Source organism: Streptomyces sp. NPDC047014, assembly GCF_040644195.1.
Classification (GTDB): Bacteria; Actinomycetota; Actinomycetes; order Streptomycetales; family Streptomycetaceae; genus Streptomyces.
On record NZ_JBEYVX010000010.1, the window covers coordinates 1 to 112158 of the forward strand.

General features: G+C 71.8%; 108 protein-coding genes and 2 pseudogenes (1 of these 110 only partly in view). 49 read left to right on the forward strand and 61 right to left on the reverse strand.

Translation table 11 applies throughout. From position 1 onward, the window contains the following. Window positions 1–94 (forward strand): annotated as a pseudogene (locus ABZ873_RS09000) (FAD-dependent monooxygenase); the annotation flags it as partial. A 39-nt stretch (window positions 95–133) separates the two neighbouring features. Here the strand turns inward: ABZ873_RS09000 and ABZ873_RS09005 are convergent. Further along, on the reverse strand, window positions 134–892 hold the full coding sequence (locus ABZ873_RS09005) for a ferritin-like fold-containing protein (protein WP_360867502.1): 759 nt from the start codon (window positions 890–892) through the stop codon (window positions 134–136). Window positions 893–1352: 460 nt separating this feature from the next. On the opposite strand from ABZ873_RS09005, the gene ABZ873_RS09010 reads away from it, so the two are divergent. The 3 genes from ABZ873_RS09010 (at window position 1353) to ABZ873_RS09020 (ending at window position 4577) form a co-directional block, all read left to right on the forward strand. Beyond that, window positions 1353–3350 (forward strand): DEAD/DEAH box helicase, encoded by a 1998-nt coding sequence (locus ABZ873_RS09010; RefSeq protein WP_360867505.1) that lies wholly within the window; start codon window positions 1353–1355, stop codon window positions 3348–3350. 121 nt (window positions 3351–3471) lie between these two features. After that, on the forward strand, window positions 3472–4329 hold the full coding sequence (locus ABZ873_RS09015) for an alpha/beta hydrolase (RefSeq protein ID WP_360867508.1): 858 nt from the start codon (window positions 3472–3474) through the stop codon (window positions 4327–4329). A gap of 95 nt (window positions 4330–4424) precedes the next feature. Further along, complete coding sequence (locus ABZ873_RS09020) at window positions 4425–4577, forward strand: hypothetical protein (RefSeq protein ID WP_360867511.1); 153 nt, start codon at window positions 4425–4427, stop codon at window positions 4575–4577. 86 nt (window positions 4578–4663) lie between these two features. Here ABZ873_RS09020 and ABZ873_RS09025 read toward each other — a convergent pair whose 3' ends face one another. From ABZ873_RS09025 to ABZ873_RS09040, 4 genes are all read right to left on the reverse strand, one after another. Continuing rightward, window positions 4664–5269: a MarC family protein gene (locus ABZ873_RS09025; protein WP_360867513.1), complete on the reverse strand. Its 606-nt coding sequence runs from the start codon at window positions 5267–5269 to the stop codon at window positions 4664–4666. Window positions 5270–5345: 76 nt separating this feature from the next. Next, the gene (locus tag ABZ873_RS09030; protein ID WP_360867515.1) at window positions 5346–6209 is read right to left on the reverse strand and encodes a PHP domain-containing protein; all 864 of its coding nucleotides are present in this window, start codon (window positions 6207–6209) and stop codon (window positions 5346–5348) included. Window positions 6210–6309: 100 nt separating this feature from the next. Beyond that, on the reverse strand, window positions 6310–6954 hold the full coding sequence (locus ABZ873_RS09035; protein ID WP_360867518.1) for a DUF6758 family protein: 645 nt from the start codon (window positions 6952–6954) through the stop codon (window positions 6310–6312). 60 nt (window positions 6955–7014) lie between these two features. Then, a complete protein-coding gene (locus tag ABZ873_RS09040; protein ID WP_360867521.1) occupies window positions 7015–7599 on the reverse strand; it encodes a suppressor of fused domain protein in 585 nt (194 codons plus the stop codon). Between the two features lie 374 nt (window positions 7600–7973). Here ABZ873_RS09040 and ABZ873_RS09045 point away from each other — a divergent pair, with 374 nt between their 5' ends. Next, the gene (locus ABZ873_RS09045) at window positions 7974–9089 is read left to right on the forward strand and encodes a magnesium and cobalt transport protein CorA (protein ID WP_360867524.1); all 1116 of its coding nucleotides are present in this window, start codon (window positions 7974–7976) and stop codon (window positions 9087–9089) included. Window positions 9090–9105: 16 nt separating this feature from the next. Continuing rightward, window positions 9106–9621 (forward strand): hypothetical protein, encoded by a 516-nt coding sequence (locus ABZ873_RS09050; RefSeq protein WP_360867527.1) that lies wholly within the window; start codon window positions 9106–9108, stop codon window positions 9619–9621. Window positions 9622–9643: 22 nt separating this feature from the next. Here the strand turns inward: ABZ873_RS09050 and ABZ873_RS09055 are convergent, their stop codons facing one another. Further along, window positions 9644–10435 carry a hypothetical protein gene (locus ABZ873_RS09055; RefSeq protein WP_360867530.1) on the reverse strand — a complete coding sequence of 264 codons (792 nt, stop codon included), beginning with the start codon at window positions 10433–10435 and terminating at the stop codon, window positions 9644–9646. A 186-nt stretch (window positions 10436–10621) separates the two neighbouring features. Between ABZ873_RS09055 and ABZ873_RS09060 the strand changes: the two genes are divergently transcribed. From ABZ873_RS09060 to ABZ873_RS09070, 3 genes are all read left to right on the forward strand, one after another. Beyond that, the gene (locus ABZ873_RS09060) at window positions 10622–11893 is read left to right on the forward strand and encodes a CBS domain-containing protein (RefSeq protein ID WP_360867533.1); all 1272 of its coding nucleotides are present in this window, start codon (window positions 10622–10624) and stop codon (window positions 11891–11893) included. A gap of 91 nt (window positions 11894–11984) precedes the next feature. Next, the gene (locus tag ABZ873_RS09065; RefSeq protein WP_360867902.1) at window positions 11985–12491 is read left to right on the forward strand and encodes a DUF1003 domain-containing protein; all 507 of its coding nucleotides are present in this window, start codon (window positions 11985–11987) and stop codon (window positions 12489–12491) included. Window positions 12492–12578: 87 nt separating this feature from the next. Then, window positions 12579–13694 (forward strand): P-loop NTPase, encoded by a 1116-nt coding sequence (locus tag ABZ873_RS09070; protein ID WP_360867905.1) that lies wholly within the window; start codon window positions 12579–12581, stop codon window positions 13692–13694. 72 nt (window positions 13695–13766) lie between these two features. Here the strand turns inward: ABZ873_RS09070 and ABZ873_RS09075 are convergent, their stop codons facing one another. The 5 genes from ABZ873_RS09075 to sigE all read right to left on the reverse strand — a co-directional run bounded on the left by ABZ873_RS09075 (window position 13767) and on the right by sigE (window position 18059). Beyond that, complete coding sequence (locus ABZ873_RS09075) at window positions 13767–14516, reverse strand: hypothetical protein (protein WP_360867536.1); 750 nt, start codon at window positions 14514–14516, stop codon at window positions 13767–13769. 136 nt (window positions 14517–14652) lie between these two features. Then, a complete protein-coding gene (locus tag ABZ873_RS09080) occupies window positions 14653–15087 on the reverse strand; it encodes a sec-independent translocase (protein WP_360867539.1) in 435 nt (144 codons plus the stop codon). Window positions 15088–15205: 118 nt separating this feature from the next. After that, on the reverse strand, window positions 15206–16570 hold the full coding sequence (locus ABZ873_RS09085) for a trypsin-like peptidase domain-containing protein (RefSeq protein ID WP_360867541.1): 1365 nt from the start codon (window positions 16568–16570) through the stop codon (window positions 15206–15208). A gap of 53 nt (window positions 16571–16623) precedes the next feature. Continuing rightward, window positions 16624–17283, reverse strand: coding sequence for a zf-HC2 domain-containing protein (locus ABZ873_RS09090; RefSeq protein ID WP_360867544.1), 660 nt, complete (start codon window positions 17281–17283; stop codon window positions 16624–16626). After that, on the reverse strand, window positions 17280–18059 hold the full coding sequence (gene sigE / locus ABZ873_RS09095; RefSeq protein ID WP_360867546.1) for an RNA polymerase sigma factor SigE: 780 nt from the start codon (window positions 18057–18059) through the stop codon (window positions 17280–17282). Before sigE ends, ABZ873_RS09090 begins: the two co-directional genes overlap by 4 nt. Before the next feature lie 177 nt (window positions 18060–18236). On the opposite strand from sigE, the gene ABZ873_RS09100 reads away from it, so the two are divergent. Beyond that, complete coding sequence (locus tag ABZ873_RS09100) at window positions 18237–18899, forward strand: class I SAM-dependent methyltransferase (protein WP_360867549.1); 663 nt, start codon at window positions 18237–18239, stop codon at window positions 18897–18899. Window positions 18900–18924: 25 nt separating this feature from the next. On the opposite strand, the gene ABZ873_RS09105 is transcribed toward ABZ873_RS09100, so the two are convergent. Beyond that, complete coding sequence (locus ABZ873_RS09105; protein WP_360867552.1) at window positions 18925–19542, reverse strand: hypothetical protein; 618 nt, start codon at window positions 19540–19542, stop codon at window positions 18925–18927. Window positions 19543–19697: 155 nt separating this feature from the next. Next, a complete protein-coding gene (locus ABZ873_RS09110; RefSeq protein WP_003966491.1) occupies window positions 19698–19865 on the reverse strand; it encodes a DUF3117 domain-containing protein in 168 nt (55 codons plus the stop codon). A 333-nt stretch (window positions 19866–20198) separates the two neighbouring features. Here ABZ873_RS09110 and ABZ873_RS09115 point away from each other — a divergent pair, with 333 nt between their 5' ends. Continuing rightward, complete coding sequence (locus ABZ873_RS09115; protein ID WP_360867555.1) at window positions 20199–21002, forward strand: enoyl-CoA hydratase-related protein; 804 nt, start codon at window positions 20199–20201, stop codon at window positions 21000–21002. A gap of 31 nt (window positions 21003–21033) precedes the next feature. Here ABZ873_RS09115 and ABZ873_RS09120 read toward each other — a convergent pair whose 3' ends face one another. Together ABZ873_RS09120 and ABZ873_RS09125 are read right to left on the reverse strand one after the other, a co-directional pair. Beyond that, window positions 21034–21642, reverse strand: coding sequence for a DNA-3-methyladenine glycosylase I (locus tag ABZ873_RS09120; protein ID WP_360867558.1), 609 nt, complete (start codon window positions 21640–21642; stop codon window positions 21034–21036). Next, window positions 21639–22007, reverse strand: a complete 369-nt coding sequence (locus ABZ873_RS09125) for a DivIVA domain-containing protein (RefSeq protein ID WP_360867561.1) — start codon at window positions 22005–22007, stop codon at window positions 21639–21641. The genes ABZ873_RS09120 and ABZ873_RS09125 overlap by 4 nt, the downstream gene beginning before the upstream one ends. A gap of 76 nt (window positions 22008–22083) precedes the next feature. Between ABZ873_RS09125 and folP the strand changes: the two genes are divergently transcribed. Continuing rightward, a complete protein-coding gene (gene folP, locus ABZ873_RS09130; protein WP_360867564.1) occupies window positions 22084–22944 on the forward strand; it encodes a dihydropteroate synthase in 861 nt (286 codons plus the stop codon). Window positions 22945–23059: 115 nt separating this feature from the next. Here the strand turns inward: folP and ABZ873_RS09135 are convergent, their stop codons facing one another. Continuing rightward, window positions 23060–23827 (reverse strand): TIGR00730 family Rossman fold protein, encoded by a 768-nt coding sequence (locus ABZ873_RS09135; protein WP_360867567.1) that lies wholly within the window; start codon window positions 23825–23827, stop codon window positions 23060–23062. A 64-nt stretch (window positions 23828–23891) separates the two neighbouring features. Then, window positions 23892–24971, reverse strand: coding sequence for a succinyl-diaminopimelate desuccinylase (dapE, locus tag ABZ873_RS09140; RefSeq protein WP_360867569.1), 1080 nt, complete (start codon window positions 24969–24971; stop codon window positions 23892–23894). 87 nt (window positions 24972–25058) lie between these two features. Here dapE and ABZ873_RS09145 point away from each other — a divergent pair, with 87 nt between their 5' ends. Both ABZ873_RS09145 and ABZ873_RS09150 read left to right on the forward strand, forming a co-directional pair. Next, window positions 25059–26042 (forward strand): hypothetical protein, encoded by a 984-nt coding sequence (locus ABZ873_RS09145; protein WP_360867572.1) that lies wholly within the window; start codon window positions 25059–25061, stop codon window positions 26040–26042. A 260-nt stretch (window positions 26043–26302) separates the two neighbouring features. Continuing rightward, window positions 26303–26695 carry an ATP-binding protein gene (locus tag ABZ873_RS09150; protein ID WP_360867575.1) on the forward strand — a complete coding sequence of 131 codons (393 nt, stop codon included), beginning with the start codon at window positions 26303–26305 and terminating at the stop codon, window positions 26693–26695. Between the two features lie 91 nt (window positions 26696–26786). On the opposite strand, the gene dapC is transcribed toward ABZ873_RS09150, so the two are convergent. Next, window positions 26787–27881 (reverse strand): succinyldiaminopimelate transaminase, encoded by a 1095-nt coding sequence (dapC, locus tag ABZ873_RS09155; protein ID WP_360867577.1) that lies wholly within the window; start codon window positions 27879–27881, stop codon window positions 26787–26789. Between the two features lie 108 nt (window positions 27882–27989). Further along, window positions 27990–28319: a ferredoxin gene (fdxA, locus tag ABZ873_RS09160; protein ID WP_030027294.1), complete on the reverse strand. Its 330-nt coding sequence runs from the start codon at window positions 28317–28319 to the stop codon at window positions 27990–27992. A 117-nt stretch (window positions 28320–28436) separates the two neighbouring features. On the opposite strand from fdxA, the gene ABZ873_RS09165 reads away from it, so the two are divergent. Next, the gene (locus ABZ873_RS09165; RefSeq protein WP_360867581.1) at window positions 28437–29423 is read left to right on the forward strand and encodes a GNAT family N-acetyltransferase; all 987 of its coding nucleotides are present in this window, start codon (window positions 28437–28439) and stop codon (window positions 29421–29423) included. Continuing rightward, window positions 29420–30214 (forward strand): transglutaminase-like domain-containing protein, encoded by a 795-nt coding sequence (locus tag ABZ873_RS09170; RefSeq protein WP_360867584.1) that lies wholly within the window; start codon window positions 29420–29422, stop codon window positions 30212–30214. The genes ABZ873_RS09165 and ABZ873_RS09170 overlap by 4 nt, the downstream gene beginning before the upstream one ends. Window positions 30215–30263: 49 nt before the next feature. Here ABZ873_RS09170 and ABZ873_RS09175 read toward each other — a convergent pair whose 3' ends face one another. From ABZ873_RS09175 to ABZ873_RS09250, 16 genes are all read right to left on the reverse strand, one after another. Continuing rightward, window positions 30264–32153: a hypothetical protein gene (locus ABZ873_RS09175; RefSeq protein ID WP_360867586.1), complete on the reverse strand. Its 1890-nt coding sequence runs from the start codon at window positions 32151–32153 to the stop codon at window positions 30264–30266. 355 nt (window positions 32154–32508) lie between these two features. Continuing rightward, entirely contained in the window at window positions 32509–32892 is a 384-nt protein-coding gene (locus ABZ873_RS09180; protein ID WP_360867588.1) for a DUF6113 family protein, read from the reverse strand. Continuing rightward, entirely contained in the window at window positions 32889–33785 is an 897-nt protein-coding gene (gene mshB, locus ABZ873_RS09185) for an N-acetyl-1-D-myo-inositol-2-amino-2-deoxy-alpha-D-glucopyranoside deacetylase (RefSeq protein ID WP_360867591.1), read from the reverse strand. The genes ABZ873_RS09180 and mshB overlap by 4 nt, the downstream gene beginning before the upstream one ends. Before the next feature lie 84 nt (window positions 33786–33869). Then, on the reverse strand, window positions 33870–34064 hold the full coding sequence (locus ABZ873_RS09190; RefSeq protein ID WP_030012369.1) for a hypothetical protein: 195 nt from the start codon (window positions 34062–34064) through the stop codon (window positions 33870–33872). Between the two features lie 363 nt (window positions 34065–34427). Continuing rightward, window positions 34428–35480 carry a dipeptide ABC transporter ATP-binding protein gene (locus ABZ873_RS09195; protein WP_360867594.1) on the reverse strand — a complete coding sequence of 351 codons (1053 nt, stop codon included), beginning with the start codon at window positions 35478–35480 and terminating at the stop codon, window positions 34428–34430. Then, window positions 35473–36456: an ABC transporter ATP-binding protein gene (locus ABZ873_RS09200; protein ID WP_360867597.1), complete on the reverse strand. Its 984-nt coding sequence runs from the start codon at window positions 36454–36456 to the stop codon at window positions 35473–35475. Before ABZ873_RS09200 ends, ABZ873_RS09195 begins: the two co-directional genes overlap by 8 nt. 12 nt (window positions 36457–36468) lie before the next feature. Further along, window positions 36469–37488 (reverse strand): ABC transporter permease, encoded by a 1020-nt coding sequence (locus ABZ873_RS09205; protein WP_360867600.1) that lies wholly within the window; start codon window positions 37486–37488, stop codon window positions 36469–36471. Next, window positions 37481–38404: an ABC transporter permease gene (locus ABZ873_RS09210; RefSeq protein ID WP_360867602.1), complete on the reverse strand. Its 924-nt coding sequence runs from the start codon at window positions 38402–38404 to the stop codon at window positions 37481–37483. The genes ABZ873_RS09205 and ABZ873_RS09210 overlap by 8 nt, the downstream gene beginning before the upstream one ends. 70 nt (window positions 38405–38474) lie before the next feature. Beyond that, complete coding sequence (locus ABZ873_RS09215) at window positions 38475–40103, reverse strand: ABC transporter substrate-binding protein (protein WP_360867605.1); 1629 nt, start codon at window positions 40101–40103, stop codon at window positions 38475–38477. Between the two features lie 222 nt (window positions 40104–40325). Further along, window positions 40326–41378, reverse strand: a complete 1053-nt coding sequence (locus ABZ873_RS09220) for a dipeptide ABC transporter ATP-binding protein (RefSeq protein WP_360867608.1) — start codon at window positions 41376–41378, stop codon at window positions 40326–40328. After that, on the reverse strand, window positions 41371–42420 hold the full coding sequence (locus ABZ873_RS09225) for an ABC transporter ATP-binding protein (RefSeq protein WP_360867611.1): 1050 nt from the start codon (window positions 42418–42420) through the stop codon (window positions 41371–41373). Before ABZ873_RS09225 ends, ABZ873_RS09220 begins: the two co-directional genes overlap by 8 nt. Before the next feature lie 51 nt (window positions 42421–42471). Beyond that, on the reverse strand, window positions 42472–43395 hold the full coding sequence (locus ABZ873_RS09230; protein WP_360867614.1) for an ABC transporter permease: 924 nt from the start codon (window positions 43393–43395) through the stop codon (window positions 42472–42474). A 23-nt stretch (window positions 43396–43418) separates the two neighbouring features. Then, window positions 43419–44345 carry an ABC transporter permease gene (locus tag ABZ873_RS09235; protein WP_360867617.1) on the reverse strand — a complete coding sequence of 309 codons (927 nt, stop codon included), beginning with the start codon at window positions 44343–44345 and terminating at the stop codon, window positions 43419–43421. A 200-nt stretch (window positions 44346–44545) separates the two neighbouring features. Further along, window positions 44546–46201, reverse strand: a complete 1656-nt coding sequence (locus tag ABZ873_RS09240) for an ABC transporter substrate-binding protein (protein ID WP_360867620.1) — start codon at window positions 46199–46201, stop codon at window positions 44546–44548. Between the two features lie 473 nt (window positions 46202–46674). Beyond that, window positions 46675–48579, reverse strand: a complete 1905-nt coding sequence (gene typA, locus ABZ873_RS09245) for a translational GTPase TypA (protein ID WP_360867623.1) — start codon at window positions 48577–48579, stop codon at window positions 46675–46677. Window positions 48580–48963: 384 nt separating this feature from the next. Then, on the reverse strand, window positions 48964–51201 hold the full coding sequence (locus ABZ873_RS09250) for an ABC transporter family substrate-binding protein (RefSeq protein ID WP_360867625.1): 2238 nt from the start codon (window positions 51199–51201) through the stop codon (window positions 48964–48966). Between the two features lie 299 nt (window positions 51202–51500). Here ABZ873_RS09250 and ABZ873_RS09255 point away from each other — a divergent pair, with 299 nt between their 5' ends. From ABZ873_RS09255 to ABZ873_RS09270, 4 genes are all read left to right on the forward strand, one after another. Continuing rightward, entirely contained in the window at window positions 51501–51722 is a 222-nt protein-coding gene (locus ABZ873_RS09255; RefSeq protein ID WP_360867628.1) for a hypothetical protein, read from the forward strand. Window positions 51723–51799: 77 nt separating this feature from the next. After that, window positions 51800–52624 carry a hypothetical protein gene (locus ABZ873_RS09260; RefSeq protein ID WP_360867631.1) on the forward strand — a complete coding sequence of 275 codons (825 nt, stop codon included), beginning with the start codon at window positions 51800–51802 and terminating at the stop codon, window positions 52622–52624. Window position 52625: 1 nt separating this feature from the next. Next, window positions 52626–54527, forward strand: coding sequence for a fumarate reductase/succinate dehydrogenase flavoprotein subunit (locus tag ABZ873_RS09265; protein ID WP_360867634.1), 1902 nt, complete (start codon window positions 52626–52628; stop codon window positions 54525–54527). After that, window positions 54527–55297, forward strand: coding sequence for a succinate dehydrogenase/fumarate reductase iron-sulfur subunit (locus tag ABZ873_RS09270; RefSeq protein ID WP_360867636.1), 771 nt, complete (start codon window positions 54527–54529; stop codon window positions 55295–55297). The genes ABZ873_RS09265 and ABZ873_RS09270 overlap by 1 nt, the downstream gene beginning before the upstream one ends. Before the next feature lie 69 nt (window positions 55298–55366). On the opposite strand, the gene ABZ873_RS09275 is transcribed toward ABZ873_RS09270, so the two are convergent. Further along, window positions 55367–55606 (reverse strand): hypothetical protein, encoded by a 240-nt coding sequence (locus ABZ873_RS09275; RefSeq protein WP_360867639.1) that lies wholly within the window; start codon window positions 55604–55606, stop codon window positions 55367–55369. Between the two features lie 85 nt (window positions 55607–55691). Here ABZ873_RS09275 and ABZ873_RS09280 point away from each other — a divergent pair, with 85 nt between their 5' ends. Beyond that, window positions 55692–57833 (forward strand): TPM domain-containing protein, encoded by a 2142-nt coding sequence (locus ABZ873_RS09280; RefSeq protein WP_360867908.1) that lies wholly within the window; start codon window positions 55692–55694, stop codon window positions 57831–57833. 53 nt (window positions 57834–57886) lie between these two features. Continuing rightward, window positions 57887–58606 carry a PspA/IM30 family protein gene (locus ABZ873_RS09285; protein WP_360867642.1) on the forward strand — a complete coding sequence of 240 codons (720 nt, stop codon included), beginning with the start codon at window positions 57887–57889 and terminating at the stop codon, window positions 58604–58606. Window positions 58607–58669: 63 nt separating this feature from the next. On the opposite strand, the gene ABZ873_RS09290 is transcribed toward ABZ873_RS09285, so the two are convergent. The 7 genes from ABZ873_RS09290 to ABZ873_RS09320 form a co-directional block, all read right to left on the reverse strand. Next, window positions 58670–61240, reverse strand: a complete 2571-nt coding sequence (locus ABZ873_RS09290; protein WP_360867911.1) for a SpoIIE family protein phosphatase — start codon at window positions 61238–61240, stop codon at window positions 58670–58672. A gap of 261 nt (window positions 61241–61501) precedes the next feature. After that, window positions 61502–61954, reverse strand: a complete 453-nt coding sequence (locus ABZ873_RS09295) for an ATP-binding protein (RefSeq protein WP_360867645.1) — start codon at window positions 61952–61954, stop codon at window positions 61502–61504. A gap of 133 nt (window positions 61955–62087) precedes the next feature. Then, window positions 62088–62498 (reverse strand): (deoxy)nucleoside triphosphate pyrophosphohydrolase, encoded by a 411-nt coding sequence (locus ABZ873_RS09300; RefSeq protein ID WP_360867648.1) that lies wholly within the window; start codon window positions 62496–62498, stop codon window positions 62088–62090. 70 nt (window positions 62499–62568) lie between these two features. Next, window positions 62569–62754, reverse strand: coding sequence for an SPOR domain-containing protein (locus ABZ873_RS09305; protein ID WP_360867651.1), 186 nt, complete (start codon window positions 62752–62754; stop codon window positions 62569–62571). A gap of 407 nt (window positions 62755–63161) precedes the next feature. Further along, window positions 63162–63914, reverse strand: a complete 753-nt coding sequence (locus ABZ873_RS09310) for a GntR family transcriptional regulator (RefSeq protein WP_360867653.1) — start codon at window positions 63912–63914, stop codon at window positions 63162–63164. Window positions 63915–64083: 169 nt separating this feature from the next. Next, window positions 64084–65283: a DUF4190 domain-containing protein gene (locus ABZ873_RS09315; protein ID WP_360867656.1), complete on the reverse strand. Its 1200-nt coding sequence runs from the start codon at window positions 65281–65283 to the stop codon at window positions 64084–64086. 155 nt (window positions 65284–65438) lie between these two features. Beyond that, window positions 65439–67010, reverse strand: a complete 1572-nt coding sequence (locus ABZ873_RS09320) for a S8 family peptidase (protein WP_360867659.1) — start codon at window positions 67008–67010, stop codon at window positions 65439–65441. Between the two features lie 195 nt (window positions 67011–67205). Between ABZ873_RS09320 and ABZ873_RS09325 the strand changes: the two genes are divergently transcribed. Further along, window positions 67206–68318, forward strand: coding sequence for a threonine synthase (locus tag ABZ873_RS09325; protein WP_360867662.1), 1113 nt, complete (start codon window positions 67206–67208; stop codon window positions 68316–68318). A 99-nt stretch (window positions 68319–68417) separates the two neighbouring features. Next, the gene (locus ABZ873_RS09330) at window positions 68418–69236 is read left to right on the forward strand and encodes an isocitrate lyase/phosphoenolpyruvate mutase family protein (RefSeq protein ID WP_360867665.1); all 819 of its coding nucleotides are present in this window, start codon (window positions 68418–68420) and stop codon (window positions 69234–69236) included. 80 nt (window positions 69237–69316) lie between these two features. Here the strand turns inward: ABZ873_RS09330 and ABZ873_RS09335 are convergent, their stop codons facing one another. The 4 genes from ABZ873_RS09335 to ABZ873_RS09350 form a co-directional block, all read right to left on the reverse strand. Continuing rightward, entirely contained in the window at window positions 69317–70108 is a 792-nt protein-coding gene (locus ABZ873_RS09335; protein WP_360867668.1) for a trypsin-like peptidase domain-containing protein, read from the reverse strand. After that, window positions 70105–71187 (reverse strand): alpha/beta hydrolase-fold protein, encoded by a 1083-nt coding sequence (locus ABZ873_RS09340; RefSeq protein WP_360867671.1) that lies wholly within the window; start codon window positions 71185–71187, stop codon window positions 70105–70107. The genes ABZ873_RS09335 and ABZ873_RS09340 overlap by 4 nt, the downstream gene beginning before the upstream one ends. Window positions 71188–71422: 235 nt before the next feature. After that, on the reverse strand, window positions 71423–72457 hold the full coding sequence (locus tag ABZ873_RS09345; RefSeq protein ID WP_360867913.1) for an alpha/beta hydrolase-fold protein: 1035 nt from the start codon (window positions 72455–72457) through the stop codon (window positions 71423–71425). A gap of 585 nt (window positions 72458–73042) precedes the next feature. After that, window positions 73043–73480 carry a MarR family transcriptional regulator gene (locus tag ABZ873_RS09350; protein ID WP_360867674.1) on the reverse strand — a complete coding sequence of 146 codons (438 nt, stop codon included), beginning with the start codon at window positions 73478–73480 and terminating at the stop codon, window positions 73043–73045. 117 nt (window positions 73481–73597) lie between these two features. Between ABZ873_RS09350 and ABZ873_RS09355 the strand changes: the two genes are divergently transcribed. Next, on the forward strand, window positions 73598–74602 hold the full coding sequence (locus tag ABZ873_RS09355; protein WP_360867676.1) for an SMP-30/gluconolactonase/LRE family protein: 1005 nt from the start codon (window positions 73598–73600) through the stop codon (window positions 74600–74602). 23 nt (window positions 74603–74625) lie between these two features. Here ABZ873_RS09355 and ABZ873_RS09360 read toward each other — a convergent pair whose 3' ends face one another. From ABZ873_RS09360 to ABZ873_RS09370, 3 genes are all read right to left on the reverse strand, one after another. Next, the gene (locus ABZ873_RS09360; protein WP_360867679.1) at window positions 74626–74766 is read right to left on the reverse strand and encodes a hypothetical protein; all 141 of its coding nucleotides are present in this window, start codon (window positions 74764–74766) and stop codon (window positions 74626–74628) included. A gap of 76 nt (window positions 74767–74842) precedes the next feature. Then, the gene (locus tag ABZ873_RS09365; RefSeq protein ID WP_360867682.1) at window positions 74843–75184 is read right to left on the reverse strand and encodes a hypothetical protein; all 342 of its coding nucleotides are present in this window, start codon (window positions 75182–75184) and stop codon (window positions 74843–74845) included. 369 nt (window positions 75185–75553) lie between these two features. Continuing rightward, window positions 75554–76198 carry a DUF308 domain-containing protein gene (locus tag ABZ873_RS09370; RefSeq protein ID WP_360867685.1) on the reverse strand — a complete coding sequence of 215 codons (645 nt, stop codon included), beginning with the start codon at window positions 76196–76198 and terminating at the stop codon, window positions 75554–75556. Window positions 76199–76328: 130 nt separating this feature from the next. Between ABZ873_RS09370 and ABZ873_RS09375 the strand changes: the two are divergent. Continuing rightward, window positions 76329–76909 (forward strand): annotated as a pseudogene (locus ABZ873_RS09375) (Uma2 family endonuclease). A gap of 124 nt (window positions 76910–77033) precedes the next feature. Here ABZ873_RS09375 and ABZ873_RS09380 read toward each other — a convergent pair. From ABZ873_RS09380 to ABZ873_RS09390, 3 genes are all read right to left on the reverse strand, one after another. Then, window positions 77034–77288, reverse strand: coding sequence for a Txe/YoeB family addiction module toxin (locus ABZ873_RS09380; RefSeq protein ID WP_192234823.1), 255 nt, complete (start codon window positions 77286–77288; stop codon window positions 77034–77036). After that, complete coding sequence (locus ABZ873_RS09385) at window positions 77285–77566, reverse strand: type II toxin-antitoxin system prevent-host-death family antitoxin (protein ID WP_360867688.1); 282 nt, start codon at window positions 77564–77566, stop codon at window positions 77285–77287. The genes ABZ873_RS09380 and ABZ873_RS09385 overlap by 4 nt, the downstream gene beginning before the upstream one ends. Window positions 77567–77909: 343 nt before the next feature. Beyond that, on the reverse strand, window positions 77910–78233 hold the full coding sequence (locus ABZ873_RS09390; RefSeq protein WP_360867691.1) for a hypothetical protein: 324 nt from the start codon (window positions 78231–78233) through the stop codon (window positions 77910–77912). A gap of 398 nt (window positions 78234–78631) precedes the next feature. Between ABZ873_RS09390 and ABZ873_RS09395 the strand changes: the two genes are divergently transcribed. From ABZ873_RS09395 to ABZ873_RS09410, 4 genes are all read left to right on the forward strand, one after another. Further along, window positions 78632–78898 (forward strand): hypothetical protein, encoded by a 267-nt coding sequence (locus tag ABZ873_RS09395; protein ID WP_360867695.1) that lies wholly within the window; start codon window positions 78632–78634, stop codon window positions 78896–78898. Further along, window positions 78895–79287, forward strand: coding sequence for a PIN domain-containing protein (locus tag ABZ873_RS09400; protein WP_360867698.1), 393 nt, complete (start codon window positions 78895–78897; stop codon window positions 79285–79287). The genes ABZ873_RS09395 and ABZ873_RS09400 overlap by 4 nt, the downstream gene beginning before the upstream one ends. A gap of 338 nt (window positions 79288–79625) precedes the next feature. Then, window positions 79626–80018 carry a HEPN domain-containing protein gene (locus ABZ873_RS09405; RefSeq protein WP_360867701.1) on the forward strand — a complete coding sequence of 131 codons (393 nt, stop codon included), beginning with the start codon at window positions 79626–79628 and terminating at the stop codon, window positions 80016–80018. Next, the gene (locus ABZ873_RS09410) at window positions 80018–81679 is read left to right on the forward strand and encodes an ATP-binding protein (protein ID WP_360867703.1); all 1662 of its coding nucleotides are present in this window, start codon (window positions 80018–80020) and stop codon (window positions 81677–81679) included. The genes ABZ873_RS09405 and ABZ873_RS09410 overlap by 1 nt, the downstream gene beginning before the upstream one ends. A gap of 1155 nt (window positions 81680–82834) precedes the next feature. On the opposite strand, the gene ychF is transcribed toward ABZ873_RS09410, so the two are convergent. After that, window positions 82835–83923, reverse strand: a complete 1089-nt coding sequence (ychF, locus tag ABZ873_RS09415; protein ID WP_360867706.1) for a redox-regulated ATPase YchF — start codon at window positions 83921–83923, stop codon at window positions 82835–82837. Between the two features lie 210 nt (window positions 83924–84133). On the opposite strand from ychF, the gene ABZ873_RS09420 reads away from it, so the two are divergent. Further along, window positions 84134–84574 (forward strand): DUF6542 domain-containing protein, encoded by a 441-nt coding sequence (locus ABZ873_RS09420; RefSeq protein WP_360867916.1) that lies wholly within the window; start codon window positions 84134–84136, stop codon window positions 84572–84574. 63 nt (window positions 84575–84637) lie between these two features. On the opposite strand, the gene ppgK is transcribed toward ABZ873_RS09420, so the two are convergent. After that, window positions 84638–85396, reverse strand: a complete 759-nt coding sequence (ppgK, locus tag ABZ873_RS09425; RefSeq protein ID WP_360867709.1) for a polyphosphate--glucose phosphotransferase — start codon at window positions 85394–85396, stop codon at window positions 84638–84640. Between the two features lie 21 nt (window positions 85397–85417). Beyond that, complete coding sequence (locus ABZ873_RS09430; protein WP_360867711.1) at window positions 85418–86413, reverse strand: 4-hydroxy-3-methylbut-2-enyl diphosphate reductase; 996 nt, start codon at window positions 86411–86413, stop codon at window positions 85418–85420. Between the two features lie 105 nt (window positions 86414–86518). Here ABZ873_RS09430 and ABZ873_RS09435 point away from each other — a divergent pair, with 105 nt between their 5' ends. The 4 genes from ABZ873_RS09435 (at window position 86519) to ABZ873_RS09450 (ending at window position 90263) form a co-directional block, all read left to right on the forward strand. Continuing rightward, entirely contained in the window at window positions 86519–87940 is a 1422-nt protein-coding gene (locus ABZ873_RS09435; protein WP_360867714.1) for an APC family permease, read from the forward strand. A gap of 33 nt (window positions 87941–87973) precedes the next feature. Then, the gene (xseA, locus tag ABZ873_RS09440; protein WP_360867716.1) at window positions 87974–89263 is read left to right on the forward strand and encodes an exodeoxyribonuclease VII large subunit; all 1290 of its coding nucleotides are present in this window, start codon (window positions 87974–87976) and stop codon (window positions 89261–89263) included. Window positions 89264–89316: 53 nt separating this feature from the next. Next, window positions 89317–89535, forward strand: coding sequence for an exodeoxyribonuclease VII small subunit (locus tag ABZ873_RS09445; protein ID WP_360867719.1), 219 nt, complete (start codon window positions 89317–89319; stop codon window positions 89533–89535). A 137-nt stretch (window positions 89536–89672) separates the two neighbouring features. Beyond that, entirely contained in the window at window positions 89673–90263 is a 591-nt protein-coding gene (locus ABZ873_RS09450; protein ID WP_360867722.1) for a malonic semialdehyde reductase, read from the forward strand. 106 nt (window positions 90264–90369) lie between these two features. Here ABZ873_RS09450 and ABZ873_RS09455 read toward each other — a convergent pair whose 3' ends face one another. After that, window positions 90370–90888 carry a DUF4245 domain-containing protein gene (locus ABZ873_RS09455; protein ID WP_360867919.1) on the reverse strand — a complete coding sequence of 173 codons (519 nt, stop codon included), beginning with the start codon at window positions 90886–90888 and terminating at the stop codon, window positions 90370–90372. Window positions 90889–91203: 315 nt separating this feature from the next. On the opposite strand from ABZ873_RS09455, the gene glpX reads away from it, so the two are divergent. Then, complete coding sequence (gene glpX / locus ABZ873_RS09460; RefSeq protein WP_360867725.1) at window positions 91204–92235, forward strand: class II fructose-bisphosphatase; 1032 nt, start codon at window positions 91204–91206, stop codon at window positions 92233–92235. A gap of 925 nt (window positions 92236–93160) precedes the next feature. Here the strand turns inward: glpX and ABZ873_RS09465 are convergent. Together ABZ873_RS09465 and ABZ873_RS09470 are read right to left on the reverse strand one after the other, a co-directional pair. Next, window positions 93161–93529: a WhiB family transcriptional regulator gene (locus ABZ873_RS09465; RefSeq protein WP_360867922.1), complete on the reverse strand. Its 369-nt coding sequence runs from the start codon at window positions 93527–93529 to the stop codon at window positions 93161–93163. 229 nt (window positions 93530–93758) lie between these two features. Then, window positions 93759–94466 carry a DUF1707 domain-containing protein gene (locus tag ABZ873_RS09470; RefSeq protein WP_360867728.1) on the reverse strand — a complete coding sequence of 236 codons (708 nt, stop codon included), beginning with the start codon at window positions 94464–94466 and terminating at the stop codon, window positions 93759–93761. Window positions 94467–94613: 147 nt separating this feature from the next. Between ABZ873_RS09470 and ABZ873_RS09475 the strand changes: the two genes are divergently transcribed. The 5 genes from ABZ873_RS09475 (at window position 94614) to ABZ873_RS09495 (ending at window position 99217) form a co-directional block, all read left to right on the forward strand. Next, the gene (locus ABZ873_RS09475; protein WP_360867731.1) at window positions 94614–96281 is read left to right on the forward strand and encodes a fumarate hydratase; all 1668 of its coding nucleotides are present in this window, start codon (window positions 94614–94616) and stop codon (window positions 96279–96281) included. A 289-nt stretch (window positions 96282–96570) separates the two neighbouring features. Then, on the forward strand, window positions 96571–97401 hold the full coding sequence (locus ABZ873_RS09480) for a helix-turn-helix transcriptional regulator (RefSeq protein ID WP_360867734.1): 831 nt from the start codon (window positions 96571–96573) through the stop codon (window positions 97399–97401). A gap of 67 nt (window positions 97402–97468) precedes the next feature. Then, window positions 97469–97912, forward strand: a complete 444-nt coding sequence (locus tag ABZ873_RS09485) for a hypothetical protein (RefSeq protein ID WP_360867736.1) — start codon at window positions 97469–97471, stop codon at window positions 97910–97912. Further along, on the forward strand, window positions 97909–98376 hold the full coding sequence (locus ABZ873_RS09490; RefSeq protein ID WP_360867739.1) for a hypothetical protein: 468 nt from the start codon (window positions 97909–97911) through the stop codon (window positions 98374–98376). Before ABZ873_RS09485 ends, ABZ873_RS09490 begins: the two co-directional genes overlap by 4 nt. Window positions 98377–98449: 73 nt before the next feature. Further along, window positions 98450–99217 (forward strand): glycerophosphodiester phosphodiesterase, encoded by a 768-nt coding sequence (locus tag ABZ873_RS09495; RefSeq protein ID WP_360867742.1) that lies wholly within the window; start codon window positions 98450–98452, stop codon window positions 99215–99217. A 17-nt stretch (window positions 99218–99234) separates the two neighbouring features. On the opposite strand, the gene ABZ873_RS09500 is transcribed toward ABZ873_RS09495, so the two are convergent. Further along, on the reverse strand, window positions 99235–100764 hold the full coding sequence (locus ABZ873_RS09500) for a ricin-type beta-trefoil lectin domain protein (protein WP_360867745.1): 1530 nt from the start codon (window positions 100762–100764) through the stop codon (window positions 99235–99237). Between the two features lie 108 nt (window positions 100765–100872). Between ABZ873_RS09500 and ABZ873_RS09505 the strand changes: the two genes are divergently transcribed. The 3 genes from ABZ873_RS09505 (at window position 100873) to ABZ873_RS09515 (ending at window position 105975) form a co-directional block, all read left to right on the forward strand. Next, window positions 100873–102360: a class II fumarate hydratase gene (locus tag ABZ873_RS09505; protein ID WP_360867748.1), complete on the forward strand. Its 1488-nt coding sequence runs from the start codon at window positions 100873–100875 to the stop codon at window positions 102358–102360. A gap of 214 nt (window positions 102361–102574) precedes the next feature. Next, complete coding sequence (locus ABZ873_RS09510; protein WP_360867751.1) at window positions 102575–103300, forward strand: DUF402 domain-containing protein; 726 nt, start codon at window positions 102575–102577, stop codon at window positions 103298–103300. A 308-nt stretch (window positions 103301–103608) separates the two neighbouring features. Next, window positions 103609–105975: a SpoIIE family protein phosphatase gene (locus tag ABZ873_RS09515; RefSeq protein ID WP_360867754.1), complete on the forward strand. Its 2367-nt coding sequence runs from the start codon at window positions 103609–103611 to the stop codon at window positions 105973–105975. Window positions 105976–106048: 73 nt separating this feature from the next. On the opposite strand, the gene ABZ873_RS09520 is transcribed toward ABZ873_RS09515, so the two are convergent. Further along, on the reverse strand, window positions 106049–108331 hold the full coding sequence (locus tag ABZ873_RS09520; protein WP_360867757.1) for a transglycosylase domain-containing protein: 2283 nt from the start codon (window positions 108329–108331) through the stop codon (window positions 106049–106051). A 231-nt stretch (window positions 108332–108562) separates the two neighbouring features. Between ABZ873_RS09520 and ABZ873_RS09525 the strand changes: the two genes are divergently transcribed. The 5 genes from ABZ873_RS09525 to ABZ873_RS09545 all read left to right on the forward strand — a co-directional run. Further along, window positions 108563–109471 (forward strand): SPFH domain-containing protein, encoded by a 909-nt coding sequence (locus ABZ873_RS09525; protein WP_360867759.1) that lies wholly within the window; start codon window positions 108563–108565, stop codon window positions 109469–109471. After that, window positions 109468–109701, forward strand: coding sequence for a hypothetical protein (locus ABZ873_RS09530; RefSeq protein WP_360867762.1), 234 nt, complete (start codon window positions 109468–109470; stop codon window positions 109699–109701). The genes ABZ873_RS09525 and ABZ873_RS09530 overlap by 4 nt, the downstream gene beginning before the upstream one ends. Before the next feature lie 143 nt (window positions 109702–109844). Next, window positions 109845–110369 (forward strand): PadR family transcriptional regulator, encoded by a 525-nt coding sequence (locus ABZ873_RS09535; protein WP_360867765.1) that lies wholly within the window; start codon window positions 109845–109847, stop codon window positions 110367–110369. Further along, window positions 110366–111055: an ABC transporter ATP-binding protein gene (locus ABZ873_RS09540; protein ID WP_360867768.1), complete on the forward strand. Its 690-nt coding sequence runs from the start codon at window positions 110366–110368 to the stop codon at window positions 111053–111055. Before ABZ873_RS09535 ends, ABZ873_RS09540 begins: the two co-directional genes overlap by 4 nt. After that, window positions 111052–112158, forward strand: partial view of an FtsX-like permease family protein gene (locus ABZ873_RS09545; protein ID WP_360867771.1) — the 5' portion only. 1263 nt of this gene lie beyond the right edge of the window; the window shows 1107 of its 2370 coding nt (coding positions 1–1107); the start codon lies at window positions 111052–111054; its stop codon lies beyond the right edge, outside the window. Before ABZ873_RS09540 ends, ABZ873_RS09545 begins: the two co-directional genes overlap by 4 nt.

Sequence of the window (112158 nt, forward strand, 5' to 3'; positions counted from 1 at the left end):
CTGGCGCGACGGGCGGGCCTTCCTCGCCGGGGATGCCGCGCACCTGCTGGGCGCGCTCGGCACGCAGGGCGTGGAGGAGGGGCTGAGGGACGTGGCCGGGGCCGGGGTATGCGAGCCGGGGTGTTTCTACGGTTCAGGCGGCGAGGCCGAGGGCCGCCATCCGCTTGGTGTGCGCCTTGGTGATGCGGGTGAACATCTCGCCGACGGCCGCCAGGTCGAAACCGGCCGCCATCCCGTCGACGCCGCCGACGAGCATGGTGGAGAGCGCGTCGCGCTCGGCGACCACGCGCTGGGCCTGCGACAGGGCCTCGCCCATCAGGCGGCGCGCCCACAGCGCGAGCCGGCCGCCGCAGCGCGGGTCCGCCTCGATCGCGGCGCGCACCTTCTCGACGGCGAAGTTGCCGTGACCGGTGTCGTCGAGCACGCCGAGCACCAGGGCGCGGGTGTCGGTGTCCAGGTGGGAGGCGACCTCGCGGTAGAAGTCACTGGCGATGGAATCACCGACGTACGCCTTGACCAGGCCCTCCAGCCAGTCCGAGGGCGCGGTCTGGCGGTGGAAGTCGTCGACGCCCCGGGCGAAGGGCTCCATCGCGGCGGTGGGTTCGGCCTCGATCTTCGCGAGGCGGTCGCGCAGCCGCTCGAAATGGTGGAATTCGGCGGAGGCCATCGCGGCGAGCTCGGCCTTGTCGTCCAGGGTGGGCGCGAGCTTCGCGTCCTCCGCGAGGCGCTCGAAGGCCGCGAGCTCTCCGTACGCGAGCGCACCGAGCAGGTCCACGACGGCGGCCCGGTACTGCGGCGAGGCAGAGGCGGTCGCCCAGTCCTGGGAGGCGATCCCCGCGGCTTCGGCGGGGGTGCTGTCGTCGGCGGGCGAGGCGTTTTCTACGGTCGGCATGCACCGCACAATAGCCCGCCGAATAGGGCCACGAAGCACCTGCCCTGTCCAGCTAAACCCACCTCCCCGGTGAATTCACCCGACACACCTGCGCGATTCCGGGGTACAGTGGTAATGCGCCTGCCGGATACTCGGCGGGCCATCCGAATGAGGATGCCCGGTCGGTGGCCCGATCGGCTCCAACCGACCGCCCTCGGTGTGGTGCGTACGTCCATGCGTACCGCCTCCCACGAGGGGCCCCCTCAGCGGCAGAGCGCTTGAGCGAAGGCCAGTGGTCCCGCGCAGCTTCGTACGTCGTAAGTACTGCAAGCACGGCACGGTAGGACCCCCCTCGCCGCCTCGCGCCGCGTCTCACAGAAGAGGCAGCACCCTGACTACGTTCCGAGACCTCGGGATCTTTCCCGAGACCGCCGAAGCCCTTGAAGCCGTCGGCATCGTGTCCCCCTTCCCCATCCAGGAGATGACCCTTCCCGTCGCCCTCTCCGGCACGGACGTCATCGGCCAGGCCAAGACCGGTACCGGCAAGACGCTCGGTTTCGGCCTTCCCCTGCTGGAGCGGGTCGTCGTCCCCGCGGACGTCGAGGCGGGCCGTGCCACCCCCGGCCAGCTGACCGACGCCCCGCAGGCCCTCGTGGTGGTTCCGACCCGCGAGCTGTGCACCCAGGTCACCAACGACCTGCTGACCGCCGGCAAGGTCCGCAACGTCCGCGTCCTCGCCATATACGGCGGGCGCGCCTACGAGCCCCAGGTCGAGGCCCTGAACAAGGGCGTCGACGTGATCGTCGGCACCCCGGGCCGCCTGCTCGACCTGGCCGGCCAGAAGAAGCTCGACCTGTCGCACGTCAAGGCGCTCGTCCTGGACGAGGCCGACGAGATGCTCGACCTGGGCTTCCTGCCCGACGTCGAGAAGATCATGAACCTGCTGCCCGCGCGGCGTCAGACGATGCTGTTCTCGGCGACCATGCCGGGCGCGGTCATCGGCCTGGCCCGCCGCTACATGACGCAGCCGACGCACATCCGCGCCGTCTCCGAGGACGGCGAGGGCGCGACCGTCGCCAACATCACCCAGCACGTCTTCCGCGCGCACAACATGGACAAGCCGGAGCTGGTCTCCCGCATCCTCCAGGCCGAGGGCCGCGGACTGGCGATGATCTTCTGCCGTACCAAGCGCACGGCGGCCGACATCGCCGAGCAGCTGGAGAAGCGCGGCTTCGCCTCCGGCGCCGTCCACGGCGACCTGGGCCAGGGCGCGCGCGAGCAGGCCCTGCGCGCCTTCCGCAACGGCAAGGTCGACGTGCTGGTGTGCACCGACGTCGCCGCGCGCGGTATCGATGTCGAGGGTGTGACCCACGTCATCAACTACCAGACGCCGGAGGACGAGAAGACCTTCCTGCACCGCGTGGGCCGCACCGGCCGCGCGGGCAACAAGGGCACCGCCGTCACCCTGGTCGACTGGGACGACATCCCGCGCTGGCAGCTGATCAACAAGGCGCTGGAGCTGGACTTCCACGACCCGGCGGAGACGTACTCCACCTCCCCGCACCTGTTCGAGCAGCTGAACATCCCGGCCGGGACCAAGGGCATCCTGCCGCGTGCCGAGCGCACGCGGGCCGGCCTCAGGGCCGAGGAGCTGGAGGACCTGGGCGAGACCGGCGGCCGCGGTGGCCGGGGCGGCCGCTCCGGGCACGCCGCCGCCGTGGTGACCGAGGAGCGTCCGGCCCGGACCCGTACGCCGCGCCAGCGCCGCCGTACGCGTGGTGGCGCCGAGGTGGCCGAGGCGGGTGCCGCCGAGGTGGCCGCCACCGCGGTGGCCGAGGCCCCGGCCGTCGAGGCTCCGCAGGCGCCCGCCGCCGACGAGCCGCGCAAGCCGCGCCGCCGCCGTACCCGTGTGGCCGCCGTTCCGGCCCAGGCCGCGGTGACCCCGGTGGCCGAGGCTGCGGCCGCCGCGCCGGTGGCCGTGGTGGCCCCGGCCGCCGAGGAGGCCCCGGCCGCGCCGCGGCGGGCCCGGGTCCGCAAGCCCGTGCAGAGCGCTCCGGAGCCCGACTTCCAGATGGCGCCGCCGGTGGAGCCCGTCCGGGCCCGCCGTCCGCGCCGGATCGTGCCCGCCACGCCGGAGCCGGACTTCCAGATGGCCCCGCCGGTCGAGCCGGTCCGCGCCCGTCGCCCCCGTCAGGCCGCGGCCGCCCCGGTGACCCCGGTCGCCGAGGCCCCGGCCGTGGCGGAGGAGGCTCCGGCCAAGCCGAAGCGCACCCGTACGCGCAAGGCCGCGGAGGCCGCCCCGGCCGCCGAGGCCGTGGCCACCGCGGTGGCGGAGGAGGCTCCGGCCAAGCCGAAGCGCACCCGTACCCGCAAGGCCGTCGCGGCTCCCGCCGCCGAGGCTCCGGCCGTGGCCGAGGAGGCCCCGGCCAAGCCGAAGCGCACCCGGACCCGCAAGGTCGCGGCCGCGCCGGAGGCGTAGTACCGCAGGCCGACGGCCCCGCTCCCCTCTCCCGAGGGGGCGGGGCCGTCGCCGTTTCCGGGGCGGGTTCCCGGGCCGCGCCCCGCACGCGCCGGGGGCTACGGGCCGGTAACCTCTGGCCATGAGCAAGCCCCCTCGCCTGACCCTGCCGTCCGCCGCCCGCGCGTACACCCTGGCCACCGACCGCGGCCCCTTCGCGGTGCACGAGGCCGGGCAGCCGGTCCGCGGCACCGCCCTGCTGGTCCCCGGCTTCACCGGCAGCAAGGAGGACTTCATCGCCCTCCTGGAGCCCCTGGCCGCCGCCGGCTACCGGGTGGTCGCCGTCGACGGACGCGGGCAGTACGAGACGCCCGGCCCGCGCGAGGAGTCGGCGTACGGGCTGGAGGAGCTGGGGCGGGACGTGCTGGCGCAGGTCCGGGCGCTGGAGGCGGGCCCCGTGCACCTGGTGGGCCACTCGCTCGGCGGGCTGGTCTCGCGCGCGGCCGTGCTGCGCGACGCCTCCCCCTTCGCCTCGCTCACGCTGATGAGCAGCGGCCCCGCCGCCATCGCGGAGGAGCAGCAGGAGCGGACGAAGCTGCTGGTGGCCGCGCTGGAGGTGATGGGCGAGGACATGCCGGGCATCTGGGAGGCGATGCGCGCCCACGATCCGCAGGAGGCGGAGCGGGACTCCCCCGAGCTGACGCGGTTCCTGCGCGGGCGGTGGCTGGCGACGGTGCCGGAGCAGCTGATCGTCACGGGCCGGGCGCTGATCTGCGAGCCCGACCGGGTGGCGGAGCTGGCCCGGCTGGAGCTGCCGAAGCTGGTGCTGTCGGGGGCGGTGGACTACGCCTGGCCGGTGCCGCTGCTGGACGAGATGGCCCGGCGGCTGGGGGCGCGGCGGGTGGTGGTGCCGGGGACGGAGCACTCCCCGAACGCCGAGGACCCGGAGCGGACGGCGGCCGCGCTGGCCGCGTTCTGGGACTCCCCCGGAGCCGTGTAGTTAGTCAGTGAAAAAATTTCCTTAGCGTAGGGAATGATTGCGACCTACACTTCGTTGACACAGTGCAAGGAGAACACTGACGAAGGGAGAAGCCTGTGCGCTTCGAGATTCTGCGCCTGGACGACGTCGACGGGACCGCCGTGGACAGCACCGTCGTGGACGCGGCCTCCGTCAACCGGATCGTGCAGCAGGCCGCGTCGATCGGCCAGCGCATCCTGATCCGACCGGCCGAGAGTGCGTCCTGCTGACACTGAGCAGCGCCCCACGTTCAACGCCCCCGCACCGGAACCGGTGCGGGGGCGTCGTCGTACGGGCGGCGGCGCGGCGGGGGATCTCAGGCCCCCCGGACCACCTGGAGCACGCCGTTGATGATCTGCTGCACGGCGATGGCCGAGAGCATCATGCCGGCGAGCCGCGTCACGAGGACCACACCGCCGTCCTTGATGACCCTGATGATCACCAGCGAGTAGCGCATGGTGATCCACAGCACCACGTGCATGGCGATGATCGCCGCCCAGACGGAGATCTGCCCGACGGCCCCGTCGGCCTTCTGCACGGCGAGGATGACGGACACGATCGCACCGGGCCCGGCCAGCAGCGGCATGCCGAGCGGGACCAGCGCGACGTTCACGTCCTTGGTCTGCTGGGGCTCGTCGGTCTTGCCGGTGAGCAGGTCGAGCGCGATGAGCAGGAGCAGCAGACCACCGGCGATCATCAGCGCCGGGACGGACACGTGCAGGTAGTCCAGGATCTGCTGGCCGCAGATACCGAAGACCGCGATGACACCGAAGGCCACGCACACGGCCTGCCAGGCCATCCGGCGCTGCACCTTGACGGGGCGTCCGGAGGTCAGGGCGAGGAAGATCGGCGTGATCCCCGGGGGGTCCATAATCACAAAAAGGGTGAGAAAGAGGGATCCGAAGACGGCGAAGTCGAACACAGTGATGCCTTGCAGGAGAGAGGGGTGTCGCGAGAAAGGGAGCGGAGACGGGTGGAGCGGGCCGGGCAGGGGCCGGTCAGCGCGCGCTTCCGCCGGCGCCGGGCACGGGGAAGGCCCCCGTCGCGCGGCGCGTGATCTCGCCGTAGATCTCGGGGTCGGTGGTGTACTCCCCGAGGCGGCAGGTCTTGCGGCTGCCGTGGTAGTCGCTGGAGCCGGTGGTCAGCAGGCCGAGGTCCGCCGCCAGGCCGCGCAGGCGCGCGCGGGTCCCGGCGTCGTGGTCCATGTGGTCCACCTCGATGCCGTCCAGGCCCGCGGCCGCCAGCTCGGCTATCGCGGACTCCGGCACGCACCGGCCGCGCTTGACGGCGGCGGGGTGCGCGAGGACGGTGACGCCGCCGGCCGCCTTGACCAGGCGGACGGCGTCGAAGGGGTCGAGCTCGTGCTTCTCGGCGTACGCGCGGCCGCCGTCGGCGAGCCAGTCCGGCGTGAAGGCGTCCGAGACCGTGGGGACGACGCCGAGTTCGACGAGGGCGGTGGCGAGGTGCGGCCGCCCGACGGAGCCGTCCCCGGCGATCCGGGCGACCTGCTCCCAGGTGATGTCCACCCCGAGCTCCCGCAGCCGGCCGACCATGGCACGGGCCCGCGGGACCCGGTCGTCGCGTACGAGTTCCCGCTCGCGCGCCAGCTCCGGCTCCTCGGGGTCGAAGAGGTAGGCGAGCATGTGCACGCCCGTCCCGTCGAGCCGGCAGGACAGTTCGGCCCCGGTCACCAGCGTCAGCCCGGCCGGGAGCGCGGCCAGCGCCTCGGCGTGACCGCCCACGGTGTCGTGGTCGGTGAGGGCGACGACGTCCAGTCCGGCCGCGGCGGCCTCGCGCACGAGCCCGGCGGGGGTGTCCGTACCGTCGGAGGCCGTGGAGTGGGCGTGCAGGTCGATGCGCACAGCCGGCTCCAGGGGTCGTACGGACGGGGGACACCCCAGGATAACCGGGCGGAAGGACCCCCTCCCCCGACCTCTCGGACGGCTGACGGGCGGTGGCGGCTCAGGCCGGGCCGAGGATCCGCGGGCTCAGCGCCCCGCACGGCAGCAGCTCCACCTCGGCCCCCGCGTCGCGCAGGTCGGTCAGGACGAGCTCGTCGTACAGCAGCAGCCCCGACTGCTGCGGCCAGACGATGGCCCACAGCCACAGGCCGCGGGCCTCCCCGGCGAAGACGGCCCGGTCCTCGGGGCCGTCCTTGACATGCCAGAGCGGGGTCGGGCGGCCCGCCGCGACCACCTTGGCGTGCGGCGGGCCGGCCACGTCGATGGACGTGCCGGGGTCCGGTCCGTCGATGCCCGCGTAGCGCGCGCCGAGGCCGACGCCCAGTTCCTCCGCGATGAGCAGCAGTTCCCCGATGCCGCCGAGCGGGCCGGGGCCCGAGCAGGCGACGGCTGTGGCCCGGCCGCCGCTGCGGTCGTCACCCGCGGAGGCCACCCCCGTGAACAGCCAGCCCACCGGCAGCGGCCAGGGCATCCACACCGGGACCCGCGCCCGGTGGACGACCACGCCGAGGCCCTCCACGCTGGGCGGGATGACGGGCTGCAGGGGGTGGACGGTGCCGTGCACCGCGCACTGCCAGGAGTCGGAGAAGAGTCCGGGCGCCCTGACCCGGCCACCGCACTTCGGGCAACTTGGTTCACCCCTCATAGGAAGCCACGCTCCTCCCCGCCCGGCCGCCCGTCAAGGCATGGTCACCCGTCCGGGCTGTCAGTCCAGCGCGACGGCGCTCCGCAGCGGGTCGCGCAGATCCGTCCCGCGCGCGAGCCAGCGCTCCTGGAGGGCGCCCGCGCCGTGCACCCGCTTCCAGGCCGCCTCGTTCGCCGTCATCGGCAGCAGCGGCAGGAAGCGCACCGGGTCCATCGGCTCGTCCAGTTCCAGATCCTCCACCAGCCCGCCCGGTTCGGCCACGAGGACGGAGCTGAACGGGGCCCCCTCCCACAGCGGCTCGCCCACGTCCAGCGAGGCGCCGGGGGCCACGATCAGCCCCTCCACCTGCGGGGACGCGGCGAGCACGGCGAGCGGCCGGAGCAGTTTGCCGGTGTCCGCGAGCCCCGCCCGCACGGTGAGCAGGAGCTCGGCGCGGGGGCCGCGTACGGGGTCGGCGACCACGGCGGTCGGGTCGGTCATGGGGTGCGCGGACATGCCGAGGGTCGCGTACCGCACGAGGTCCGCCCCGGCGAAACGGAGTACTTCGATGCGGTCGGTGCCCAGGAAGGTGACGGCGGCGCGCGCGTCGGGTTCACCGAACGCGGTACGCAGCCGGGCTTCGACGAGGGCCAGAATTTCTGCCATGGAGCGAGCATAGAACTCGTATCAGGCGGGTAAAGGGCGGGTCTTGACCATCCGTCGGCTGATAGTGTTGACAGCTGTTCGGGGCCGCACGCAGAAGCGTTGTTTCGAGGCTCCGAGGACAGGACGTCCCCCACGGGGGACCGGCCGGAGGAGGTGGGGCTGCGATGGACCGAAGTCGATCGTGCAGTACCAATCGCTCTTCCGCTTCTCCGGCGGGCGTTTCCCGCCCTCTGTGATCTTCCGCGATCAGTAGAAGAGCGACGGCAGAACGTTGTCCTCCCGTCCTGTTCCCTCCCGCCCGACCGGGCCCGTCCGTCCGCGGTGGTGAGGGTCTCCCACCCGTGCGGTCAGGCCGTGCGTCGAAGGAGCCTGCCATGTCGATGATGCCCTACCTGCGTGCGGCCGTCCGTCCCTCGCTGCGCAAGTCCACCCCCGTCCAGCCCGGCTACGACGCCACCCGCGACCCCTCGGCCAGCAGCGCGGTGGTCGACTGCGCGGTCTACCGCGACGGCCGCCGGGTGCAGGGGCCCGCGTGCCTGACGCCCCGTGAGGCGATCCGCCGGGTCCGCGAGGACGGCGGCTTCGCCTGGATCGGGCTGCACGAGCCGACGGAGGCGGAGTTCGCGGGGATCGCGGCCACCTTCGGGCTGCACCCGCTGGCCGTGGAGGACGCGGTGCACGCGCACCAGCGGCCGAAGCTGGAGCGCTACGACGACACCCTCTTCACCGTCTTCAAGACCATCCACTACGTGGAGCACGCCGAACTGACCGCCACCAGCGAGGTGGTGGAGACCGGCGAGGTGATGTGTTTCACGGGCCCGGACTTCGTCATCACCGTCCGGCACGGCGGCCAGGGCTCCCTCAAGCGGCTGCGGCACCGCCTCCAGGACGACCCGGACCTGCTCGCCAAGGGCCCCTCCTCCGTCCTGCACTCCCTCGCGGACCACGTCGTCGACGGCTACATCGCGGTGGCCGCGGCGGTGCAGGACGACATCGACGAGGTGGAGAGCGACGTGTTCGCCGCCCCCGCCAAGGGCCGGGCGCGCGGCGGTGACGCGGGCCGCATCTACCAGCTCAAGCGCGAGGTGCTGGAGTTCAAGCGGGCGGTCGCCCCGCTGCTGCGCCCGATGGAGCTGCTGAGCGAGCGGCCCATGCGGCTGGTGGACCCGGACATCCAGAAGTACTTCCGCGACGTCGCCGACCACCTCGCCCGGGTGCACGAGCAGGTGGTGGGCTTCGACGAGCTGCTGAACTCCATCCTCCAGGCCAACCTCGCGCAGGCGACCGTCGCCCAGAACGAGGACATGCGCAAGATCACCTCCTGGGCGGCGATCATCGCCGTCCCGACGATGATCTGCGGGGTGTACGGGATGAACTTCGACCACATGCCCGAGCTCCAGTGGGAGTACGGCTACCCGATGGTGATGGCCACGATCGCCGGCAGCTGCTTCACCATCCACCGGGCCCTGCGCCGGAACGGCTGGCTCTGAGCCCTACCCTGTGCGCATGACTCTCAGCGCGCTCGATCTGGCCCTCGTCGAGGAGGCCACCAAGAAGTCCGGCCTGATCTGGGTCCGCGGCGCCGGGGCCGACCGCGCCCTGTGGCACGCCTGGCTGGACGGCGCCGCGCACGTGCTGGGCGACGGACCGGGCGAGCAGCCGTTCCCCGGGCTCGCGGACGGCTCGGCCGCGGAGGTCACCGTACGCAGCAAGGACAAGGGCGGCCGGATCGTGGCCTGGACCGCGGCGGTGCGCGAGCTCGCGCCCGGCGGCGAGGAGTGGCAGGCGGCGGTGGCCGAGCTCAAGGGCAAGCGGCTGAACGCCCCCGACTCCGAGGCGATGACCGAGCGCTGGGCGCGCGAGTGCCGGCTGCTGCGGCTGGAGCCGCGCGCGGTGAGCCCCGCGCTGCCGGACGGCTCGCTGGCCGCTCCCCCGGCCGGATCCCCCGCGACCACCCGGCGGCCCGTTCCGGCGGGGCTGCCGAAGCTGCTGTTCCGGCGGAAGAAGGCCGCCCGGGGCTGAGCCCGGGCCCGGTCCGCGCGCGCTACGGCCTGGTCGGGTTCGCGCCCTGGCCCGCGCCCTTGGAGGCGGCGGGGGCGGGCTCGCCGCCCTGGCCCTTCGTCGTCGGCAGCTGCGTGCCGTAGTCCACGGTCTGGTCCTGCGCGGGCGGGTCCAGCGGGAACGGCTTGCCCCACTCCGCGAGTTCCACCCGCCCGGCGCCGCCCGCCCGCTCCATGAGCAGCGGGTACGGGGTCCCCTCCAGGGAGACCGAGAGCTTGCCGCCCTTGCCCGCGTCGGCCGTGACCTGCACCGCGCGGGTGTGCCCGACCTTGGTGTAGGTGCCCTTCGCCAGCTTGCCCTCCAGGCCCAGCAGCCCGTCGAGCAGGACGTCCATGTCGGTGAACCCGCGGAACTGCTTGTAGGACGGGTCCGCCTCGGGCACCTTCACGTACTTGTCGCCGAGCTTGCCAGCCGAGTCGGACTGCCCCCAGAAGGCCGCGCTGGCCTTGAGGTACAGCTGCTCCCCCACCCGCAGCAGCTGGAAGGTGTCGTCCTTCGACTTCACCTCGCCGGAGCCGCCCTCCGCCTTCAGCCGCATGTCGACGGTGAAGGACTTGCCGCCGCTCACCAGGGTGCCCGACAGGTGCACCGAGTCGGCCTCCGTCGCGGCCGCCTTCGCCTTCGCCTCGATCTTCTCGGCGGACAGCTTGCCGACCCCGTTCGTCCCCTCGTCGGGGTCCTCCCCGCAGCCCGTACCGGTGACGGCGAGACCCGCGCACAGCACACCGACGAAGGCGGCCCGGCGCAGGCGCGCGGCGGGGAAGTAGGCGGTCACGGGCAGGGCCCTCTCGTCGGTCTTCTGCGGGCAGCAGGCAGCGTACCCGCCCGTAGCGAGCGGCCCGCGACCGCTCCCCGGGGACCGTGCGGCCCCGCCCGGACCTCCCCACCAGGACGCTCCCCGGCGGCACGGGCTAGCCTGAGGGGCGGTACGCGCGTGATCGACACCCTAGGAGGCGCTCGGATGGCTGCAGGCGCCCCGCGGATCTTCGTCTCGCATCTGTCGGGTGTGCCCGTCTTCGATCCCAACGGCGACCAGGTCGGCCGGGTCCGCGACCTCGTCGCGATGCTCCGGGTCGGCGGCCGTCCGCCGCGGCTGCTGGGTCTCGTGGTCGAGGTGGTGAGCCGGCGGCGCGTCTTCCTGCCGATGACCCGGGTGACGGGCGTGGAGTCCGGCCAGGTCATCACCACCGGCGTGATCAACATGCGGCGCTTCGAGCAGCGGCCCACCGAGCGGCTGGTCCTGGGCGAGCTGCTGGACCGGCGGGTGACGCTGGTGGCCACCGAGGAGGAGGTCACCGTCCTGGACGTGGCCATCCAGCAGCTCCCGGCCCGCCGGGACTGGGAGATCGACCGGATCTTCGTACGCAAGGGCAAGTCGGGCGCGCTGCGCCGGCGCGGCGAGGCCCTGACGGTGGAGTGGTCGGCCGTGACGGGCTTCTCGCTGGAGGAGCACGGCCAGGGCGCGGAGAGCCTGGTCGCCACCTTCGAGCAGATGCGCCCGGCGGACGTGGCGAACGTCCTGCACCACCTGACGCCGAAGCGGCGCGCCGAGGTGGCCAACGCCCTCGACGACGACCGGCTCGCGGACGTGCTGGAGGAGCTGCCCGAGGACGAGCAGGTGGAGATCCTGGGCAAGCTCAAGGAGGAGCGCGCCGCCGACGTCCTGGAGGCGATGGACCCCGACGACGCGGCCGACCTGCTCTCCGAGCTGCCCGAGGACGACAAGGAACGGCTGCTGACGCTGATGCGGCCGGACGACGCGGCCGATGTGCGCCGCCTGCTGTCCTACGAGGAGAACACCGCGGGCGGTCTGATGACCACCGAGCCGATCGTGCTGCGGCCGGACGCCACCGTCGCGGACGCGCTGGCCCGCGTACGGCAGGCGGACCTGTCGCCGGCGCTGGCGGCGCAGGTGTACGTGTGCCGGCCGCCGGACGAGACGCCCACGGGCAAGTACCTGGGCACCGTGCACTTCCAGCGGCTGCTGCGCGATCCGCCGTTCACGCTGGTCAGCTCCATCGTGGACACCGACCTGCCGCCGCTGCGGCCCGATGCCTCGCTGCCCGCGGTCACCACGCACCTCGCCGCCTACAACATGGTGGCGGTGCCGGTGGTCGACGAGAGCGGGTCGCTGCTGGGCGCGGTGACGGTCGACGACGTACTGGACCACCTGCTGCCGGACGACTGGCGCGAGACGGACTTCCACTCGGAGGAGGCGCTGCGTGGGCACTGACCGGGGACGCGGCGAGCACGGGCAGGCGGCGGACGCGGCGGACCGCGCCGCCGAGCGGTCGGCGAAGTCCGGCCCGGCGGGGTCGAGCGCGCTGACCCGCCCGCGGGTGCGCCTGGACCTGCCGAGGGCGCCGCGGCGCTCCCTGCTGCCCGAGTACGACCCGGAGGCGTTCGGGCGGCTGTCGGAGCGGGTGGCGCGCTTCCTGGGCACGGGCCGGTTCATCGTCTGGATGACGCTGGTCATCATCCTGTGGGTGCTGTGGAACGTCTTCGCGCCGGACAATCTGCGCTTCGACCAGTACCCGTTCATCTTCCTGACGCTGATGCTGTCGCTCCAGGCGTCCTACGCCGCCCCGCTGATCCTGCTCGCGCAGAACCGGCAGGACGACCGCGACCGGGTCACCCACGAGCAGGACCGCAAGCAGAACGAGCGGTCGATCGCGGACACCGAGTACCTGACCCGGGAGATCGCCGCGCTGCGGATGGGCCTGGGCGAGGTCGCCACGCGCGACTGGATCAGGTCGGAGTTCCAGGACCTGATCAAGGAGATGGACGAGCGGCGGCTGTTCCCGGCCGAACGTGATGAAGGCGACCGCTGACGGGCTTTCCTGCGCCGTGCTACCGAGCCGTACCATCGGGTCATGGCTACCGACACAAGCTCCGCCGCCACGCCTGAGCAGGACGCGATCCTGGACGCTCTGGCGACGGTGAACGACCCCGAGATCCACCGGCCCATCACCGAACTCGGGATGGTCAAATCGGTGGAGATCGGCGACGGCGGCGAGGTCGCGGTCACGGTCTACCTGACCGTGTCGGGCTGCCCCATGCGCGAGACCATCACCAAGAACGTCACCGAGGCCGTGAGCAGGGTCGCCGGGGTCACCTCGGTCGCGGTCTCCCTCGACGTGATGAGCGACGAGCAGCGCAAGGAGCTGGCGGCCACGCTGCGCGGCGGCACCGCCGAGCGCGAGGTGCCCTTCGCCAAGCCGGGCTCGCTGACCCGCGTGTACGCGGTCGCCTCCGGCAAGGGCGGCGTCGGCAAGTCCTCCGTGACGGTGAACCTCGCGGCGGCGATGGCGGCCGACGGGCTCAAGGTCGGTGTGGTCGACGCGGACATCTACGGCCACAGCGTGCCGCGCATGCTGGGCGTGGACGGCCGTCCCACCCAGGTCGAGAACATGATCATGCCGCCTTCCGCCAACGGCGTGAAGGTCATCTCCATCGGCATGTTCACGCCGGGCAACGCGCCGGTGGTCTGGCGCGGGCCGATGCTGCACCGCGCCCTCCAGCAGTTCCTGGCGGACGTGTTCTGGGGCGACCTGGACGTGCTGCTGCTGGACCTCCCGCCGGGTACGGGCGACATCGCGATCTCCGTGGCGCAGCTCGTGCCGAACGCGGAGATCCTGGTGGTCACCACCCCGCAGCAGGCCGCCGCCGAGGTGGCCGAGCGGGCCGGGTCGATCGCCGTGCAGACCCACCAGAAGATCGTCGGTGTCGTGGAGAACATGTCGGGCCTGCCCTGCCCGCACTGCGACGAGATGGTCGACGTCTTCGGCTCGGGCGGCGGCCAGAAGGTCGCCGACGGCCTGACGAAGACGGTCGGCGCGAGCGTGCCGGTGCTCGGCCAGATCCCGATCGACGTCCGGCTCCGCGAGGGCGGCGACGAGGGCCGGCCCGTGGTGCTGGCCGACCCGGACTCCCCCGCCGGTGCGGCCCTGCGGGCAATCGCGGGCAAGCTGGGCGGCCGGGCGCGCGGTCTGTCGGGCATGTCCCTGGGGATCACCCCGCGCAACAAGTTCTGATCCACGCCGTGCGCGCCAGGGCGCCGCTCGCCTCGCGAGCGGCGCCCTTCGCGTGTTCCGGCGCGGCCGCGCCTACTCGTACGTACCGAGGTCCGTGATCGCGGCGAAGCCGAGGCCGTAGGCGCTCATCCCCCGTCCGTACGCACCCAGGTGGACGCCGCTGCCGGTGGAGCCGGCCAGCACCCAGCCGAACTCCGACTCGCGGTAGTGGAAGGTGGTCGGCTCGCCGTCCACGGGCAGGGACAGCGTGGACCAGTCCTCGCCGCCGAGGTCGTCCGCGAGCTCCCAGGCGGCCTCGGTCTGCTGGTCGAGCCAGTCGTCGCGCAGGGCGTGGTCCATCTGGCCGGGCCAGCTGTAGGCCAGCAGGCCGGAGCCGGCCAGCCAGGCGGCCGAGGAGACCGAGGTGGCCTCCAGGACGCCCGTGCCGTCGCTGCTGCGGCGCAGCGGGTTGCTCGCGACGGTGATCACCACCGCGAAGCGCTCCTTCTCGCCCGTGGCCAGCTCGCCGCGGGCGGAGGGCTCGTCGCCGTGGCCGGTGGAGCCGTGCTCCACGGTGCCGTCGGCGGCGGTGCCGACCTGCATCAGCCGGCGGGGGCCCGTGAAGGCCGCGTCCAGGCCGTACCAGGGGAAGTCGGCGGCCAGGAACCCCTCGGCCGTCCGGCGGGCCGCCGGGACGGGCGCGGGGGCCTCCGGCGGGGGCGTCCCGGCCCCCGGGCCGGTATGCGCTTCGGTGTGCGGGTCCTTGCCGGGCGTTTGCTCCGGTGCGGCGGCGGACGCCTCGGCGGTCTGCGCGCTCACCAGGCTGCTGCTCGTCGTCTCCATTGGGCGGCCTCTCGTTCCGTGGGGTCCGGAACGGCCCTCCCCCTCGCTGCGCTGGGGGGACCCCCTCCCTCGGGCGTCCCGCGATCCGGACAGATGGAGGATAGCCATCCGATCCCGGATCCCCGGGCAGGCTGCGTCAGGTGGCGTCGGCGTCGAAACGGGAGCGCGGCTCGACGGCGGGCGCGGCGGGCTTCTTGAGCAGGTCCGGCCCGGCGCCGGAACCGGGGGCGGCGGCGGGCTCGGGACCGGCCGCCGAGCTCTTCACGGCGTCGCCGACCTCGGTCAGCTCCTTGCGCAGGTCGAAGCTGCTGCGGATCTCCTGGAGGTCCTCGTTCTCCGTGAGCTGCTTGCGGATGAACGTCTTCGGATTCAGGTCCTCGAACTCGAAGTCCTTGAACTCCGGGCCGAGCTCGGAGCGGATGTCGTGCTTCGCGCTGTCGGAGAAGGCGCGGATCTTCCGGATGAAGCCGGTGACGTCCTGGATGACCTTGGGCAGCTTCTCGGGGCCGAAGATGAGGATGCCGAGCACCACGATGGTGACGAGTTCGAGTGCGCCTATGTCGTTGAACACCTTGCCGCTCCTCGGCTCTCTGTCACTTCGGGCCCGCACACACGGTACCCGGCCTTGTCCCCGCGGCCCTACCCGCGTACCGGACGGGCGGTGGATTCACCCGCCCGTCACCGCGGGCTCAGGAGCCGTTCGCCGAACCGAGCACCACCTCCAGTGTGCGGTCCCGGCCCTCGCGCTCGACGGTCAGCGTGAGGCGGTCGCCGGGGCGGTGCGCCCTGATCTTGACGATCAGCTCGTCACCGCCGCGTACGCGCTGCCCGTCCACCTTGGTGATCACGTCCCCGGCGCGGATCCCGGCGCGGGCGGCGGGCCCGCCGGCGACCACGGACGGCTTGCCGTCCTCCGCCTTGTCCCCGACCCGGGCTCCGTCGCCCGTGTAGTCCATGTCGAGGGTGACCCCGATGACGGGGTGCGTGGCGCGGCCGGTGGCGATCAGCTCCTCGGCCACGCGCTTGCCCTGGTTGATGGGGATGGCGAAGCCGAGGCCGATGGAGCCGCCCTGGCGGGTCGGGTCGTCCTTGTCGGCCCCGCGGATCGCGCTGTTGATGCCGACGACGTGCGCGCGGGCGTCCAGCAGGGGGCCGCCGGAGTTGCCCGGGTTGATGGGGGCGTCGGTCTGGAGGGCGTCGACGTAGCTGATGTCGCTGCCGTCGCCCTTGTCGCCGCCGGCGGTGACGGGCCGGCCGGTGGCGCTGATGATGCCGGCGGTGACCGTGTTGGAGAGGTCGAAGGGGGCGCCGATGGCCACGACCGGGTCGCCGACCCGGACGTTCTCGGAGTTGCCGAGGCTCAGCGGCCGCAGCCCGCGCACCCCGCCGACCTTGACCACGGCCAGGTCGTAGCCGGAGTCGCGGCCGACCAGCTCGGCGGTGACGCTCTCGCCGGTGCTGAAGGTGACGGCTATCTCCTTGGCCCCGGCGACCACGTGGTTGTTGGTGAGGATGTGGCCCTGGGCGTCGAGCACGAAGCCGGTGCCGGTGCCGCCGCTCTTCTCGCCGCGCACGTGCAGGGTGACCACCCCGGGCAGGGCGGTGGCCGCGATCCCGGCGACGCTCTCGGGGGCGCGCCCCTTGTCCGCGACGGCGGCCTGGGGCAGCTCCAGCCGGGTGCTGCTGCGGCGTTCGGCGAGTACGCCGATCCAGCCGCCCGCCGCGCCGGCGAACAGGGCGGCCGCGACACCGACCACGGCGACCTGCCAGAGGCGGAAGCCGCCGCGCTTCCCGCCCCGGTCGACGATCTGCAGCGGCTGCTCGCCCCAGGGGTCGTACCGCGGCCCGGGGGCCGGGGGCGCCTCGTCGGGGGAGGTCCCGGCAGGGGACGGCTCCGTGACGGCCACGGTCACGGCCGCCTCGTCCCCGGTGTCCCCGGCCGCCCCGGCGGCGCCGGGGCGGGGGGCGGGAACCCCGGGAGCGCGGCCGCCGGCCGTGCCCTCGGGCCGGCTCCACCACTGTGGAGCCGGATCGGTCTGCTGCCTGTCGGCCATGGGCGCTCCCCGCGTACCTGTGCGTTGCCCGGCCGATTCAATCAGGTGCCGGGTCAGCGCAGCAGGGAGACCGGGCGGGCCGGGACCGGCGGGGAGGGCCGGAGCGGCGGCAGCGGCGTCGCCACGGCCGTCAGCAGGGTCGGAACGGCCGCCGGGGTGGGCAGCCGGTCGCGCACCACCGCGTCGGACACGGGCAGCGCCGGGCCCGTACGGGTGGCGGGGGCCGGGGAGTCGCCCCGTACGGTCGGGTCGGCGCCCTCCAGCGGCAGGGTGCCGCCCAGGGCGAGCGCCGCGAGGGAGACGGCCCCGGCGGCCACGAAGGCGAACCGGCGGCGCGGGCGGCCCACTTCGTGGATGCGGAAACCCTCCCGCTGCGGCGCGGCGGCGGCCACGGGCAGGCCGTACGCGAACGCCTCGAAGGGGTCGGCCCCGGCGGAGCCCGGTGGGCCTCCCGGGCCGGGCGGGCCGTCGGCCCCGCCGCCGGGCAGCTGCTGGAGCCGCGCGAGCAGCCCCGCGGACAGCGGCGGCGGCGCGCTCTCCACGAACATGGTCTTGAGACGGCGCTGGGCATCGGCCTCGGCCTTGCACTTGGCGCAGGTCGCCAGGTGGGCCAGGACCCGCTCGCGCGCGTCGTGTTTCAGCTCCCCGTCCACGAGGGCGGCGAGCCGGTCTCCGAGATGCTGTTCGGCAGGGGACGGACTGGCTCCGCTCACTCGGCTCCGCCCTCTCCCCCGGCGCCCGGGGCGCCCATCGCCACACCCGCCAGCGCGCGCTGCTCCGCACGGGCCGCCGGGGAGCGGTGCTTGAGCGCCTTGCGCAGGTGCGAACGGCCGCGGTGGATGCGGCTGCGGACGGTGCCCAGCTTCACGCCGAGCGTGGCGGCGATCTCCTCGTAGGACAGGCCCTCGATGTCGCAGAGCACCACGGCGGCGCGGAACTCGGGGGCGAGGGTGTCCAGCGCCTGCTGGACGTCCGCGTCGAAGTGGGTGTCGTGCAGCACTTGCTGCGGGGAGGGCTCGCGGCTCGGCAGCCGCTCCGCGGCGTCGTCGGCGAGCGCGTCGAAGCGGATGCGCTGCTTGCGGCGGACCATGTCCAGGAACAGGTTGGTCGTGATGCGGTGCAGCCAGCCCTCGAAGGTGCCCGGGGTGTAGGTGGACAGCGAGCGGAAGACGCGGACGAAGACCTCCTGCGTCAGGTCCTCGGCGTCGTGCTGGTTGCCCGTCAGGCGGTAGGCGAGGCGGTACACCCGCGCGCTGTGCGTGCTGACGATCTCCTCCCAGGTGGGAGGGGTCCACGCCTGCGGGCCCGCATCGGCGGCGAAGGTCGCGGTGGTTGCGGTGTCGGCGGTGTGGAAGCGGTCAGCAGTGTAGGTCACGGATTTCGGCTCACCCGCCGACCAGAGGAGCCGCCTCAGCGCGCCCCTTCGATCCACAGGCGCAGCCGCACCTCCCCTGTCGGCTCTGGTGGTGTCCAGTGGAGTCCCTACCATAGCCACCCCCTCTGTCAGCTCCGGATAAGTGTTTTTGCTCTTTCTTTACGCGAGGCACGACTCCCCGGGTGGCCCCCGCCGCCGTTCTGCCCGGCGGCGTCCCTTCTGGCCGTGCCTCCACCCCCACAACGCCCGGTCCCATCTGCGGGTTCCCGACGTCAACGGATACAGTCACCGTTGCGCCAACTATGGGGACAGGAGAGGGTCATTACCGGCAACCGGCAGACGAGCTGGGCGTTCGCCGACGCGTTTGTCGCCGAGGACGACGCTCTGCGATGGGCCCGCGACCGGTCCAGGGAAGCGGGCCTGCGGTCCGTCTCCCCCGGGACCGGCGCCGCGCTGCGCCTGCTGGCCGCCACCGCGGACGCCAAGGCGGTCGCCGAGATCGGCACCGGCACCGGCGTCTCCGGCATCCACCTGCTGCACGGGATGCGGCCGGACGGGGTGCTGACCACCGTCGATCCCGAACCGGACCGGCAGGCGTTCGCCCGCCAGGCGTTCCGCGCCGCCGGCTTCGCGGGCAACCGCGCCCGCTTCATCCCCGGCCGCGCCCTGGACGTACTGCCCCGGCTCGCCGACGGCGGGTACGACCTCGTCTTCTGCGACGGGGACCCGACCGAATCCCTCGACTACCTCGCTGAATCGTTGCGCCTGCTGCGCCCCGGGGGGCTGGTGTGCTTCGAGGGGGTCTTCTCCGACGGCCGTACGGTCGACTCCGCGGCCCAGCCGGTGGAGGTGCTCCGCGTCCGCGAGCTGCTGCGCAGCGTCCGGGAGAGCCCCGCCCTGGAGTCCGCGCTGCTCCCGGTGGGCGACGGCCTGCTGTGCGCCGTACGCCGCTGACCGCGGCCGCCCCCGGATCAGAGGCTCAGACCAGCAGCGCGAAGGCGAGGGCCGCCGTACCGCCCAGGGCGGTGCCCGCGAGCAGCTGCGCCGGGGTGTGCGCCTCCAGCACCAGCCGGGACCAGGCGATCGCGGCGGCGACCGCGGCCGCCGGCAGCGCCGGAGGGCCGAAGACCAGCAGCAGGATCATCACGGTGCCGCCCGCCACCGACAGGTGGATGGAGATCTGCCAGGTGACCGTCACCAGCAGCGAGCAGACGAGGCCCACCAGCATCGCCACGACCAGCGCGAACACCTCCCGCGGCGCCCCGAGGAGGTGGAGCAGGGCGAGCCCGGCGAGCACGGACAGCAGGCTGAGCCCCATCGGGAGGACCCGCTGGCGCCGCACCCGGATGTGCGGGTCGGTCAGCGCCCCGCGCCGCACGCCGAGGGTCACGATGCCGATCGGGACGGCGCCGCAGAACAGCGCGGCGAGCAGCCCCCAGCCGAGCCCGGTCCACGAACGGGTGCTGTGCCAGCCGATCACCAGCAGCAGGGCCATGACGAGGTGGGCGGGGGCCAGTCCGTCGGACAGGACGCGGGCCGCCTTCTGACGCGGGGTGCAGTCGGCGAATACCGGCGGCGCGGGCGGGGAGAAGGACACGGGGACGGCTCCACGGGGGCGGTCAGGACCTCGGGAAGGCCCTGGGGAAGGACCTCGGTCAGGACCTCGGGCGCGGCACAACGCTGCCCCGGCCGTAAGGATCACGGCCGGGGCAGCGCAGAGAATGCAGAGAAGGCGGACGTGCTGTCAGCGGGTCAGCCGACGACCTTCTTCAGGGCGTCACCCAGGGCGTCCGCCTCATCGGGGGTCAGCTCGACGACAAGCCGACCGCCGCCCTCGAGCGGTACGCGCATGACGATGCCCCGCCCCTCCTTGGTGACCTCGAGCGGGCCGTCGCCCGTCCGCGGCTTCATGGCCGCCATGCTCGTTCCCCTTCCTGAAACCAGCTCATCGTCAGCCGACGGCCCCGTTCAGGCGCCTAGTACCCGGCATCGAACACATTGCTTCCCAGCCATTATCCCGCATGTCAGGACCCGATGACCAACATCGCAAGGGAACGCTTGGGCAACGCGCTCGACCAAAACCACTCATTTCGGGGACCCGCCTGCGATACTGCGCCGCCGCGCCCCGGGAACGGCTCCGGCTTTCTTTGACGCACATCACATGTGCGCTCCGCGTCCGGTCCGCCATGCTGGCCCTTGCACCGGCCGGTACCGGCCGGTAGCCAAGCCCGCGACGAAGGGGGACCCCCTGCCATGGCCGACAGCGTGCTCTACGAAGTGACGGACGGACTCGCCGTCATCACGATCAACCGCCCCGAGGCGATGAACGCGATGAACACCGAGGCCAAGGTGGCCCTGCGCGACGCGGTGCGCGCCGCCGCCGAGGACACCGCCGTCCGCGCCGTCCTGCTGACGGCCGCCGGTGACCGCGCCTTCTGCGTCGGGCAGGACCTCAAGGAGCACATCGGGAACCTCGCGGCGGACCGCGAGACCGGCTCCGCGCTGACCATGGACACCGTCCGGGAGCACTACAACCCGATCGTGCGGGCGCTTACCGAGATGCCGAAGCCCGTGGTGGCCGGGGTCAACGGCGTAGCGGCCGGGGCCGGCTTCGGCTTCGCGCTGGCGGCGGACTTCCGCGTGGTCGCCGAGACCGCCTCCTTCACCACCTCCTTCGCCGGCGTGGCGCTCACGGCCGACTCGGGGGTCTCCTGGACCCTGCCCCGCCTGATCGGCGCCTCCCGCGCCTCGGACCTGCTGCTCTTCCCGCGCTCGGTGAAGGCGCGGGAGGCGTACGAGCTGGGCATCGTCAACCGCCTGGTGCCCGCGGAGTCCCTGCGCGCCGAGGCCGAGGCCGTGGCCCGCGCGCTGGCCGAGGGCCCGACCGTGGCCTACGCGGCGATCAAGGAGTCCCTGGCCTACGGGGCCTCGCACTCCCTCTCCGAGGCCCTGGAGCGGGAGGACGTGCTGCAGACCCGCGCCGGTGCCTCCGAGGACCACTCCATCGCCGTCCAGGCGTTCCTGGCGAAGCAGCCGCCTCGCTACCTGGGGCGCTGAACGCGCTGACGGCACGCCGCCGCGGCCCGGCTCAGGCCGGGTCGCGGGGAGCCGGGTCGTGCGGGGCCGGGTCGCGCAGGGCGCAGTCGGCCAGGTGGTCGTTGACCAGCCCGCACGCCTGCATCAGCGCGTAGGCCGTGGTGGGGCCGACGAAGCGGATGCCCGCCTTCTTGAGGGCCTTGGCCAGGGCCGTGGACTCCGGGGTGACCGCCGGGACCTCGGCGAGCGTGCGCGGCGCCGCTCCCGGCTCCTCCGGGGCGTGGGACCAGATCAGCGTCTCCAGCTCGCCCGGCTCCCAGCCGGCCAGGACCTTGGCGTTGGCCAGGGTCGCCTCGATCTTCGCCCGGTTGCGGATGATCCCCTCGTCCGCGAGCAGCCGCTCGGCGTCGGCCTCGTCGAAGCGGGCGACGGCGGCGACGGAGAAGTCCGAGAACGCCTTACGGAAGCCCTCCCGGCGGCGCAGGATCGTCAGCCAGGACAGCCCGGACTGGAACGCCTCCAGGCAGAGCCGTTCGTACAGGGCGTCGTCCCCGTGGACCGGGCGGCCCCATTCGGTGTCGTGGTAGGTGATGTAGTCCGCCGTGGACAGGGCCCAGGGGCAGCGCGGCAGCCCGTCCGGGCCGGCGAGCGGGCCGCTCACCCCTCGCCGCCCTTGGTGAGGTCCACCCGGGCGGCGTCCTCACGCGGGGCCTCCTCCCGGGGAGCCTCGGCCCCGGCCGGGGCGCCCGTCAGCTGGGCGATCCGCGCGTCGCGCTCGGCCAGCTCCGCCGCGAGCCGTTCGAGTACGTCGTCCACCTCGGCCATGCGGTAGCCGCGCGGCGCGACGGGCAGGCGCAGCGCGTCGATGTCCGCCCGGACCACGGGCCGGGTCTCCGGCAGGGCGTCGGCCACCCGGTCCGGCTCCGCTTCCGGCAGGACGGCCTCCGAGCCGCCGCCGATCACGGCGAGGGTGACCGCTGCCACGACCACGACCAGCGCGATCATCAAGAAGAAGAACACGATCAACTCCCCTGAGAGACTCCGGCCACCAGGTTAAGGTCGCAGGCGAGGCGCGAGGGCCGCCGAAGGAGGAAAGAGCAGGATGCTGCGACTGGGCAGGCGCGAGTTCGGTACCCACGAGCCGGTGATCATGGCGATCGTGAACCGGACGCCGGACTCCTTCTACGACCAGGGCGCGACCTTCCGCGACGAGCCGGCGCTGGACCGGGTGGAGCAGGCGGTGGCCGAGGGCGCCGCGATCATCGACATCGGCGGGGTCAAGGCGGGGCCGGGCGAGCATGTGGACGCGGCCGAGGAGGCACGGCGCACGGTCGGCTTCGTCGCCGAGGTCCGGCGCCGCCACCCGGACGTGGTGATCAGCGTGGACACCTGGCGGCACGAGGTCGGCGAGGCCGTGTGCGAGGCCGGGGCGGACCTGCTGAACGACGCCTGGGGCGGGGTGGACCCGAAGCTGGCCGAGGTGGCCGCACGGCACGGCGCGGGCCTGGTCTGCACCCACGCGGGCGGGGTCGAGCCGCGCACCCGGCCGCACCGCACCGCGTACGAGGACGTGATGGCGGACATCCTGCGGGTCACGGTCGGCCTGGCCGAACGGGCCGCCGCCCTCGGGGTCCGCCGGGACGCGATCATGATCGACCCGGGGCACGACTTCGGGAAGAACACCCGGCACTCGCTGGAGGCCACGCGCCGGCTGGCGGAGATGACGGAGACGGGCTGGCCGGTGCTGGTCTCCCTGTCGAACAAGGACTTCGTCGGGGAGACCCTGGACAAGCCGGTCAAGGAGCGGCTGCTGGGCACCCTGGCCACCACGGCGGTCTCCGCCTGGCTGGGGGCGCAGGTCTACCGGGTCCACGAGGTCGCGGAGACCCGGCAGGTCCTGGAGATGGTCCGCTCCATCCAGGGCCTGCGGCCCCCGGCGGTGGCCCGCCGCGGCCTGGCCTGAGACCCGGCGCGCGGGCGGTGGCCGGCACCCGGCGGACGGTGGCCGCCACTGCGGCGCGCGGTGGTCGGCCCCGGCGGTCGCCCGCCGGGTGCCGGCCGGCGCAGCCGCGTACGGCCTACTTCCCGACTTCCTTCGTCACCAGCGCGATCGCCTCGTCCACGTCGTCGGTGACGTGGAAGAGGTAGAGGTCCTTCTCGGACGCCTTGCCCTGGGCGATCACCGTGCCGCGCAGCCAGTCGACCAGCCCGCTCCAGTACTCCGTGCCGAAGAGCACGATCGGGAAGCGGGTGATCTTCTGCGTCTGGACCAGGGTGAGCGCCTCGAACAGCTCGTCCAGGGTGCCGAGGCCGCCCGGCAGGACCACGAAGCCCTGGCTGTACTTCACGAACATCGTCTTGCGGACGAAGAAGTAGCGGAAGTTCAGCCCGAGGTCGACGTGCTGGTTGAGCCCCTGCTCGAAGGGGAGCTCGATGCCGAGGCCGACGGAGATGCCGTTGGCCTCGCGGGCGCCCTTGTTGGCCGCCTCCATCGCCCCCGGGCCGCCGCCGGTGATCACGGCGAAGCCGGCGTCGACGAGCGCGCCGCCGATCCGCACGCCCGCCTCGTACTCCGCCGACCCCTGGGGGGTGCGGGCCGAGCCGAAGACGCTGATCGCGGGCGGCAGCTCGGCGAGCGTGCCGAAGCCCTCGATGAACTCCGACTGGATGCGCAGGACCCGCCAGGGATCGGTGTGCACCCACTCGGAGGGCCCCGCCGAGTCCAGCAGCCGCTGGTCGGTCGTGCTGCCCGCCTGCACCTGGCCGCGCCTCCTCAGCACGGGCCCGAGCTGCTGCTCCTCGGGCCGGTGGCGAGCAGACCCGTCGGAGTTGCTGGGGTTGCCCATGTTGTGCTCCCTCCTGCTGATCGTTGGATCAGGGTAGGCGCACAAAGGTGACGGGAAGCGGAATTCAGGAGGTCAGCCAGGCACGGAGTCGTTCCTCGCAGTGCAGGATCGCCTTCGTCTCCACCCGCTCGTCCACCTTGTGCGCCAGCAGGGCGTCACCGGGGCCGTAGTTGACCGCCGGTACGCCGAGGGCGCTGAACCGGGAGACGTCCGTCCAGCCGAACTTCGGCATGGCGCGTCCGCCCACGGCCTCCATGAAGGCCGCGGCCGCCGGGTGGCCGAGGCCGGGCAGCGCGCCGCCGGAGGAGTCGTCGACGACGAACTCGGCGATGTCGCAGTCGGCGAAGACCTCGCGGACGTGGGCCAGGGCCTCGGCCTCGCTGCGGTCGGGGGCGTAGCGGAAGTTGACCGTCACCGTGCAGGCGTCGGGGATGACGTTGTTGGCGACGCCGCCCTCGATGCGGACCGCGTTCAGGCCCTCGTGGTACTCCAGGCCGTCGATGACCGGCTTGCGCGGCTCGTAGGCGGCGAGCTTCGCGAGGATCGGGCCCGCGCTGTGGATGGCGTTGGACCCCATCCAGCTGCGGGCGGAGTGCGCGCGCTCGCCGGCGGTGCGCAGCAGGACGCGCAGGGTGCCCTGGCAGCCGCCCTCGACCTCCGCATCGGAGGGCTCCAGCAGGACGGCGAAGTCGCCGGTGAGCCAGTCGGGGTGGGCCTCGGCGACCTTGCCGAGGCCGTTGAGGTCGGCGGCGACCTCCTCCTGGTCGTAGAAGACGAAGGTGAGGTCGCGGTTGGGCTCCGGCACGGTCGCGGCGATGCGCAGCTGCACGGCGACGCCGGACTTCATGTCGGTGGTGCCGCAGCCCCACAGGACACCGTTCTCGTCCAGGCGGGAGGGGACGTTGTCGGCGATCGGCACCGTGTCGAGGTGGCCGGCGAGGACGACGCGCTCGGCGCGGCCGAGGTGCGTGCGCGCGACGACGTTGTTGCCGAAGCGGTCCACGGTGAGGTGGGGCAGGCGGCGCAGCGCCTCTTCCACGAGGTCGGCGAGTACCTTCTCGTCGCCGCTCACGGAGGGGATGTCGACGAGCCGGGCGGTCAGCTCGGCGGCGTCCAGGGTGAGGTCCAGCTCGGATTCGGACATGGAACTGACCCTAACGCCCCGGGGTGTGGCGAAGCGTCCCTCGTCCGGCCGCCGGACGCGCCATATGGCTCAAGTACGGTGGGCCGCGTGTCCGAGACCCGTGATCCCCGTCCTCGCCGCCGCAGGCCGCTGCGCGCGGCCGTCGGTCTGCTCGTCCTCCTCGCGGTCATCGGCTACTTCGCCGTGCAGCGGGCCTCGAACGGCGGCGGCGCACCGTACTGCGTGGCCAGTGCGCAGGCGTCCGCTCCGGGCGGTTCCCCCGAGACGTACGAGATGTCCCCCGAGCAGGCGGCGAACGCGGCGACGATAGCCGCCGTCGGCGTGGCCAAGGGCCTGCCCGACCGGGCGGTGACCATCGCGCTGGCGACCGCCATGCAGGAGTCGGCGCTGCGCAACCTCGACCACGGGGACCGCGATTCGCTGGGCCTGTTCCAGCAGCGGCCGTCGATGGGCTGGGGCACCCCGGCGCAGATCACGGACCCGGTCTACTCGGCGGCGATCTTCTACGACCACCTCGTGGACGTGCCGGGCTACTCGCGGCTGCCGCTGACGGTGGCCGCGCAGAAGGTGCAGCGCAGCGGCTACCCGCAGGCGTACGCCAAGCACGAGCCGGACGCCACCGTACTGACGGCCGCCTTCGCCGGCGCGGGCTCCGTGGACTGCGGCGGGCCCGCGCCCACCGAGCCGGGCGATCCGCAGCGGGTGCGGGACGGGCTGGACCGGATCTTCGGCAAGGGCTCCCTGCACAGCGTGCGCCCGCCGGGCGAGCAGGCGGGCCGGGCGGGGAGCGGCGCCGGGGGCGCGGCGGAGCCCGAGGTGACCCTGGTGGAGAAGAGCGACGGCGGCGGCACGGCGGCGCGCCACAGCCGGGCGATGGCCCACTGGGCGGTGGCCAACTCCCGCGAGCTGGGGATCTCCCGGGTCTCCTACGACCGGCGCGGCTGGGTCGCGGGCCAGGACCGCGGTCGGTGGCAGGAGCAGGCCGCCGCCCCCGCGAAGAACGGCGCGAACGGTCCGTACGACGCGGCTCCGGGCGAGGTCCGCATCTTCCTCTCCCGCGGCACCCGCTGAGCCGGAGCGGGCCCGCCCGGCGGCGGCGGCCCCGGGGGCTCGGGAGCGCGTACGAGGGATCACTCCTGCGGGGGTGATCGGCCCGGCGGGGGCCGGTCCGGGAAAAGGGCGGAAGTGCTGGTCGGCGCGCGTTCCGGGTGGTCGGCCCCCGGGCCGATTAAACGATGCGTTACCGAGCCTTTACCCGGCGGCGCCGCAACTCCGCCCGCCCCGCGAGCGGTTAGTCAGGCCGTACTCAGCCGCTACCGCTTAGGAGCATCATGTCCCTCCCCCTGACCCGTCGGATCGCCCGTGCCGCGCTGCTCGTCGCAGCCGGGGCAGCCCCCGTGGTCGGTGCCGCCGGCGCTGCCAACGCCGCCGGTCTGGAGTCCGTGCCGCAGCTGGGCGCACTCACCGCCACGGACGCCCCCGCGGCCGCCTCGGACGCCACCGCGGGCGCCGTGACCACGGCGGGCGAGGCCGCCAAGACCCTGCCCGCGCCCGCCTCGGACGTGGCCGGCGCGGCCGGCGGGCTGCTCGGCGGGCTGCCCACCACGCAGCAGCTGCCGACCTCCTCGCTGCCCACCGAGGGCGTCCTGCCGGGCGGGCTGGCCGGGGGTCTGCCGGGCGGTCTGCCCGGCGGCCTGCCCGGGGGCCTGCCGCTCGGCGGCTGAGACCGCGCGGACACACCGAGGGGGCCGGGAGTACGAACTCCCGGCCCCCTCGGGCCGTTTCCGGGGCCGGACCGGCCGCCCGGCCGCCGCCTCAGCCGAGGCGCTTGACCGCAGCCGCCACCCGCTCGTCCGTGGCGGTGAAGGCGACGCGCACGTGCCGCGCGCCCGCCTCCCCGTAGAAGTCCCCCGGCGCGACCAGGACGCCCAGCTCCGCGAGGTGGGCGACGGTGTCCCAGCAGGGCTCGTCCCGGGTCACCCACAGGTAGAGGCTGGCCTCGCTGTGCTCGACCCGGAAGCCGTGCGCCTCCAGGGCGGTGCGCAGCGCCGTACGGCGGGCCGCGTAGCGCGCGCGCTGCTCCTCGACGTGCAGGTCGTCGCCGAGCGCCGCCACCGTGGCCGCCTGCACCGGGGCGGGGGTCATCATGCCGCCGTGCTTGCGGATCTCCAGCAGCTCACCGAGGACACCGGCGTCGCCCGCGACGAACGCGGCGCGGTAGCCCGCCAGGTTGGAGCGCTTGGAGAGGGAGTGCACGGCGACGATCCCCTCGTACGAGCCGCCGCAGACCTCGTCGTGCAGGACGGAGACGGGCTCGGCCTCCCAGCCCAGCTCCAGGTAGCACTCGTCGCTGAACAGCAGGATCCCGTGCTCGCGCGCCCAGGCCACGATCCGGATCAGCTCCTCCTTGGGGAGGACCTTCCCGGTGGGGTTGGACGGGGAGTTGAGCCACAGCAGCCGCAGCCCGGCCGGGTCCAGCTCGGTCGGGTCGTCGTAGACCACGGCCTGCGCCCCGCAGAGCCGGGCGCCGACCTCGTACGTCGGGTAGGCGAGGCGGGGGTAGGCGACCTTGTCCCCGGGGCCCAGGCCCAGCTGGGTCGGCAGCCAGGCCACCAGCTCCTTGGAGCCGACGACGGGCAGCACGTTGCGGTGCTCGGCGGCGCTCGCGCCGAGGCGGCCGCGCAGCCAGCCCGTGATCGCGTCGCGCAGCGCGGGCGTCCCCCACACCGTCGGGTAGCCCGGGGAGTCGGCCGCCCCGATCAGGGCCTGCCGGATCAGTTCCGGCACCGGGTCCACGGGGGTGCCGACCGACAGGTCGACGATGCCGTCGGCGTGGGCCGCGGCCGTCTTCTTGTACGGCTCCAGCTTGTCCCAGGGGAAGGCGGGAAGACGGTCGGAAACTGCGGCCACGGTGTCTCTGCTCTCTCTGCGTGCTGGAGGGGCGGTCGGGGAAAACACGTCGGTCCCGTGCGGCGGCGAGGCCGTACGGGACCGAGGGGCGCTTTCCGCCGGGATGCGTCAGTGCTCGCCGTTGATGCCGGCGGGCAGCCCGGCGACGAAGGGGTGGTCGCGCTCGATCAGGCCGAGCTTGGAGGCACCGCCGGGCGAACCGAGCTCGTCGAAGAACTCGACGTTCGCCTTGTAGTAGTCCTTCCACTCCTCCGGGGTGTCGTCCTCGTAGAAGATGGCCTCGACCGGGCAGACCGGCTCACACGCACCACAGTCGACGCACTCGTCCGGGTGGATGTACAAGGACCGCTGGCCCTCGTAGATGCAGTCGACGGGGCACTCTTCGATGCATGCCTTGTCCTTGACGTCGACACAAGGCTCCGCGATGACGTAGGTCACGCTCTCGTTCCTCCTCGGTAGGGCTTTCCATATCGCGCGGGAGCGCGGCGTCGTCGATGCCCGCACCTAGTATCTCCGTTCCCGGGCACGATCCGAACAGGAGGGGCGGACAGAGCTGTGGAAATCACTGCCGGAGGGCTGCTGGAGGTCCGAATCACCCCGGCTGACGTGGGTAAACGTGTCTCTGTACGACGGGTGGAGACCGGACTGAGCGGATCACCCGAGTTCACGGACACGGTCGGGGTTCTCACATCCTGGACCGAGGGTGTGCTGCTGATCACAAAGAAGGACGGGCGGTCCGTCCGCCTCCTGGAATCCTCCCTGGTCGCGGGCAAGGTGGTGCCCCCGGCGCCGGCCCGGCGGCGGGGTCCCGCGGCCTCCTTCGAGGAGCTGTCGCGGATCACGGCGCGGTCCTGGCAGCCTCTGGAGAGCGAGCGGCTGGGCGGCTGGACCCTGCGGGCGGCCCGCGGATTCACCCGGCGGGCCAATTCGGTGCTGCCGGAGGGCGGGCCCGGGATACCGCTCGACGCGGCACTCGCCCGCGTGACCTCCTGGTACGCCGAGCGCTCACTGCCGGCGTACGTGCAGGCCGCCACGGGCGCGGCCGGTACGCAGGAGATGCTGTGCGCCGAGCTGGAGCGGCGCGGCTGGGTGTCCGAGGCGTCGGCCGAGGTGCGGACCGGGGCGCTGGCCCCGGTGGGCGATGTGGACGCGCCCGCGAGCGGGTCCGTGGCTCTGACCCGTGTCCCGGACGAGGACTGGCTCGGGCGCTACGGGCGGGTGGACGACCCGGAGGTGGCGCGCCGGGTCCTCGTGGCGGGCCCCTCCGTGTGGTTCGCCTCGCTGGAGGGCGGGCGGGCCGTCGGGCGGTGCGTGGTGGACGGCCGCTGGGCCGGGTTCGCGGCGGTCGCGGTGGATCCCGCGCACCGGCGGGAGGGCCTGGCGACGGCGGTGATGGCCGCGCTGGCCCGGCGGGCGCTGGAGGAGGGGGCCTCGGCGGCCTGGCTCCAGGTGGAGACGGACAACCCGGGCGCGCTGGCCCTGTACGACCGGCTGGGCTTCGCGGCGCACCACGCCTACCACCACTACCGGGCGCCCCGGTGAACCCGCGGGAGCGGCGCGAGCGCTTCGCGGAGGAGGCCCGCGCCGAGCGGCCCGACCTGGTGCTGCTGTGCCTGCTGCTGGCCGCGGAGGCGGACCCGGAGCTGGACGAACGGGCCATGGACTGGGCGCAGATCGAGCTGGACCGGATCGCCGGGATGCTGCCCTACGGGCTGCGCGGCGGGGCGGCCTGGGCCTCGGCCGTGACGGAACTGCTCGGCGGCCGGCTGGGCTTCCACGGCACCCCGGCGGACTACGACCGGCTGTCGTCCTCGCTGCTGCACGAGGTACTGAGGCGGCGGCGCGGGCTGCCGATCCTGCTGTCGGTGGTGTGGCTGGAGGTGGCCCGGCGGGCCGGTGCGCCGGTGTACGGGCTGGGGCTTCCGGGGCATTTCGTGGTGGGCTTCGGCGACCCGGAGGAGGGCCTGGTGGTGGACCCCTTCGCGGGCGGCGCCTCCCTGGGCACCGGCCCGGCGGAGCTGGCGTCGGGGCCGCGCACCCCGGCGAGGACCCTGGACATCGTGCTGCGGATCCTGACGAACATCCGGGCCTGGGCCGCCACCCGCCCGGAGCAGTCGGCGGTGGCCCTGTGGGCGCTGGAGCTGTCGCTGCTGCTGCCCTCGCACCCGGCCTCGCTGCGCTACGAGCGGGCGCGGCTGCTGGTGGAGCGGGGTGCCTTCCCGGAGGGCGCGGCGGAGCTGGACGCCTACGCGGTGGTGGTGTCGGCGGTGGACTCCGACGCGGCGGCCCGGGTGCGCGCCGAGGCGGCCGCGGCGCGGGCGCTGATGAACTGACCGCCCCCGCCCCCGCGGTGGCTGCGGGGGCGGGCCTGCCGGGCCGGGCTCAGCTGGGGTTGGTCTCGATGACCGCGGTCCGCTCGGCGGGGGTCTTGCCGCGCAGGGCCTTGCCGAGGGCGCCGACGACGTCCTGCGGGGTGACGGCCGTCTTGGCGCCCGTACCACGGGTGATGAGGACCCCGTCGAAGGTGCCGCCGTAGGTGGCCTTGAGGGCCTCCAGGTCGTACTTCTCTGTCAGCTTGCCGTCGACCGCCTGCATGCTGAGGAACTTGGGCAGGGAGAGCTTGCCGAAGGCGATGGACTTGCCGCCGGCCTTCACGGTGACGTTGGCGGACATCGCCGGCTCGGCGAACTCCTTCATGGCGCGGTCCAGTTCGGCCTGGCCCACGGCCGGCTCCTTGGCCGTCGTCGGCAGCTCGGCCACGGCCGCCGTGCCGCTCGCGACCTGCTCGCGGAACGCCTTGGTGACCAGGTCGACGGAGGCGTCCACGTCCATGGTGGTGCCCGCCTTGCCGGGGACGGCGACGGCCTTGCCGGTGTCGAAGGTGATCGTGCCCTCGGTGACGGAGCCGGAGGTGCCCGCGAGCTCCCCGAGCGCGTCCCGCAGCTTCTCCTCGTCCACGGGGATGACCGGGTCGGCGACCCGCTCCTGGCCGAGGAGGGAGCCGATGACCGTGACCGGGTTGTAGTCGCTGCCGGCGGCGTTGCGGACCGTGGTCGGGCCGTCCAGGCTCAGCCCGGCCTTGTCGGGCTTGAGCTCCACCTGCTTGCCGCCGACGCTGACCTGGATCGGGGTGGCGGCGCGGGTGCCGAAGGCGATCTGGAGCTTGGAGACGGCCTCGTCGCGGCTGCCGCCGATGTCGACGCCGAGCACCGTGGTGCCCTTGGGCACGTCGGAGTGGTTCAGCAGCAGCCCGGCGCCGTAGGCCACGCCGAGCAGGGCGACGATGCCGCCGCCGGCCAGGACCAGCTTGGAGCGGCCCTTCTTGGCGGGCTTGGCGGGCTGCTCGGCGGCCTTCTTCGGTACGGGCGCGGGCGCGGGCCGCGGCGCGGCCGGCGCGGGAGCCGGTACGGGCGCCGCCAGCGGGCCGTCCAGATCCGGTCCGGGCCAGCTCCCGGCGGCCGGGCCGGCGGGGGCCCCGACGGCGCCGGAGCCGAAGCCCGGGCCGCCCGTGGGGCCGGCGGGGCGCGGGTCCTGGGCGCCGAAGGCGGGGAACGCCTCGGTGGCCGGGCCGGCGTCGGCCCGGTCCTCGCCGTACGCGGGGAAGCCCTGGGTGGTGTCGGGGCCGGGGCCGGCGGGGGGCCGGGCGAAGCCCGCGTCGAAGTCCGCGACCGGCGGCGGCGGGGTACGGGTCGCCGCGAAGGCGGCGTCGGGCGCCTGCGGCTCCTGCGGCGGCACGGCCTGGGGCGGCTGCGGGGCCTGGGGGTGCGGGGCCGGGGGCTGCGCGGCCTGGGGCTGCGCGGGCGGCGGGAAGCCGGCGCCGGGCGCGGCCTGCGGGGCCGGGCCGGGCGTCGGGGTGACACCGGGCACCCGGCGCGCGAGCGGCGGCGGCGCGGCGGCAGCGGCGGCCGCGGGCATCTGCGCGGACGCGGCGGACGGCGCGGGCGGCGGGGCGGGCTGCTTGCGCGGGGCGAACCAGTTGTTCGCGGCGGGCGCCTCGGGCTCGCCGCCCTCCGGCTCCGGCGCGGCCTCGATCCGGGTCGGCTGGGGGCGCGGCGGGAGCGCGGGCCGGGACCCGGTGGCCGGGGCGGCGTCCTGCGCGGGCGCCGGAGGCTGCGCCGCGGCGTCGGACGAGGCGGAGTTGGTGCCCATCGCCTTGCGCACGACCACCGGCGGGATCGGCCGCGAGCCCGGGATGTTGATCCGGATCCGGGTCGTCAGGGTGGTCTCGGTCTTGGGCCCGTCGGATTCGGGCGTGGACGGCTTGGAAGTCACAGGGTTCTCCTCCGGGGCAGTCGCCGCGCCAGGCCCGGGCACCGTCGTGGACGGGTACTGGCCGGTTCCGTACGGCGGCGTACCCGAGGGATAGGCGGCTCCTCCGGACCCCTGGGGCCCGGAGGACGAACTGTCGGTTTCACGACTCAAGGCAGGTTCTCCCGGTTGGCTCCGCCGCCCGTCATTCCGTGCGCGGGCAGCTCGGCGGCCCGTCCACCATACTGGCCGCCGCCCGCACGCAACTGTCCGGCGGGAATCAGGGGTTCCTCATAGCGCCCGCCAAACCCCCCTGAACTGCCCCGGTGGCGGCCCCGCGGGCCCGGCGGCCGGATCGCCTACAGGGTCCGACACCACGTCACTTGGCAGGCCCCGAGGCCGAAACCGGCCGATCCTCGGGGAGGCGCATCGTGGCACACATCACAGCCAGCACCGTTCCACCCAAAAGGTAGGCGTACATCCCGATTCCGGACGAACTGAGGATGAAGTCCCCCTCCGGGCGCGGGACGCCGAGCAGGACGTAGGAGAGGAACCAGCCGGCCGCCGCACCGCCGATACCGACGCCGGTCCCGAGCGCGATCCGGCCACCGAGGAAGAGCCCGAAGAGGGCCAGCAGCGCGAGCAGCAGACCGGCGGGGAACCACAGGTCCACCACGAGCCAGCCGGCGGCGCCGGTCAGGGCGCCGAGCACGAGCAGGGCGAGGCAGCCGGCGATCCGGCCCGCCGTCAGCTTGGCGGTCATGCCTCGACCCCCGCGAAGAGGTCGCGCTCGCGGCGGCCCGCCGGGGCGCCGGGACGGCCCTCGGCCAGCTCGTAGTATTCGCGGGCGAACAGCGGCTGCGCGAGGTCGTTGGAGAGGGCGAAGAAGGGGCCGTCCACCGCGATCTGGGTGGCGTGGGCGCGCATGGCGGCCGCCTTGGCCGCCACCAGGGCCTCGTCGGCGTCGATCTCGGCGGTGATCCGCGCGTCCTCGACCACGCCCGGTACGTCCTGGGGCGAGGCGACGCCGGGGAAGGCGAGCGCGGTGCCGGCGGCGGCCAGCCGGGCGAAGCCCTCCTCGACCACCGAGAGCGGCACCCGGTTCCAGTAGATCTTCCCGATGGTGTGCGGCTCGCCGAGGTCGCGCCGGTAGGCGGTCTCCGCGGCCAGTTCGGCGGCGCGCATGGCGACGCGGTGGGCCTGGATGTGGTCCGGGTGGCCGTAGCCGCCGTCCGGGTCGTAGGTGACGAGCACCTGCGGGCGCAGCGCGCGGATCACCTCGACGAGGTACGCCGCGGCCTCGTCCACGTCGGCGGCCCAGAAGGCACCGGGGCGGTGGTTCTGCGGGGTGCCCATCATCCCGGAGTCCCGGAAGCGGCCGGGGCCGCCGAGGAACCGGTGGTCGTGGACGCCCAGTTCGGCCATGGCGGCGGCGAGCTCGCCGATCCGGTGGGAGCCGAGGGTGTCCTCGCGGTCGGCCGCCAGATGGGCGAGCGCGGGCGGGATGACCTCGCCCTCCTCGCCCAGGGTGCAGGTCACCAACGCGACGTGCGCGCCCTCGGCCGCGTACTTGGCCATGGTGACGCCGTTGTTGATGGACTCGTCGTCGGGGTGCGCGTGCACGAGGAGCAGACGACGGGCGGGAAGACCGTTCATGGGCCTAGCGTAGGGGGTGCCCCGGCGCGGGCCCGGCCTGCCCGCCCGGCCCGGCGGGCCGGACGGACCACGACGCCCCAGGGCCTAGAACTTGAGGCCGCTGATCATGCTCGCCACATTCGAGGTGAGCTGGCTGAGGGTCGGGGCGATGGTGGAACTCGCCAGGTAGAAGCCGAGCAGCACACAGACCACCGCGTGCCCTGCCTTGAGGCCCGCCCTGCGGACCAGCAGGAAAACGATGATCGCCAGCAGCACCACGGCTGAGATCGAGAGTGCCACGGCGTTTCACCTCCACGTCGAGCGGACATCCGGTACGCGTATTCGTGCTCGGCGGGAGTCATACCCACCGTGCGCTACGGATCATAACTATCCGTGCCAGCGCATCGATCGAAATCCGGCAGCACGAGGGGCGCATGCCGCGCACGGCCGGGGTCATGAGAAGGCCGGCCGGGGGGCGTCTGCGCCCCCCGGCCGGCTGTCGGCACCCGCACGGCCGCACGGCATCCAGGCTGCCCGCCCCGGATCTCGGGGCAGAAACGGTCAAGTTGCCCGCAGGTAAACCGAGTTGGGCCGATGCGACTGTCTCGCTATGTGGGACCCGGCGGGTGGCCGGAAATGATCGCCCCGAGGGGTCCCTTCCGGTCATTCCCCGGCCGGCCCCGGCTCCTGCGGCGGAGCCGGCGGCACCACCTGCTTCTCGGCCGCGAAATGACACGCCGACGGGTGCGCCGCCGGTCCCCCGGTGAAGGCGGACGGGACCGCGAGCAGCGGGACCTCCGTCGTGCACCGGGGCCGCGCCTTCCAGCAGCGGGTACGGAAGCGGCAGCCCGAGGGCGGGTTCGCCGGGGAGGGCACGTCACCGGTGAGGATGATCCGCTCGCGGCGGGCGCGGGCCTCCGGGTCGGGTACGGGCACGGCCGAGAGCAGTGCCTGGGTGTACGGGTGGGTGGGGTGCTCGTAGATCTCGGTGTCGGTGCCGATCTCGACCACCCGGCCGAGGTACATGACCCCGACCCGGTCGGAGATGTGCCGCACGATCGAGAGGTCGTGCGCGATGAACACGTAGGACAGGTCGAATTCGCTCTGGAGCCGTTCCAGCAGGTTGACGACCTGGGCCTGGACGGAGACGTCCAGGGCCGAGACCGGCTCGTCGGCGACGATGATCTCGGGGCGCAGGGCCAGCCCGCGCGCGATGCCGATGCGCTGGCGCTGGCCGCCGGAGAACTGGTGCGGGTAGCGGTTGACGTACTCCGGGTTGAGCCCGACCACGTCCAGGAGCTCCTGGACCCGGCGCCGCCGGTCGCCCTTCGGGGCCACCTCGGGGTGGATCTCGTACGGCTCCCCGATGATGTCGCCGACCGTCATGCGCGGGTTGAGGGAGGTGTAGGGGTCCTGGAAGACCATCTGGATGTTGCGGCGCACGGCCTTGAGGGCCCGCCCCGACAGCCGGCTGATGTCCTCGCCCTTGTAGAGGATGGAGCCCGCCGTGGGCCGCTCCAGGTGGACGAGCATCTTGGCCACCGTGGACTTGCCGCAGCCGGACTCCCCCACGATGCCCAGGGTCTCGCCCGCGCGCAGGCCGAAGGAGACCCCGTCGACCGCCTTGACCGCGCCGACCTGCTTGCGGAACAGCACCCCCTGGGTCAGCGGGTAGTGCTTGACCAGGTCCTTCACTTCGAGAAGGGACTCAGCCATGCAGGCACTCCTTCCAGAAGTGGCAGGCACTGGCCCGCCGGACGGGCGAGTCCGTCACCTCGTACAGCGGCGGCACATCGGTGCGGCAGACCTCGCGGGCCATCGGGCAGCGCGGGTTGAAGGCGCAGCCGGGCGGGATGCGCAGCAGGTTGGGCGGCAGGCCCTTGATCGCGTAAAGCTCCTGGCCCTTCTGGTCCAGGCGCGGGATGGAGTCGAGCAGGCCGCGGGTGTACGGATGGGCCGGGGCCTTGTAGATCTCGTGGACCGGGGCGGTCTCGACGATCCGGCCCGCGTACATGACCGCGATCTTGTCGGCCACGTCCGCGACGACGCCGAGGTCGTGGGTGATCAGGATCAGGCCCATGTTCAGCTCCCGCTGGAGCTCGGCCAGCAGGTCCATCACCTGGGCCTGCACGGTGACGTCCAGGGCGGTCGTGGGCTCGTCCGCGATGATCAGCGAGGGCTCCAGGGCCAGCGCCATGGCGATCATGATGCGCTGGCGCATGCCGCCGGAGAACTGGTGCGGGTAGTCCCCCACCCGCTGCTTCGCCGCGGGGATCTTCACCCGGTCCATGAGCTCGACGGCCCGGGCCCGGGAGTCCTTGCGGGACATCCCGCGGTGGACCTCGTACATCTCCCCGAGCTGCTTGCCGACGGTCAGCACCGGGTTGAGGGAGGACAGCGCGTCCTGGAAGATCATCGCCATCTCGGCGCCGCGGATCCTGCGCCGCTCCTCCTCCTTTATGCGCAGCAGGTCGCGGCCCTTGAAGAGGATCTCGCCGCCCGCGATCCGGCCCGGCGGCATGTCCAGGATCCCCATCACGGCCTGGGCGGTGACGGACTTGCCGGAGCCGGACTCGCCGAGCACGGCCAGGGTCTCGCCCTCGTCCACCGCGTAGGTGACCCCGTTGACCGCCTTCGCGACCCCGTCGCGCGTGGTGAACTCGACGTGCAGGTCGCGGACTTCGAGCAGCATCTACGGGGCTCCTCAGCGCAGCTTGGGGTCGAGGGCGTCGCGCACCGCGTCGCCGAGCATGATGAAGGCGAGCACGGTCAGGCTCAGGGCTCCGGCCGGCCAGAGCAGCATGTGCGGGGCGTTGCGGATCTGCGGGGCGGCGTTGGAGATGTCGATGCCCCAGGAGACCGTGGGCGGGCGCAGGCCGACGCCGAGGAAGGACAGCGTGGCCTCCAGGGCGATGTAGGTGCCGAGCGCGATGGTGGCGACGACGATGACCGGGGCGACGGCGTTGGGGGCCACGTGCCGCAGCAGCATCCGGCCGTTCCCGGCGCCGAGGGCGCGGGCGGCCTGGACGTAGTCGTTCTGCTTGGCGGTGATGACCGAGCCGCGGGCGATACGGGCGATCTGCGGCCAGCCGAGGAGCACGATGAAGCCGACCACGGGCCAGACGGTGCTGCTGGTGACGACGGAGAGGAAGACCAGCCCGCCGAGGACCACGGGGATGCCGAAGAAGATGTCCGCGACCCGGGAGAGCAGGGAATCGCTCCAGCCGCCGAAGAACCCGGCGAGCCCGCCGAGGGCGGAGCCGAGCAGAGCGGCGCCGAGGGTGGCGCAGACGCCTACGGTGATGGAGGCGCGGGCCCCGTAGACCGTGCGGGTGTAGACGTCGCAGCCCTGCCGGTCGTAGCCGAAGGGGTGGCCCGGGGCGGATCCCTCCTGCGATTTGGACAGGTCGCACTGGAGCGGGTCGCCGCTGGCGATCAGCTGGGGCCAGATGGAGATCACCACGAGGAAGAGGATCAGCAGCGAGGAGAGCAGGAAGACGGGATTGCGGCGCAGTTGGTGCCAGGCGTCGGACCACAGGGAGCGGGCCGGTTCGGAGGGGCCGGGGCCGGGCGGGCCCGGGGTCTTGTCGACGCCCTCCACGCTCTCGGCCTCGTCCAGTGCGAGATCCATGGGTCCCCCCAGACCGGTGGGCGAGACGGCTTCCTTGGGGCGGGGGCCGACGGGGTCGTAGCCGGCCGGTTCGGGGCGCTCGGGATCAGGCATAACGGATCCTCGGGTCCAGGACCGCGTAGAGCAGGTCGACGAGCAGGTTCGCCAGCAGGAAGACGATGACGAGGATGGTCACGAAGCCGACGACCGTGGGCGAGTTGTTGCGCAGGATGCCCTGGTAGAGCTGGTAGCCGACGCCGTGGATATTGAAGATCCGCTCGGTGACGATGGCGCCGCCCATCAGGGCGCCGATGTCGGTGCCGATGAAGGTGATCACCGGGATCAGCGAGTTGCGCAGCAGGTGCCGGGTGATGACCCGGTGGCGGGGCAGGCCCTTGGCGACCGCGGTGCGGACGTAGTCGGCCTTGACGTTCTCCGCGATGGAGGTGCGCGAGAGCCGGGTGACGTAGGCCAGGGAGACCAGGGCGAGCACGATGCCGGGCAGGATCAGCTCGTTCAGCGGGGCGTCCGGGGAGACCGTGGGGCGTACCCAGCCCCATTTCACGCCCAGGAGGTACTGGAGCAGGTAGCCGGTGACGAAGGTGGGCACGGAGATGACCACCAGGGTGAGCACGAGCACCGAGGTGTCGACGGTCCTGCCCCGGCGCAGCCCGCTGAGCACGCCGAGGGTGATGCCGATGACGATCTCGAAGAAGATCGCGACGAGGGTCAGCCGCAGGGTCACCGGGAAGGCGCTGGCCATCAGCTCCGTGACGGACTGGCCGTTGAAGGCGGTGCCGAAGTCGCCCTGGAAGATCTGCCCCATGTAGTGCAGGTACTGCTTCCACAGGGGCTGGTCGAGGTAGAGGTCCTTGCGGATGCGGGCGGCGGTGGCGGGGTCGGGGGCCTTGTCCCCGAAGAGGGCCGCGACCGGGTCACCGAGCGCGTACACCATGAAGAAGATCAGGAACGTGCTGCCGATGAACACCGGGATCATCTGGAGCAGCCGCCGGATCACATAACGTCCCATGGAGTGCTCCATGCTGTTGGCGGGCGCGGCGGGCCCCCCGCGCGGCGGAGGGCCCGGATCCGGGAAGGGGTCAGCCGACCTTGATCTGGTCGTAGACGGGGACGCTGAACTGGTTGAGGGTCACGTCCGTCAGCCGCTCGGAGTAGCCCGCGCTGCCGTTCTGGTACCAGAGCGGGATGGACGGCATCTGCTCGGCGAGGACCTTCTCCGACTCCTGGAAGGTGGCGACGGCCTTGGCGGCGTCGCTCTCCCGGTTCGCCGCGTCGACGAGGGAGTCGAACTCCTTGTTGCTGAACTTCCCGTAGTTGGAGGAGGCGCCCGTGTAGTAGAGCGGCTGGAGGAAGTTCTGGATCAGCGGGTAGTCGGCCTGCCAGCCGGAGCGGAAGGGGCCGGTCAGCTTGAAGGCGCTCTGCTGGTTGCGGAAGTCAGCGAAGGTGCCGACCGGGTTGACCGTGCAGACGGGGCCCTCGCCCAGCGCGTTGTTGACGCTGTTGCAGACGGCGTCCATCCAGTCGCGGTGCGAGCCGGTGTCCACGTTGGAGGTCAGCGTCACCTTGCCGCCGGGCAGCCCGCCGCCCTCCTGGATCAGCTTCTTGGCCTCGGCCGGGTCGTAGACGCAGGCGTCGCCGCAGGCGGTGGAGGAGAAGCCGCCCTTCTCGCCGAGCGCGGGCGAGGTCCAGTCCTTGGCGGGGGTGCGGGTCTCCTGGAAGATCTGCTTGGTGATCTCGTCCCGGTTGATGGCCCGGGAGATGCCCTGGCGGACCTTCTCCATGCCGGGCTTGTTCCACTGGGCGTCGTACAGCGGGAAGGTGAGGGTCTGGATGATCAGGGCGGGCTGGTTGATGTACCGGTCGCCGAGGTCGTCCTTGACGTTCTTGAGCTGCTGGGCGGGGACGTCGTCGACGAGGTCGAGGTTGCCGGAGATCAGGTCGGTGTAGGCGGTGTTGTTGTCGGTGTAGACCTTGAGGTCCACGCCGCCGTTCTGCGCCTTGTCCTGGCCGGGGTAGCCGTCCCACGTGCGCAGCTTCATGCCGGTGCCCTTGGTGTAGGAGTCCACCAGGTACGGGCCGTTGCCGACGGGCTTGTCCAGCCAGCCGGCGTGGTCGGTGAAGAAGGCTTTGGGCAGCGGGGAGAACGCCTGGTAGCCCAGGGTGTCGGGCCAGGTGGAGAAGGTGTCCTTGAGGGCGACGGTGAAGGTCTTGGGGTCCTTGACCACCAGCCCGGACATCGTCTTCGCCTTGGGCTCCCCGGAGGCCGGGTGCACGTCGTCGTAGCCGACGATGTTCGAGAAGAAGGGCGAGTTGTTCTGCTTGTTGCGCACGTCGGCGCCGTAGTTCCAGGCGTCCACGAAGGACTGCGCGGTGACCGGCTCGTCGTTGCTGAACTTCCAGCCGTCCTTGAGGGTGACGGTGAAATTCCGGCTGTCGCTCGTCTGGATCGACTGGGCGAGCATGTCCTTGGCCTCGCCGGTCTTGGGGTCGTAGCGCTTGAGGCCCCGGAAGAGCATGTCGAGGACCTTGCCGCCCTGCACCTCGTTGGTGTTCGCGGGCTCCAGGGGATTCTGCGGATCACCCCAGGACGAGCTCACGATCCCCGCGTCGCCGCCTCCGCCGCTGTCGCTCCCGCCGCCGCAGGCCGTCGCCGCGAGGGCGACGGCCACCGCACATGCGGCCCACTGGGCGTGGGTGGCTCCGCGCATGGAGTGCCTCCTATGGGTCCCAAGATTCACTTAGGGGCCAATGTCACCCCATGCCGGGGTTCCCGCACTCCTCGTTGGACCGATTGCACCCGCGCGTCCCGCCGCTGTCACTCCTGCGAGTGCACCGCCGGCTCCGGGGGACGGACAGGCCCGGACATGACGGAACGGCCGGTCCCGGGCGCCGTGGGGCGCCGGGACCGGCCGTTTCCGGTGGTACGGGGATCAGACCGCCAGGATGGCCTTCTCCTCGGCGAAGTGGCACGCGGACTCGTGCGCCGCCGGGGTGTTGATGCCCTTGAAGCGCTCCGGGATCGCCAGCAGCGGCTCCTCGACGGAGCACTTGTCCTGGACCTTCCAGCAGCGGGTGCGGAAGCGGCAGCCCGACGGCGGGTTGGCCGGGGACGGGACGTCACCGGTGAGGATGATGCGCTCGCGGGACTCGCGGACCGCGGGGTCCGGGACCGGGACCGCCGACAGCAGCGCCTGGGTGTAGGGGTGCGTCGGGTGGTCGTAGATCTCGGCGTCGGTGCCGATCTCGGCCATCTTGCCGAGGTACATGACGCCGACGCGGTCCGAGATGTGCCGGACGATCGAGAGGTCGTGCGCGATGAAGATGTAGGACAGGTTGAACTCGTCCTGCAGCTTCTCCATCAGGTTGATGACCTGCGCCTGCACCGACACGTCGAGCGCGGAGACCGGCTCGTCGCAGATGATGATCTCCGGGTTGAGCGCGAGGCCGCGGGCGATGCCGATGCGCTGGCGCTGGCCGCCGGAGAACTGGTGCGGGTAGCGGTTGATGTACTCCGGGTTCAGGCCCACGACGTCCAGGAGCTCCTGGACCTTGCGGCGCCGGTCGCCCTTCGGGGCCACCTCGGGGTGGATCTCGAAGGTCTCCCCGATGATGTCGCCGACCGTCATCCGCGGGTTCAGCGAGGTGTACGGGTCCTGGAACACCATCTGGATGTTGCGGCGCACGGCCTTGAGGGCGCGGCCGGACAGCTTGGTGATGTCCTGGCCCTTGTAGAAGACCTCGCCGGCGGTGGCGCGCTCCAGGTTCATCAGGAGCTTGGCCACCGTGGACTTGCCGCAGCCGGACTCGCCGACGATGCCCAGGGTCTCGCCCTGGTACAGCTCGAAGGACACGCCGTCGACGGCCTTGACCGCGCCGACCTGCTTCTTGAACAGGATGCCCTGGGTCAGCGGGAAGTGCTTGACCAGGTTGCGGACCTGGAGGATCGGCTCGCGCTCGGGGGTCGTCTTGCTGAGCTCAGCCATGGATCTGGTCCTTCCAGAAGTGGCACGCGCTCCCGCGGCCGGGCAGTTCGGTGCCGTCCAGCTCGGTGACCGGGTGCAGGACCGGGATCTCCGTACGGCAGATGTCCTGCGCCTTGGGGCACCGGGGGCTGAAGGCACAGCCCGCCGGGATGCGGAGCAGGTTGGGCGGCAGGCCCTTGATCGCGTAGAGCTCCTGGCCCTTCTGGTCCAGGCGCGGGATCGAGTCCAGCAGGCCCCGGGTGTACGGGTGCGAGGGACGCTTGTAGATCTCGTGGACCGGAGCGGTCTCGACGATCCGGCCCGCGTACATGACGGCGATCTTGTCCGCGACGTCGGCGACGACGCCGAGGTCGTGGGTGATCAGGATCAGGCCCATGTTCATCTCGCGCTGGAGCTCCGCGAGCAGGTCCATGACCTGGGCCTGGACCGTCACGTCGAGGGCCGTGGTGGGCTCGTCGGCGATGATCAGGTCGGGCTCCAGGGCCAGCGCCATGGCGATCATGATGCGCTGGCGCATACCGCCGGAGAACTGGTGCGGGTAGTCGCCCACGCGCGCTTTGGCGGCGGGGATCTTCACGCGGTCCATGAGCTCGATGGCCTTGACCTTCGAGTCCTTCTTGGACATGCCGCGGTGGACCCGGAACATCTCGCCGAGCTGGTCGCCCACCGAGTAGACCGGGTTCAGCGAGGACAGCGCGTCCTGGAAGATCATCGCCATCTTGTCGCCGCGGAGCTTGCGGCGCTCCTCGTCGGACATCTTGAGGATGTCGCGGCCGTGGAAGCGCACCTCGCCGCCGGCGACCCGTCCGGGCGGGGAGTCGAGGATGCCCATGATCGCCTGGGCGGTGACGGACTTGCCGGAGCCGGACTCGCCGAGCACGGCGAGGGTCTCGCCGGCGCGGACGCTGTAGCTCACGCCGTTGACGGCCTTGGCGACCCCGTCACGGGTCTTGAACTCGACCTGGAGGTTGTCCACCTCCAGGAGCGGCGCGGCGGAAGCTCCGCCCGTCTCCGCAACGCTGAGAATCTCCGACGTGGTCACGCCGCCACCTTCGTCCTGCTTGCTGATGTTGTCTCGGAGCATCGGGCGGCCCTACCGCAGCTTCGGGTCGAGCGCGTCGCGCAGACCGTCACCGACGAAGGCGAAGCCCAGCACGGTGACGACGACGAACAGGCTGGGGTAGACCCAGAGGTAGTCGTGGACGCCGATGAACGCCTGCCCGGCCGCCAGCATGTTGCCCCACTCCGGGACGTCGACCGGGACACCGGCGCCGAGGAAGGAGAGCGCCGCGACACCGATGATCGTGGTGCCGACGTTGAAGGTCGCGTAGACCAGCACGGCGGTCAGCGAGTTGGGCAGGATGTGCGTGCGGACGATCCGCCAGCCGCCGGCGCCGAGCGCCTTGGCCGCGTGGACGTAGTCCATCTCGCGCACCGACAGGATCGAGCTGCGCAGCAGCCGGGACACGGTCGCCCACGAGAACACCGCGAGCGAGATGATGACCGGCGTGATACCGCGGCCGGTGACCAGGATGATGACGACGGCACCGATCATCAGCGGGAACGCGAGGAAGACGTCCGCGATGCGCATGACGAGGGTGTCGGCGAAGCCGGCGAAGTAACCGGCGATGGCACCGAGGGCCACACCGATGAGCACGGCGAAGAAGATCGAGGCGAGGCCGACGAACATGGCCACGCGGGTACCGGCGATGAGGCGCGAGAACATGTCGCGGCCCAGGGCGTCGGTGCCCATCCAGTGCGTGCCGTTGGGCGACGCGAGGGTGTTCTCCAGGTCCTGCGCACCGGGGTCGAACGGCGTCAGCATGTTGCCGAAGAGCGCGGTGAGGAACAGCAGGGTGATGATCACGAGACCGACGACGGCCAGCTTGTTCTGGACGAAGCGGTGGCGGATCTCACCGAACTGGGTGAGCTGCTTGGGGGTTGCTTCGGGGGCGGCCGGGGCGGCCGGCACGGGGCTCTCGTCCCCGATCGCCGGGCTCTTGACGAGCTCAGACATGAGGAAATCCTCCTTGGGGGCGGTCAGCTGAGGCGGATACGCGGGTCGAGGGCCGCGTACAGCAGGTCCACGATGAGGCTGAGGACGACGAAGATCGCGACGCTGTAGGTCACGACCCCGATCACGATCGGGTTGTTCTGCTGCTGGATCGCCTGAACCAGTGCCAGACCGACACCGTCCCAGTTGAAGATCGCTTCAGTGATGAGCGCACCACCGAGGAGCGCACCGAACGAGATGCCCAGGTAAGTGACCACGGGAATCGACGAGTTGCGCAGGACGTGCTTGAACAGCACGCGACGGCGCGGGAGTCCCTTGGCCACCGCGGTCTTCACGTAGTCGGCGCGCAGGACTTCGAGCATCGTGCCGCGCGTGAGGCGGGCGACGAAGGCGATGTCCGTGATGGCGAGGGTGACCGCGGGAAGGATCATTCCTTCGAGCTTGTCGCCGCCGAGTTGCGGGAACCACTGGAGTTCGACCGCGAACCACTTCATGAGCAGCATGCCGATCACGAAGGTCGGGAAGCCGACCGCCATGGTCGTAAAGAATGTCGTGGCCATGTCCAGGATGCTGTATCTGTACAGGGCGGCGATGATGCCGACCCCCATACCGAACACCGTGACGAGGACGATGGCCAGAACGGCCAGCTTCGCCGTGTTCTGCAGCTTCGGGCCGAGGATCTCGGACACCTCGCGGCGCTGGACGAAGTCCTCGCCGAGGTCTCCGGTCGCCACCTTCGACACGTAGTTCACATACTGCTCGGGCAACGACTTGTCGAGCCCGTACCGCGCCTTGAGCTCCGCGACCACAGCTGGGTCACGAGCCTTGTCGCTGCCCGCGATCGAACCCACGGGATCACCGGGGAGAACGAACAGACAAGCGAACAGAACCATGGTCGCGCCGATGAGGACTATGACCATCTGCCCGAGGCGACGGGCGACGTACCTTCCCATGTTTGTGCCTCTCTACCTGGCCGCTTCTGGGAGCAGCGGCCTCCGGCCCGACGAAAAGGGGCCGGCTCTCGGCCGGCGGGGATTGCCCGCGGATGTGAGGGGTGCCGAAGTAAAAACGGCCTGCCGAGCGGGGCCGCGGCCCTCCGGTCACCCGGGGGCCGCGGCGCGGTCGCTCCTGACGGATATACCGTCCGAACCGATTACTTCTTGAGCGAGATCTTCTCGAGGATCGGGTCCTCGTTGAAGTTGATGTCGTCCAGACCGTTGAACTTGTCGGTCGCCATCAGGCGGAACTGGGAGCGGTTGAAGGTCGGGATGAGGGCCATGTCCTCCATGGCCATCTTCTCGGCCTGCTTGTACATGGCCAGGCGCGCGGCCTCGTCCTTGGTGGCACGAGCCGTGTCGATCAGCTTGTCGAACTCGGGGTTGTTGTAACGGACGCGGTTGTCACCGGTCACGTTGCCCTCGGCGTCCTTGTTCATCGAGGCCGAGTGCAGCAGCGGGAACAGGAAGTTCTCCGGGGTCGGGTAGTCCGCGCCCCACGCGAAGCGGTAGATGCCGGTGGCGCCGCCGCCCTGCTGCTCCTTGAGCATGCCCGGGAAGTCCTTGCCGTCCAGCTTGACCTTGACGCCGAGAACGTCCTCGAGCTGCTTCGCGATGGCCTGGACCCACTCTTCGTGGCCCGCACCGGTGTTGAAGCTGAACTTGATCTCGGTACCCGGCTTCAGGCCGCCCTTCTCGGCGTACTCCTTGGCCTTGGCGGGGTCCTGCTTGATGCAGGAGACGCACAGGTCCTTCTGGTACGCCTTCGGGAACGACGGCGGGACGATGGTGGCCGACGGGGTCTGGAAGCCCTGGAAGACACCCTTGGCGATGGCCTGACGGTCGATCGCGTAGGAGATCGCCAGACGGGCGTCCTTGTTGTTCGTCGGGCCGTTGTCACCGATCGGCAGAACGAAGTTCATGCCGTTGGTGTCCTTGGCGAACCACTTGTTCTGCGGCTTGTACTTCGCCTCGGCCGTCTTGAGCATCGGCGTCGGGATGTGCGCGTAGTCGAAGGTGCCGGCCTGGAAGCCGTCGTACTCGAGCTGCTGCGCGGTCTTGTCGTTGAGGAGGGTGACCTGGACCTTGTCCAGCTTCGCCTTCTCCAGCGAGTACTCGTCGTTGCGGACGAGGTTGATCGCCTTGTTGTGCTCCCAGGTGCCGTCCATCTTGAACGGACCGTTACCGACGGGGGCCTCGCCGAACGCCTTGTCCTCTTCGCCGACCTTGGCGACCTTCGGGACGGGGCTGTAGGCGTTGTGCGCCGTCTTCAGGACGAACTCGCAGTCCGCCTTGGCGAGGTCCACCTTGATGGTGTGCGGGTCCGGGGTGGTGACACCGGAGAAGGTCTTGGCCGAGCCGTCCTGCAGCTGCTCGTAACCCTTGATGCCGGCGAAGTGGTACGCGACGTCCGACGCGGCGGCCTTGTGCGCGGCACGGGCCCAGCCACGGGCGAACGCCTCGGAGTCGACGACCTCGCCGTTGGAGAACTTGGTGTCCGGCTTGATCTTGAAGGTCCAGGAGGTGCAACCCTCGTCCGAGGACGCCGACTCGGCGAGCAGCGGCTCGGCCAGACCGTCGGGCGTGTTCCCGTACAGACCGGTGAACAGGGCGTTGGCGAGCAGCACGCCCGTGGACTCGTGGGCACGCCCCGGGTCGATGGTGTCCGGCTCGGTGCTGCCGAGGCGGAACGTGCCGCCGCCGGCAGTGTTGCCCTTGTCCTTGCTGTCACCGCTACCGCCGCCACAGGCGGTCGCGGCCAGGGCGACGACAACCGCGCCCACGACCCACTTGGCGCTCTTGGCACCGCGCATGGGTTTCCTCCTCATGAGTCCACTGATCGACTTGAGGGGCACGAAAGCCTCGCCGACACCCCTGACGGCGAGTGAGTTCCTGCCCGTAGTGTGCTCGCGAGTCGGCGCGATCCCCACATCGCGTGACCCATTGACCCGAGCTCAATGGAGCCATCCTCAGGGACTGCCAGGCCGTAAACCACACTTAAGTGGTCTCGTTTTCACAACATCGATCCGCGTCAGAAACCCGAAATCCGGACAAACGGATAGGAGACAGACACGTGCGAAACGGACGGTTAGCTCATCTTCCGGAGTGTCACGGTCGGTATGCGGACACCTGAACGCAAAAATCCGCTTGACAGAAGCGAACAGCCCCTCCCGTCACGGACTCCATGACGGGGAGGGGCTGCTGTGTTCCCACGGTCGCGCGGCCTCCTATGGCTACCGCGCCGCCGGCCCGGGCAAACCCGGGACCGGCCGACCGAACTGGCTTACTACTTGGCGGACTTGGCGCGCGACGCGGTGCGCGAACGCTCCTTCTGGTCCAGCACGACCTTGCGGATGCGGACGGCCTCCGGGGTCACCTCGACGCACTCGTCGTCGCGGCAGAACTCCAGGGACTGCTCCAGCGAGAGCTTCCGCGGCGGGACGATCGCCTCGAAGCTGTCGGCGGAGGAGGAGCGCATGTTGGTGAGCTTCTTCTCCTTGGTGATGTTCACGTCCATGTCGTCGGCGCGGGAGTTCTCGCCGACGATCATGCCCTCGTACACCTCGGTGCCGGGGTCGGTGAACAGGACGCCGCGCTCCTGGAGGTTGGTCATCGCGAAGGCGGTGACCGCACCGGCGCGGTCGGCGACCAGGGAGCCGTTGTTGCGGGTGACCAGCTGGCCGAACCACGGCTCGTGGCCCTCGTGGATCGAGTGGCCGATGCCGGTGCCGCGGGTCTGCGTCAGGAACTCCGTACGGAAGCCGATGAGGCCGCGGGACGGGACGACGAACTCCATGCGGACCCAGCCGGAGCCGTGGTTCGACATGTTGTCCATGCGGCCCTTGCGGACGCCCATGAGCTGCGTGACGGCGCCCATGTGCTCCTCGGGCACGTCGATCGTCATGCGCTCGACCGGCTCGTGCACCTTGCCGTCGACCTCGCGGGTGACGACCTGCGGCTTGCCGATGGTCAGCTCGAAGCCCTCACGGCGCATCTGCTCGACGAGGATCGCCAGCGCGAGCTCACCGCGGCCCTGGACCTCCCAGGCGTCCGGGCGCTCGGTGTCGAGGACGCGCAGCGAGACGTTACCGATCAGCTCGCGGTCGAGGCGGTCCTTGACCTGGCGGGCCGTGACCTTGCGGTCCTTGACCGCGGCCTTGGCGTCGGCGCCCTTGCCGGAGCCGCCGCGGCCGACCATCGGGGAGGTGTTGGTGCCGATGACCATGGAGATGGCCGGCTCGTCCACCGTGATGAGCGGCAGGGCGATCGGGTTCTCCGGGTCGGCCAGGGTCTCGCCGATCATGATCTCGGGGATACCGGCCACCGCGCAGATGTCACCGGGGCCGGCGACCTCGGCCGGCTTGCGGGTGAGCGCCTCGGTCATCATCAGCTCGGTGATGCGGACGCTGGAGATCGAGCCGTCGCGCTTGATCCAGGCCACGGTCTGGCCCTTGCGCAGCTCGCCCTGCTCGACGCGGAGCAGCGCGATGCGGCCGAGGAAGTTGTCGGCGTCCAGGTTGGTGACGTGGGCCTGGAGCGGGGCCTCCTCGTCGTACACCGGGGCCGGGACGTGCTCCAGGATGGTGGAGAAGAACGGCTCCAGGTTCTCGCTGTCGGCGGGGACGGTGCCGTCCTCCGGCTTGGTCAGCGAGGCGATGCCGTCACGGCCGCAGGCGTAGACGATCGGGAACTCGATCTGGTCCTCGTCGGCGTCCAGGTCGAGGAAGAGGTCGTACGTCTCGTTGACGACCTCGTCGATCCGGGAGTCCGGGCGGTCCGTCTTGTTGATGCAGAGGATGACGGGCTTCCGCTGCTGGAGCGCCTTGCGGAGCACGAAGCGGGTCTGGGGCAGCGGACCCTCGGAGGCGTCCACCAGCAGGACGACGGCGTCGACCATCGACAGACCGCGCTCGACCTCGCCACCGAAGTCGGCGTGGCCGGGGGTGTCGATGATGTTGATCGTGATCGGGGCCCCGCCGTCCTTGGGGTGATACTTCACCGCCGTGTTCTTGGCGAGGATCGTGATGCCCTTCTCACGCTCCAGGTCGTTCGAGTCCATCATGCGGTCGTCGAGCTGCTGGTGGGCGGCGAAGGCACCGGCCTGCTTGAGCATGGCATCGACGATGGTCGTCTTGCCATGGTCGACGTGGGCGACGATGGCGACGTTACGGATGTCGTGGCGCGTGGGCACTTCGGCGCTTCTCCCGGGATCGTGGATGGCGTCGCGTACGGCCTGGCACGCGAGCCTCTGCCGGGCGGAAAACCTGCCACGGCCTTACCCCATGGTACGTCGCGTGGCGGGAAGTGCCTGCCGGGGGGTCTGTCAAGGGGCCGGACGCAGGAGCGCGGCCGAGCGTGAGGTGGGGTGCCCGGACCGCCCTGCCGACCGGAAAACATGCGGGTCAACGGGCATGCACGACCTTGCCCGCCGGAGGTCCGGCGGGCAAGGGACTTGAGTCACATCTGAGCTTGTGACCCGCGGGTCAACCTGACAGGCACCGCTTTGTCACCACATCTTTCCCGCTGCTTCCTTCTCCTGGTTCCCGCTCCTGGTTCCCGCTCCTGGCGCACGGCGCTACTTCTTCGCCCTGTCCTTGGCGGACGCGGCCTTCTTCCAGCCGATGTCCTGATAGCGGGGAGCGCCGAGGCCGAAGGCGCCCGCGTTCACCAGCCCCGGCTTGACGGCCACCAGCTCGGGGCGCTGATAGAGCGGGATGGAACCGGCCGCGGCCCAGATCCGGGCATCGGCCTTGCGCATCAGCTCGCGGGACTGCTGCTCGTCCAGCTCGCCGACCGCCTGGTCGAACAGCTGGTCGATGTGGTCGGTGCCGACGCGGGTGTAGTTCTGCTCGACGAGCAGCGAGCCGTCCGCGGCCGGCTCCGGCTTGGCGAAGATCGGCCGGGCGTCGGTGGCGGGGAAGGCCGTGGTGGGCCAGGAGTACAGCGCCAGGTCGTACTGGCCCGAGGCGATGTGGTCCTTGAAGAAGCTGTCGTCGGCCACCTTGGTCGTCTCGGTGGCCACCCCGACCTTGCGCAGCATCTGCGCGATCCGCTCGCCCACCGCGCGCAGGGACTCCGAGCCGGGACCGGCCGGGAGGACGAAGCGCAGGGTGAGGGGCTTGCCGTCCTTGGCGAGCATGTTGCCCGAGGTACGGGTGGCCTGCTTGGCCGGGGGCTGCGTCGCCTTCGCGGGGTCGGCGCCGTCGCCCTCGCGGGCCACGCTCTTGTCATCGCCGGAGGCTTCGGTGCCCGCCTCCGAGCCCGTCTCGGCGGCTGCGGCGGCGGCGGACTCCGCGTCCGGGGCGGCTGCTGCGGCCTCCCGCTCGCCGTTGATCCCGTCGTCCTGGCCCACGATGTACAGCCCGTCGTTGCCCGTGCCCGGACCCGAGGGGGTCTTCCCGTCGTCCTGCGGCGCGCTCTCCGGTCCGGCCTTGGCACCCGCCGGCTCGGTGATCCGGCCGCCCCGGCGCCAGCCCGCGTCCGTCAGCAGGGCCTGGGCCGCCACCGTGTCCTGGCCGCCGAGGGCGCCGCTGTTGTCCGCGTACGCCTGCTGCCCGGCCAGGGCCACATGGCTGCCGACCGGCTTCGCGGGCAGGCCGAGCGGCTTCAGCACCAGCTCCGCCAGGGCCTGGCGGTCCAGGGCGCGGGCCACCGCCCGGCGCACGCGCTCGTCCGCCAGCGGGCCGGCGGAGCCGTTCATCGCCAGCTGCGTGTAGGCCGGCTCCAGGGACTTGCGGACCGAGAAGCTGCGCAGGGCCGTCTGCTCCTCGGCGTACCGCTGCACGGAGGCCACGTGCTTCGTACGGGTCTCCTGCTCCGCCGCGGCCTTGCCCTCGTCCGCGCCGAAGGCGATCGCCCACGACAGCGTGGCCTGCGCCGGGGTCAGCGCCGCGCCCGGACCGTGCGCGGGGGCCCCGCCCGCCCCCGGGCCGTTCTTGCCGGAGGCGTCGCGGCGGGCCAGCGCGATCCGCTCGGCGCCCGCCCGGTCGATCTCCGCCAGGTCGAGCCTGCCCGCGGCCAGCGCCGCCGGGCGGTCGGCCCGGGGCACCGCCGTCAGCACCAGGGAGTCCAGCTTCGCAGGGCGGCCCCACCAGCGCGGATTGCGGGTCAGGGCGGCGGTGCCGGTCTTCTTGTCGATCGCCCCGAGCGCGAAGGGCCCGGCGGTGACCTTGAGCGCGCCCCGGGCGCCCTCGTTGAAGGCGTCCGGGGTGCCCGTGACCTGCTTCGGATACAGGGGCGAGAAGAGCGAGCGCCAGTCGGCGTACGGCTTGGCGAAGGTGACCCGGACCTCCAGGTCGGTCTTGCCCTTCTCGATCTTCTCGATCCGGTCGTAGCCCGCGTTGCGCGCGGTCCAGTACGCGGTGTCCTTGCCGCTCAGGGCCCGCCACTGCGCCACGAAGTCGGGGGCGCCGATCTCCCGGCCGTCGCTCCACACCGCCTGCTGGTTCAGCTTGTACAGGACGACCTGCTTGGGCTCCCGCTCGACGACCTCGGCCTTCTCCAGGTAGTCGGGGTTGGCCGCGGGCCGCCCCTTGGCGTCCAGGACGAACAGGTGCGGCAGGACCGCCCCCGCGATCCGGGCGGTGGTGGCGTCGGCGTCGGCCTGGAAGGCGTTGAGGGTGTCCGGAAGGCTGTCCACCGCCCAGCGCAGCACACCGCCGTCCGCGACCTTCTCCCGGGCGGTGGTGGCGATGTCCTGCCCTGCTGCGGCCGGGCCGCCCTCGTCGTCACCCGCGCCGCAGCCCGCGAGCAGCGGCAGTGCGAGGACTCCCGAGGTCAGGAGCGCCAAGGACCTGCGCCTTCTCTGGGACATGGGTGGTACCTCCGGGGCGGGGCTGGAAGGAGGCGTGATCACGTTCGGCGGTATATGGAGCTGATCACACCGGTTGCCGGAACCCACTGAAATCCACGCCGCTCCGCGCCCCCCGCAGCCGCATCCCGCCACGCCGCGAACCCCACCCGTGCGGACCAATCGCCCGGGGAGGGGCGCACGGTTCACGCCTGCGCGCCCGCAATCGCTGCACGCCCCTTCACAACCGGGGACGGGAAGCACGACACTCGCAGGCGCACATGAGCGTTGCCACCGCACCCTGGCGGAAATGAGGGCAAATCATGTCTCTGCACGACGATCTGACAGCCGTTCGGCGCTCCCTGGACGAGCTGACGCGCACGGTCGAGCGGCTGGAGCGGCGGGCCGCCGGGCGCCCGGCCGGGGCGCCGCCGGCGCCGGACCCGTCGGGGATGGTGAGCGTCCCGGACACCCCGTACGACAGCTCCCTGTGGACGGACTCCGACGACGAGGGCCTGGGCGGCCGCGACCGCCGCGCCCCCTGAGACCCCTGAGGCCCCCGGCCCGTCCCCGCTCACTCCTCCCTCGCCCCTCCCTCCCCTCACTCCTCCCGGAGTCCCCTTTGGCCACAGGAACGGAACGACCCCAGCAGCGGCCCGGCGGCGTCCACGGCGCCTCGCGCGCCGCGATCGCGGCCCGGCACCTGCGGACGGACCGGTGGTGGCTCGCCCCCGCCGGCACCGCGGCCGGGCTGCTCGCCTTCATCGCCTACTCGACCTGGCGCGCCTTCGCGAACGCCGACTACTACGCCGCCCCGTACGTCTCGCCCTTCTACTCCCCGTGCCTCGCGGAGAACTGCCAGGAGATGCGCGGCGGCCCCAACTGGGACCTGTTCGGCAGCTGGTGGGGCCTGTCCCCCGCCCTGCTGATCCTCGTCTTCCCGCTCGGCTTCCGGCTGACCTGCTACTACTACCGCAAGGCGTACTACCGGGGCTTCTGGGCCTCGCCCCCGGCCTGCGCGGTCGCCGAGCCCCACTCCCGCTACACCGGCGAGACCCGCTTCCCGCTGATCCTGCAGAACGCGCACCGCTACTTCTTCTACGCGGCCGTGCCGGTGGCGGGCATCCTCACCTACGACACCGTCCTGACCTTCCGCGACGCCGACTACGCCTGGGGCCACATGGGCCTCGGCACCCTGCTGTTCCTGGTCAACATCGCGCTGATCTGGGCGTACACGGTGTCCTGCCACTCCTGCCGCCACATCATGGGCGGCCGCCTGCGGCACTTCTCCCGGCACCCGGTCCGCTACCGCCTCTGGGTCTGGGTCAGCCGCCTCAACTCCCGCCACATGCAGCTGGCCTGGGCCTCCCTGATCAGCGTGGCCCTGTGCGACTTCTACGTCTACCTGCTCGCGAGCGGCGCCTTCACCGACCCGAGGATCTTCTGACATGACCCAAGTGGAACGGCAGCAGTGGGACGTCGTCGTGGTCGGGGCCGGCGGGGCGGGGCTGCGGGCCGCGGTCGAGGCGCGGGAGCGGGGGGCGCGGACCGCCGTGATCTGCAAGTCCCTGTTCGGCAAGGCCCATACGGTGATGGCCGAGGGCGGGATCGCCGCCTCCATGGGCAATGTCAACGCGGGCGACAACTGGCAGGTGCACTTCCGCGACACCATGCGCGGCGGCAAGTTCCTCAACCAGTGGCGGATGGCGGAGCTCCACGCCAAGGAGGCCCCCGACCGGGTGTGGGAGCTGGAGACCTGGGGCGCGCTCTTCGACCGGACCCCCGACGGGCGGATCTCCCAGCGCAACTTCGGCGGCCACGAGTACCCTCGGCTCGCGCACGTGGGCGACCGCACCGGGCTGGAGCTGATCCGCACCCTCCAGCAGAAGATCGTCGCCCTCCAGCAGGAGGACTTCCGGGAGTACGGGGACCACGAGGCCCGGCTCAGGATCTTCCAGGAGTGCACGGTCACCCGGGTGCTCAAGGAGCGGGACCGGGTCGCGGGCACCTTCTGCTACGAGCGCGAGTCCGGCCGGTTCTTCGTGCTGGAGGCCCCGGCGGTGGTGCTGGCCACCGGCGGGATCGGCAAGTCCTTCAAGACCACCTCCAACTCCTGGGAGTACACCGGCGACGGCCACGCGCTGGCCCTGCTCGCGGGGGCGCCCCTGCTGAACATGGAGTTCGTGCAGTTCCACCCGACGGGGATGGTCTGGCCGCCGTCCGTGAAGGGGATCCTCGTCACCGAGTCGGTGCGCGGCGACGGCGGGGTGCTGCGGAACTCCGAGGGTCGGCGGTTCATGTTCGACTACGTGCCGGACGTCTTCAAGGAGAAGTACGCGGAGACGGAGGCGGAGGGCGACCGCTGGTACGAGGACCCCGACCACAACCGCCGCCCGCCCGAGCTGCTGCCCCGCGACGAGGTGGCCCGCGCCATCAACTCCGAGGTGAAGGCGGGCCGCGGCTCCCCGCACGGCGGGGTCTTCCTCGACGTGTCCACGCGCATGCCGGCCGAGACGATCCGGCGGCGGCTGCCGTCGATGTACCACCAGTTCAAGGAGCTGGCGGACGTGGACATCACGGCCGAGCCGATGGAGGTCGGCCCGACCTGCCACTACGTGATGGGCGGCATCGCGGTGGACTCCGAGACCGCGGCCACCGCCGGGGTGCCGGGGCTGTTCGCGGCGGGCGAGGTCGCGGGCGGCATGCACGGCTCGAACCGGCTCGGCGGCAACTCCCTGTCCGACCTGCTGGTGTTCGGGCGGCGGGCCGGGCTGCACGCCGCCGGTTACGCGGCGGGGCTCGGCGGCCGGCTCCCGGCGGTCTCGCAGGCGGAGATCGACGCGGCGGCCGCGGAGGCGCTGGCTCCCTTCCACGCCGCCGAGGGCGCGGAGAACCCGTACACCCTGCACCAGGAGCTCCAGTCGACCATGAACGACCTGGTCGGGATCATCCGCCGGGAGGGCGAGATGGCCGAGGCGCTGAAACGGCTCGCGGGGCTGCGGGTGCGGGCGGCGCGGGCGGGGGTGGAGGGGCACCGGCAGTTCAACCCGGGCTGGCACCTGGCCCTGGACCTGCGCAACATGCTGCTGGTCAGCGAGTGCGTGGCGCGGGCGGCGCTGGAGCGGACGGAGAGCCGGGGCGGCCATACGCGGGAGGACTGCCCGGCGATGGAGCGGGAGTGGCGCCCGGTGAACCTGCTGTGCCGGCCGGTGGACCCGGTCCCGGCGGATCCGGAGGCCGACCGGATCGCCCTGGTCCGTACGCGCACCGAGCCGATCCGCCCGGACCTGCTCGCGCTGTTCGAGAAGGAAGAGCTGGTCAAGTACCTCGCCGAGGAGGAGCTCCACTGATGGGTGCGTACGAGGCGGGCTTCCGGATCTGGCGGGGCGACGCGGAGGGCGGGGAGCTGCGGGACTTCACCGTCGAGGTGCAGGAGGGGGAGGTGGTGCTGGACATCGTGCACCGGCTGCAGGCCACCCAGGCGCCGGATCTGGCGGTGCGGTGGAACTGCAAGGCGGGCAAGTGCGGCTCGTGCAGTGCGGAGGTGAACGGCCGGCCGCGGCTGATGTGCATGACGCGGATGTCCACCTTCGAGCGGGAGGAGACGGTGACGATCACCCCGCTGCGGGCCTTCCCGGTGGTGCGGGACCTGGTCACGGACGTGTCCTTCAACTACCGGAAGGCGCGGGAGGTGCCCGCTTTCGTGCCGCCGGAGGGGGTGGCGCCGGGTGAGTACCGGATGCGGCAGGTCGATGTGGAGCGCTCGCAGGAGTTCCGCAAGTGCATCGAGTGCTTCCTGTGCCAGGACACCTGCCATGTGGTGCGTGACCACGAGGAGAACAAGGCCGCCTTCGCCGGTCCGCGCTTCCTGATGCGGGTGGCGGAGCTGGACATGCATCCGCTGGACGCGGCGCGGGAGGCGGGGCTGGACCGCAAGCGGACGGCGCAGGAGGAACACGGGCTCGGCTACTGCAACATCACGAAGTGCTGTACGGAGGTCTGCCCGGAGGGCATCCGGATCACCGACAACGCCCTGATCCCGTTGAAGGAGCGGGCGGTGGACCGCACGTACGACCCCCTGGTCTGGCTGGGCACCCGCATCCGGCGCCGCCGGGGCTGAGGCCCGGGGCCGTGGCCGCCGGTACGAGGGGCCCCGCGCGCGGCGTCCGCACGCGCGGGGCCCGGCCGGTCAGCGGCCGGAGTGGTCGATGACGTTGCCGTTCGAGCAGTTGTTCGCCTGGTCGGAGACGTAGTCGCCGAGTACGGGGACCACGGCGACCTCCTGGAGGCAGACGGCGGCCGCGGTGAAGTTCCCGTTGTTGGCGGCGTTCACCCCGGTGCCGAAGTTGCTGTCGTTGTCGGCGTGGGCGGGGGCGGCGAGGGCGACGGCGGCCACGGTGAGCGCGACGGCGGAGATGATCTTCTTCATGGGCTGCCAACGAGCCGGGGCCCGGCCGGTCACCGCGATGACTCCGGATGCGGGAGGGCGGGGGCGACCATAGCCTCCCCCTGTGATGCCGCCGAGGAGCAGGACGCAGGGGCGCGCCGCCGTCGGGTGGGCCGGGCGGGCCGGGGTCGCGCTGGCCGTGGGGCTGCTGGCCCTCGCCGGGCCGGTGGTGGCCTGGGCGCCGGCCGCGCGGGCCGAGGATCCGGTGGCCCTGTCGGAGCAGGGGCAGATCACCGACCTGGTCGGCGCGCTCGGGGACCGCAGGCCCGCCGTCACTGCCGCGCTCGACCGCCTGTACGCCGACCGGCGGATCCAGCTCTTCGTGGCGTACGTACGGGACTTCTCGGGCCGCTCCCCGCAGGGCTGGGCCGATGCCACCGCCCAGCGCAACGGCCTGGGCCAGGACGACGTGCTGCTGGCGGTGGCGACGGGGGCCCGGCAGTACGCCTATTCGGCCGATGTGGACTCCGGACTCACCGAGCGGCAGCTGGCCGAGGTGGCGCGTACCGCCGTCGAGCCGGCCCTGCGGCAGAACGACTGGGCGGGCGCGGCCATCGGCGCGGCGAACGGCTACGACGCCGTGCTGGGCGGGCAGCCCGTACCGGCGCCCACCATCACCCCCGGCCCGGCCGATCCGGGCGGCGGGGACGGCGGGAGCGGCGCCGGGGACTTCGTGCTCCCGGTGATCGCGGTCGGCGCCGCCGGGGCGCTCGGGGCGTACGCGTACACCCGCCGCCGGCGCAAGGACACGGCGGCGGGCGGCCGCGGTGCGACGACCGGGCCGGGCTGGCCGGAGGGGGCGCCGGACCGGGTGCCGCTGCCGGAGCTGGACCACCGGGCGAAGGCACTGCTGGTGGAGACGGACGACGCCGTGCGCACCAGCACCGAGGAACTGGGCTTCGCCTCGGCGCAGTTCGGCGAGGAGGCCGCGGCCCCGTTCACGGCGGCCGTGGCGTACGCCAAGGACGAGCTGACGCATGCCTTCCGGCTGCGCCAGCAGCTCGACGACGCCTATCCGGAGGACGACGCCACGCGCCGCCGGATGCTGGACGAGATCGTCGCCCGCTGCACGGAGGCGAACCGCCGGCTCGACGCCGAGGCGGCGGACTTCGACCGGCTGCGGGACCTGGAGAAGAACGCCCCGCAGGCCCTGGCCGAGGTGGAGCGGCGCTATCTGGAGCTGACCGGGCGCACCACGACGGCCGCGGCCACGCTGACTGCGCTGGCCGGGCGGTACGCCGACTCCGCCTCCGCGCCCGTGGCCGCGAACGCCCGGCAGGCCGAGGACCGGCTGGTGTTCGCGGCGACCGGCCTGGGGCTGGCCCACGCGGCGCTCGACGCGGGCGACAGGGGCCCGGCGGCCGTGCACGTACGGGCCGTGGAGGGCGCGGTGGACCAGGCGGCGACGCTGATGGACGCCATCGAGCGGCGGGCCCAGGAGCTGGCGGAGGCGGCGGGGAGGCTGCCGGGCGCGCTGACCGAGACGGACACCGACCTCGCGGACGCGCGCGGGCTGCTGTCCGGCACCCCGGAGGGCACCTCGACGGCGGATCTGCGCGGGCGGATCGGCCGGGCGGAGGCGGTACTGGCCGACGTACGGCGGGAGGTGGAGGCCGGCCGGTACGACCCGCTGGGCGCGCTGCGCCGGGTGGAGGAGGCGGACGCGGCGCTCGACGAGGCGCTGGCCGGGGCGCGGGAGCGGGAGTCGGGCCGGCAGCGGGCGGCGGCCCTGCTGGACCAGGCGCTGCTGTCGGCGCGCAGCGCGATCGGCGCGGCGTCGGACTACGTCACCACCAGCCGCGGGGCGGTGGGCAGCGAGGCCCGCACCCGGCTCGCGGAGGCGGGCCGGCACCTGGAGCGGGCGGGCGCCCTGGCGGCCCCGGACCCGGCGGGCGCGCTGGCGGAGGCGCAGCGGGCGGACGCGCTGGCCCGGCAGGCCCAGCAGCTCGCGGAGCGGGACGTACGGGGCTACCAGGACCCGTATCCCGGACGGCGCGGCGGCGGCCAGGGCGGGGCCGTGCTGGGCGGGATCATCCTCGGCGAGATCCTGCGCGGCGGCTTCGGCGGGGGCGGCGGCCGCGGCGGGGGCTTCGGCGGCTCCTCCGGCGGCGGCTTCGGGGGCGGTTTCGGCGGCGGCGGGAGCGGCGGCCCGGGCTCCTTCGGGGGCGGCGGGACCCGCGGCCGGATGGGCGGTGGCGGCCGCTTCTGAACGGTGCCGCGGGCCCCGCGGGCACGACCATCCCTCACCTGGAGAGACCGATCATGAGCAAGCAGACCATCCTCGGCCGGGTCACCCAGCTGGCCAAGGCCAATATCAACGCGCTGCTGGACCAGGCGGAGGACCCGCAGAAGATGCTGGACCAGCTGATCCGGGACTACACCAACAACATCTCGGAGGCGGAGCAGGCGGTCGCGACCACCATCGGGAACCTGCGGCTGCTGGAGGCGGACCACCGCGAGGACGTGGACGCGGCGGCCGAATGGGGTGCCAAGGCGCTGGCGGCGAGCCGGAAGGCGGACGGGCTGCGGGAGTCGGGGGCGGCGGCGGAGGCGGACCGCTTCGACAACCTGGCGAAGGTGGCGCTGGGCCGGCAGCTGCAGTCGGAGAAGGAGGCGAAGACGGCCGAGCCGACGATCGCCGCGCAGACGACGGTGGTGGACAAGCTGACGGCGGGCCTGGACTCGATGCGCACCAAGCTGACGGAGCTCCAGGCGAAGCGGGACGAGCTGGTGGCGCGGGCGCGGACGGCGGAGGCGCAGAACCGGATGCTGGACGCGGTGAAGAGCATCGACGTCATGGACCCGACGAGCGACCTGGCCCGGTTCGAGGAGAAGGTGCGGCGGGAGGAGGCCATGGCCCTGGGCAAGCAGGAGCTGGCCGCGTCCTCGCTGGACGCGCAGTTCGAGTCCCTGGAGGACCTGGGCAAGGCGGCGGAGATCGAGTCCCGGCTGGCGGCGCTGAAATCCGGCGGGCAGGCGTAGGAGCGGCAGCGGCGGACGCCGGGTGCGCGGCTGCGGGGGACCGGGCCGGTCCCCCGCGCGCGGTCATCCGTACAGGTTCAGCAGCTGCTCCGCGGAGAGTTCGGCGACGGCCTCGGCCGCCGCGCCCGGGAGCGGGAGTTCGAACCAGACGGTCTTGCCGCGGTGGGTGCGGCGGGTGCCCCAGCCGGCCGACAGCAGGCCGACGAGCTGGAGGCCGCGGCCGCCCTCGTCGGTGTCCCGGGCGCGGCGGCGGCGGGGCTGGACCAGGTTGGCGTCCCACACCTCGCACACCAGGGTGCGGTCGAGCAGCAGCCGGAGCCGGATCTCGCCCTCGCCGTAGCGCAGGGCGTTGGTGACCAGCTCGCTGACGAGCAGTTCGGTGGTGTCGAGCAGCCCCTCCAGACCCCAGGCGGGCAGTTTGGTGCGGGCCAGTTCGCGGGCGCGGCCCACCGAGCGGGCCTCGCGCGGCAGTTGCCAGTCACCGACGGCGTCCACGGGCAGGCCCTGCACCCGGGCCATGAGCAGGGCGATGTCGTCCTCGCCGTGCCGGGTGTCGAGGGTGTTCAGCACGTGGTCGCAGACGTCCTCCAGCGGGCGGACCGGGTCGGCGAGGGCGGCGCGCAGGCCGCGCAGGCCCTCCTCCAGCGGGTGGTCGCGGGATTCGACGAGCCCGTCGGTGTAGAGGGCGAGGAGGGCGCCCTCGGGGAGTTCCACCTCGACCTCCTCGAAGGGCTCGCCGCCGACGCCGAGGGGCAGTCCGGTGGGTACCTCCAGCAGCAGGGCGGGCATCGGCTCGCGGTCCTCGCCGGAGCCGTCGCCGTGGGTGGGCGAGACCAGCACCGGGGGCATGTGGCCCGCGTTGGCGATGGTGCAGCGCCGGGTCACCGGGTCGTAGACGGCGTACACGCAGGTGGCGAGGTAGACCTCGGAGCGGTCGGCGTCCCGCGAGTGCAGGGCCGCGCGGGACGCCTGCTGGGCGCCGCCGGGGGCACCGAGGCCGCGGGCGATCTCGTCCAGGGCGGACAGCACCTCGGCCGGTTCGAGGTCGAGCAGGGCCAGGGTCCGTACGGCGGTGCGCAGTTCGCCCATGGCGACGGCGGCGCGCAGACCGCGGCCCATGACGTCGCCGACGACCAGCGCGGTGCGGTGGCCGGGCAGTTCGATGACGTCGAACCAGTCCCCGCCGACCTCGGTGGCCGCGTTGCCCGGCAGATAGCGGCAGGCGATGTCCAGGCCGGCCGCCTCCGGGTCGCCGGGGGGCAGCAGGCTGCGCTGGAGGATCAGCGCCCGCTCGTGCTCGCGCCGGTACAGGCGCGCGTTGTCGATGCAGACGGCGGCGCGGGCGGCGAGCTCGACGGCCACGGCCCGGTCGCGTTCCCCGAAGGGCTCGCTGCCCTTGGTACGGGAGAACTGCGCGAGGCCGACCACCGTGTCGTGGGCGACCATCGGCACGACCAGAGTGGACTGCACCAGGTCCTCCGGCCCGCCGCCCTCGATCAGCCGGGGCCGGGCGGTGCGCAGGGCGAGCGCGCCCGGGGAGGCCGCCGGGTAGCGGTGGATGTCCCCGACGGAGACGAGCGCGCCGGGCCCGGACAGCGGGGCGTCGGAGACGGCGGAGGCGAACGCGACCCGCCGCAGGGCGGCCGAGGGGGTCCGGGCCGGGCCCTGGCCGGGCAGGCTGGGGACGCCGGGGCCCTGCGGGCGGGCGGGGCTGTCGTCGTCGCCGAGGAGCAGCGCCTGGTAGAGGTCGACGGCGGCCAGGTCGCAGAAGCCCGGGACGGTGACGTCGAGGAGTTCGCGGGCGGTGGTCTCCAGGTCGAGGGAGTTGCCGATGCGGTGCCCGGCCTCGTTGAGGAGGGCGAGGTTGCGGCGTACTCCGGCGGCCTCGCGGGCGGCGAGGTGGCGGCGGGTGACATCGGTGCCGATGCCGGCGACGCCGATGGGGCGGCCGCTGCCGCCGTGCACGCGGTAGAGGTTGATGGACCAGTGGCGGTTCTCGCGGCTGCGCGGGGTGGCCCCGGTGATCCTGAGGTCGGTGACGGAGTCCCCGGTGTCCAGGACCCGGCGCAGGGCCTCGGCCATCCGGTCGGCCTCGTGGGCGGGCAGGTAGTCGTGGACGGTGCGGCCCCGGTGGGTCTCGGCGGGACCGCCGAAGACGGTGGCGAAGCGGCGGTTGGCGCGCTGCACGGTGAGGTCGGTGCCGAAGAGCAGGAACCCGAAAGGGGATTGGCCGAATATCGCTTGCGAGGCCGCCAGGTCGGATTCGATGCGGCGCAGCGCGCGCACGTCGACCACGACGCAGAGCGCGGCCCGCTCCGAGGTCTCGGTCAGGGTGGGCATCACATAGATCTCGGCCACGCCGTGGGCGCCGTCGCCGCCGGGGATCCGGAAGGGGATCAGGCCGGTCCACTCCTTGCCGTCGAGGATCTCGGCGACCCGGCGGTGGGCGTCGGCGCGCAGCTCGGGCGGCATGAAGGCGTCGACCGGATCGCGGCCGACGGCCTGTGCGGCCGTGAGGCCGAACAGTTCCTCGGCGCGCAGGCTCCACTGGTCGATGCACCCGTCGGGGCCGATCGAGAAGGACGCGACCTTGATGTAGTCATATATCGAGCCAGGCGGACTGCTGTGCCACAGGGCGTCGTGCCATGACTCCCGAGGCACACCGGTCTGATGCACCTGCGCAGGTATTTCGCTCACGCGACCGTCCCCTCCAGCTCACCGCAACCGGACCGGCCATGACGGCAGTATTCAGCACCACGACCCCGGACGGCACGGCGTTCCCGATCACAGCACGGTCTCGATGATTTCGAGCCATGTCACGCGATCTCCCCCCGGCCCCCTTCCCGGCCGTTTCCGGGAGGCGCCGCGGGGGGTCTCCCGCCACCGCTCTTCTTGTTACTCACCAGGAAGAGCCAACTCGAACCACACAGTCTTCCCCGTTTTCCCGTGGCGGGTTCCCCAGCGCCGTGAGGAGGCGGCCACCAGGTGCAGTCCGCGGCCCCCCTCCTCGTCCGGCCGGGCGACCCGCTCGCGGGGCGGATCCGGAAGCGGATCGGAGATCTCCACCAGCAGCGCGGGGCCGTCGGCGGGGTGGCCGGGGGCGTGGGCGGGGGTGTGGCCGTCGGCCGGATCCAGCCGTACCAGGCGGACTCCGATGGGGCCGGAGGCGTACCGCAGGGAGTTGGTGACGAGTTCGCTGACCAGCAGGACGGTCACATCGCCGACGGAGTCGAGGCCCCAGGCGTGCAGGGTGCCGCGGACGGCGTGGCGCGCGGTACGGACGGAACCGGGTTCGGCGGGGAAGGCCCACTCGGCGCGCTGGCCGTCTGTGTCGATCACGCCGATCACTTCCCGGGCCGGCAGCGACCCCAGTTGCGGTTCGTCGGGGGCGAGGAGAGAGGACGAAACAGATTAATAGCGACATACCCGATATTCGGGATGTCGTACCACCCGATCCTCCGTCAGTGCCCGTCGGCGCCGCTCAGCTTCCGCCGCCGCCCGTGGCACGCAGCCGGCGGCCGGCCTCCGCGACGGCGGGACGGTCCTGGTCGAGCCAGTCCACCGAGTCCAGTTCCTCCGGCCCGAGCCAGCGCAGTTCGTCGTGGTCCTCCAGCGGCGCGGGCTCGCCGGAGAGCAGCCGGGCGGTCCATACGTGCAGGACGAGCCCCGGCCTGAGCGGCCACTCCCCCGGGATCCGCTCCAGCGGCTCGGTCTCCACGCCGAGCTCCTCGCGCAGTTCGCGCACCAGCGCCTCGGGGACGGTCTCACCCGGTTCGGCCTTGCCGCCCGGCAGTTCCCAGCGGCCGGCGAGCTCCGGCGGCGCGCTGCGGCGGGCGGCCAGCAGGCGCCCCTCACGACAAAGGGCTCCGCCCACGACCACGCGTACCGTCATGGGGGGAGCCTATGCCAGCGCCGCGGGGCGCCGTGAAGCACCCGCGAGCGCCCCGGCGCACCGCGCCGGCTCAGTTCATCGTGGCGGTCTGACCGATCCGCTCGACCCAGTAGAGCTGCTTGTGTCCGCGGTCGTCGAGGCTGTCGGCGACCTTCTGGGCCTCGGCCCGGGTGGAGTACCGGCCCACCCGGTAGCGGTTGCCGTTGTCGTCCTGACGTATGACCAGCCACGGGAGCAGCGCACCGCTGTCGTTCATCGCGTTTCACCCTCCGCCGACGTATCTGCCCGGGAAACCGCATTGCGCATATGCCCGAGCTTACGCCCGACCTTTACGGAGCGGATACGGTTTTTCACGAAGAGGTACCTCGCAGGCGTACGCATCCGGCCACGCGTACGAGTGCGCCGTGCGCGCCGGTCCGTACCAGGCGCGCGCGGGCCACCGAGTCGGCCCCCGTACGCCCCCCGCGCTCGCGCGCCGGGGCCATACCCGCAGGTAGCTTTCGGGAGAACCGATCCTCCGGGCGCGCTGCGGGCCCGGGTGACAGGGCGGATCCGGCCGCCGCACGCCCGCACGGCGGGACGACGAAGACACCGGACAGCCCGAAAAGGGCAGGGAACGGGACGACCGGGACTTCCCCGATCGCGCCGAAACCCGCCGGTCGGCTACCGCACCGGAAGGTGGTAGGCGAGGCGGTAGCGGTCGGCGGGGACGACCACGTCGGCGGTCTCCACGGCGCGGCCCGAGGCGAAGTACGTACGGCCGATCACCAGGACCACGTGGCCGGGGACCCCGCCGAGCAGCAGGATCTCCTCCGCGAGGCCGGGACGCGCGCCGACCTCCTCCACCATGTTGTCGACGACGACGTCGATGGCGGCCATCCGGTCGACGACCCCGGAGCCGCCCAGCGGCCCCTCCTCGGGGAGCATCACGGGGGTGCGGCCGGTCACGGCCAGGGGCTCCCAGGAGGTCGACAGCATCATCGCCTCCCCCGCGTCGCGGAAGACGTAGCGCGTGCGCATGACGCGCTCGCCCGGCTCGATGCCGAGCCGCTTGGCGATCTCCGCCGGCGCCTGCGTCTGCTCGCTGTTCGACTCCCAGGTGCCCCGGGCCGCCGCGTCCGCCTGCTCCTGCCGGAAGGGCGTCGAGGCACCGCCCGCGCGGTAGCCGGAGCGAGCCACCCGGCGCGGCACCGGCTGCTCGCGTACATACGTACCGGATCCGGACCGGCCCTCGACCAGCCCCTCCGCCATGAGGACCTTGCGCGCCTCCAGGGCCACGGTGTCGGAGACCCCGTACTCCTCGCGGATGCGGGCCTGAGAGGGGAGCCGGGCGTGCGGGGGCAGAGAACCGTCGACGATCTGGCGTCGAAGATCCCCGGCCACGCGCAGATAGGCCGGCTGCTCACCGAAAGTCACTGGCCACTCCCATCAGGTTGACAGACAGCTACACCCTGGCAACCGACGGTTGTAGACCGCAAGCAAGGGCCAGAGTTTCACCCGAAGTGATGAAGCCTGGTCACTCAAACCCGTTACCGCGCGTTACGCAGGCGACGCGGCGGCGATGCCCCCGCGAGCCCCGGCCGCCTCACACCGAGGCCGACGCCGCCTCCCGCCCCGGCTGCTTGTGCGAGGGCGCCGGCGCGTCCGTCCCCGGCTCCTCCAGCCACGGCGGCACCTGCGTGGACAGCCCGTACGCCTCGCGCACCGCCTTCTCCGTCCCCACCGGCAGCGCGGCCAGGGCCCGGTCCCACTGCCGGTCGAACTCCGCCGCCGTCCGCGCCCGCGCGGCCGCCTGCCACTCCGTGCGGGCCACCTCCACCGCCTTGAGCTGCGCGTCCACGGCCTTGCCCGGCTCCGCCCCGGCGGCCCGCTCCTGGAGCACCCGGGCCTCCTCGCCGAGCGCGGCGTTCACCTCGCGCGCCCACGCCTGGTACGCCGCCAGCGCGTCGCGGACCTCCTTGTCCGGGGGGCGGCTCATGACGAACTCGACGCCGTTGGCCGCCCGGAGGAAGGCCGCCTGCTCCGGTTTCAGCATCCCGGCGTCCTGCCGCAGGCTCCCGCTCCACTCCTCCTCCGCCGTACCGATCACGCAGAGCAGCGTCCGGTCGCCCGCGCGCCAGGACTCGTCGTCGGGCGCGTAGTAGAACATCTCCGCGTACTCGGGCAGGGCCCAGGTGTCCATCGCGTACTCGTCCTGCGCCTTCCAGCAGGCGTCCTCGGCGGCCCGGTCCCCCTCACCCGTGGGGCTGCCCGGGGCGACGGCCGGCCGGGAGGCGGTGACCTCGCCGTGGTGCACCTCGGAGCAGTCGACCTTGTACGTGAGGGGCCGCTGGTCGAAGAGCTCCCCGCCGGGGACGTTGAAGCAGTCCCCCGCCCGCAGGTCGTCCAGGTCCGTGAGGTCCCCCGCCACCTCCAGCTCGGGCAGCTCGCCCAGGTCCTGGAACTCCCGGGCGACCGCGCTCACGGCCCGGTCGGCGGTGACCACCAGCACCCCGGTCGTCGCCACGGACACCACCAGGCCGACGATCGCCAGCGCCCGCCCCGTCTCCCGCTTCCGGGATATCTGCACGAGGGCCACGATGCCGAAGACGATGCCGAGCGGCGGGAAGCAGAGCAGCCCGACGAGCAGCGAGGCGAGCGCGAAGCCGTTCAGCGGCGGCGGCTGCGCGCCCGCTCCCGGCGCTCCCCAGCCGGGCTGCGGCCCCCATCCGCCCTGCGGGGGGTGCGCGGACGGCGGGGGCCAGGAGTGCCCGCCTCCGGGAGGCGGGCTCGGAGGGGTGCTCACGGCATCGGACTCCATCGCAGGGGGCGTCGAGGACATCGCGGCGGCACCACGGAGGGCGCGAACGAATGCGCGAATAGTACGCAGCGGGGGCGACCGCCGTATCGGTCGCCCCCGCCGCGGCCCGCGGACCGCTCAGGTCCCGCCGTCCGTGCCCGTCAGAACTGCAGGGCCCAGGCGTCGATCTTCCCGGAGTCGCCGGTGGCGTAATCGTTCACGCGGAGCTTCCACACGCCGTTCGCCGTCTCGGAGGCGGCGTTGACCGTGAAGGTCCGGATGATGTTGTCGTCCTCGCCGTTGGCCCGGTTGTGCAGCGGGTAGACCGAGCCGTCCGGGGCCACCAGGTCCACGCGCAGGTCACCGATGTACGGGTGCTTGATGTCGACCGGGACCTTCAGCGTGGTGGGCGCGTTGCCATTGACCCCGCTGACGGTGATCGGGGACTCGACGGTCGTGTGGTCGGGGACCGCGTAGTCCGTCGTGTTCTCGAAGCGCTTGCCCGGCGGGACGGGGCCCAGCGCGGTGACGTGCAGCAGGCGGTTCGGGGAGCCGGCGCCGCCGCCGGTCACCAGGTTCGGCGTGGCCGAGTCGACCAGGGCCGTGGCCACCTGGGCCGGGGTGCTGGCCGGGTTCTGCGAGAGGTAGACGGCCGCCGCGCCCGCGACGTGCGGGCTGGCCATCGAGGTGCCGTTGATGGTGTTGCTGGCGTAGTCGCCGGTGTGCCAGGCGGAGGTGATGGCGGTGCCCGGGGCGAACAGGTCCAGGGCGGCGCCGTAGTTGGAGTAGCCGGCCCGCGCGTCGGTGTTCGTGGTCGCGCCGACGGTGATGGCCTCGGTGACCCGGGCCGGGGACTTGGTGGAGGCGTTGGCCGACTCGTTGCCCGCGGCCACCGCGTAGGTGATGCCGGAGGCTATGGAGTTGCGGACGGCCGCGTCCAGCGCCGAGTCGGCGCCGCCGCCGAGCGACATGTTCGCGACGGCCGGCTTCACGGCGTTGCGGGTCACCCAGTCGATGCCCGCGACCACCTGGGCGGTCGTGCCGTTGCCCTGGTTGTCGAGGACCCGGACCGCGACGATCTTCGACTTCTTCGCCACACCGTACGAGGTGCCCGCGAGGGTGCCGGCGACGTGCGTGCCGTGGCCGTGGCCGTCCTGCGCGGTGAAGTCGTTGTCTATGGCGTCGTAGCCGTAGGAGGCGCGCCCGCCGAAGTCCTGGTGGCTGATGCGGACACCGGTGTCGATGACGTACGCGGTGACGCCCTCGCCCCCCTTGTCCGGGTAGCCGTAGCTCTGGTTCAGCGGCAGCGGGCGCTGGTCGACGCGGTCCAGGCCCCAGGAGGGTGGGGACGGCTGCGTGGCGCTGGCGGTGAAGGTCCGGTTCTGCACGACGGAGGCCACCGCCGGGTCGGCGGCGAGCTTCCTGGCCTGCGCCTCGGAGACCTTGACCGCGTAGCCGTTCAGGGCCGCGCTGTAGGTCCGGTCGATCTGGGCGCCGTACCGCTTCGCCACGGTCTTGCCGCTCGTGGCGGTGGAGCGCGCGGCGGAGTCCTTGAGGGTCACGATGTAGCTGTTGGGGACGGACCCGGGCGCGCCGGCGTTCTGGATCACTCCCCGGGCGCCGGCGTCGGCGGCCGAGGCGGGCAGCGCGGCGGCCGAACCGAGCGTGAGGGCCGCGACGGCCGTCGCGGTGATGCCGGCGATCTTCCGGCGGGTGTGACGCATCACGGGCATGTGACGGTGTTCCTCCTAGTGCTGCGCTGCGGGGGTGCGACGCTGGCGTGGAATCGTGGCCATGACAACGCAGACGGACCAACAGGCTGCTGCCTCCGAAAGGTTGACCCGTCCCTCGGCGCGACCCACGAGGGGACACCGGACGCGTAGCATCCGTGCCACACACCGGCCATGATCGAGCGAAGGTGCTCACACATGACTCACGCACCCCCCGGCTACGTCTGTGCAGAGGACGGTACACGCGCGGATGTGCGGACCGCGCCGTGGGGGTGCCCCCTCTGCGGCGGCCCCTGGGACCTCGATTTCACGCCGGATCCGGACCTGCCGCTGGAGCCGTCCGCCGGGCCGAACTCCCTGTGGCGCTACGGGCCCGTGCTGCCGCTGCCGGGGGCCTTCTCCGTCTCGCTGGCCGAGGGGCACACCCCGCTGGTGCCGCTGACGGACCGGATCCAGGCCAAGCTGGACTTCCTGATGCCGACGCTGTCGTTCAAGGACCGGGGCGCGGTGATGCTCGTGGAGCTGGCCCGGCGGCTGGCCCCGGAGCGGGTGGTCGCGGACAGCAGCGGCAACGCGGGGACCTCGGTGGCCGCCTACTGCGCCCGGGCCGGGCTGCGCTGCGAGGTGTTCGTACCGGAGGGGACCTCGGCGAAGAAGACGGATCAGATGCGGGCGCACGGGGCGGTCGTACGGGTGGTGCCGGGCGGCCGGGAGGCGGCGGCGAAGGCGGCCCGCGCGGAGGCGGACGCGCCGGGGGTGTTCTACGCCAGCCATGTCTTCAACCCGTACTTCCTGCACGGGACCAAGACGTACGTGTACGAGGTGTGGGAGGAGATGGGCCGCCGGCTGCCGGAGGCGCTGGTGGTCCCGGTCGGCAACGGCACCCTGCTGCTCGGCGCGGCCCTGGCCGTACGGGAACTGGCGCGGCGGGGGGTGCGGCCGCCGGCCCTGATCGCGGTGCAGTCGGAGGCGGTGGCCCCGCTGGCGGAGGCGTTCGCGGCGGGCGCGGAGGAGGCCCCGCCGGTGGAGCAGCGGCCGACGCTGGCCGAGGGCATCGCCATCCCGGCGCCGCCGCGCGCCCGGCAGATCCTGGCCGCGGTCCGCGCCTCCGGGGGCACCTTCCTGACGGTCCCGGACTCCCGGCTGCGCGAGGCCCGGCGGGACCTGGCCCGCCGCGGCCTCTTCGTGGAGCCGACGGCGGCCGCCTGCTGGGCCGCGGTGGGCCCGACCGCGCCGGAGGACCCCCTCCAGGGGCGCACGGCGGTGCTGCCGCTGTGCGGGGCGGGGGCGAAGTCGGGGCCGGTGGACTGAGCGGGCGGGCTTCCGGTGCCGGCGCCCGCGCCCGCGCAGGTGCAGGTGCATGTCGCGAAACCGCGAGACCCGGTGCCGCCCGTCTGATCAACTGGCCCCATGACCTCGACTTCCGAACTCGCCGCCAAGGCCGCCGCGTTCACGGCCCTGCACACCCCCTCCGGCCCCCTCGCGCTCGCCAACGCCTGGGACGTCGCCAGCGCCCGTATCGTCGAGGCCGCCGGTGCCCCCGCCGTCGCCACGACCAGTGCCGGTGTCGCCTGGTCCCTCGGCTCCCCCGACGGGAACGCCCTCGCCCGGGACCGGGCGCTGGACCTCGTCGCCCGGGTGGCCGCCGCCGTGTCCGTACCCGTCACCGCCGACATCGAGGGCGGCTTCGGCGCCGACGCGGAGGCCGTCGGGGAGACCGTCGCCGGGGTGATCGCCGCCGGCGCGGTCGGGATCAACATCGAGGACGGCACCCGGGAGCCCGCCGAGCAAATCGAGCGGCTCGCGGCGGCCCGCGCCGCGGCGGACGCCGCCGGGGTCCCGCTCTACATCAACGCCCGCGTCGACACCTTCCTCAAGGGCCTCGGCGACCCCGCCACCCGCCTGGAGGAGACCCTGGCCCGCGCCGCCGCCTACCTCCGGGCGGGCGCCACCGGCATCTTCGTGCCCGGCGTGCTCGACCCCGGCACCGTCGCGGAGCTGGCCAAGGGCGTCGACGCCCCGCTCAACCTCCTCCTGGGCCCCGACGCCCCCAACGTGGCCGAGCTCGGCGCCCTCGGGGTGTCCCGGGTGAGCCTCGGCTCGTGGGTGGCGGAGGCCGCGTACGCCGTGGTCCGCCGCGCCACCGAGGAGCTGGCGGCCACTGGCACCTACGACTCCCTCGCGGGCTCCCTGCCGTACGGCGAGCTGAACGGCCTGCTCAAGGGCTGAGCGGCGGCCTGCTCAAGGGCTGAGCGGCGCCCCGCCCGGGGACGGCCCGGCCCGGCAGGGCGTCCTGCCGGGCCGGGCGCTCAGCCGCGCGCGGCGCTCTCGTACAGCGCCTTCGCGCGCTCGTCGAACAGTGCCGCCGTGGAGTCCACGTCCGTGTCCCCGCCGCTCAGTACGGCGATCAGCCGCCCGGCCGGGTCCGGGCCGCCGCGGTCCGCGATCCAGGGGCTGCCGCTGGTGCCCGTCCAGAAGCCCGCGCAGCTCATGTAGAGCATGTCGGGGTCGTCCTCGTCGTGACGGGTCTGCGTGGTGCAGGAGACCGGCTTGTTCTTCGGGTTGTGGTCCGACTGCGGGTAGCCCACGACGGTCACGTCCCGGTCGTAGCCGGAGGTCCACTCGGGCTTCGGGGCCTCCGCGCTGCCGCCCACGGCCTCCTGGAGGCTGCGGCCGTCCTCGTCCGGCTCGACGGTGAGGAAGGCGAAGTCGGCGGTGTCATCGCCCCACCGCGTCCAGCGGTCGTCGACGTGGATCGACCGCACCTTCCACACCCCGAGCGGCTGGGTGCCCGCGCCCTCGCCCGAGAAGGCCGGGGCGAAGGAGAGCTCGCCGATGGCGAGCCCGTCGTGGGCCACCTCGCCCGGCTCCCCGTCCTCCCCGGCGGGCGCCACGCAGTGCGCGGCGGTGGCGACGACATTGCCCTTCGGGCTGTCGACCACGCTCGCCGTGCACCAGTGCTCGCCGCCCGCCATCAGCACGCCGACGGTGGGGAAGGGGAGCACCGGCCGCTCGCCGGGCGCCTTCATGAAGGCCACGGCGCACATCACCGCGACCCCCGCGGCGGCAGCGGCCGACGCCCCCTTCACCACCGTGCTCATCGCACGCCGGGATCGGGTGTCGGTCCCTTCATCACCTTGCTGATCCACTCCAGGGAGCCCTCCCTCATGCCGCGCACATACGACTTTCCGTTGTGCTCACCATCCTGGATCACCTGGAGCGAGGTGTGCACGGGGCCCCTGCCGTACTCCTTCATGAACTTCTCGGCCTGCTCGCGGCCGCTCTCCTTGGTCCCGATCTGGAAGTTGATGTAGACCTCGGGCCCGGCCGTGTCGATCAGCTTGCGGGCCAGCTTCTCGGGATTGTTCGCGTCCATGGCCTGCGTGTTCCCGTTCCACAGCGGGGAGTCGGGGACGATGTCGGTGCCGCTCGCGATGGCCGCCTTGAAGCGGTCGGGGTACTTGAGGAGCTGCTTGAAGCCGTTGAAACCGCCCGCCGAGGAGCCCATGAAGGCCCACCCGTCGCGGGAGGTGAAGGTGCGGAAATTGGCCTTCGCGAAATCGGGTACGTCATCGGCCATCCAGGTGCCCATCCTGGGCTGGCCGGGGATGTCGGAGCCGTCGAAGTGGTGCTTGGTGTCCGCGTTGGTCACCGGCATGATCAGGATGAAGGGCAGGCTCTTGCCCGAGGCGGCCCCGTCGGCGACCGCCTGCTGGAGCCCGAGCCCCGGGCCCGTACCCCAGTAGTTCGTGGGGTAGCCGCGGCCGCCGGGCAGGGAGATCAGGACCGGGAAGCCGCTCTTGGCGTACTTCGGGTCGTCGTACTCCTTCGGCACCCACACCCACACGTCACCCGTGAAGCCGGACTTCCTGCCGGTCAGGGTGGCCTTGCCGATCTGGGTGCCGTCGGGCAGCCGGCTGGTCCGGACGAACGAGGCGGCCGGCCCGGTCGGCATCAGCACCTCCGGCAGGACCTCGGAGGCGGCGACCGCCGTCTTCTCCTGGACCTTGCCGAAGGAGACCGGATCCCCTATGTCGGAGAAGAGGCCGAGTTTGTACGCGGCGCCGCCCCCGGCGAGGGCGAGCGCGATGCCGCCGCCGATCAGAAGCAGGCGCAGGCGGTGGGGGCGACGGCCGCCCTCGGTCGTGGGGCTGCCGTCGCCTTGCTGGTCATGCTGCACGGTTGTTCCCGTTCCTTCTCCGGCGCCCACCCAGGGGCGCGGGCCGGACCGATCGGTCCCCCCTTACACCCTTTACAGAGGTACCAACGAGGCGACGGGTTGCCTGGGACGAGGGTGACGTGTCGCGCACCACGCGGAAGGTTCGAGGGGGTTTTCGGGCGGGGGCCTTCCGGGCGGGGCGGGCGGCCGTGCAGGCGGGCAGGCAGCGGGTTCGTGGCGGGCGCGGGCGGACCGGTCAGCTGCCCTCGGGCTTGGGCGCCTTGAGGACCTTGCTGATCCACTCCAGGGAGCCCTCCTTCATGCCCCGGACGTAGTGCCAGCCGTTGTGCTCGCCGTCCTGGATGTCACGGATGGTGGTCTTGACCGGCCCCTTGCCGTACTGCTGCTGGAATTTCAGCATCCGGTCCTTGCCGCTCTCCTTGGTGCCGACCTGGAAGTTGATGTAGACCTCGGGGCCGTTCGTCTCGATCAGCTTCTTCGCCAGCTTCTCCGGGTTGTTCGCGTCCATCTCCGCCTGGTGCCCCTTCCACAGCGGGGAGTCCGGGACGATCTCGCCGCCGCTGGCGATCACGGCCTTGAACTTGTCCGGGTACTGGAGGACGGTCTTCATGCCGACGAAGGCGCCGGAGGAGGAGCCCATGAAGGCCCAGCCGTCACGGGACTTGTAGGTGCGGAAGTTGGCCTTGGTGAAGGCCGGCACGTCCTCGGCGATCCAGGTGCCCATCTTGGCCTGGCCGGGGATGTCGGAGCCGTCGTAGTAGTACTTGTTGTCCGGGTTGAGCACCGGCATGATCACGATGTACGGGAGGCTGGTGCCCGCCTTGACCCCCTCCGCGACGGCCTTCTGGAGGCCGAGGCTGCGGTCGGACCAGTAGTTCGCGGGGAAGCCGTTGCCGCCGGGGAGCGCGATGAGCACCGGGAAGCCGCTCTTGGCGTACTTCGGGTCGTCGTACTCCTTGGGCGCCCACACCCATACGTCGCCCTCGAAGCCGGACTTGGCACCGGCGAGGCGGGTCTTGGCGATGATCGTGCCGTCGTCGAGCTTGGTGGTCTGCTTGAAGTCGGACTTCGGGCCGGTGGGCATGAGCACGTCCGGGTCCCCGCTGGGCTTGGCCTCGGGCGTGGGGCTGCCGGCGTCGGACTTGGAGGCGGCCGGGGGCGGGTTCTTGCCGAAGGTGACGGCTTCGCCGTTGCCGGAGAACCAGTCGAGCTTCCAGGCGGCGAAGCCGCCACCGCCGAGCAGGAGGGCGAGGGCGAGGACGGCGGCTATGCCTATGCGACGGCGGCGGGGGCGCGGGGGGTCGGCGGGGGGCGGCTGCTCCTCGCTGTAGCGGTAGGGCGTGCGGCCGCTGTCGCCGTTGCCGCCGTTGTCGTGGTTGCCGCCGTTGTCGTGGTGCGGGTGGGGCTGGTGGTACGGCTGCTGCTCGTGGGGCTGGCCGTACGGCTGAGGGCGGCCGCGCGGGGGCTCGTACGGCTGCTGGTACGGCTGCTGCTGCGGCTGCTGGTACGGCTGCTGCGGCTGGTCGTACGGCTGCTGGCGCGGCTGCTCGTACCGGGCGGTCGGGTACTCCTCGTAGGACGGCTGGTCATCAGGCCGCGGGCGCTGCGGGTACTGGTGCACGAACTTCGCTCCGAACGGTCTTGACTGCCCCCGAGGGCAGAACGGCTGGGCATCCCCTAGTCCTGATGTGCAATTCGCCCGCACAGTTCCAAATTCGAGCAAAGAACGGAACGGAAACCTTGCCGCGCAGGTCGCGGGCGGGGGCGTACGGGAGCGGACCGGGGGCGGTCGGGGTGGACAGGGGCGGGCGCGCGGCGGGCAGGGCGGGCGGGGCGGGTGCGGCGGGCTCCCGGCTCAGCGCTGGGCGTCGAGCGTCCTCGCGCAGCGGCCGAGCAGCGCGAGGAACACGTCCCGCTCCTCCGGGGTGAACGCGGCGGCGAGCGCCCGCTCGACCCGTACCGCGCCGGCGTCCGCCAGCTCCATGGCCGCGCGGCCCTCGTCGGTGAGGCGGGTCTCCAGGACGTTGCGGTGCCACTCGTGCGGGGTCCGCTCGATGAGCCCGCGCTCCTGGAGGTTCTTCAGCACGGTGTTCATGGTCGGCGGCGTCACCCCGCACAGGCGCGCGAGCGCGGCGGCGGAGATCCCGGGCTTCTCGGCCAGCCAGAGCAGGGCGGCGTACTGCGGAACCGTTACTCCCGCCGGCTTGCACGCCGCGTTCTTCGCCGCGAGAAGGGCCTGCTCGGCGCGCTTGAGGTGAGAGCCGATGCGCTCCTCGGGGGCCATGGAGGTCATGACGGGCATCCTACGGCCCTTGCATGCATTAGAACTCTAATCTACATTCGCCCTCAGCCGATCAGTAGAGGACACATGACGCACATGACGCACATGACCATCATGAGGAAGCGCGCTATGCCGACGCAGACGCACCGGCGAGGGCGTGCGCTGCCCCTGACCGCGGCCCTGACCCTGGCCCTGGCCGGCTCCCTGACCCTGGGAGCGGCCCCGGCCACCACCGCCGCCACCCCCCGCATATCCACGGCCTTCACCCTCCCCGGCGCGAAGGTCTACCCGGAGGGCATCGCGACCGACCCGCGCACACACACCGTGTACGTCGGCTCGTACGCGGACGGCACCGTCTACCGGGCCCGCCCCGGCCGCACCGAGGCCGAGGTGTTCCTGCCCGCGGGCACCGACGGCCGGCGCACGGCGAACGGCCTGCGGGTCGACGCCCGCGGCCGCCTGTGGGTGACGGACTCCACCAAGGGCGTGGCCGTCTACGACACCGCGACGGGAGCCCGCCTGGCCCGGTTCGAGGTGGCCGCGGACGCGCCCGCCCGCTTCGTGAACGACCTCACGCTCACCCCGGACGGCACCGCGTACCTGACGGACAGCATCCGCGGGGTCCTCTACCGCGTGACCCCGCAGCAGCTGGCGGCGGGCGGCGGCGTCCTGACCGTGGCCCACGACCTCACCCCGGTGCTGCGCCCCCGCCCGGCGGGCGGATTCAGCCTGAACGGGATCACGACCGACCGTACGGGCCGCTACCTCCTCACCGTCGACATGCCGACGGGCGACCTCTACCGCGTGGACCTGTGCGACGGCGGCATCCGCCGGGTCGCCCTCACCGGCGGCGACCTCAAGGCCGCGGACGGCCTGGACCTCGCCCCGGACGGCAGCCTGCGCGTGGCGCACAACACCACCAACACCCTGACCCGCTGGCAACTCGACCCGACCGGCACCCGCGCCCGCCTGGTCCGCACCCTCACGGACCCGTCCCTCCAGATCCCCACCACCCTCACCCACACCCCGGGCCGCACCCTGGTGGTCCGCTCCCAGTTCGACAAGGACGGCCCGATGCAACCCAGCACGGGCACCCCGGTCCCCTTCACGGTGGCATCGATCCGCGGCTTCTGAGGCGGAGGGCGGGGGCGTGGCGGTCAGGCGCCACCGCCTCCGCTCCACCGGGCCCGCACGTCGGCGCCGACGTACGGCACCCCGGGCAGCAGCAGCAACGGCGGCACCCACAGCGGCACCGTGACCAGCGGCCCGTCACCGGCCAGCCGACCGGCGACGGGCAACGCGACAAGAGGGGCGACAGCCCGAGCTCCCCCGCCGCAGCTGCCGACCGATGCCGACCACGGGGAACACCACCCACTAGGCAAGGCCAGCGGCGGTCACGCCCCACTGGGCGGTCCACCACAGCACACAGATCACCGACAAAACGGCGCCCACCGCAAAACACCCTATGGAGGCGGCGCGCAGCACACGCCGCGGAAATGGCGAACGCGCCCGCGCCCGGGCCGCGACGAAGGCCCGCACGTCCCACCCGGCCGCCTCCTCCAGATACACGGAGGCAGCCGCTCCGACGCTCCGACAGACGAGAAGCATGCCGCGCCCGGCCACAGCCAAGGCCCGCACATCCCACCCGACAACATCCCGCACGCTCCGCCCGACCGCCCCCGCATCCTCCAGATGTACGGTGACCTCGTCGAGCATCTCCCGCACGGAGGCGTCCCCGACGCCCCGGTACTCCCAGTTGCTCCGACAGGCGGCGAGTATCTGCTCGTCGGTCGTGAAGACCCTCCGTCGCAACTGCTGCTCGCGGCGCGGCGTGCACCTCGCCCCCACCGGCCAAGATCAGCCCCACGAGCCCCACGAAGGCGTCCCAGTCACCGCGCCCCCGCTCCAGCCACGCTCCGCTCCGCCCCGCCCCGCCCCGCCCCCGGAGGACGACGGCCCCGGCACAAGGATCCGCACGGGGACCATTGGGCGATCAGCGCCAGCACACACCTCAAGCCCGCCACGCAGCACCCGACTACACGTCAGCCCACAGCCGCAGCAGCCCCAACTCAACTCGGGGGCGTCCTAACCCCCAGGCGGAGCCGGAGGCGAAGGCACGGTCGGCTGTGCGACACCGCCCCCACCCCGCCGCACCGCAGACCGCAACATCAGCGCCATCACCACCTCAGCCACCCCCAACAACACCAACCACAGCCCCAACAACCGCGTCAGCGCCACAGCCGAATCCACGGGGAAGCACAGCACGACAATCCCGGCCACAGCCCCGAGCGCCCCCAGCCCGATCAGCATCCCCCGATGCACAAGCCCATGATCAGCGATCGCGACGTACACGGTCAGCAGCCCAGTGATGAGCCAGAACACCCCGACAATCAGCGACAGCGCCCCAATGGTCTGCATCGGATGCCGCAACACCAGCACACCGGCCAGAAAGGCCAGCACAGCAATCAACACCCCAGCCAGCCGGCCACTCCCCTCATTCCCATGCGAGAACGCGGAGACAAACCGAAACCCACCGGCCACCAACAACTGCAGCCCGATGATCACGGCCAGAACATGCAGCGTCTCATCGGGCCACACCAGCACCAGCACACCGGGAATCAAGGTCGCCAGCGCCACCCCGAGCGCCCAATGCCACGACCCACCGAGCCGCCCGAGCTCGTCCTCAGGATCCCCACGCCGCCCCTGCACCACACCGGAACGCACGCTCATCACGCCTCCAGGACCCCACCCAACCGGCCCCCTCCCGCCACTGTAGGCCGCCCACCCCCACTCCGCCCCCCGGCCCGAACCACCACCCCACCGGGCCCCTAACACCCCCACGGACCGCTCCCGTGAAGCGATGACCGCACTGCCCGACTGGATGCGCCCGCCCCGCGCGGAAGGCTGGTTAGCGGAAGACCTGGACCACCTCCCCGAGGCCCCCGCCACACCGAGCTCATCGACGGCGCTCTCGTCTTCACGATGTGGCCGCAGCGGTCCTGGCACGGTCACCTCCTCACAGCCCTGACCACCGCACTCATGGCACAGGCACCGTCCGGCTTCGAGATCGAGCGCGAGATGACGATCCGCCTGGACGCCCGCAACCGCCCCGAGCCGGACCTCCTGCTGACGACCCTGCCGTACGCCCCCGACCGCACCTGGTACGCACCAGAGGACGTGAGGCTCGTAATAGAAGCGACGTCACCCGAGTCCGCACACCGCGACCGCACGGTAAAACTCCGCAAGTACGCCGAGGCCCGCATCCCCCACTAACTGGTGCATCAAGGACGAGGCCGGCGCCCCCATAGTCCACACCTACGAGCTCGACGCACCAACCGGCGCCTACGCCCCCGCCGCCTCTTCCGAGACACCCTCGACCGCCCGGTCCCCTTCCAGATCACCCTGGACCTGAACCAACTCACCCCACCCCGAAGCAGCTGAGCGCGCAGCTCACTCGCCCGGAGATGCCTAGCCCAGATATCAGTCAGTCGGCGAAACTGCGCCGGTGAGCCGCCAACTGAGGTTTCAAGCAGGTCACCCCAGCGCGGGGGAGAATACTCACCGGTCAGTAGTGGTACCGGGCGGCCAGGATGACGACCTCCTTGTCCGTCACCAGATAGACGAGGCGGTGCTCGTCATCGATCCGTCGCGACCAGGCCCCGGGCAGGTGATACTTCAGCGGCTCCGGCTTGCCGATCCCCGTGAAGGGGTCACGCTTGACGTCCTCGATGAGCTTGTTGATCCGAGCGAGCATCTTCCGGTCGTTCTTGAGCCAGGACGTGTAGTCCTCCCAGCCCTGATCCTCGAAGACGAGCCTCACGCGGCACCCGCACCTGCGTCCGGTGACCCGGGATCGATCAGCTCACGCTCTGACACGTTGATGTGCGACAGGGCATTCTCGTACGCCTTGAGCAACCGCCGGGCGTTCGCCGGCGAGCGCAGCAGGTAGGAGCCCTCGCGCAGCGCCATGTAGTCCTCGGCCGAGACAAGCACCGCGTTGCCGTGCTTGGAGACGATCTCGATGGCCTCATGGTTCTCGTTGACCTTTTTGATCAACGGAAACAGTTCCTTGCGCGCTTCACTCGCAGTGATGGACATGACTCAGCCCTCCCATCAAGTGGTACTCAATAACGTACCACTTTTGGTGACATCTGAGAGAGGAACCGACTGACGGCCCCTCAGCCGATCCAGCATGGGGAAAGGCCGGGGGCCCACCTTCGGAGAGGTGGACCCCACCTGACCTGCATGTTTGCCACGTCAACGACGTGGTGTGATTCCATCCGCTCAGACGTTGGAGCGGAACCTGTAGTGCAGAGCTCCCACCTGCGGAAACGCGCGTTCTACGGTGGGCATCCCAGCACCACGCAGGCCCGCCGGCTCTCGTACGCTTACACAGCCCGGTTGCCAGCGCTCGAGCTCGCCTCCTCTGACGGCGGGGACGTCACATCCGGGGGCACAGGCCGCATGGAGCGCTGCAAGACTTCCCGGCAGCGCTCCCACGCGCCGTGATGCGCTTGTCGACGACGGCCGCGTCCATGAGGGCGGCCACCATGACCATCCGGTCATTGACCGTGGAGACCGCCAACCCCTCACCGGAGGCATGCAGGTCCTTGGCGAACTCCTCGAAGTCGCGTCGCGCCAGCCCGGCCAGCGCCTTCCGTCCCAGGCGCGGCCCAAGATGGTTACGGATGAACCCTTCGTAGTTGCGGCGCGTGGACTCACCGACGACCTGTCGCTCCAGCCACTCCTGAGCCCAGGCTCGCAACGCCACCCGACGGGGAAACGACCTCTCCCGCTGACGCCCGCGCCTACCACCCAGCTCCCGGTACCGCACCGTCCACCCATGCCGACACCGCGGACGATCAGCAAGGGAGTTCCGGTCCTAGACGCCCTTCTTGCACCTCTGAAAGACGCTCGCCACCTCAAGCCCCCGCGATCCTCCGCCCGACCCATGTTCGAAACCGTGCACCGCCGCATCACGGACGAGCAAGGGCATCATCGGTAAACCCCCCTTTCCGGCGAATGCGGACACAAGCTCCCCACGGTCCCGGGGGCCATCGGGTCAGCCAGACCCTCCTCGCTGGATGCGCTCACGTCCTCCGCGCTTGTCGTCACGTGATCCATACATCAGCACCGAAGGCCATACCGCGCTATGGTTGATGTATGGCTACTAAGAAGGTGACTATCACTCTCGACGAATCCCTGGTCGAAGCCCTGGCCGGAGCCGCCGAGGAAGAAGGCATCCCGCTCTCCCGCCTCGTCGCCGGAGCAGCCGAACGCGAGCTGCGCCTACGGGCCGGCCGGGCCGTCATCCAGGAGTGGCAGGCAGAACACGGCACCTTCACCCCCGAAGAGCTCGCCGCCGCCCGCGCGGACCTTGCCGCCGCCGATGCCGAGTACCTCAGCGGCCCGGGGGCCTCGGCCGCGTGAACATCCCCTACCTGTACGACGCCGGAGTCCTCATCGCCATCGACAACGACGACCGACGCATGTGGGCCCGCCACAGCCTGGCCCTCGAAGACGGCCGGGACATTCACGTCCCGTCCGTCGTCGTCAGCCAGGCATGGCGGGACTCCCGCCGCCAGGTCAGACTCGGCAGGTTCCTCGCCGGGTGCCACGTCGTACCCGTCGGCCTCGAAACCGCCAAAGCCGCAGGCATCCTCTGCGGCAAGGCTGGCACCTCCGACATCGTCGACGCCACCGTCGCGACCATGGCAGCCAGCCTCGGCGCCATCATCTGGACCTCAGACCCGAACGACATCCACACCCTCATCGACGCCCAGAGCATCAAACCCGCCCCTGTCATCCGCACCGTCTAGTACTGGGGCCGCAGTTACGGGGGGGGCGGCCACGGCGGCGATAGCGGCTGAGGCGGGCTCGGAACCCCTATACGGGACAGCCCTTAGTCGACATGATTCGGAGCCTTGCATTCCACTCTGGGAGTCCAGTTGGCAACTGGACTCCCTCGGGGCCGGGCAGCGCGCAGGGGCTCCATGGGATACCCTGCAGAGTTCACTTCCAAGAGGGGGCACAGCAGCACATGCCAGTAGTCACACCTGCCGATCTACTGTTGCTCCACATTTCAACTAGCAAAAGCGCTGCCATTTCCTCCATTCCCACGGGAGGAGGGAGATACCCTTTTCCAATCTCACAGCTGATGCAACAGGTCGTGGTAGACAGGTTACTGCTGGCAGGTGAACACTTGAGGGCGGGAGACAAACTCCTTTTCGACACTCAATACAGATCGGCGATTAGCCGCCATTACTACGCAATGTATCACGCTGCACGGGCGATCGTATTTGCTGAGAATAGGGGTGACGATTATGAACGGCATAACGTACTCCCCAGGAATCTTCCGCCGACTCTGCCGGATTCCGCAACTCACGAAAGCGAGTTGACGGACGCCCGCCTATTGCGCAATCAGGCGGATTATGATGCGTACCCCCTCAATGAGACCGAGTGGGAAGTTGACGCACGAACACTCGCTGTGACCGCAGCGAATTTCCTCCAGACCTGCGAGTCGTTCGCCTCAAAGAATGGGTACATCTGATGTCAAGTGTCAACTACGAGTCCTTGATTTCCGACGCCCTCGAAGAGGCCGGCATTTCAATCGTTCGGGTTGATGAGAGGTCTTTCCCTGGAGAAAAGTGGTTCGTCGTATGGGTCGATGAAGACTCTCTAGTAACTGCACAGAGCCTAGCGGGCTCAATCGAGCAAGCGTTGAACGACGTATCCGAGGTGACCAATCAGTCCCTGGTTGTGACTTTTAGACCTCATCGAGCAGAAGAAAAAAAGACGGGCGAGTTGAACGACAGAGGCCCTCTCTCGGGGCCAAAAATGGATCAGCTCATTCAGTTGCTAGAGGCAAGGTCCCGCACCTCTGACGCACTTCCGAGTCTGAAGTACATGGAGGACCCTAGGGCCAGCCTCGCGGCTGTCGGTGCGTCAAGGCACCACCTCGTGTATGGCCGACGAGGAGTAGGGAAAACAGCTCTTCTTCTGGAAGCGAAACGGAGCGCAGAGAGAGATGGGCACGTTACTGCTTGGATTAACGCGCATACGCTGCGACGCCTGGACTTCGCTAGCGCCTTCCTCGGAATTGCTGAGGTCACCCTCAACTCCTTGATTCAACATGCAGGATCATCACAAGGCGATTCTTATGTGCGACTCAAGGAAAGTAGCGCTCGACTGGCGCAACAGCGGGCAGAAGGTCCCCTGTCAGGCTCGGTTCTCGGCGAGATGGTTGCCGAGCTGAATCGATCTCTCCGTTCCGTTCTACGGGAGGGCCTTGTCCGCCTCTATCTTTACATCGATGATTTCTACCTTTTTCCGCAAACTGCACAGCCTCACTTGTTGGACTGCGTCGCCGGAATGCTACGTGACTGCGATGGATGGATCAAAGTAGCCAGCATCGAGCGATTGACCAGGCCATTTGAGCCATCGTCGAGAATTGGCATTGAAGTTCCTCACGATGCTTCAAAAATCGACCTCGATGTTACACTCGAAGATCCGGGATCTACGCAACGATTCCTTGAGTCAGTGTTGGCTAACTACACCGCCGCTGCGGGACTGGCCAAGCCGTCCAGTATCGCACAGAATGCTGCGCTCGGTAGGCTGGTTCTCGCTTCGGGCGGCGTGCCGCGTGATTATCTAAACCTTTTCGCTTCTTCCATTGTGGCTGCACGGTCGCGTCCGAAGGCGCGTGAAATCGGAAGGGAAGACGTCGCGGATGCCGCTGGACGTGCTGCCAGGAGCAAGAAGAGGGATCTGGAGCAGGACGTTTCCACGGACAGTGCGGTTAGTTTGACGGCTGCCTTGGATACCCTGGCTGCGGAAGTACGCGGAGCCGGATACACCTACTTTAGGGTGGACGTTGCGCAGAAGTCTCATCACTTCTATGAGCTGCTGGCTCAGCTTGTGGATTTGCGCTTCGCGCACTTGATTCAATCCACGCTTTCCGATCAGCACAGGCCGGGAGTCAAGTACGAGGTATACATCCTGGACCTTAGTGAGTACGCTGACGTCCGGCTGAAGCGGGGCCTCGCCATTCTTGACCTGAAGGACGGGAAGTGGAATTTCAGGGTGAGTGGGACAGCGGGAACCCAAAAGCAATTGCCCGGCACGCTCCTGCGTGACGAATTGCGGCGGGCCCCAGTGGTCGACTTGGAACGGCTTGCAGAGAAAGCAGCTGAACGAGTCGGGGGCTCCTGAGCTCTGCAGGTTGGCGAACCGCTTTGGCCGGTGACCTGCCGGTCTGGGTCGAGCATGATCAGTGGGCCGTACGCGGGTTGGCAACTCGGGCAGGCTTTGGATCTGCTCGCAATGTGCGCGACTGGCGCCCTGGTCTTACTCAACGCGGGCCTTAGGCCGTGGAACCGACCGCCTCAGCCACACCGTTCCGCTGGGCATCAGGTGAGTGATCGCGGCACGGGCGCCGGCCCGGGCTGGAGCGGGGCGGGGCGGGGCGGAGACAGGAACGCAGGCCCGGCCGGGGGTGCGCCGCGCGCGGTGAGCGGGGTGAGCCGCCTTGAACCCGCAAATAGGGTTGCGACTCACCGGCTGAGAAACTTGTGGATCTTGGTCGAGTAAGGGTCGGACCGGCGGGCCTTCGCTGTATACCTCGTTGGATTCCGAACCGGCGAGACACGCTGATGCCTTGTCGGGCCACGGGTCCGAGTCACGGAACAGGAATGGGTTCTGCTGCCGCTCCATACCGGAGAGGCCCTCGCCCCACGCGTCGAGGGCGTCGATGGCTCGCTCATGATGCTGCCAGAAGCCACTGCCGACTAGTACTGCAGCTGCAGTACTAGTCCGGTGCGCTGGGCGATGAGACGGACGAGGCGCTTTCACCGACACCGCAGGTGTGGCTATCAGGCTGCTGGTGCGGTCTCGTAGTCAGCAGTATTGGGTGCCGAGACTGCTGGGCAGTGTGCAGGTTGTGCCAACCCTCGGCGAAGTCGAGGATCGCCTTGCAGGTAACGGTCTGGCTGGGCCAGGGGATGCGCTCGCCGCAGCATGGCCGTCTACGCGTGTGCAGCGCCAGTCAGGCTCCCGCGTTCACCTGGTTCGGCATCGGCCTGCCTGGCACGGAGTCGCACTGCCGTCTCGGTAAGCCGACGTCATTGGGGGATGTTTGACCGACCAAGCGATCACCACCCCACACTGCTCTATCATCTCGGCCTTGGATCCGGTGTGAACGACCAACGAGGGCGAGGCCAACACCTTCCGATGTCCCCATGGCAGACATTCCCCCGGGAACGAACCCTTGGCCGGGGGTCCCCGACGGGGCCGGGGCTAACCGCCCCGGCCCCGTCGGCCACTTGTACTTGTGCGTTGAACTCCGCCACGTCAGCGACGTGGTGGAGTTCACACGTTGAAGCGGAACTCCACCACGTCCCCGTCCTGCATCACGTACTCCTTGCCCTCCATGCGGGCCTTGCCCTTCGCTCGGGCTTCCGTTACCGAGCCGCAGGCGACCAGGTCGGCGAAGGAGATGACCTCCGCCTTGATGAAGCCGCGCTGGAAGTCCGTGTGGATCACGCCCGCCGCCTCCGGGGCCGTGGCGCCCTTCTTGATCGTCCAGGCGCGGGTCTCCTTCGGGCCCGCCGTCAGGTACGTCTGGAGGCCCAGGGTGTCGAAGCCGACGCGGCCGAGGGTGGCGAGGCCGGGCTCCTCCTGGCCGACCGACTGGAGGAGCTCCAGGGCCTCCTCGTCGTCCAGCTCGGCGAGGTCCGCCTCCAGCTTGGCGTTGAGGAAGATGGCCTCCGCCGGGGCGACCAGGGCGGACTGTTCCGCCTTGAAGGCGTCGTCCGTCAGCTCGTCCTCGTCCACGTTGAAGACGTAGAGGAAGGGCTTCGTGGTGAGGAGGTGCAGCTCGTGGAGGAGGTCGCCCTGCTCCGTGCCCTTCGTGATGCCCTTCGAGAAGAGGGTGTCGCCGGCTTCGAGGATCTTCTTCGCCTCGACGACCGCCGCGAGCACCGCGACCTTGTCCTTCTGGAGGCGGGACTCCTTCGTCAGGCGCGGCTCGGCCTTCTCGATGGACTGGAGGTCGGCGAGGATCAGCTCGGTGTTGATCGTCTCGATGTCGTCCTTCGGCGAGACCTTGCCGTCGACGTGGACGACGTTCTCGTCCTTGAAGGCGCGGATGACCTGGCAGATGGCGTCCGACTCGCGGATGTTCGCCAGGAACTTGTTGCCCAGGCCCTCACCCTCCGAGGCGCCGCGCACGATGCCCGCGATGTCGACGAAGTCGACCGTCGCCGGGAGCACCTTCGCCGAGCCGAAGATGCCGGCGAGCACGGCCAGGCGCGGGTCCGGGACGCCGACGACGCCGACGTTCGGCTCGATGGTGGCGAACGGGTAGTTGGCCGCCAGCACGTCGTTCTTGGTCAGGGCGTTGAACAGGGTCGACTTGCCGACATTCGGCAGGCCGACGATTCCGATCGTGAGCGACACGTTGGCGACTTCCCGTAGCTGGAGGGGGCGGCGGCCCGGGAGTGGGCCACCGGACAGTTTACTTTCCGATGAGTGGGGGTGGATGTACGCGTGTCCGGGGCCCGATCCGGCGGCCTCCCCGCCTAATTTGGTCGGGTGGAGCAACACAGGACGCGTCCGGCCCCTCACCCTCAGCGACCCCCGGCCCAGCGCCGCCGGCCGCGCATCGGCCTGCCCGCCCAGAGCGGCCCCGCCCCGCGGCGGCCCGTGGCGGTACGGCGGCTGCCCCGGCCCCGCCTGACCGGGCTCGGCGGCGGGCTCTTCGCCTGCACGGCGATGGTGCTGGTCGCGGGGGTCTGCTGGCTGCTGTTCAGCTCCTCGCTCTTCGTCTACGGGCTGCTCTTCCCGCCCGTCGCCGCCGCCACCGCGCTGTGGGTCCGGCCCGCCGACGTGATCACCGCGCCGATCGGGGCGCCCATCGCCTTCGCCGCCGGGGTGTGGCCGATCTCGGGGGGCTCCGGCGGCTTCGGCGGGCAGCTGATGGGGCTGGTCTCCGCGCTGTCCCTGCACGCCGGCTGGCTGTACGCGGGCACGCTCGTCGCCGCCCTGATCGCCGTGGTGCGCAAGGCCGTACTGATCGGCAGGCGGCGCCTCCCCCGACGCGTCGCCTAGCCGACCGGAAAGACCGGAGCGACCGGAGCGACCGGACCCCCGCCGCCGGACCGCACCGACCCCCTACCCCTTCGCCCTCTCCCCCGCCGCCCGCGCCGCCATCCCCGCCCCCACGATGCCCGCGTTGTTCTGCAGCTCCGCCGGCACGATCTCCGCCCGGACCCCCTCGATCAGCGGCAGGAACTTCTCCGGCTTGCGGCTCACGCCGCCCCCGAGGATGAACAGGTCCGGCGAGAACAGCATCTCCACGTGCTGCATGTACTTGCTGAGCCGGTGCGCCCACCGCTCCCACGTGAGGTCGCCGTCCTCCTTGGCCTTGATCGACGCCCGCTTCTCCGCGTCGTGGCCCTTGAGCTCCAGGTGGCCCAGCTCCGAGTTCGGCACCAGCCGCCCGTCCGTGAACAGGGCGCTGCCGATGCCCGTACCCAGGGTCAGCATGATCACCGTGCCGTCCCGGTCGCGCCCGGCCCCGTACGTCATCTCCGCGACGCCCGCCGCGTCCGCGTCGTTGAGCACCGTGACCGGCTGCCCGCCCAGCGCGCGCGACAGCAGCGAGGCGGTGTCCACGTCGATCCAGGAGGAGTCCATATTGGCCGCGGTCCGGGTGACGCCGTTCGTGACCACGCCCGGGAAGGTCACGCCGAGCGGCCCGTCCCAGTCGAAGTGGCGGACCACCTCGACGACGCATCCGGCCACCCCGTCGGGAGTGGCCGGATGCGGTGTGAGTACTTTGTGGCGCTCCTGCGCGAGCGCGCCGCGCTCCAGGTCCACAGGAGCGCCCTTGATGCCGGTTCCGCCGATGTCCACACCGAAGATCTGCATGGACATACCGTACGAAACGAGTTACTGGTCGGCGACCAGTTCCGCGGCCTCGGCCCGCAGGTCGCGGCGGAGCTCCTTCGGCAGCGAGAAGGTGATGTGCTCCTCGGCCGTCTTGACGATCTCCACATCGGCGTAACCGCGGGCGGCCAGCCACTCCAGGACCTCCTCGACCAGGACCTCCGGCACCGAGGCGCCCGAGGTGAGGCCGACGGTGGTGACACCCTCCAGCCACGCCTCGTCGATCTCGCTCGCGAAGTCGACCAGGTACGCGGCCTTCGCGCCGGCGTCCTTCGCGACCTCGACCAGCCGGATCGAGTTCGAGGAGTTCCGGGAGCCGACCACGATGACCAGGTCGGAGTCGGCGCCCATCACCTTGACGGCGGCCTGCCGGTTCGAGGTGGCGTAGCAGATGTCGTCGCTCGGGGGCGAGACGAGCAGCGGGAACTTGGTCTTGAGCGCGTCCACCGTCTCCATGGTCTCGTCCACCGACAGCGTGGTCTGGGAGAGCCAGACGACCTTCGACTCGTCGCGGACGGTGACCTTGTCCACGTCGTGCGGGCCGTCGACGATGGTGATGTGCTCCGGGGCCTCGCCCGAGGTGCCGATGACCTCCTCGTGGCCCTCGTGGCCGATGAGGAGGATGTCGAAGTCGTCCTTCGCGTACCGGATGGCTTCCTTGTGCACCTTGGTGACCAGCGGGCAGGTCGCGTCGATGGTCGCGAGCCGGCCGCGCTCCGCCTCCTCGTGGACGACGGGGGCCACGCCGTGCGCGGAGAACATCACGATGTTGCCCTCGGGCACCTCCTCCGTCCGCTCGACGAAGATGGCGCCCTTCCGCTCCAGCGTCTGGACCACGTACTTGTTGTGCACGATCTCGTGGCGGACGTACACCGGCGCCCCGTACTGCTCAAGGGCTTTCTCGACGGCGATCACGGCTCGGTCCACGCCCGCGCAGTAACCGCGGGGCGCGGCGAGCAGGACACGGCGGGAAGCGGGGGCAGGGGCGGGAGCAGTCATAGCCTCCATCGTACGGGGGTCTCCCGCAGGGCGGACGTCGCCCGCTCGGCAGAGACTGGCCCCGTGTCACCGAAGGAACGTTCCGCCCGTCCCCCCGGAGGACTGATGGTGTCCGCTACGGATTCCGGCAGGCAGGCGCCCGCGCCGCTGCGCCGGAGTCTCGGCTTCCGGGACCTGGTGGTCTACGGGCTGCTCTTCATCGCCCCCATGGCCCCCGTCGGCGTCTTCGGCGCGCTCGACGCCGTGTCGCACGGCGCGGTGGCCCTCGTCTACCTCGTCGCGACGGCCGCGATGGCCTTCACCGCGTTCAGCTACGCCCAGATGGTGCGGGTCGCCCCGCAGGCCGGCTCGGTCTTCACCTACGCCCGCAAGGGGCTGGGCGAGGGGCCGGGCCTGATCGCCGGGTGGATGGCGATGCTGGACTACCTGCTGATCCCGGCGGTGGCCTACCTCTTCTCCGGGATCGCGATGAACGCGCTGGTACCGGAGGTGTCCCGCTGGGTGTGGACGGCCCTGGCGGTCCTGGTGACCACCGCGCTCAACCTGTGGGGCGTACGGGCGGCAGCGCGGGCGGGGTTCGCCGTGCTGGTCATGGAGGTGCTGGTGCTGCTGGTCTTCGTGGCCGCGGCCGTGACCGTACTGGTCCAGGACGGGCCCCGGCGCGGCTGGCTCTCCCCGCTGACCGGGGACGGCTCGCTGGGGTTCAGTACGGCGGCGGTGCTGGGCGCGGTGTCCATCGCGGTCCTGTCCTACCTGGGCTTCGACGCCATCGCCTCCTTCGCCGAGGAGGTGACCGGCGGTTCGCGGCGGGTGGCCCGGGCGGTGCTGTGCTGCCTGGCCCTGGCCGGGACGCTGTTCGTGGCGCAGAGCTATCTGGCGGCGCTGCTGATGCCGGTCTCCTCGGCGGAGCTGGCGGCGGACCCGGCGCGGCAGGGGCCGGCCTTCTACACCGCGGTGGAGTCCGCGGCCGGGCTCTGGCTGCACGACCTGGTGGCGGTGAGCAAGGCCGTCGGGGCGGCCTTCGCGGCGCTGGCCGGGCAGGCGGCGGCGGGCCGGCTGGTGTTCGCGATGGCCCGGGAGGGCCGGCTGCCGCGGGTCCTCGCGCGGACCTCGGCCGGGGTGCCGCGGGCCGCGCTGCTGGTGGCGGCGACGGTCACGCTGGTGGCGGCGGTGTGGGCGGCCCGGCGCGACGACGGGCTCGGGCATCTGGTCTCGGTGGTGGACGTGGGCGCGCTGGTGGCCTTCACGCTGCTGCACGCCTCGGTGGTGGGCTGGTTCGTGGTGCGGCGGCGCGAGGGCCCGCCGCAGTGGGGGAAGCACCTGGTGGTGCCGGTGCTCGGGGCGGCGGTGACGGTCGCGGTGATCGTCGAAGCCTCGCGGGCGGCGCAGCTGGTGGGGGCGGTGTGGCTGATGGCGGGCCTGTGCGTACTCCTCGTCCAGCGCGGGCGCCGCCGGCCGCCCGGCGCGGACGCCCACGGCACGGCGGCGGGCGGCGGCGACACCGCGGCCGGAGGTCCCGGGGCCTGAGACGCTGTCAGCGGCGGGGGATAACCTGCGCACATGGGTCTGAATACGTCGGCCGAGGCGCCGCTGCCCGTGGGCCAGGTGTCCCGGCTCATCGGGGGCTGGATCGAGCGGCTCGGGCAGGTGTGGGTGGAGGGGCAGATCACGCAGCTCTCGCGGCGGCCGGGGGCGGGTGTGGTGTTCCTGACGCTGCGCGACCCCTCGCACGACGTCTCGGTGAGCGTGACCTGCTTCCGCCAGGTCTACGACGAGGTCGCGGACGTGGTCGCGGAGGGCGCGCGGGTGGTGCTGCTGGCCAAGCCCGAGTGGTACGCCCCGCGCGGGCAGCTGTCCCTGCGGGCGACGGAGATACGGCCGGTCGGCATCGGTGAGCTGCTGGCCCGGCTGGAGCGGCTCAAGCGGTCGCTGGCCTCGGAGGGCCTGTTCGCGCTGGACCGCAAGAAGCCGCTGCCCTTCCTGCCGCAGCTGGTCGGCCTGGTGGTGGGGCGGGCCTCGGCCGCCGAGCGCGACGTACTGGAGAACGCGCGCCGCCGGTGGCCCGCGGTCCGCTTCGAGGTGCGCAATGTGGCCGTGCAGGGGGTGCACGCGGTGCCGCAGGTGGTCCGGGCGGTCAAGGAGCTGGACGCCCTGGACGAGGTCGACGTGATCATCGTGGCGCGGGGCGGCGGCAGCGTGGAGGACCTGCTGCCCTTCTCCGACGAGGAGGTGGTCCGGACCGTCGCGGCGGCCCGTACGCCGGTGGTCTCGGCGATCGGCCACGAGCCGGACTCGCCGCTGCTGGACCTCGTCGCGGACCTGCGCGCCTCCACGCCCACGGACGCCGCGAAGAAGGTGGTCCCGGACGTCGGCGAGGAGCTGGAGCGGGTACGCCAGCTGCAGGGCCGGGGGCTGCGCGCGGTGGGCGCCCTGCTCGACCGCGAGGAGCGGGGGCTCGCGCACGCGCTGGCCCGGCCGGTCTTCGTCCACCCGCAGCGGATGGTGGAGCTGCGCGAGGACGAGGTGGAGGCGCTGCTGGCACGCGGCCGGCGCACGCTGGGGCATCTGCTGGACCGGGCCGATTCGGAGCTGGCGCACACCCTCGCCCGGGTGGTGGCGCTGTCCCCCGCCGCGACCCTGGAGCGCGGGTACGCCGTACTCCAGCGGCCGGACGGGCACGTGGTGCGCTCGGCGCGCGAGGTGGCGGCGGGCGAGGTGCTGCGGGCGCGGGTGGCGGAGGGGGCCTTCTCGGTGGAGGTGGGGGCGGTGGAGCCGGCGGAGGAGCCCGCGGGTCCGGACACCGCGGGTCCGGACACCGCCGACTCGGACCCCGGCGACGCTTCCGGATGACGACACACGCCCGCAATCGCGGGTTCGTACGAGACGCAGAGGATGGATCGGGAATGGCAGAGGCCGAAACGGCGCTGGGCTACGAGCAGGCCCGCGACGAACTGATCGAGGTGGTCCGCAAGCTGGAGGCCGGCGGGACCTCGCTGGAGGACTCGCTCGCGCTCTGGGAGCGCGGCGAGGAGCTGGCGAAGGTCTGCCGCCACTGGCTGGAGGGGGCCCGGGCCCGGCTGGACTCGGCGCTCGCCGCCCGTGAGGCGGCCGGGGAGGAGTGATCCGGCGGCCGCGGGAGGCGGCCGGGGAGGTGATCCCGCTCACGCGGCCAGGTATTTAGTTGAAAATTCATCTACTTTGGTCGTAGAGTGGTTCCACCGCTTCACCTCTCCTTGTCTCCTTGGAAGAAGGCTTTCCGATGTCTCTCGTTCTCGACACCGCCGCTCAGGACCTGCTGTTCCGCGAGGCCCGCACCGCCAACGCGTTCTCCGACGAGCCGGTCACCGAGGCGCAGATGCAGGCGATCTACGACCTGGTGAAGTTCGGCCCGACCGCCTTCAACAGCACCCCGCTCCGGGTCACCCTGGTCCGCTCCCCCGAGGCCCGCGAGCGCCTGGTGCAGCACCTGGCCGAGGGCAACCGCGCGAAGACCCTCGCCGCCCCGCTGGTCGCGGTGCTGTCCGCCGACAACGAGTTCCACGAGGAGCTGCCGCAGCTGCTGCCGCACTTCCCGCAGGCCAAGGACCTCTTCTTCGCCGAGCGCCCGGCCCGCGAGCAGTCCTCGCTGGTGAACGCCGCGCTGCAGGCCGCGTACTTCATCGTGGGCATCCGCGCCGCCGGTCTGGCCGCGGGCCCGATGACCGGCGCCGACTTCGCGGGCATCCAGAAGGAGTTCCTGGACGACGACCACACCCCGATCATGGTCGTCAACATCGGCAAGCCGGCCGAGAACGCCTGGTTCGACCGCTCGCCGCGCCTGGCCTTCGAGGACGTCGTCACCACCGTCTGAGTGCCACCGTACGCGTACGGAAAAGGGCCGCGCCCCCGGGATTCCGGGGGCGCGGCCCTTTCCGTACGGGCGCGGGGGGCTGTTCTCGCAGGCGCGCGGGGGCCCGCTAGCGGCCCTGCTTGAACTCCAGCGCCGCCGCCAGCTCGGCGAGCTGGTCGTAGGAGGCCGTGCCGGTCACCACCGTGACGTAGCCCTGCTCCTGCCGCACGAGGGCGTCGTACTTCTCGCCGTCCCAGCGCTCCCAGGCCAGGTCACCGACCTGCTGCGTCTGCCCGGTGGCGGTCGCCTGCTGGGTGACCTTCGCGAGGTACTTGGCGGAGGTGTCCGTGGACTGCTCGACGGCGGCGTACTGCTGCTCGGGGTCGAGGAAGCCCAGGTGCCAGGCGTCGGCATTCTGCCGCTCGTACGTCACGGAGGTCGCGCGCCACTGCTCCGGGAGGCCCACGGGGGCGGCCACCGGGTACGGGGCCGCGCGCCGGGCCGTGAGGGTCTCCACCCGGTAGTCGACCCTGCGCGTGGGGTCGGCCTCCTCGTCATGCGGGATGAAGATGTAGATCGCGGCGACGACGACGCCGATCACCGCCAGCGACCGGACCATGTCCCAGATCGTCTGCTTGCCTTTCATACCTGCCACGGCACCATCGTCCCGCATCTGCCGGGGGCGATCACCGCCGGGGTCGCGCGCGGGCGCGGCGCGGCGCACCCTTGAGTCCCGGCGGGGGGCCGGCCTGGTCCTGGCGCCTGGTCCTGGCTGGTCCTGGCGGGGAGGCGGGCCGGGGCGGAGCCGGGGCGGAGCCTGGGCGGCAAGACGTCCGCTCAGGACAATCGGCTGACCGATATACCGCTCATACGTGACCCGCTCTGCTCAATATGTCGACGTACCGATAGAGTTCCAGCACCCTCACTTCCCGGCCGTCGCCGTACAGAAAGGTGCGCTCCGATGACCGAGCACAACCTGCCGCCCCAGCTCGAGGTCTCTCCCGAGGCCCCCGACCGCAACCTCGCCCTGGAACTCGTACGGGTCACCGAGGCGGCGGCCATGGCCGCCGGCCGGTGGGTCGGGCGCGGAGACAAGATCGGCGCCGACGGCGCCGCGGTCAACGCGATGAGGACCCTGATCTCCACCGTCTCGATGAACGGCGTCGTCGTCATCGGCGAGGGCGAGAAGGACGAAGCCCCGATGCTCTTCAACGGGGAGCAGGTCGGCGACGGCACCGGTGCCGAGGTCGACATCGCCGTGGACCCGATCGACGGCACCACGCTGAACGCCAAGGGCATGCCGAACGCCATCGCCGTCCTGGCCGCCGCGGACCGCGGCACGATGTTCGACCCGTCCGCGGTCTTCTACATGGACAAGCTGGTCACCGGCCCGGAGGCGGCCGACTTCGTCGACATCAACGCCCCGGTCTCGGTGAACATCCGCCGGGTGGCCAAGGCCAAGGGGATGGCGGCCGAGGACGTCACGGTGGTCATCCTGGACCGCCCGCGCCACGAGGGCATCGTCAAGGAGATCCGCGAGACGGGCGCGCGCATCAAGTTCATCTCGGACGGCGACGTGGCCGGCTCGATCATGGCCGCCCGCGAGGGCACGGGCGTGGACCTGCTGCTCGGCATCGGCGGTACCCCCGAGGGCATCATCTCGGCGTGTGCGATCAAGTGCCTGGGCGGTGTGATCCAGGGCAAGCTGTGGCCGAAGGACGATGCGGAGCGGCAGAAGGCGCTGGACGCGGGGCACGACCTGGACCGCGTCCTGACGACGACGGACCTGGTGTCGGGCGACAACGTCTTCTTCGTCGCCACGGGCATCACGGACGGCGAGCTGCTGCGCGGCGTGCACTACCGCTCGGAGACGGCGACGACCTCGTCGCTGGTCATGCGCTCGAAGTCGGGCACGATCCGCAAGATCGACTCGACACACCGCCTGTCGAAGCTCCGCGCGTACAGCGCGATCGACTTCGACCGCGCCCAGTAATCCCCCGCCTTCCCGAAGGGGCGGACCACCCTGTGCGGGGGCGGCCCGCCCCTTCGGCGTGTGGGGGGCTTTGGCGGTACGGGGCAGGAGCGGCGGGGTCGAGCGCCTTGCGGGGGCTTGGCCGTACGGGCAGGGGCGGCGGGGCCGAGCGCCCTGCGGGGCCGCGGCTCCGGCCAGGGCCGATTCGGCCGGCCGCCGGGGCCCGTTGGCCCGGGGGGCCGGACGCGGCCGGTGGGCCATGGCCCGGCTTCCGGGGGTGGCTGCGGGCCAGATCCGGCCGGGGCTCCCGCAGCCGGGATCGGACCCGCGCCCGGGGGGCGTACGCGGCCCGGAACTGGAGGCGGCTGCCGCCCAAGCTCCAGGCGCGCCGGGCCGTCCCGCAGGGTCCGGGCGCCCCGCGCCGACGGGCGGGGATTGACTGGTCAGCTGCCGTCCGGGACGCGCCGCAACCCAAGTCCCCCGTGCGCGGAGGACGTTCGCGGACCTACGGCATTCCGTCCCGGGCGAGCCGTCGGCTGCCGCCTGGAGCGCGCGGGCCCGTCGGCGGGCGGCTGAAAGCCGTCCTGCCGTCCGCGACGATCAGGCCCGTGCCCGGGGCTCCGGAGGCGGGAGTTCGTAGGGCGTCGTGCGGGCGTCGGTGCGATGTGGGACGGGATCAGGCCGCCGATGCGGTCGGCCCCGCGCCCAAGGGCAAGACGTCGGGCGGGCGGCCTGCTGGCCGGAGGCCGCAGGGGGAAGCCGCCGCTCGGATCGGGCTCGTGCACCGCTCCCGGGGCAGGCCGTCGTGCGCACGCAGCCGGAGGCCGGAGGTCGGCACGCCGCTGCGATCAGCCCCCGCGCCGGGGGGCCGGCCAGCAGAGCAGGCCGTCGAGCAGGCGCCGGGGCGGGCTCGGGCGCGGCTTTCCTGGGCAGGGCCTCGGGCAGGTCAGCCCGCGGCGGCGATGGGGCCCTGGTCCTGGGACTGGCGGAGTTCCGCTGTGCGGCGGCGCATGCGGGCCAGGACTACGCGGCGTTCCGCGGCGGTGAGGCCGCCCCAGACGCCGTACGGCTCGGGCTGGAGGAGGGCGTGTTCGCGGCAGGCGACCATCACCGGGCAGCGCGCGCACACCCGCTTGGCGGCTTCCTCGCGGGAGAGCCGGGCCGCCGTCGGTTCCTTCGAGGGGGCGAAGAAGAGCCCCGCCTCGTCCCGGCGGCACACCGCCTCCGCGTGCCACGGACCGTCTTCCACCCTGGCCGGCACCCGCGGCTGCGGCACGGCCGAAGGGCGCCCCCCGAGACCCTGGAGCCCCTTCACGGGGGTGACCTGCGCGGACTGATGCGGCGGATGCGGCACGGTCTACTCCTGACGACGTATACGTGAGCGAGAGACGACGCACCTGTCCCTACCCGCTGCACGGTCCGCTATGCACTGTGTGCCACCGGGCGCCGGGGGTTCGGCCGAAACCTGACCCTCCGCATCCGCTCCCGCGGGAGCAGGCCCGCTCCCGCCCGCGACGCCCCGCGCACCGCGCGACCCCGCCCCCTCAGCCCTCCAGCCGCTTCCGCATCCGGTTCGCCAGGTCCACCAGCCGCGCCCCGAGCTTGGGCCGCGCCTCGATGTTGCCGAGCATCGCGAACCCCCGGATGATCACCACCGGCGCCTGCGGGTCGGTCTCCCCGCGCCCCTCCCCCCGTACCTCGAAGTTGCCGAGGACCCCGCTGCCGTACCCGCGCAGCGTGACGTTCTCCGGGACCAGGACCTCGACGTTGCCGAGCACGCACGTCACGTTGATCTCGGTGACCTGCTGCTCGAAGACCGCCTGGGTGAGGTCGATGGTGATGTCGCCCATCACCGAGACCGCCCGCGTGTGCGCGCCCGGCCGCCACCGCCCCTTGCGGCTGGAGCTGCTGCACACGGCGACGATCGAGTCCGAGCTGTCGGCGCCACCCGCCGCCCCGCCCGCGTACGGGGCTCCGGGCGCGGCAGGGGCGCCGCCGGGCGCGGGGAGATCCCGTACGAGGAGTTCCAGCTCGCCCACCGTCTTGACGGCGTACAGCGAGTCCAGGCGCTCGGAGTGCTCCTCGGCGGTCAGCCGGCCCTCGGCGACGGCGTCGCCGAGGATCCGCGCGATGCGGTCCCGGTCGGCGTCGGAGGCGCGCAGCCCGGAGGGCGCGGGGGCCGGCGCGGGCGCGGCTGCGGAGGCGGAGGCGGGAGCAGGGGCAGGGGCGGCAGGGTGCTTTTCCAGGTCCACGGCGCCAGCATAGCGAGACACGATAGATCGCGATACTGCCGAGTGAGCCTTACCTCACCACCACAGGCCCGGCGCGAGGTTCTACGCTGGAGGACTGCGCTGCCAAATTGGTCGTCAGTGCTGTCTGCCGAGTGAGGAATGGCCCCAATGCCGGAGTTCGCGTACACCGACCTGCTGCCCCTGGGCGAGGACACCACCCCCTACCGGCTGGTGACCGCCGAGGGCGTGTCCACCTTCGAGGCGGACGGCCGTACGTTCCTCAAGGTCGAGCCGGAGGCGCTGCGCAAGCTCGCCGAAGAGGCCATCCACGACATCCAGCACTTCCTGCGCCCCGCGCACCTCGCGCAGCTGCGCCGCATCATCGACGACCCCGAGGCGTCCGCGAACGACAAGTTCGTGGCCCTGGACCTGCTCAAGAACGCGAACATCGCGGCGGCGGGCGTGCTCCCGATGTGCCAGGACACCGGCACGGCGATCGTCATGGGCAAGCGCGGCCAGAACGTGCTCACCGAGGGCGGCGACGAGGCGGCGCTGTCGCGCGGCATCTACGACGCCTACACCCGCCTGAACCTGCGCTACTCGCAGATGGCCCCGCTCACCATGTGGGAGGAGAAGAACACCGGCTCGAACCTGCCCGCGCAGATCGAGCTGTACGCGACGGACGGCGGCGCGTACAAGTTCCTCTTCATGGCCAAGGGCGGCGGCTCGGCGAACAAGTCCTTCCTCTACCAGGAGACGAAGGCGGTCCTCAACGAGACCTCCATGATGAAGTTCCTGGAGGAGAAGATCCGTTCGCTGGGTACGGCGGCCTGCCCGCCCTACCACCTCGCGATCGTGGTCGGCGGCACCTCCGCCGAGCACGCGCTCAAGACCGCGAAGTACGCCTCGGCGCACTACCTGGACGAGCTGCCGCGCGAGGGCTCCCCGCTGGGCCACGGCTTCCGTGACGAGGCCCTGGAGCAGCAGGTCTTCGAGCTGACGCAGAAGATCGGCATCGGCGCGCAGTTCGGCGGCAAGTACTTCTGCCACGACGTGCGCGTGGTCCGCCTGCCGCGCCACGGCGCCTCCCTGCCGGTGGCCATCGCCGTGTCCTGCTCGGCGGACCGCCAGGCCACCGCGAAGATCACTGCCGAGGGCGTCTTCCTGGAGCAGCTGGAGCGCGACCCGGCCCGCTTCCTGCCGGAGACCACGGACGAGCACCTGTCGGAGTCCTCGGACGTGGTCTCCATCGACCTCAACCAGCCGATGGACGACATCCTCGCGACCCTGACCGAGCACCCGGTCAAGACCCGCCTGTCGCTCACGGGCCCGCTGGTCGTGGCGCGCGACATCGCGCACGCCAAGATCAAGGAGCTGCTGGACTCGGGCGCGGAGATGCCGCAGTACCTCAAGGACCACCCGGTCTACTACGCGGGCCCGGCGAAGACCCCCGAGGGCTACGCCTCGGGCTCCTTCGGCCCGACCACGGCCGGCCGCATGGACTCGTACGTGGAGCAGTTCCAGGCGGCGGGCGGCTCGAAGGTCATGCTGGCCAAGGGCAACCGCTCGCAGCAGGTGACCGACGCCTGCGGCCGCCACGGCGGCTTCTACCTCGGCTCGATCGGCGGCCCGGCGGCGCGGCTCGCGCAGGACTGCATCAAGAAGGTGGAGGTCCTGGAGTACGAGGAGCTGGGCATGGAGGCGGTCTGGCGCATCGAGGTCGAGGACTTCCCGGCGTTCATCGTGGTCGACGACAAGGGCAACGACTTCTTCCAGAACCCGTCCCCGGAACCGACGTTCACCCACATCCCGGTCCGCGGCCCGGGCCTGTCATAACCCAGCCCCTCCCTTGCCCGTAGAGAGCCCCCAGGCGCTTGACGCCCGGGGGCTCTCTGCTGCGCCGTGCCCCTCTCGGCCCGCAGCGGGCCCCAGAAGCTGGCCGGATGGTCGATGCGTCGCTTTCCTGTTGCGGAAACTCGAACCCCTTGCGCCTCATGGCAGTTGGTCGGAAGCATCAACCCAAACACCACACGGGAAGCCAGGGTACGGAGACGTTCCGCGCGTACCCGAACACGGCCATGAGGCGTAGCACGACATTCTCCGAACGGTGGGACAGGTGCGGGAAGTGAGCGGAGACCAATTGGGGGCCGCATTGCGGGCGCTTCGGCAGGCATCCGGGAAGGAGGCCAAAGCCGTCGCCCGTAGTGCAATCATGTCCACAAGCAAGCTGAGCAAGATTGAAACGGCCAAGGTCGCTCCATCCGTCGTGGATGTCGAGCGCATCCTCACAGCAATCGGCGTTCCAGACGAAGTCAAAGAGGAACATCTGGAGATCGCCAGGGCGGCAGCCAAAGAGTCCACGGCCTGGCGCCTTATTCACCGCATGGGGGTCCACAGGGCACAGCAGCGGACGAGAGCACTGGAAGCCCAGACCACACTGCTGCGAACCTTCCAGCCGGCCTTGATTCCCGGCCTGCTCCAGACCACTGAGTACATGCGGGCGATTCTGACGCGGCACGACCTCGGCGAGAACGTATTGTCCCGGACCATCAGTGCCCGGGTGGAACGCCAGCAGGTCCTGTACGACTCGGCCAAGGAACTCCATTTCGTCATCACCGAGCCCGTATTGCGATGGCGCATCGTGTCGGCCGCCAGGATGGCGGAGCAGGTGGACAGGCTTGTCTCGCTTTCACGGTTGCCCCACATCGACCTGCGCATCGTCCCTTTGTCGGAGCGGCAGCAGGACATCGCCAATCATTCATTCGTCATCCGGGACGACAGGACGGTCACCGTCGAAACCGTTCACGCCGAAATCGTCGTGACCGATCCCAGAGACGTGTCGCTCTACGTACGGAAGTTCGAAGGGTTCGCCTCCGGGGCGCTGTCCGGAGATGCCATGCGCGCCATGCTCGAAAGCATCCGGGACGAGCTCTTGCGGGAACAGGAAACGGGCTAGAAATTCGCCGCACCCCCTGGCCACCATGGGCCGTCGATTCCCGGAAAGATCGGTGAAGGGGTGCGCCATGGCAGTCAGCATCACGGAAAGCCCAGTCGTCCTGCGGCGCGGGCGGGAGCTTGTCAGTCCCGGGCTGTTCGAGCGGCTGGGCGTGTTCTGCTCGGAGGAGTACGGGCTGGAGCGGGGTGTGGCCGATCGGGTGATGGATCAGGCCCTCGCGTTCGTGTACGTCCTGGGCAGCCAGAAGGCGTACGACATGGCACCCAGCGAGCGGGTGGACCCCGGCTGGCACGCGTTCATGCTGCACACGCAGGAGTACGCCGCCTGGTGCCAGGAGCAGTTCGGGGCCTTCGTTCACCACGCCCCGAACTCCCGGGTCCGGACGCGTCCGCTCATGGTTTCGGTGGCCGACCGGATCGCGGCCGCCGGGTTCGCCGTGGACGCCCGGCTGTGGGGCGCCGCCGCCGACTGCAACCAGCCCGCCTGCTGCGGCGACGGCGACGGCTGTTGAGCAGCGGCCTCGCCACGGCACGCGGGGCAGGGCCGGATCCGCGCGCCGAGGGTCTGGCCGGGAGCGGCAGAGTCACCGTCTTCGCCCTGTTCGGCGTGGTCGTCGGGTACGCCACGCACCATCTCGACGCACGCCGCATCGGTGACGTGGCGGTCGTCGGCCCGCTGACACCGGGGGTCGAGTGGCCGCGCCTGTGGCAGATGGCCCGTACCTGTGGGCGGCCCACGGCCGGGGAGACCGAGCTGGCCCAGTGGGTGCTCACCCAGGCGACCCGCGCCTTCGTGTGCGGCAGCGGCCGTATCGCGCAGTTCCAGGAGCAGGGGTGGAAGCTGGAGCCGGGCGGAAGGCGCGTCCGCTTCGATGCCACATACGCCAACCGTGACCACCTGTGGACCGGGAACCTGACCGTGGAGGGGCTGTCCCCGGAGCAGGTGGCGGAGCGGCCCACGCTCTACGACGCCTAGCCGCAATCTCCCGTTCCGCCGTCCGGCGGGCTGTGGATGGGGAGGGGTGGGGGTGGCCGGATAACGTCGGGGGATGACGTATACGCAGCTCCGTACCGGTCGCGCCGTGCGCGTGGTCGCCCATCGGGGGGCCTCGCACGAGTACCCCGAGCACACCATCGCCGCCTACCGGCAGGCCATCGCCGACGGGGCCGACGCGCTGGAGTGCGATGTGCGGCTCACCGCCGATCAGCAGCTGGTCTGCGTGCACGACCGGCGCGTCGAGCGGACCTCCGACGGGCGCGGCACGGTGTCGGCCATGACGTACGAGGAGCTGCGCGCGCTCGACTTCGGGGCGTGGAAGGGGGCCGGGCACACCGGTGCCCGCGTGCTGCTGTTCGAGGACCTGCTCCGGGAGGCGCTGGCCGCGCCCCGGCCGGTCGGGCTCGCGGTGGAGACCAAGCACCCGACCCGCGCGGGCGGCCGGCTGGAGGCCGAGCTGGTACGGATGCTCCGCGCGTACGGGCTGGCCGACGGCCGGAGCGGGCTCGTCGAGGTGATGAGCTTCTCGCGGAACGCCCTGGGCCGCCTGCACCGGCTGGCGCCGGGCCTGCCCGCCGTGTACCTGATCGAGCGGCGCCTGCGCCCGGTGCGGCCCCCGTACGCGACCCACGCGGGCCCCGGCATCGATCTCGTACGCCGGGACCCGGGGCTGGTGGGGCGGCTGAAGGCCAAGGGGCTCGCGGTGCGGGTGTGGACGGTGGACGAGCCGGAGGACGTGGAGCTGTGCCTGCGCCTCGGCGTGGACACGATCATCACCAACCGCCCCCGCCAGGTGCGGGAGCAGTTGGACCGTTGGTAGAGCGGGCGAGTGGAGCCTTACGCGAAGCGCTGGCGCGCCGAGCCGTCGCAGGGCTGGAGGCGCAGCGGTTCGCGCGCGGCGGCCACGGTGAGGCACATGCCCGGGGCCGCGGCGGGCCGGATCGTGGCGCCCTCGCGCTGGAACTGCTGGTTCGCCCCGCCGTGGCAGTTCCAGATGATCAGGCCGGTGCCGGAGCCGTAGCGGGCGCCGGGGACGTCCAGGCAGCGGTCGTGGGTGAGTTCGAGGTGGACGGAGCCGCGGGTGCTGTCGTACCACCAGCCCTGGTTGCGGCCGCCGTGGCAGTCCCAGCCGACGACCTTGGTGTCATTGGCGCTGGATCCGCCGAAGGAGTCGAGGCAGGTACCGGTGGCCTCGTTGCGCAGCGGTGCGAACCGGTCGTCCCAGGCCCCGGCCTGGAGGGCGGGCCGGCCGGTGCTCGCAGGGTCGGCGCAGGACGCCTCGCGCAGGCCCGAGTCGTAGAACTGGGTCAGGCAGGCGGCGAAGGCGCCGTGGCCTCGGTAGTTGGGGTGGAAGGACTGGCGGGCGGTGTTCTCGTCCCACGGGAAGTGGTCCCCGAGGTCCAGGTAGAGCCCGCGGGCCCAGGTGTCCTCCATGCAGACCTCATGGCCGTGGAAGAGCCGGGAGTTGTCCAGGTAGAGGGCGCCGGAGGCGCGGGCCGCGGCGCGCATGCCCTTCTCGAAGGCGGGCACGGCCTGGTTGCGGCCCCAGGTGGCGTCGGAGTCGTAGCCGGCGCAGCCGCCGGGGAGCTTGCCGGGGAAGCTCGGATTGTCGTAGAAGTCGGGGCCGATGGGGCTGGGGTAGCCCATGAGGACCAGCTTGTAGTCGCTGTCGGCGTAGCCGGCGCCGCGCATGACCGTCCTCAGGTCCGCGACCGTGGCCTCCACCTTGGGCCGCAGGCCGTCGACGCGGGCCTGCCAGCCGGGGGCGTACTTGGGCTCGCAGGTGCCCTGGCTGAGGACCCAGCGGGTGACGCAGTCGGTCATGACGGGGCCGAACTGGAGGTCGTCGTTGGCGCCGGCGACCAGCAGGACCATCTTGATCCTGGTGTTGCGGGCCTTGATGGCGAGGTTGTCGCTCTGCACGAGCTCGTCGGCGTACTGCTGGCTGCCGCCGATCCGTATGTTGCCGGTGTAGCCGCCGGAGCAGGCCACGTTGAAGGTCAGGTCGGCGGGGATGCCCGTGCGGTGGATGGCCGCGTCGGGCGAGCGGTGGCACTGGTTGGACGGGGTGTTGGTGGCGGGGTCGTAGGTGCCGACGCCCTCGCCCGAGATCTCGCTGTCGCCGAGGGAGATCAGGCCGGTCTTCCGCTCCGCGAGGGGCCGCACGGCCGCGTCCCCGTAGATCCTGACGGCCTCGGCGGCCCGGACCGCCTCCAGCTCGGGCGGGAGCGGGGTGACGGCCGCGGCGGGGGCCGGCGCGGCCTGGGCCAGGGGGGTGACGGCGGTGACACCCCCCAGGGCGGCCGCGATCGCCGCCAGAGCGGCGACGGTGGAACGGAGCACGGGTCTGGTACGGGTACCTGGCATGGACGCCTCCCCGGATCGTGGTGTTACCCACGGTATTTACTGATGGGTAGGGGAGTTGGGAACACTTGCAACAAGAGAATTGCTCAACTTTTTGAGGAGGCCGAGAACATGACCGATGACCAGCGGGCCGACGACAAGCAGGCCGAGCAGCGCGCCGACCAGCAGGCCGAGCACCAGCAGGACGGCGACAAGCAGGCCAGCGGCAAGCAGCCCGAAGCGTTCCGGATCGAGCACGACTCCATGGGCGAGGTACGGGTCCCCGCGCACGCCAAGTGGCGTGCGCAGACCCAGCGCGCGGTGGAGAACTTCCCCCTCTCCGGGCAGCGCCTGGAGCGGTCCCACATCGAGGCCCTGGCCCGGATCAAGGCCGCCGCGGCCGTGGTCAACGCCCGGCTGGACGTCCTGGACCAGGACGTGGCCGACGCGATCCGGACCGCGGCCACCGAGGTGGCGGAGGGCCACTGGGACGAGCACTTCCCCGTGGACGTCTTCCAGACCGGCTCCGGCACCTCGTCCAACATGAACGCCAACGAGGTGATCGCCACCCTCGCCAGCGAGCGCCTGGGCCGTCCGGTGCATCCCAACGACCACGTCAATGCCTCCCAGAGCTCGAACGACGTCTTCCCCTCCTCCCTCCACATCGCGGCCACCGCCGCCGTCACCGGCGAGCTGATCCCGGCCCTGGAGCACCTGGCCGCCGCCCTGGAGCGCAAGGCCACCGAGTTCGCACAGGTGGTCAAGGCCGGGCGGACGCACCTGATGGACGCCACGCCCGTCACCCTCGGCCAGGAGTTCGGCGGGTACGCCGCCCAGGTCCGCTACGGCGTCGAACGGCTGCGGGCGGTCCTGCCGCGGCTCGCCGAACTGCCCCTGGGCGGGACCGCGGTGGGCACCGGCATCAACACCCCGGCCGGCTTCTCCTCGGCCGTGATCGCCCAGGTCGCGGTGGCCACGGGGCTGCCGCTGACGGAGGCCCGCGACCACTTCGAGGCCCAGGGGGCCCGGGACGCGCTCGTGGAGACCTCGGGCATGCTCCGTACGATCGCGGTCTCGCTCACCAAGATCTGCAACGACCTGCGCTGGATGGCCTCGGGCCCGCGCACCGGATTGGCCGAAATCAATCTGCCGGATCTCCAGCCCGGCTCCTCGATCATGCCGGGGAAGGTCAACCCGGTGGTCCCGGAGGCGGTGCTGATGGTGGCTGCCCAGGTCATGGGGAACGACGCCACCGTCGCGGTCGCGGGCGCCTCCGGGAACTTCGAACTCAACGTCATGCTGCCGGTGATGGCGAGGAACCTCCTCGAATCGATCCGGCTGCTCGGCAACGCGAGCCGCCTGCTGGCCGACCGCACGGTCGACGGGATCACCGCGAACGAGGCCAGGGCCAGGGAGTACGCCGAGTCCTCGCCCTCCGTGGTCACCCCGCTCAACCGCTACATCGGCTACGAGGAGGCCGCGAAGGTCGCCAAGAAGTCCCTCGCCGAACGCCGGACGATCCGCGAGGTGGTCCTGGACGAGGGCTATGTGGACCGCGGCGCGCTCACCCTGGAACAGCTCGACGAGGCCCTGGACGTCCTGCGCATGACCCGCCCCTGAACCACCCCTGAACTGCCTCTGAACCAGCCCTGATCCGCCCCTGACCCCCCGTCGGCCCACCCCTCCGGCCCCCGCACCACCGCGTGCGGGGGCCGCGCACAAGGGCGCGATCCGGACGTTTCCCGGACCCGGAACCACCCCCCGCCCCCGCCCCGGACACCCCCAGTGACCTGCACCGCAGCGCATCCGGCGGCCCCCACCCTAAGATCTGCGCATGACAGGTACCTTCAAGCCGGGGAACGGCCCGGCGCGGAGCGCGGACCAGCCGCCCGCCCCCGCGCGCGGCACGCGCTGGGCGGCCGGGGAGCAGATCCTCTGGCGCTACCGCGACCACGCCCCGGGGCCGGAGGGCGCGGTGCACATCTGCCGCCCGGTGACCGTGGTGCGTGACACCGAAGAGCTGCTGGCCGTCTGGATGGCCCCCGGTACCGAATGCGTCAAACCGGTGCTGTCCGACGGCACCTCGGTCCACCAGGAGCCCCTCGCCACCCGCTACACCGCGCCCCGGACCACGGCGCGTTCGCGCTGGTTCGGCACCGGCGTGCTGAAGCTGGCCCGGCCCGGCGAGCCCTGGTCGGTGTGGCTGTTCTGGGGGCCGGGCTGGCAGTTCAAGAACTGGTACGTGAACCTGGAGGAGCCGCTGTCGCGATGGGCCGGCGGGGTGGATTCCAGGGACCACTTCCTCGACATCGCCGTCTACCCGGACCGCAGCTGGGAATGGCTGGACGAGGACGAGTTCGAGCAGGCCCAGCGGGCCGGCCTGATGGACCGTGAGCAGGCCCGCCGGGTACGTGAGGCAGGGCGCGCGGCGGTCGCGGCGATCGAGGAGTGGGGCGCTCCGTTCTCCGCCGGCTGGCAGGACTGGCGGCCGGATCCGGCCTGGAGGATTCCGGCCCTTCCGGACGACTGGGACCGCACCCCGGCGCATATGACCTCATGAGACCCTTGATGCGCCCCAGGGGTTCAAACGTAGGATCGTCATCCACGCGCCGATGCGTGCGGAACCGTGCGGTCGGGCCGCGCGTCTGCAAGTGTCGTGCCGCACGCGGAACATGACCGGAGGTCAGCACACGACGAGAGGCGACGAGGGGGGCGGGGGTCCGCCCGGGGCACTTCCGGCCGCAGGCCGGTGGAGAAGTTTGGGCGGCGACACTCGGGGCGATGGTGCCCGGGCCGCTGAGCGGGTATACCGCGACTGACCGAGTTGAGTGCAGCGCACATCGAGCGCAAACGGACGGAAATCCACGCGTGACGGAGTACCCCACCTCGCAGGAGGGCCCGCAGCCCGCCGCCTCCGGCGGAGGTACGGACGAGGCCGGCCACGGCAAGGCGCCCCTCGCGGCCACCGAGGCCGTACGCACGCATGCCGCGGGCGCCGGTGGCGGCGCGGCGTCGGACCCGGAGGCCGCCGCGGCCGTGGACGCCCGCGCGGCCCGGTCCGCCGCCGGTCCGGCCGGTCCCGGCGGTCCGGCCGGTCAGGGCGGTCCGGCCGGTCAGGGCGGCCTCCCCCGGCCCCGCCGCGACGCGGCCGCCCCCGGCGAGCTGCCGGGGACGGGGCAGCCCGGCCAGGGCGCGGCCCGCCCACGGCCCGGTACGAGCGCCCTCGACGCCTCCCTCGGCCCCGCCGGGCACGGCGGCCCCGCGGAGACCCCGCGACCGCGCACCGGAAGCGGCGGCGGCACGGCAAGCCCCGCAGGCACCACAAGCCCCGCGAGCCCCCCAGGCCCCGCCCCCACCGCCGACGGCGAAGGCCCCGCGGCCGGCACCCTCGCGAGCGGTGCGGGCGGCGGCGGAGGCTCCGTACCCGCCCCGGGCGGCGCCGACTCGGCCGCGCGCCGCGAGGCGGACCGGCTGCGGTTCGTCGGGGCGGCCACCCGGCGGATCGCCCGCGGCATCGACCTGGACGAGATCGTGCTCGGCCTGTGCCGGGCGACCGTACCGACCTTCTCCGACGCCATCCTGGTCTATCTGCGCGATCCGCTGCCCGTCGGGGACGAACGCCCCGTCGGCCCGGTCGTTTTAAGGCTGCGCCGCACCGACCGGCTCCGGCCGATCGACGATCTCACCGACATCAGCAGCACGATCGGCGCGGGGATGGACCTCGCCGGGGCCGCGGGGGCCACCGGCGAGCTCGATTTCAGCCAGCTGCCGCTGGTCGGCCCGCAGGGTGACCTGCCCGCGGCCGAGCTCTGCGAGATCCGGCCGGGCGGCGCGCTCGCCGAGGTGCTGCGCGGCGTACGGCCCGTCTTCGGGTCCTCCCCGGCGGCCCGGCCCGCGCTGCCCGAACTGCTCGGCCTGGAGCATCCGCTGCCGCGCGGCAACCGGGCCGTGCTCGCGCCGCTGCGCGGGCGCCGCCGGGTGATCGGCGCGGCCGTGTTCCTGCGCAGCCCGGAGCGGCCCGCGTTCGAGCCGAACGACCTGCTGGTCGCCGCCCAGCTGGCCACGCACACCGCGCTCGGCATCGACAAGGCCGTGCTGTACGGCCGTGAGGCGTACATCGCCGACGAGCTCCAGCGCACCATGCTGCCCGACGGCCTGCCCCAGCCCACCGGGGTACGGCTGGCCTCGCGCTACCTGCCCGCCGCGGAGACGGCCCGGGTGGGCGGCGACTGGTACGACGCCATACCGCTGCCCGGCAGCCGGGTGGCGCTGGTCGTCGGGGACGTCATGGGCCATTCCATGACCTCCGCGGCGATCATGGGCCAGCTGCGCACCACCGCGCAGACCCTGGCGCAGCTGGACCTGCCGCCGGCCGAGGTGCTGCACCACCTGGACGAGCAGGCGCAGCGCCTGGGCTCCGACCGCATGGCCACCTGCCTGTACGCCGTCTACGATCCCGTCGCGCACCGGATCACCATCGCCAACGCCGGCCATCCGCCGCCGGTGCTGCTGCATCTGGGCGGCCGGGCCGAGGTGCTGCGGGTGCCGCCCGGCGCGCCGATCGGTGTCGGCGGGGTGGACTTCGAGGCGGTGGAGCTGGACGCGCCCGCCGGGGCGACGCTGCTGCTGTACACGGACGGGCTGGTGGAGTCCCGGCTGCGGGACGTGTGGACGGGCATCGAGCAGCTGCGGGAGCGGCTGGCCACCACCGCGCAGCTGACGGGGCTGGACCATCCGCCGCCGCTGGAGGCCCTGTGCGACGACGTGCTGGACATGCTCGGGCCGGGTGACCGGGACGACGACATCGCGCTGCTCGCGGCCCGTTTCGACGGGATCGCGCCCAGCGATGTCGCGTACTGGTTCCTGGACCCGGAGGAGACCGCCCCGGGCCGGGCCCGGCGCTTCGCCCGCCGGGCGCTGACCCGGTGGGGTCTGGAGGAGCTGAGCGATTCGCTGGAGCTGCTGGTGAGCGAGGTGGTCACCAATGCCGTCCGGTACGCGGAGCGGCCGGTGACGCTGCGGCTGCTGCGGACGGACGTACTGCGCTGCGAGGTCGGTGACGACTCCCCGCAGCTGCCCCGGCAGCGCCGGGCCCGGGACACCGACGAGGGCGGCCGCGGGCTGTTCCTGGTGAACCGGCTGGCGCGGCGCTGGGGGGCGACCAGGCTCAGCAGCGGCAAGGTGGTCTGGTTCGAGCTGCCGCTGCCGCCCGCGCCGGCGCCCGAGCGGCGCTGACGGCCACGCCCACCCGCGGACGGGAAAAGACCGCCGCCCCGCAGCCTTCTCGGCTGCGGGGCGGCGGTCTTCGTCAGTGGCCCTGGCTGTCGGACAGTATCGGCGGGTCCGGCGGCTTGGGCCCGCCGGTCTTGGTGGCCGTCGGCGTCGGGGAGGTCGTCGCGGTCGGCGAGGTGGTGGTCTTCGTCGGCGTCGGGGACTGGGTGGGCGGGGTCGCGGACTGGGTCGGCGAGGTGGTGGCGGCCGGCGGGCTGGAGGACGGGGTCGGCGACGGCGTCGGCGAGGTGCTGCGCGACGGCGTCTGTACGGCGCCCATCTCGGCCTCGGTCAGCTGGAACGAGCCGGTGTCCGCGCCCTTGAGGGCGGCCAGGGTGTAGGCCCGCCAGATGGAGGCGGGGAAGCTGGAGCCGCCCGCGCGGCCGAGGCCGGCGGTGCCGGTCAGGGTGACCTGGCTGTGGCTGTTGGGGTCCTCGCCGAACATCGCGACGACGGTGACCAGCTCCGGGGTGTAGCCGGTGAACCAGGCGGCCACGTTGGACTCGGTGGTGCCGGTCTTGCCGCCCGCCTCGTAGGCGCTGCTGCGGACCTTGTTGCCGGAGCCGCCCTCGTCCTCGACGACGCCCTGGAGCACCTTGGTGACGGTGTCGGCGGTCTTGCGGCTGACGGCCTGGCTGCCCACGCCCTGCTGCGGGGTGAACTCGCGGTCCTTGTGCTCGGCCTTCTTGATGATGGTCGGCGTGACCTTCTTGCCGTGGTTGTCGAAGGTGGCGTAGACGCCGGCCATCTCCACGGTGTTGGCGCTCATGGTGCCGAGGGCCATGGCGGGCTTGTCCTCGGGCCAGCCCTCACGGTCCTGCATGCCCAGTTCCAGGGCGGTCTTCTTCACGTTGGGCGGCTTCACGTCCACGATCATCTGCGCGTAGACGGAGTTCACCGAGAAGTTGGTCGCCTCCTGGACCGTCATCATCGGGTTGCCGTAGTTCGTGTTGTCCTGGTTCTGCGGGTTGAACGGGATCTTGCTGCCGACGACGGGGCGCTTGCTGGTGCCGTCGTAGAGCGCGTTCGGGGTGATCGGCTTGCCGTCCTGGGTGTTGGAGGCGTTCTCCAGGGCGGAGGCGAGCACGATCGGCTTGAAGGTCGAGCCCGGCTGGTAGTCGGTGCGCAGGGCGTTGCTCGCGGACTTCTCCTCCATGCCCACGCCGCCGTACATCGCGACGATCGCGCCGGTCTTGGGGTCCACGGAGGTGGCGCCGGCCTGGACGCTCTGGTCCTGGGGGCGGCCCTTGGTGTCCTTGCGGTCGAGCTTGGACTCCAGCTCGTCGTGGACGGCCTTCTCCAGCGCGGCCTGCTTGTTCTTGTCGGCGTTGAGCACGATGTTCCAGCCGCCCGCCACGATCATGGCGTCGGTGATGCCCTGCTTGTTCAGCTCGTCGTTGGCCGCCTGGATCAGGTAGCCCTTCTGCCCCTCCATGCCCGGACGGGGCTTGGGCTTGATGGGCGGCGGAAGCGTCATGGTCTTGCGCTTCTCCGGGTCCAGCTTGCCCATCTCGACCATGTTGTCGAGGACGGCGTTGAAGCGGATGTTGACCAGCTTGGTGCCGTTCGGGCCGGCCGTGGCCAGGTCGTACTGGCTGGGCGCCTGGATGACGGAGGCCAGGTAGGCGCCCTGCTCCAGGGTGAGCTGGCCGGCGTCGACCCCGTAGAACGCCTGGGCGGCGGCCTGGATGCCGTAGGCGTTGCGGCCGTAGAAGTTGGTGTTCAGGTAACCGGCGAGGATGTCGTCCTTCTCCATGCGCTGGTCGACCTTGAGGGAGATGACGAGCTCGCGGAGCTTGCGGGTCGGCGACTGGTCCTGCGTCAGGTAGTAGTTCTTGACGTACTGCTGGGTGATCGTCGAGCCGCCGGCGGTGCCCTTGCCGCGGACGGTGTTGAACAGGCCCCGGGCCACGCCCACGAGGTCGACGCCGCGGTCCTGGTAGAAGGACTTGTTCTCGATCGCGATGAAGGCCGTGCGGACGTCCGGCGGGATCTTGTCGAGCCCGACGATCTCACGGTTCATCTTGCCGGTGTTGGCCATGATCGAGCCGTCCGACCACCGGTAGGTGTTGCTCTGCAGGGTCGCCTGCTTGTTGGGGTCGGTGGGCTCGTTCACCGAGAAGTAGAGGACGACCGCCGCGGCCATCATGAGCAGGATCATCCCGAAGAACACGCCGAGGATCTTCTTCCAGGTGAAGAAGCGGCGTATGCCGGTGCGCTTCTTGGCGCCTCCGCCTCCCTTGGCGCCCTTCGCGCGTCCGCTCGGCGCCCGCCGCGCACCGCGCTGCTGCTGCGCCTTACGCGCTTCTGCTCGGCCCATCGCTCCCGCTCCGCTCGATAACCCCCCGACGTCAACTCAGAAAGCTAACACCGCAGGCTGTGACTAAGATTGGCCAATCCCAATTAATACCGGTCAATTCGGACGTGAGAATCAGCACCCACGTCACAGGAACCGACGCTCACATAAGCCGATGGGTTGCTCAGACGCAAAAAAGTGATATCACTTTGCTAGGCGGTTCACTCGACCGCACGCAGAGAAACGGGGCGAACCATGACAAACCAAGCGGCCGTACCGGCGGGTATACAGGAGTTCAGCGCGCGGAGCGTGGGCGGAGGACTGGCCCTACTGCTGGGCCTGGCAGGCGTGTTGGCGGGCGGCGGGCTGACAGCGGCCGGCGCCGTCACCTCGGGGGCCGCGCTCAAGGCGGTGCTGTTCGTCGCGGGCGCGCTCGTGACCGTCGGCTCGCTGATCGCCATGGGCGGGCTGAACATGGTGGCGCCGGGCGAGGCCCGCGTCGTCCAGCTCTTCGGCCGCTACCGGGGCACCCTGCGCACCGACGGGCTGCGCTGGGTCAACCCGCTGACCACCCGCGAGAAGATCTCCACCCGCGTCCGCAACCACGAGACGGCCGTCCTCAAGGTCAACGACGCCTACGGCAACCCGATCGAGCTGGCGGCGGTCGTGGTGTGGCGGGTCGAGGACACCGCGCGGGCCGTCTTCGAGGTCGAGGACTTCACGGAGTTCGTCGAGACCCAGACCGAGGCCGCGGTACGGCACATCGCGATCGAGTACCCGTACGACGCCCACGAGGAGGGCGGTCTGTCGCTGCGCGGGAACGCCGAGGAGATCACCGAGAAGCTGGCCGCCGAGCTGCACGCCCGCGTCGACGCGGCCGGGGTGCAGATCATCGAGTCCCGGTTCACGCACCTCGCGTACGCTCCTGAGATCGCCTCCGCGATGCTCCAGCGCCAGCAGGCGGGCGCGGTCGTGGCGGCCCGCAAGCAGATCGTCGAGGGCGCGGTGGGCATGGTGGAGCTGGCCCTGACCCGCCTGGCGGAGGAGGAGATCGTGGAGCTGGACTCGGAGCGCAAGGCGGCGATGGTCTCCAACCTGATGGTGGTCCTGTGCGGCGACCGCGCCGCCCAGCCGGTGCTCAACACGGGGACCCTCTACCAGTGAGCCCCGCCGGCGAGGAGAAACCGGCGGGCCGCCCGGCCCGCAAGCAGGTGCTGCTGCGCCTGGACCCGCAGGTGCACGACGCGCTGGCACGGTGGGCCGGCGAGGAGCTGCGGAGCGCCAACGCGCAGATCGAGTTCCTGCTCCGCCGGGCCCTCGCCGAGGCCGGCCGGCTCCCCTCCGCCCCGGGCCCCCTCCCCCGCCGGGGCCGCCCCCCGAAACCGCCGGAGTAACGGCCGCACCGGCCGCCGTACCGACCGCCGCCCCCGTGCCCCGCACGGGGGCGGCGCCGTGTTTCCGCCCGCGGGACACCGGCCGGGGCCCGCTCCCCGCCCTCTATACACTCGACGTATACACCGCGTGTATAGTCGCCGCCATGTCCATCGGTCACACCCTTCTGGGCCTCCTAGAGGCCGGCCCGCGCCACGGTTACGACCTGAAGCGGTCCTTCGACGAGAAGTTCGGCCACGACCGCCCCCTCGCCTACGGGCAGGTCTACTCGACCATGTCCCGCCTCCTGAAGAACGGCCTCGTCGAGGTCGAGGGCATAGAGGCCGGCGGCGGTCCCGACCGCAAGCGCTACGCCATCACCGACGCCGGGATCACCGACGTCGAGAGCTGGCTCTCGCAGCCCGAGAAGCCGGAGCCCTACCTCCACTCGACCCTCTACACGAAGGTCGTGCTCGCCCTGCTCACCGGCCGCCGGGCCGACGAACTGCTGGACACCCAGCGGGCCGAGCACCTGCGCCTGATGCGCCTGCTGACCCAGCGCAAGCGCAAGGGCGACATCGCCGACCAGCTCATCTGCGACCACGCCCTCTTCCACCTCGAAGCGGACCTGCGCTGGCTTGAGCTCACCGCGGCCCGTCTCGACCAGCTCGCGCGGGAGGTCCGCGGATGACCGCCCCGGCCGGCTCCCTCCTCACCGCCACCGGCCTGCGCAAGGCGTACGGTCCCACCCGCGCCCTGGACGGCGCCGAGTTCTCCGTGCACCCCGGAGAGGTCGTCGCCGTCATGGGCCCCTCCGGCTCCGGCAAGTCGACCCTGCTGCACTGCCTGGCCGGGATCGTCCCCCCGGACTCGGGCTCCATCACCTACGCGGGCCGCGAGCTCACCTCCCTGAGCGACGCCGAGCGCAGCGCCCTGCGCCGCACCGAGTTCGGCTTCGTCTTCCAGTTCGGGCAGCTCGTCCCGGAGCTGACCTGCGTGGAGAACGTCGCCCTGCCGCTGCGGCTGACCGGCGTCCGCCGCAAGGAGGCCGAGCGCACCGCCCGCGGCTGGATGGAACGCCTCCAGGTGGACGACCTCACGGCCAAGCGCCCCGGGGAGATATCCGGCGGCCAGGGCCAGCGCGTGGCCGTGGCCCGCGCGCTCGTCACCCAGCCCCGGGTGATCTTCGCCGACGAGCCCACCGGGGCGCTGGACTCCCTCAACGGCGAGCTCGTCATGCAGCTGCTCACCGAGGCGGCCCGCTCCGCGAACGCCGCCGTCGTCCTCGTCACCCACGAGACGCGGGTGGCCGCCTACTCCGACCGTGAGATCGTCGTACGCGACGGGAAGTCCCGGGACATGGAGCGGTTCGTATGAGCCGGCTCCAGCTCTGGGCCCGCGACCTCGCCATGGGCACCCGCTTCGCCTTCGGCGGCGGCCGCGAGGGGTGGATCCGTACCACGCTCACCGGTGTCGGCGTCGGCCTCGGCGTCGCGCTGCTGCTGATCAGTACGGCGATCCCCGGCGCCCTCGCCGCCCGGTACGAGCGCGGCGACGCGCGCTCGACGATCAGCTCCGAGAGCGCGGACGCCCCCGGCCCCGACACCCTGCTCGTCACCCGCATCAGCCAGACGTACCGCGAGCAGGACATCGAGGGCTACGCGCTGCGGGCCGAGGGCCCCGAGGCGCCGCTGCCGCCCGGCCTGGAGAGGATCCCGGCCGCGGGCGAGCTCGCCGTCTCCCCCGCCCTGGACGAGCTGCTGAGATCCCCCGGCGGCGCCCTGCTGCGCGAGCGGCTGAGCGGGCCGGTCACCGAGGTGATCGGCGCTCCGGGGCTGACCGGTCCCGGCGAGCTGTTCTTCTACCTGGGCAGCGGCACCCTCACCAAGAAGGGCCCCACCGACTACCGCGTCGACCGCGTCACCACCTTCGGGCACGAGGCGGACCGCGACGGGCTCGACCCGGTCCTGATGCTGATGGTGGTGCTCACCTTCGTGGCCCTGCTGGTGCCCGTGGCCGTGTTCATGGCCACCGCCGTCCGCTTCGGCGGCGAGCGGCGCGACCGGCGGCTCGCCGCGCTGCGGCTGGTCGGCGCCGACAGCAGGTCGGTGCGCCGGATCGCGGCCGGTGAGGCGCTGGCCGGCTCCCTGGCCGGGCTGGTGCTGGGCGCCTGCTTCTTCGCCGTCGGCCGCTCCCTGGTCGGCAGCGTCGACCTGCGCCAGCGCAGCGTCTTCCCCGCCGATCTCGACCCCTCGCCCGTGCTGGCCGCGCTGGTGGTCGTCGCGGTGCCCGCGGCGGCGGTGGCCGTGACCCTCTTCGCCCTGCGCGGGGTGGTCATCGAGCCGCTGGGGGTCGTACGGACGACCCGCCCGGCCCGGCGCCGCGTCTGGTGGCGGCTGCTGCTCCCGGTGATCGGGCTGGGCCTGCTGCTGCCGCTGAGCGGACGCGGCACGGAGCACGGCCGGTTCAACCAGTACCAG

What these genes read in the sequence shown, in the direction of transcription:
- ppgK (WP_360867709.1), bottom strand. Translation starts at nt 85,396, where the DNA reads ATGCAGATCTTCGGTGTGGACATCGGCGGAACCGGCATCAAGGGCGCT.
- ABZ873_RS09305 (WP_360867651.1), bottom strand. Translation starts at nt 62,754, where the DNA reads ATGAACGACAGCGGTGCGCTGCTCCCGTGGCTGGTCATACGTCAGGAC.
- xseA (WP_360867716.1), top strand. Translation starts at nt 87,974, where the DNA reads ATGGGTCTGAATACGTCGGCCGAGGCGCCGCTGCCCGTGGGCCAGGTG.
- ABZ873_RS09320 (WP_360867659.1), bottom strand. Translation starts at nt 67,010, where the DNA reads ATGCCCGTGATGCGTCACACCCGCCGGAAGATCGCCGGCATCACCGCG.
- ABZ873_RS09395 (WP_360867695.1), top strand. Translation starts at nt 78,632, where the DNA reads ATGGCTACTAAGAAGGTGACTATCACTCTCGACGAATCCCTGGTCGAA.
- ABZ873_RS09200 (WP_360867597.1), bottom strand. Translation starts at nt 36,456, where the DNA reads ATGCTGCTCGAAGTCCGCGACCTGCACGTCGAGTTCACCACGCGCGAC.
- ABZ873_RS09115 (WP_360867555.1), top strand. Translation starts at nt 20,199, where the DNA reads ATGGCCGACAGCGTGCTCTACGAAGTGACGGACGGACTCGCCGTCATC.
- ABZ873_RS09385 (WP_360867688.1), bottom strand. Translation starts at nt 77,566, where the DNA reads ATGTCCATCACTGCGAGTGAAGCGCGCAAGGAACTGTTTCCGTTGATC.
- sigE (WP_360867546.1), bottom strand. Translation starts at nt 18,059, where the DNA reads ATGGTAGGGACTCCACTGGACACCACCAGAGCCGACAGGGGAGGTGCG.
- ABZ873_RS09010 (WP_360867505.1), top strand. Translation starts at nt 1,353, where the DNA reads ATGACCCTTCCCGTCGCCCTCTCCGGCACGGACGTCATCGGCCAGGCC.
- ABZ873_RS09270 (WP_360867636.1), top strand. Translation starts at nt 54,527, where the DNA reads ATGGGTGCGTACGAGGCGGGCTTCCGGATCTGGCGGGGCGACGCGGAG.
- ABZ873_RS09180 (WP_360867588.1), bottom strand. Translation starts at nt 32,892, where the DNA reads ATGACCGCCAAGCTGACGGCGGGCCGGATCGCCGGCTGCCTCGCCCTG.
- ABZ873_RS09370 (WP_360867685.1), bottom strand. Translation starts at nt 76,198, where the DNA reads ATGAGCGTGCGTTCCGGTGTGGTGCAGGGGCGGCGTGGGGATCCTGAG.
- ABZ873_RS09535 (WP_360867765.1), top strand. Translation starts at nt 109,845, where the DNA reads ATGTCCATCGGTCACACCCTTCTGGGCCTCCTAGAGGCCGGCCCGCGC.
- ABZ873_RS09505 (WP_360867748.1), top strand. Translation starts at nt 100,873, where the DNA reads ATGACCGATGACCAGCGGGCCGACGACAAGCAGGCCGAGCAGCGCGCC.
- dapE (WP_360867569.1), bottom strand. Translation starts at nt 24,971, where the DNA reads ATGTCCGAATCCGAGCTGGACCTCACCCTGGACGCCGCCGAGCTGACC.
- ABZ873_RS09485 (WP_360867736.1), top strand. Translation starts at nt 97,469, where the DNA reads ATGGCAGTCAGCATCACGGAAAGCCCAGTCGTCCTGCGGCGCGGGCGG.
- ABZ873_RS09325 (WP_360867662.1), top strand. Translation starts at nt 67,206, where the DNA reads ATGACTCACGCACCCCCCGGCTACGTCTGTGCAGAGGACGGTACACGC.
- ABZ873_RS09045 (WP_360867524.1), top strand. Translation starts at nt 7,974, where the DNA reads ATGTCGATGATGCCCTACCTGCGTGCGGCCGTCCGTCCCTCGCTGCGC.
- ABZ873_RS09075 (WP_360867536.1), bottom strand. Translation starts at nt 14,516, where the DNA reads ATGGAGACGACGAGCAGCAGCCTGGTGAGCGCGCAGACCGCCGAGGCG.
- glpX (WP_360867725.1), top strand. Translation starts at nt 91,204, where the DNA reads ATGACCGAGCACAACCTGCCGCCCCAGCTCGAGGTCTCTCCCGAGGCC.
- ABZ873_RS09150 (WP_360867575.1), top strand. Translation starts at nt 26,303, where the DNA reads ATGTCCCTCCCCCTGACCCGTCGGATCGCCCGTGCCGCGCTGCTCGTC.
- ABZ873_RS09500 (WP_360867745.1), bottom strand. Translation starts at nt 100,764, where the DNA reads ATGCCAGGTACCCGTACCAGACCCGTGCTCCGTTCCACCGTCGCCGCT.
- ABZ873_RS09520 (WP_360867757.1), bottom strand. Translation starts at nt 108,331, where the DNA reads ATGGGCCGAGCAGAAGCGCGTAAGGCGCAGCAGCAGCGCGGTGCGCGG.
- ABZ873_RS09455 (WP_360867919.1), bottom strand. Translation starts at nt 90,888, where the DNA reads ATGAAAGGCAAGCAGACGATCTGGGACATGGTCCGGTCGCTGGCGGTG.
- ABZ873_RS09435 (WP_360867714.1), top strand. Translation starts at nt 86,519, where the DNA reads ATGGTGTCCGCTACGGATTCCGGCAGGCAGGCGCCCGCGCCGCTGCGC.
- ABZ873_RS09195 (WP_360867594.1), bottom strand. Translation starts at nt 35,480, where the DNA reads ATGGCTGAGTCCCTTCTCGAAGTGAAGGACCTGGTCAAGCACTACCCG.
- ABZ873_RS09250 (WP_360867625.1), bottom strand. Translation starts at nt 51,201, where the DNA reads ATGTCCCAGAGAAGGCGCAGGTCCTTGGCGCTCCTGACCTCGGGAGTC.
- mshB (WP_360867591.1), bottom strand. Translation starts at nt 33,785, where the DNA reads ATGAACGGTCTTCCCGCCCGTCGTCTGCTCCTCGTGCACGCGCACCCC.
- ABZ873_RS09060 (WP_360867533.1), top strand. Translation starts at nt 10,622, where the DNA reads ATGGCTGCAGGCGCCCCGCGGATCTTCGTCTCGCATCTGTCGGGTGTG.
- ABZ873_RS09525 (WP_360867759.1), top strand. Translation starts at nt 108,563, where the DNA reads ATGACAAACCAAGCGGCCGTACCGGCGGGTATACAGGAGTTCAGCGCG.
- ABZ873_RS09210 (WP_360867602.1), bottom strand. Translation starts at nt 38,404, where the DNA reads ATGGGACGTTATGTGATCCGGCGGCTGCTCCAGATGATCCCGGTGTTC.
- ABZ873_RS09280 (WP_360867908.1), top strand. Translation starts at nt 55,692, where the DNA reads ATGCCGCCGAGGAGCAGGACGCAGGGGCGCGCCGCCGTCGGGTGGGCC.
- ABZ873_RS09495 (WP_360867742.1), top strand. Translation starts at nt 98,450, where the DNA reads ATGACGTATACGCAGCTCCGTACCGGTCGCGCCGTGCGCGTGGTCGCC.
- ABZ873_RS09235 (WP_360867617.1), bottom strand. Translation starts at nt 44,345, where the DNA reads ATGGGAAGGTACGTCGCCCGTCGCCTCGGGCAGATGGTCATAGTCCTC.
- ABZ873_RS09335 (WP_360867668.1), bottom strand. Translation starts at nt 70,108, where the DNA reads ATGAGCACGGTGGTGAAGGGGGCGTCGGCCGCTGCCGCCGCGGGGGTC.
- ABZ873_RS09300 (WP_360867648.1), bottom strand. Translation starts at nt 62,498, where the DNA reads ATGACGGTACGCGTGGTCGTGGGCGGAGCCCTTTGTCGTGAGGGGCGC.
- ABZ873_RS09330 (WP_360867665.1), top strand. Translation starts at nt 68,418, where the DNA reads ATGACCTCGACTTCCGAACTCGCCGCCAAGGCCGCCGCGTTCACGGCC.
- ABZ873_RS09215 (WP_360867605.1), bottom strand. Translation starts at nt 40,103, where the DNA reads ATGCGCGGAGCCACCCACGCCCAGTGGGCCGCATGTGCGGTGGCCGTC.
- ABZ873_RS09220 (WP_360867608.1), bottom strand. Translation starts at nt 41,378, where the DNA reads ATGGCTGAGCTCAGCAAGACGACCCCCGAGCGCGAGCCGATCCTCCAG.
- folP (WP_360867564.1), top strand. Translation starts at nt 22,084, where the DNA reads ATGCTGCGACTGGGCAGGCGCGAGTTCGGTACCCACGAGCCGGTGATC.
- ABZ873_RS09445 (WP_360867719.1), top strand. Translation starts at nt 89,317, where the DNA reads ATGGCAGAGGCCGAAACGGCGCTGGGCTACGAGCAGGCCCGCGACGAA.
- ABZ873_RS09035 (WP_360867518.1), bottom strand. Translation starts at nt 6,954, where the DNA reads ATGAGGGGTGAACCAAGTTGCCCGAAGTGCGGTGGCCGGGTCAGGGCG.
- ABZ873_RS09040 (WP_360867521.1), bottom strand. Translation starts at nt 7,599, where the DNA reads ATGGCAGAAATTCTGGCCCTCGTCGAAGCCCGGCTGCGTACCGCGTTC.
- ABZ873_RS09405 (WP_360867701.1), top strand. Translation starts at nt 79,626, where the DNA reads ATGCAACAGGTCGTGGTAGACAGGTTACTGCTGGCAGGTGAACACTTG.
- ABZ873_RS09450 (WP_360867722.1), top strand. Translation starts at nt 89,673, where the DNA reads ATGTCTCTCGTTCTCGACACCGCCGCTCAGGACCTGCTGTTCCGCGAG.
- ABZ873_RS09275 (WP_360867639.1), bottom strand. Translation starts at nt 55,606, where the DNA reads ATGAAGAAGATCATCTCCGCCGTCGCGCTCACCGTGGCCGCCGTCGCC.
- ABZ873_RS09050 (WP_360867527.1), top strand. Translation starts at nt 9,106, where the DNA reads ATGACTCTCAGCGCGCTCGATCTGGCCCTCGTCGAGGAGGCCACCAAG.
- ABZ873_RS09475 (WP_360867731.1), top strand. Translation starts at nt 94,614, where the DNA reads ATGCCGGAGTTCGCGTACACCGACCTGCTGCCCCTGGGCGAGGACACC.
- ABZ873_RS09230 (WP_360867614.1), bottom strand. Translation starts at nt 43,395, where the DNA reads ATGTCTGAGCTCGTCAAGAGCCCGGCGATCGGGGACGAGAGCCCCGTG.
- ABZ873_RS09285 (WP_360867642.1), top strand. Translation starts at nt 57,887, where the DNA reads ATGAGCAAGCAGACCATCCTCGGCCGGGTCACCCAGCTGGCCAAGGCC.
- ABZ873_RS09255 (WP_360867628.1), top strand. Translation starts at nt 51,501, where the DNA reads ATGTCTCTGCACGACGATCTGACAGCCGTTCGGCGCTCCCTGGACGAG.
- ABZ873_RS09015 (WP_360867508.1), top strand. Translation starts at nt 3,472, where the DNA reads ATGAGCAAGCCCCCTCGCCTGACCCTGCCGTCCGCCGCCCGCGCGTAC.
- ABZ873_RS09110 (WP_003966491.1), bottom strand. Translation starts at nt 19,865, where the DNA reads ATGGCGGCCATGAAGCCGCGGACGGGCGACGGCCCGCTCGAGGTCACC.
- ABZ873_RS09205 (WP_360867600.1), bottom strand. Translation starts at nt 37,488, where the DNA reads ATGCCTGATCCCGAGCGCCCCGAACCGGCCGGCTACGACCCCGTCGGC.
- ABZ873_RS09430 (WP_360867711.1), bottom strand. Translation starts at nt 86,413, where the DNA reads ATGACTGCTCCCGCCCCTGCCCCCGCTTCCCGCCGTGTCCTGCTCGCC.
- ABZ873_RS09240 (WP_360867620.1), bottom strand. Translation starts at nt 46,201, where the DNA reads ATGCGCGGTGCCAAGAGCGCCAAGTGGGTCGTGGGCGCGGTTGTCGTC.
- ABZ873_RS09510 (WP_360867751.1), top strand. Translation starts at nt 102,575, where the DNA reads ATGACAGGTACCTTCAAGCCGGGGAACGGCCCGGCGCGGAGCGCGGAC.
- ABZ873_RS09350 (WP_360867674.1), bottom strand. Translation starts at nt 73,480, where the DNA reads ATGACCTCCATGGCCCCCGAGGAGCGCATCGGCTCTCACCTCAAGCGC.
- ABZ873_RS09355 (WP_360867676.1), top strand. Translation starts at nt 73,598, where the DNA reads ATGCCGACGCAGACGCACCGGCGAGGGCGTGCGCTGCCCCTGACCGCG.
- ABZ873_RS09410 (WP_360867703.1), top strand. Translation starts at nt 80,018, where the DNA reads ATGTCAAGTGTCAACTACGAGTCCTTGATTTCCGACGCCCTCGAAGAG.
- ABZ873_RS09540 (WP_360867768.1), top strand. Translation starts at nt 110,366, where the DNA reads ATGACCGCCCCGGCCGGCTCCCTCCTCACCGCCACCGGCCTGCGCAAG.
- ABZ873_RS09365 (WP_360867682.1), bottom strand. Translation starts at nt 75,184, where the DNA reads ATGCTCGACGAGGTCACCGTACATCTGGAGGATGCGGGGGCGGTCGGG.
- ABZ873_RS09085 (WP_360867541.1), bottom strand. Translation starts at nt 16,570, where the DNA reads ATGGCCGACAGGCAGCAGACCGATCCGGCTCCACAGTGGTGGAGCCGG.
- ABZ873_RS09135 (WP_360867567.1), bottom strand. Translation starts at nt 23,827, where the DNA reads ATGGGCAACCCCAGCAACTCCGACGGGTCTGCTCGCCACCGGCCCGAG.
- ABZ873_RS09265 (WP_360867634.1), top strand. Translation starts at nt 52,626, where the DNA reads ATGACCCAAGTGGAACGGCAGCAGTGGGACGTCGTCGTGGTCGGGGCC.
- ABZ873_RS09005 (WP_360867502.1), bottom strand. Translation starts at nt 892, where the DNA reads ATGCCGACCGTAGAAAACGCCTCGCCCGCCGACGACAGCACCCCCGCC.